Source organism: Chryseobacterium indologenes (genome assembly GCF_001295265.1).
Classification (GTDB): Bacteria; Bacteroidota; Bacteroidia; order Flavobacteriales; family Weeksellaceae; genus Chryseobacterium; species Chryseobacterium indologenes_A.
In genome coordinates, this window is the sequence record NZ_LJOD01000002.1 from 57,672 (window position 1) to 173,014 (window position 115,343).

General features: G+C 38.5%; 92 protein-coding genes (2 of these 92 cut by a window edge). 51 read left to right on the top strand and 41 right to left on the bottom strand.

Annotation, left to right across the window (positions count from 1 at the left end; genetic code table 11):
- From AOB46_RS04405 to AOB46_RS04415, 3 genes are all read left to right on the top strand, one after another.
- Positions 1 to 636, top strand: the 3' portion of a protein-coding gene (locus AOB46_RS04405; RefSeq protein WP_062696864.1) for an NAD-dependent epimerase/dehydratase family protein. Its footprint begins 378 nt before the window's first position; only the last 636 of its 1,014 coding nucleotides appear in the window; its start codon lies off the left edge, out of view; its stop codon occupies positions 634 to 636.
- Positions 633 to 2,399 carry an AMP-dependent synthetase/ligase gene (locus AOB46_RS04410; protein ID WP_062696865.1) on the top strand — a complete coding sequence of 589 codons (1,767 nt, stop codon included), beginning with the start codon at positions 633 to 635 and terminating at the stop codon, positions 2,397 to 2,399. The genes AOB46_RS04405 and AOB46_RS04410 overlap by 4 nt, the downstream gene beginning before the upstream one ends.
- A gap of 110 nt (positions 2,400 to 2,509) precedes the next feature.
- On the top strand, positions 2,510 to 3,568 hold the full coding sequence (locus AOB46_RS04415) for a diphosphomevalonate/mevalonate 3,5-bisphosphate decarboxylase family protein (protein WP_062696866.1): 1,059 nt from the start codon (positions 2,510 to 2,512) through the stop codon (positions 3,566 to 3,568).
- Between the two features lie 188 nt (positions 3,569 to 3,756).
- Here the strand turns inward: AOB46_RS04415 and AOB46_RS04420 are convergent, their stop codons facing one another.
- A complete protein-coding gene (locus tag AOB46_RS04420) occupies positions 3,757 to 4,422 on the bottom strand; it encodes a DUF2461 domain-containing protein (protein ID WP_062696867.1) in 666 nt (221 codons plus the stop codon).
- A gap of 419 nt (positions 4,423 to 4,841) precedes the next feature.
- On the opposite strand from AOB46_RS04420, the gene AOB46_RS04425 reads away from it, so the two are divergent.
- The 7 genes from AOB46_RS04425 to AOB46_RS04455 all read left to right on the top strand — a co-directional run bounded on the left by AOB46_RS04425 (position 4,842) and on the right by AOB46_RS04455 (position 11,929).
- The gene (locus AOB46_RS04425; protein WP_062696868.1) at positions 4,842 to 6,533 is read left to right on the top strand and encodes a DEAD/DEAH box helicase; all 1,692 of its coding nucleotides are present in this window, start codon (positions 4,842 to 4,844) and stop codon (positions 6,531 to 6,533) included.
- A gap of 151 nt (positions 6,534 to 6,684) precedes the next feature.
- The gene (locus AOB46_RS04430; RefSeq protein WP_062696869.1) at positions 6,685 to 7,323 is read left to right on the top strand and encodes a DUF47 domain-containing protein; all 639 of its coding nucleotides are present in this window, start codon (positions 6,685 to 6,687) and stop codon (positions 7,321 to 7,323) included.
- Positions 7,324 to 7,343: 20 nt separating this feature from the next.
- Positions 7,344 to 8,486, top strand: coding sequence for an inorganic phosphate transporter (locus AOB46_RS04435; RefSeq protein WP_062696870.1), 1,143 nt, complete (start codon positions 7,344 to 7,346; stop codon positions 8,484 to 8,486).
- Positions 8,487 to 8,588: 102 nt separating this feature from the next.
- Positions 8,589 to 9,560: a polyprenyl synthetase family protein gene (locus tag AOB46_RS04440; RefSeq protein ID WP_062696871.1), complete on the top strand. Its 972-nt coding sequence runs from the start codon at positions 8,589 to 8,591 to the stop codon at positions 9,558 to 9,560.
- Positions 9,561 to 9,634: 74 nt separating this feature from the next.
- The gene (locus AOB46_RS04445; RefSeq protein ID WP_062696872.1) at positions 9,635 to 10,585 is read left to right on the top strand and encodes a GSCFA domain-containing protein; all 951 of its coding nucleotides are present in this window, start codon (positions 9,635 to 9,637) and stop codon (positions 10,583 to 10,585) included.
- 50 nt (positions 10,586 to 10,635) lie between these two features.
- The gene (locus AOB46_RS04450; protein WP_062696873.1) at positions 10,636 to 11,163 is read left to right on the top strand and encodes a DUF4269 domain-containing protein; all 528 of its coding nucleotides are present in this window, start codon (positions 10,636 to 10,638) and stop codon (positions 11,161 to 11,163) included.
- 4 nt (positions 11,164 to 11,167) lie between these two features.
- Positions 11,168 to 11,929 carry a TatD family hydrolase gene (locus tag AOB46_RS04455; RefSeq protein WP_062696874.1) on the top strand — a complete coding sequence of 254 codons (762 nt, stop codon included), beginning with the start codon at positions 11,168 to 11,170 and terminating at the stop codon, positions 11,927 to 11,929.
- 137 nt (positions 11,930 to 12,066) lie between these two features.
- On the opposite strand, the gene AOB46_RS04460 is transcribed toward AOB46_RS04455, so the two are convergent.
- Positions 12,067 to 13,380 (bottom strand): DEAD/DEAH box helicase, encoded by a 1,314-nt coding sequence (locus AOB46_RS04460; protein ID WP_062696875.1) that lies wholly within the window; start codon positions 13,378 to 13,380, stop codon positions 12,067 to 12,069.
- Positions 13,381 to 13,657: 277 nt separating this feature from the next.
- Between AOB46_RS04460 and AOB46_RS04465 the strand changes: the two genes are divergently transcribed.
- The 3 genes from AOB46_RS04465 (at position 13,658) to AOB46_RS04475 (ending at position 17,844) form a co-directional block, all read left to right on the top strand.
- Positions 13,658 to 14,803 (top strand): hypothetical protein, encoded by a 1,146-nt coding sequence (locus AOB46_RS04465; RefSeq protein WP_062696876.1) that lies wholly within the window; start codon positions 13,658 to 13,660, stop codon positions 14,801 to 14,803.
- Between the two features lie 20 nt (positions 14,804 to 14,823).
- The gene (locus tag AOB46_RS04470) at positions 14,824 to 16,542 is read left to right on the top strand and encodes a T9SS type A sorting domain-containing protein (protein WP_082377018.1); all 1,719 of its coding nucleotides are present in this window, start codon (positions 14,824 to 14,826) and stop codon (positions 16,540 to 16,542) included.
- 489 nt (positions 16,543 to 17,031) lie between these two features.
- Positions 17,032 to 17,844 carry a hypothetical protein gene (locus tag AOB46_RS04475; RefSeq protein WP_131724317.1) on the top strand — a complete coding sequence of 271 codons (813 nt, stop codon included), beginning with the start codon at positions 17,032 to 17,034 and terminating at the stop codon, positions 17,842 to 17,844.
- A gap of 181 nt (positions 17,845 to 18,025) precedes the next feature.
- Here AOB46_RS04475 and AOB46_RS04480 read toward each other — a convergent pair whose 3' ends face one another.
- From AOB46_RS04480 to AOB46_RS04495, 4 genes are all read right to left on the bottom strand, one after another.
- Complete coding sequence (locus AOB46_RS04480; RefSeq protein WP_062696879.1) at positions 18,026 to 18,514, bottom strand: DUF6438 domain-containing protein; 489 nt, start codon at positions 18,512 to 18,514, stop codon at positions 18,026 to 18,028.
- A gap of 151 nt (positions 18,515 to 18,665) precedes the next feature.
- Positions 18,666 to 19,649: a GTPase ObgE gene (gene obgE / locus AOB46_RS04485; RefSeq protein WP_062696880.1), complete on the bottom strand. Its 984-nt coding sequence runs from the start codon at positions 19,647 to 19,649 to the stop codon at positions 18,666 to 18,668.
- 80 nt (positions 19,650 to 19,729) lie between these two features.
- A complete protein-coding gene (locus AOB46_RS04490) occupies positions 19,730 to 20,308 on the bottom strand; it encodes an adenylate kinase (protein ID WP_062696881.1) in 579 nt (192 codons plus the stop codon).
- Between the two features lie 126 nt (positions 20,309 to 20,434).
- Positions 20,435 to 20,989 (bottom strand): phosphoribosyltransferase, encoded by a 555-nt coding sequence (locus AOB46_RS04495; protein WP_062696882.1) that lies wholly within the window; start codon positions 20,987 to 20,989, stop codon positions 20,435 to 20,437.
- Positions 20,990 to 21,257: 268 nt separating this feature from the next.
- Here AOB46_RS04495 and AOB46_RS04500 point away from each other — a divergent pair, with 268 nt between their 5' ends.
- Positions 21,258 to 22,844 carry an ABC-F family ATP-binding cassette domain-containing protein gene (locus AOB46_RS04500; RefSeq protein WP_062696883.1) on the top strand — a complete coding sequence of 529 codons (1,587 nt, stop codon included), beginning with the start codon at positions 21,258 to 21,260 and terminating at the stop codon, positions 22,842 to 22,844.
- A gap of 220 nt (positions 22,845 to 23,064) precedes the next feature.
- Here the strand turns inward: AOB46_RS04500 and AOB46_RS04505 are convergent, their stop codons facing one another.
- The 6 genes from AOB46_RS04505 to AOB46_RS04530 all read right to left on the bottom strand — a co-directional run bounded on the left by AOB46_RS04505 (position 23,065) and on the right by AOB46_RS04530 (position 27,364).
- Positions 23,065 to 23,583, bottom strand: a complete 519-nt coding sequence (locus AOB46_RS04505; protein ID WP_062696884.1) for a HEAT repeat domain-containing protein — start codon at positions 23,581 to 23,583, stop codon at positions 23,065 to 23,067.
- 7 nt (positions 23,584 to 23,590) lie between these two features.
- Positions 23,591 to 23,860 (bottom strand): zinc ribbon domain-containing protein, encoded by a 270-nt coding sequence (locus tag AOB46_RS04510; RefSeq protein ID WP_062696885.1) that lies wholly within the window; start codon positions 23,858 to 23,860, stop codon positions 23,591 to 23,593.
- A 70-nt stretch (positions 23,861 to 23,930) separates the two neighbouring features.
- Complete coding sequence (locus AOB46_RS04515; protein ID WP_062696886.1) at positions 23,931 to 24,611, bottom strand: helix-turn-helix transcriptional regulator; 681 nt, start codon at positions 24,609 to 24,611, stop codon at positions 23,931 to 23,933.
- Between the two features lie 68 nt (positions 24,612 to 24,679).
- The gene (locus AOB46_RS04520) at positions 24,680 to 25,351 is read right to left on the bottom strand and encodes a hypothetical protein (protein ID WP_131724318.1); all 672 of its coding nucleotides are present in this window, start codon (positions 25,349 to 25,351) and stop codon (positions 24,680 to 24,682) included.
- Between the two features lie 263 nt (positions 25,352 to 25,614).
- Positions 25,615 to 26,460 (bottom strand): ABC transporter permease, encoded by an 846-nt coding sequence (locus tag AOB46_RS04525; RefSeq protein ID WP_062696888.1) that lies wholly within the window; start codon positions 26,458 to 26,460, stop codon positions 25,615 to 25,617.
- Positions 26,453 to 27,364 (bottom strand): ABC transporter ATP-binding protein, encoded by a 912-nt coding sequence (locus AOB46_RS04530; RefSeq protein ID WP_062696889.1) that lies wholly within the window; start codon positions 27,362 to 27,364, stop codon positions 26,453 to 26,455. Before AOB46_RS04530 ends, AOB46_RS04525 begins: the two co-directional genes overlap by 8 nt.
- A gap of 208 nt (positions 27,365 to 27,572) precedes the next feature.
- On the opposite strand from AOB46_RS04530, the gene AOB46_RS04535 reads away from it, so the two are divergent.
- From AOB46_RS04535 to AOB46_RS04545, 3 genes are all read left to right on the top strand, one after another.
- Positions 27,573 to 28,589, top strand: coding sequence for an alpha/beta fold hydrolase (locus AOB46_RS04535; RefSeq protein WP_062696890.1), 1,017 nt, complete (start codon positions 27,573 to 27,575; stop codon positions 28,587 to 28,589).
- Positions 28,590 to 28,692: 103 nt separating this feature from the next.
- Positions 28,693 to 30,051 carry an ATP-binding protein gene (locus tag AOB46_RS04540; RefSeq protein ID WP_062696891.1) on the top strand — a complete coding sequence of 453 codons (1,359 nt, stop codon included), beginning with the start codon at positions 28,693 to 28,695 and terminating at the stop codon, positions 30,049 to 30,051.
- 61 nt (positions 30,052 to 30,112) lie between these two features.
- Positions 30,113 to 31,222 (top strand): NAD(P)/FAD-dependent oxidoreductase, encoded by a 1,110-nt coding sequence (locus AOB46_RS04545; RefSeq protein WP_062696892.1) that lies wholly within the window; start codon positions 30,113 to 30,115, stop codon positions 31,220 to 31,222.
- A gap of 2 nt (positions 31,223 to 31,224) precedes the next feature.
- Here the strand turns inward: AOB46_RS04545 and AOB46_RS04550 are convergent, their stop codons facing one another.
- Positions 31,225 to 31,506, bottom strand: a complete 282-nt coding sequence (locus AOB46_RS04550) for a hypothetical protein (protein WP_062696893.1) — start codon at positions 31,504 to 31,506, stop codon at positions 31,225 to 31,227.
- A gap of 366 nt (positions 31,507 to 31,872) precedes the next feature.
- Between AOB46_RS04550 and prfB the strand changes: the two genes are divergently transcribed.
- Positions 31,873 to 32,985 (top strand): peptide chain release factor 2, encoded by a 1,113-nt coding sequence (gene prfB / locus AOB46_RS04555; protein ID WP_062696894.1) that lies wholly within the window; start codon positions 31,873 to 31,875, stop codon positions 32,983 to 32,985.
- Between the two features lie 87 nt (positions 32,986 to 33,072).
- Entirely contained in the window at positions 33,073 to 33,768 is a 696-nt protein-coding gene (locus AOB46_RS04560; RefSeq protein ID WP_062696895.1) for a DedA family protein, read from the top strand.
- Between the two features lie 43 nt (positions 33,769 to 33,811).
- On the opposite strand, the gene AOB46_RS04565 is transcribed toward AOB46_RS04560, so the two are convergent.
- Positions 33,812 to 34,681, bottom strand: a complete 870-nt coding sequence (locus AOB46_RS04565; RefSeq protein WP_062696896.1) for an alpha/beta hydrolase — start codon at positions 34,679 to 34,681, stop codon at positions 33,812 to 33,814.
- Positions 34,682 to 34,727: 46 nt separating this feature from the next.
- Positions 34,728 to 35,570 (bottom strand): hypothetical protein, encoded by an 843-nt coding sequence (locus AOB46_RS04570; RefSeq protein ID WP_131724319.1) that lies wholly within the window; start codon positions 35,568 to 35,570, stop codon positions 34,728 to 34,730.
- Positions 35,571 to 35,801: 231 nt separating this feature from the next.
- On the opposite strand from AOB46_RS04570, the gene AOB46_RS04575 reads away from it, so the two are divergent.
- Positions 35,802 to 36,683, top strand: coding sequence for a DUF808 domain-containing protein (locus AOB46_RS04575; RefSeq protein WP_062696898.1), 882 nt, complete (start codon positions 35,802 to 35,804; stop codon positions 36,681 to 36,683).
- Between the two features lie 181 nt (positions 36,684 to 36,864).
- Here the strand turns inward: AOB46_RS04575 and dnaJ are convergent, their stop codons facing one another.
- The 5 genes from dnaJ to proS form a co-directional block, all read right to left on the bottom strand.
- A complete protein-coding gene (gene dnaJ / locus AOB46_RS04580; protein WP_062696899.1) occupies positions 36,865 to 37,983 on the bottom strand; it encodes a molecular chaperone DnaJ in 1,119 nt (372 codons plus the stop codon).
- Between the two features lie 103 nt (positions 37,984 to 38,086).
- The gene (locus tag AOB46_RS04585; RefSeq protein ID WP_062696900.1) at positions 38,087 to 38,623 is read right to left on the bottom strand and encodes a nucleotide exchange factor GrpE; all 537 of its coding nucleotides are present in this window, start codon (positions 38,621 to 38,623) and stop codon (positions 38,087 to 38,089) included.
- Between the two features lie 137 nt (positions 38,624 to 38,760).
- On the bottom strand, positions 38,761 to 40,095 hold the full coding sequence (locus AOB46_RS04590; protein ID WP_062696901.1) for an Nramp family divalent metal transporter: 1,335 nt from the start codon (positions 40,093 to 40,095) through the stop codon (positions 38,761 to 38,763).
- Between the two features lie 117 nt (positions 40,096 to 40,212).
- The gene (locus tag AOB46_RS04595) at positions 40,213 to 41,529 is read right to left on the bottom strand and encodes an OmpA family protein (RefSeq protein ID WP_062696902.1); all 1,317 of its coding nucleotides are present in this window, start codon (positions 41,527 to 41,529) and stop codon (positions 40,213 to 40,215) included.
- Positions 41,530 to 41,644: 115 nt separating this feature from the next.
- A complete protein-coding gene (gene proS / locus AOB46_RS04600) occupies positions 41,645 to 43,120 on the bottom strand; it encodes a proline--tRNA ligase (protein ID WP_062696903.1) in 1,476 nt (491 codons plus the stop codon).
- A 144-nt stretch (positions 43,121 to 43,264) separates the two neighbouring features.
- On the opposite strand from proS, the gene AOB46_RS24030 reads away from it, so the two are divergent.
- Both AOB46_RS24030 and AOB46_RS04610 read left to right on the top strand, forming a co-directional pair.
- A complete protein-coding gene (locus AOB46_RS24030; protein WP_082377019.1) occupies positions 43,265 to 44,365 on the top strand; it encodes a prolyl-tRNA synthetase in 1,101 nt (366 codons plus the stop codon).
- 29 nt (positions 44,366 to 44,394) lie between these two features.
- Positions 44,395 to 45,801 (top strand): OmpP1/FadL family transporter, encoded by a 1,407-nt coding sequence (locus AOB46_RS04610; RefSeq protein ID WP_062696904.1) that lies wholly within the window; start codon positions 44,395 to 44,397, stop codon positions 45,799 to 45,801.
- A gap of 221 nt (positions 45,802 to 46,022) precedes the next feature.
- Here AOB46_RS04610 and AOB46_RS04615 read toward each other — a convergent pair whose 3' ends face one another.
- Both AOB46_RS04615 and AOB46_RS04620 read right to left on the bottom strand, forming a co-directional pair.
- Positions 46,023 to 46,748 (bottom strand): ZIP family metal transporter, encoded by a 726-nt coding sequence (locus AOB46_RS04615; protein WP_062697311.1) that lies wholly within the window; start codon positions 46,746 to 46,748, stop codon positions 46,023 to 46,025.
- Between the two features lie 2 nt (positions 46,749 to 46,750).
- Positions 46,751 to 47,476, bottom strand: a complete 726-nt coding sequence (locus tag AOB46_RS04620; RefSeq protein ID WP_062696905.1) for an SAM-dependent methyltransferase — start codon at positions 47,474 to 47,476, stop codon at positions 46,751 to 46,753.
- A gap of 137 nt (positions 47,477 to 47,613) precedes the next feature.
- On the opposite strand from AOB46_RS04620, the gene AOB46_RS04625 reads away from it, so the two are divergent.
- The gene (locus AOB46_RS04625; protein ID WP_062696906.1) at positions 47,614 to 48,780 is read left to right on the top strand and encodes a class I SAM-dependent RNA methyltransferase; all 1,167 of its coding nucleotides are present in this window, start codon (positions 47,614 to 47,616) and stop codon (positions 48,778 to 48,780) included.
- Positions 48,781 to 49,328: 548 nt separating this feature from the next.
- Here AOB46_RS04625 and AOB46_RS04630 read toward each other — a convergent pair.
- Entirely contained in the window at positions 49,329 to 50,252 is a 924-nt protein-coding gene (locus AOB46_RS04630; protein WP_062696907.1) for a hypothetical protein, read from the bottom strand.
- A 201-nt stretch (positions 50,253 to 50,453) separates the two neighbouring features.
- Between AOB46_RS04630 and AOB46_RS04635 the strand changes: the two genes are divergently transcribed.
- Positions 50,454 to 51,458 (top strand): glycosyltransferase, encoded by a 1,005-nt coding sequence (locus AOB46_RS04635; protein ID WP_062696908.1) that lies wholly within the window; start codon positions 50,454 to 50,456, stop codon positions 51,456 to 51,458.
- Positions 51,459 to 51,496: 38 nt separating this feature from the next.
- Here the strand turns inward: AOB46_RS04635 and AOB46_RS04640 are convergent, their stop codons facing one another.
- A complete protein-coding gene (locus tag AOB46_RS04640; protein WP_062696909.1) occupies positions 51,497 to 52,723 on the bottom strand; it encodes an aminotransferase class I/II-fold pyridoxal phosphate-dependent enzyme in 1,227 nt (408 codons plus the stop codon).
- 157 nt (positions 52,724 to 52,880) lie between these two features.
- On the opposite strand from AOB46_RS04640, the gene AOB46_RS04645 reads away from it, so the two are divergent.
- Positions 52,881 to 53,339 carry an Lrp/AsnC family transcriptional regulator gene (locus AOB46_RS04645; RefSeq protein WP_062696910.1) on the top strand — a complete coding sequence of 153 codons (459 nt, stop codon included), beginning with the start codon at positions 52,881 to 52,883 and terminating at the stop codon, positions 53,337 to 53,339.
- 5 nt (positions 53,340 to 53,344) lie between these two features.
- On the opposite strand, the gene AOB46_RS04650 is transcribed toward AOB46_RS04645, so the two are convergent.
- The 5 genes from AOB46_RS04650 to AOB46_RS04670 all read right to left on the bottom strand — a co-directional run bounded on the left by AOB46_RS04650 (position 53,345) and on the right by AOB46_RS04670 (position 63,500).
- A complete protein-coding gene (locus AOB46_RS04650; RefSeq protein WP_062697313.1) occupies positions 53,345 to 54,373 on the bottom strand; it encodes a bestrophin family protein in 1,029 nt (342 codons plus the stop codon).
- A 115-nt stretch (positions 54,374 to 54,488) separates the two neighbouring features.
- Complete coding sequence (locus AOB46_RS04655) at positions 54,489 to 56,561, bottom strand: thiamine pyrophosphate-dependent enzyme (RefSeq protein ID WP_062696911.1); 2,073 nt, start codon at positions 56,559 to 56,561, stop codon at positions 54,489 to 54,491.
- A 75-nt stretch (positions 56,562 to 56,636) separates the two neighbouring features.
- A complete protein-coding gene (locus AOB46_RS04660) occupies positions 56,637 to 58,757 on the bottom strand; it encodes a S8 family serine peptidase (RefSeq protein ID WP_062696912.1) in 2,121 nt (706 codons plus the stop codon).
- A 300-nt stretch (positions 58,758 to 59,057) separates the two neighbouring features.
- Entirely contained in the window at positions 59,058 to 61,187 is a 2,130-nt protein-coding gene (locus AOB46_RS04665; protein WP_062696913.1) for a S8 family peptidase, read from the bottom strand.
- Positions 61,188 to 61,490: 303 nt separating this feature from the next.
- The gene (locus tag AOB46_RS04670; RefSeq protein ID WP_241489162.1) at positions 61,491 to 63,500 is read right to left on the bottom strand and encodes a S8 family peptidase; all 2,010 of its coding nucleotides are present in this window, start codon (positions 63,498 to 63,500) and stop codon (positions 61,491 to 61,493) included.
- A 367-nt stretch (positions 63,501 to 63,867) separates the two neighbouring features.
- On the opposite strand from AOB46_RS04670, the gene dnaE reads away from it, so the two are divergent.
- The 5 genes from dnaE (at position 63,868) to AOB46_RS04695 (ending at position 79,289) form a co-directional block, all read left to right on the top strand.
- Positions 63,868 to 68,544: a DNA polymerase III subunit alpha gene (dnaE, locus tag AOB46_RS04675; protein WP_062696914.1), complete on the top strand. Its 4,677-nt coding sequence runs from the start codon at positions 63,868 to 63,870 to the stop codon at positions 68,542 to 68,544.
- Between the two features lie 346 nt (positions 68,545 to 68,890).
- The gene (locus AOB46_RS04680) at positions 68,891 to 72,040 is read left to right on the top strand and encodes a T9SS type A sorting domain-containing protein (protein ID WP_082377020.1); all 3,150 of its coding nucleotides are present in this window, start codon (positions 68,891 to 68,893) and stop codon (positions 72,038 to 72,040) included.
- A 113-nt stretch (positions 72,041 to 72,153) separates the two neighbouring features.
- A complete protein-coding gene (locus tag AOB46_RS04685; RefSeq protein WP_082377021.1) occupies positions 72,154 to 74,154 on the top strand; it encodes a T9SS type A sorting domain-containing protein in 2,001 nt (666 codons plus the stop codon).
- Positions 74,155 to 74,440: 286 nt separating this feature from the next.
- Positions 74,441 to 76,408: a T9SS type A sorting domain-containing protein gene (locus AOB46_RS04690; RefSeq protein ID WP_082377022.1), complete on the top strand. Its 1,968-nt coding sequence runs from the start codon at positions 74,441 to 74,443 to the stop codon at positions 76,406 to 76,408.
- Positions 76,409 to 76,658: 250 nt separating this feature from the next.
- Positions 76,659 to 79,289, top strand: a complete 2,631-nt coding sequence (locus tag AOB46_RS04695; RefSeq protein ID WP_082377023.1) for a T9SS type A sorting domain-containing protein — start codon at positions 76,659 to 76,661, stop codon at positions 79,287 to 79,289.
- A 65-nt stretch (positions 79,290 to 79,354) separates the two neighbouring features.
- Here AOB46_RS04695 and AOB46_RS23310 read toward each other — a convergent pair whose 3' ends face one another.
- Together AOB46_RS23310 and AOB46_RS04700 are read right to left on the bottom strand one after the other, a co-directional pair.
- Positions 79,355 to 79,513, bottom strand: coding sequence for a hypothetical protein (locus tag AOB46_RS23310; protein WP_157845037.1), 159 nt, complete (start codon positions 79,511 to 79,513; stop codon positions 79,355 to 79,357).
- A 193-nt stretch (positions 79,514 to 79,706) separates the two neighbouring features.
- A complete protein-coding gene (locus AOB46_RS04700; protein WP_062696919.1) occupies positions 79,707 to 80,534 on the bottom strand; it encodes an ion transporter in 828 nt (275 codons plus the stop codon).
- 249 nt (positions 80,535 to 80,783) lie between these two features.
- On the opposite strand from AOB46_RS04700, the gene AOB46_RS04705 reads away from it, so the two are divergent.
- The 3 genes from AOB46_RS04705 to AOB46_RS04715 all read left to right on the top strand — a co-directional run bounded on the left by AOB46_RS04705 (position 80,784) and on the right by AOB46_RS04715 (position 83,626).
- Positions 80,784 to 81,623, top strand: coding sequence for a hypothetical protein (locus AOB46_RS04705; protein ID WP_241489163.1), 840 nt, complete (start codon positions 80,784 to 80,786; stop codon positions 81,621 to 81,623).
- Between the two features lie 126 nt (positions 81,624 to 81,749).
- A complete protein-coding gene (locus AOB46_RS04710) occupies positions 81,750 to 82,847 on the top strand; it encodes a Nif3-like dinuclear metal center hexameric protein (RefSeq protein ID WP_062696921.1) in 1,098 nt (365 codons plus the stop codon).
- Between the two features lie 2 nt (positions 82,848 to 82,849).
- Positions 82,850 to 83,626, top strand: a complete 777-nt coding sequence (locus tag AOB46_RS04715; protein WP_062696922.1) for a zinc ribbon domain-containing protein — start codon at positions 82,850 to 82,852, stop codon at positions 83,624 to 83,626.
- Positions 83,627 to 83,749: 123 nt separating this feature from the next.
- Here the strand turns inward: AOB46_RS04715 and AOB46_RS04720 are convergent, their stop codons facing one another.
- Positions 83,750 to 83,941: a hypothetical protein gene (locus AOB46_RS04720; RefSeq protein WP_062696923.1), complete on the bottom strand. Its 192-nt coding sequence runs from the start codon at positions 83,939 to 83,941 to the stop codon at positions 83,750 to 83,752.
- Positions 83,942 to 84,060: 119 nt separating this feature from the next.
- Entirely contained in the window at positions 84,061 to 85,839 is a 1,779-nt protein-coding gene (locus AOB46_RS04725; RefSeq protein WP_062696924.1) for an AMP-dependent synthetase/ligase, read from the bottom strand.
- 243 nt (positions 85,840 to 86,082) lie between these two features.
- On the opposite strand from AOB46_RS04725, the gene AOB46_RS04730 reads away from it, so the two are divergent.
- Together AOB46_RS04730 and AOB46_RS04735 are read left to right on the top strand one after the other, a co-directional pair.
- Positions 86,083 to 87,222: an acyl-CoA dehydrogenase gene (locus AOB46_RS04730; RefSeq protein WP_062696925.1), complete on the top strand. Its 1,140-nt coding sequence runs from the start codon at positions 86,083 to 86,085 to the stop codon at positions 87,220 to 87,222.
- A gap of 23 nt (positions 87,223 to 87,245) precedes the next feature.
- The gene (locus AOB46_RS04735) at positions 87,246 to 87,611 is read left to right on the top strand and encodes a hypothetical protein (RefSeq protein ID WP_062696926.1); all 366 of its coding nucleotides are present in this window, start codon (positions 87,246 to 87,248) and stop codon (positions 87,609 to 87,611) included.
- 289 nt (positions 87,612 to 87,900) lie between these two features.
- On the opposite strand, the gene AOB46_RS04740 is transcribed toward AOB46_RS04735, so the two are convergent.
- The 4 genes from AOB46_RS04740 to AOB46_RS04755 form a co-directional block, all read right to left on the bottom strand.
- Positions 87,901 to 88,851, bottom strand: coding sequence for a DUF4349 domain-containing protein (locus AOB46_RS04740; RefSeq protein WP_062696927.1), 951 nt, complete (start codon positions 88,849 to 88,851; stop codon positions 87,901 to 87,903).
- A gap of 432 nt (positions 88,852 to 89,283) precedes the next feature.
- Positions 89,284 to 90,879 (bottom strand): peptide chain release factor 3, encoded by a 1,596-nt coding sequence (locus AOB46_RS04745; protein ID WP_062696928.1) that lies wholly within the window; start codon positions 90,877 to 90,879, stop codon positions 89,284 to 89,286.
- A 61-nt stretch (positions 90,880 to 90,940) separates the two neighbouring features.
- A complete protein-coding gene (locus AOB46_RS04750; protein ID WP_062696929.1) occupies positions 90,941 to 91,660 on the bottom strand; it encodes a hypothetical protein in 720 nt (239 codons plus the stop codon).
- Between the two features lie 11 nt (positions 91,661 to 91,671).
- Positions 91,672 to 92,361: a hypothetical protein gene (locus AOB46_RS04755; RefSeq protein ID WP_062696930.1), complete on the bottom strand. Its 690-nt coding sequence runs from the start codon at positions 92,359 to 92,361 to the stop codon at positions 91,672 to 91,674.
- A 110-nt stretch (positions 92,362 to 92,471) separates the two neighbouring features.
- Between AOB46_RS04755 and AOB46_RS04760 the strand changes: the two genes are divergently transcribed.
- The 8 genes from AOB46_RS04760 (at position 92,472) to AOB46_RS04795 (ending at position 105,402) form a co-directional block, all read left to right on the top strand.
- Positions 92,472 to 93,302 (top strand): CPBP family intramembrane glutamic endopeptidase, encoded by an 831-nt coding sequence (locus AOB46_RS04760; RefSeq protein ID WP_062696931.1) that lies wholly within the window; start codon positions 92,472 to 92,474, stop codon positions 93,300 to 93,302.
- A gap of 38 nt (positions 93,303 to 93,340) precedes the next feature.
- Positions 93,341 to 93,928 (top strand): RdgB/HAM1 family non-canonical purine NTP pyrophosphatase, encoded by a 588-nt coding sequence (gene rdgB / locus AOB46_RS04765; protein ID WP_410470263.1) that lies wholly within the window; start codon positions 93,341 to 93,343, stop codon positions 93,926 to 93,928.
- A 145-nt stretch (positions 93,929 to 94,073) separates the two neighbouring features.
- Positions 94,074 to 94,988: a ribonuclease Z gene (locus AOB46_RS04770; protein ID WP_062696932.1), complete on the top strand. Its 915-nt coding sequence runs from the start codon at positions 94,074 to 94,076 to the stop codon at positions 94,986 to 94,988.
- A 7-nt stretch (positions 94,989 to 94,995) separates the two neighbouring features.
- Positions 94,996 to 95,766, top strand: coding sequence for a TIGR02757 family protein (locus AOB46_RS04775; protein ID WP_062696933.1), 771 nt, complete (start codon positions 94,996 to 94,998; stop codon positions 95,764 to 95,766).
- A 10-nt stretch (positions 95,767 to 95,776) separates the two neighbouring features.
- A complete protein-coding gene (locus AOB46_RS04780) occupies positions 95,777 to 96,307 on the top strand; it encodes a DUF1003 domain-containing protein (RefSeq protein ID WP_062696934.1) in 531 nt (176 codons plus the stop codon).
- A gap of 209 nt (positions 96,308 to 96,516) precedes the next feature.
- On the top strand, positions 96,517 to 98,877 hold the full coding sequence (locus tag AOB46_RS04785) for a choice-of-anchor L domain-containing protein (protein WP_062696935.1): 2,361 nt from the start codon (positions 96,517 to 96,519) through the stop codon (positions 98,875 to 98,877).
- A gap of 173 nt (positions 98,878 to 99,050) precedes the next feature.
- On the top strand, positions 99,051 to 102,641 hold the full coding sequence (locus AOB46_RS04790) for a choice-of-anchor L domain-containing protein (RefSeq protein WP_062696936.1): 3,591 nt from the start codon (positions 99,051 to 99,053) through the stop codon (positions 102,639 to 102,641).
- 382 nt (positions 102,642 to 103,023) lie between these two features.
- Positions 103,024 to 105,402: a choice-of-anchor L domain-containing protein gene (locus AOB46_RS04795; protein ID WP_062696937.1), complete on the top strand. Its 2,379-nt coding sequence runs from the start codon at positions 103,024 to 103,026 to the stop codon at positions 105,400 to 105,402.
- A 56-nt stretch (positions 105,403 to 105,458) separates the two neighbouring features.
- On the opposite strand, the gene rsmA is transcribed toward AOB46_RS04795, so the two are convergent.
- Positions 105,459 to 106,229, bottom strand: coding sequence for a 16S rRNA (adenine(1518)-N(6)/adenine(1519)-N(6))-dimethyltransferase RsmA (rsmA, locus tag AOB46_RS04800; RefSeq protein WP_062696938.1), 771 nt, complete (start codon positions 106,227 to 106,229; stop codon positions 105,459 to 105,461).
- 91 nt (positions 106,230 to 106,320) lie between these two features.
- On the opposite strand from rsmA, the gene AOB46_RS04805 reads away from it, so the two are divergent.
- From AOB46_RS04805 to rluF, 7 genes are all read left to right on the top strand, one after another.
- The gene (locus AOB46_RS04805; protein WP_062696939.1) at positions 106,321 to 107,217 is read left to right on the top strand and encodes a cell division protein FtsX; all 897 of its coding nucleotides are present in this window, start codon (positions 106,321 to 106,323) and stop codon (positions 107,215 to 107,217) included.
- A gap of 1 nt (position 107,218) precedes the next feature.
- On the top strand, positions 107,219 to 107,515 hold the full coding sequence (locus AOB46_RS04810; protein WP_062696940.1) for a DUF3098 domain-containing protein: 297 nt from the start codon (positions 107,219 to 107,221) through the stop codon (positions 107,513 to 107,515).
- 105 nt (positions 107,516 to 107,620) lie between these two features.
- Positions 107,621 to 108,439, top strand: coding sequence for an undecaprenyl-diphosphate phosphatase (locus AOB46_RS04815; RefSeq protein WP_062696941.1), 819 nt, complete (start codon positions 107,621 to 107,623; stop codon positions 108,437 to 108,439).
- Complete coding sequence (locus tag AOB46_RS04820; RefSeq protein WP_062696942.1) at positions 108,440 to 108,889, top strand: hypothetical protein; 450 nt, start codon at positions 108,440 to 108,442, stop codon at positions 108,887 to 108,889. It abuts the gene before it with no gap.
- The gene (gene truB, locus AOB46_RS04825) at positions 108,889 to 109,590 is read left to right on the top strand and encodes a tRNA pseudouridine(55) synthase TruB (RefSeq protein WP_062696943.1); all 702 of its coding nucleotides are present in this window, start codon (positions 108,889 to 108,891) and stop codon (positions 109,588 to 109,590) included. The genes AOB46_RS04820 and truB overlap by 1 nt, the downstream gene beginning before the upstream one ends.
- Complete coding sequence (locus AOB46_RS04830; protein ID WP_062696944.1) at positions 109,587 to 110,162, top strand: hypothetical protein; 576 nt, start codon at positions 109,587 to 109,589, stop codon at positions 110,160 to 110,162. Before truB ends, AOB46_RS04830 begins: the two co-directional genes overlap by 4 nt.
- Positions 110,162 to 110,884: a 23S rRNA pseudouridine(2604) synthase RluF gene (rluF, locus tag AOB46_RS04835; RefSeq protein WP_062696945.1), complete on the top strand. Its 723-nt coding sequence runs from the start codon at positions 110,162 to 110,164 to the stop codon at positions 110,882 to 110,884. The genes AOB46_RS04830 and rluF overlap by 1 nt, the downstream gene beginning before the upstream one ends.
- A gap of 27 nt (positions 110,885 to 110,911) precedes the next feature.
- Here the strand turns inward: rluF and AOB46_RS04840 are convergent, their stop codons facing one another.
- Positions 110,912 to 112,156, bottom strand: a complete 1,245-nt coding sequence (locus tag AOB46_RS04840; protein WP_062696946.1) for a helix-hairpin-helix domain-containing protein — start codon at positions 112,154 to 112,156, stop codon at positions 110,912 to 110,914.
- A 198-nt stretch (positions 112,157 to 112,354) separates the two neighbouring features.
- The gene (locus AOB46_RS04845; RefSeq protein WP_062696947.1) at positions 112,355 to 112,696 is read right to left on the bottom strand and encodes a MerR family transcriptional regulator; all 342 of its coding nucleotides are present in this window, start codon (positions 112,694 to 112,696) and stop codon (positions 112,355 to 112,357) included.
- Between the two features lie 293 nt (positions 112,697 to 112,989).
- Between AOB46_RS04845 and AOB46_RS04850 the strand changes: the two genes are divergently transcribed.
- Positions 112,990 to 113,871 (top strand): AraC family transcriptional regulator, encoded by an 882-nt coding sequence (locus AOB46_RS04850; protein WP_062696948.1) that lies wholly within the window; start codon positions 112,990 to 112,992, stop codon positions 113,869 to 113,871.
- A 67-nt stretch (positions 113,872 to 113,938) separates the two neighbouring features.
- On the opposite strand, the gene ccoG is transcribed toward AOB46_RS04850, so the two are convergent.
- A protein-coding gene (gene ccoG / locus AOB46_RS04855; protein WP_062696949.1) for a cytochrome c oxidase accessory protein CcoG crosses the window boundary here: on the bottom strand, positions 113,939 to 115,343 show its 3' portion. The gene runs 38 nt beyond the window's last position; the window shows 1,405 of its 1,443 coding nt (coding positions 39-1,443); its start codon lies off the right edge, out of view; it ends in the stop codon at positions 113,939 to 113,941.

The window sequence follows — 115,343 nt, forward strand, 5'->3', positions numbered from 1 at the left end:
GCTGTTTTAGATACATTCAATGAAAAAGGAGAGCTGGATGAAAGTTCAGATTTCAATCCCAAAGAAGAACATTCTGCCTATGGAATTTCCAAGCATCTTGCTGAAATGGAAGTGTGGAGAGCATCTGCAGAAGGCCTTAACACAGTAATTGTAAACCCCGGAATGATCATCGGAAGCGGCAACTGGGGACAGAGCAGCGGTGATATTTTTCCGACTTTTGAAAAAAACAGTTTTACATTTTCCGGCGGTACCAGCTATGTAGACGTAAGAGATGCTGCTAAAATTTCTATAGAACTGATGGATAAAAATGTTTTTGGAGAGCGCTTTATCCTTATTTCTGACAATAGAAGATATGCGGACCTCGGAAAGCAGATCAGATCGAAGCTTGGCCTTAAAGAAGCCAGAATTCTTACCAGATCTCAGCTTAACCTGGGAAGGGCTGCCAATATTCTCTTCGGATGGCTGGTTCCCAAACTGAGAATGATTACGAAATCAAACATAGAATCGATCTCATCACTCAACACCATTTCCAATCAAAAAATTAAAGAAAGGCTGGATTATCAGTTTATTTCTGTAGAAGAAAGCATTGATTTCCATCTTAAAAATTATATTAACGACAAAAAGCTGACTCAATGAATCTTGCAGAGGCAATTATCCTTAAAAATGTAGAAAAACATCCTGTAAAATCAGCAATCGGCTTTAAAAAGAAAGAAACCTGGAAAGAGCTGAGCTGGAAAAAATTCGGTGAAATTGTTTTTAAAACAGCCAATGCACTGAAAAATGCAGGAATTCAGGAGAATGATAAAGTGGCGATTTATTCAGATAATTCTTCTGAATGGATGATCTTTGATCTGGCTTCCATGGCAATTGGAGCAGTTACTGTTCCTGTTTATTCCACCAATAACGCTGAACAGGCAGAATATATCATTAATGATTCCGGAGCTAAGGCTGTTCTCACTGGAAATCAGGCACAGTACGATGCATGTCTGGAACTGCTTCAGAAAGAAGATAACAGCCTTGAAACCATTGTTGTATCCAAAAAAGCAGTCTGGATCAAGAAAGAATTCAACAGTTTTTATCTGGAGGATTTCATTGCTAAAACATCTCCTAAACTGGAAATCTGTAAGAAAGAATATGAAGATACCGCTACTTTGATTTATACTTCGGGGACTACCGGAACTCCGAAAGGCGTTATGCTAACTCACGGAAACTTTATCAAAGCCTTTGATTCCCATTTTGAATTTTTTAAATTTAAAAATTTTGAAGAAGAATTGTCACTGGCATTTCTTCCTCTGAGCCACGTTTTCGAGAGAAGCTGGAGCCTGTTGTGTCTTTATGGAGGAGCAAGAGTATATTTTCTTGAAGATCCAAAGAATATAGCAAAAGCTTTGGAAGAAGTAAAACCAACGATGATGTGTGCAGTACCGAGGTTCTTCCAGAAAGTATATGCAGGAGTGCTGGAAAAGGCAGAGGAAGGTTCTTCAATAAAAAAGAAAATTTTTAACTGGGCCCTGAAAACAGGATGGCAGACTGCCGAACTGAGAAGAAATGAAAAATCGGTTCCTTTCGGATTAAAACTGAAAGAAGCAGTTGCAGATGCTTTAGTTTTCAGTAAAATAAAAGAAAGAATGGGAGGGAGACTTTGGTTCCTGCCATGCGGAGGGGCTTCTCTTTCTCCGGAAGTCACAAAATTCTTTGAATCTGTAGGCATTCACGTGACAGTAGGATACGGACTGACCGAAACCACGGCAACCCTTACACTTTTCCCTTTAACTCATTTTGAACACGCCACCAGCGGGAAGCCGCTTCCCGGAGTGGAAATCCGTATCGGGGAAAGTGATGAAATCCAGGCAAAAGGAAACGGAATCATGAAAGGCTATTACAATAAGCCGGAAGAAACACAGAAAGTATTTACAGAGGATGGATGGTTTAAAACCGGAGATGCCGGAAAATTTGATGAGAAAGGAAACCTGATCATTACAGACAGGATTAAAGACCTGATGAAAACATCAAACGGTAAATACATTGCTCCGCAGCAGATTGAAAACCTCCTGACCAACAATAATTTTATCCAGCAGATCATGCTGGTTGCAGAAGGAAGACAGTTTGTTTCAGCCCTGATTGTTCCGAACTTTGAATTCCTTCAGGATTATATCAAGAAAAATAATATTCCGTTCAGCGGCTGGGAGCAGGCAGTGAGCAACGATAAAGTAATCAGCTTTTATAAAGAAAAGCTTAAAGAACTGCAAAGTCATCTGGCGGATTTTGAAAAGGTGAAAAAATTCACTTTAATGCCGGCAGAATTTGACATCAACACCGGAGAAATTACTCCAACGCTGAAAGTTAAAAGAAATGTAGTACTGAAAAAATACGCAGATATTATAGAAAAAATGTATTAAAATAAAACATCGGGAATCCTAAAGAGCGGATGCAAGGGCAAAAAAAATTATAGCTTAAGTGTTTAAAAAGCTTTTTAAGAGAATAATGTTTTATCATTCAAATCAGATTTATGACAACACAAGAATTTCTGGGAAAACAGGATTTTACCGTACATACACAAACCGTTTCAGAGAGCTGCCCTTCCAATATTGCGCTTATCAAATACTGGGGAAAATACAAGGATCAGATCCCTGCCAATCCAAGTATAAGCTATACACTGAACCATTGCAAAACCAATACTTCGATGGAGTTTCAGGCAGACGAGTCTTTCTCTGTACAGACTTTCCTGGCAGGAAATGAGGAAGTGAAATTTGCAGAAAAAATAGAAAAATATTTCAGAAATATTGAATCGTATCTTCCCTGGATTCTGAAAGGGAAATACATCATCAGGACAGAAAATACATTCCCGCACAGCTCAGGAATTGCCAGCTCTGCTTCAGGATTTGGAGCGATTGCAAAATGCCTTATGAAGCTGGATGAGACGTTTTCCGAAGCAGTTTCTGAAGAAGAATCTTTAAGAAAAGCTTCCTTTCTTGCCCGTTTGGGAAGTGGAAGTGCCTGTCGGAGCTTATATAACGGACTTGTTGTATGGGGAACTTCCGATGAGGTAAAAGGAAGTTCGGACTTGTTTGCCGTGCAATATCCGGACAGTGACATTCATGATATATTTAAAAATTTCAACGACTGGGTTCTGCTGATTCATGAAGGACAGAAGAGTGTTTCTTCAACTGTTGGGCATGGGCTGATGAAAACCAATCCTTATGCTGAAAGAAGATTTCAGGAAGCCAGAGAAAACTTCGTTCCCATGAAGGAAATCCTGAAAAACGGAGATATGGAGCAGTTTATCAGGCTGGTAGAACATGAAGCCCTTACATTACATGCTATGATGATGATGAGTGATCCTGCCTTTATCCTTATGAAAACAGGTACGCTTGAGGTGATCAATAAGATCTGGGATTTCAGGAGAGAAACGGGATTATCTTTGTTCTTTACACTGGATGCCGGAGCCAATGTACATTTGTTATTCCCGAATGACGGTTCAGAAGAAAAAATCAAAATATTTATAGAAGAAGAACTGTTACAGCATACCCAGAAGAATGGAGTAGTGAAGGACATCATGAAATTTTAAAGGAAGAATCATACACCCAATAATCAGAATCAGCAGAAAGCTACTTTTCTGCTGATTTTTTTGAATAAATGTATTTAAAACATGTTTTTTGATTGCTGGACATCTTTGGTTTTCTAGACCCTTAAAAGAGTATAACGGGCCAAAGCCCCTGCGCCTTGGCATTTTTCAAGCTGTTTTAGCCGGACCCCTTATAAAAAAGGGGCATTCAGGAAATCATTAAAAGGCTTCATTACCTTAAATATTCTGGCCAGGTTTTTTACCGCATTTGTATTTAAAACATCTTCATCCTTCAGAGAATACACAACAATGAAATTTTTAAGCTTTAAGTATTCTGCCATAGGATCTTCCTTTTCAAAGCCCTGAGGAACCTTTTTCAGTTGATCATCCTGATCCAGCTCAGGGAAATATTTTTTGAACTCTTTATTATTAATAATCTTCAGAAAATCCTCGCCATATAGAGAAATTTCCTTCCGTACCTCTTTAAGAACAGATGATTCCGGCATATAAATACCTCCTGCCAAAAATGATTTTCCCGGTTCAAGGTGAAGGTAATATCCTCCTTTCTGGCTTCCTTTTCCCATTCCTAATGAAGCCCCGAAATTGGTTTTATAAGGCGATTTATCTTTAGAAAACCGGGTATCTCTGTAAATACGGAATAACGATTTTTTGGCATCAATTTTACCAAGATCTTCGTCAAAACCGGACATTTCTTTGATCAGTTCATCAAGAAAATCAACAACATTTCCGTGCGAATCGGTGTAGAGGTTTTTGTTTTCATTAAACCATTCGCGGTTGTTATTTTTTGTTAATTTCTTTAAAAAATCAAATGTTTTGGGAGAAATGCTGGCTGACATATTTTGGATTTAGTTTTAGTGTTGCTTTATTCAAATTTACATAAAAGTATTCATATTTCAATGCTTTGACAAGGGCAGGTTTGGGCTTTTAATGCCCGGAAATAATATAAATTATCAGAAGCAGACCGCAGATATCTTTGGCCTGTGTATTCGGAAAAGCTGGAAAATTGAAAAGAAAGATTCGTATTTCATGCTCTTATTTTTGAAAATTCATAAATAATAGAGAAAAAATTAATCCAATTTAATAAAAAAAAATAATGTTTGATATGTTTTTAATTAAAGACGTCTTTTTTTGGATTTAATTTTTTAAAAATTAAAAATATATTAAAAGATTCTGAATTTAAGTTTACATATTTAAAACTTTATTCAAAAACAAATCAAATATTTATTGTATCTTTGCAAAAATTTTAAAATATTTAATGAATTTATTTACGGAGACCAATTTAAGTCCTGATATTCTTAAGGCAATTGGCGAACTGGGCTATGAGAGCCCGACAGAAATCCAAAAACAGACTATCCCTTTTATTCTTTCAGATATTCGCGATTTGATCGCACTTGCGCAGACAGGGACAGGCAAAACAGCAGCGTTTTCGCTTCCGATTTTGGATATGATTGACGATACGAGTCGCAAAATCCAATTATTGGTGCTTTGTCCGACACGGGAATTATGTCTTCAGATTTCTAAAGACATAAAAAATTACTCCAAGTACATGAGAGACATCAAAACCACAGCGGTTTACGGTGGAAGCAGTATTATGGATCAGATTCGTTCTTTAAAGGAGAAACCGCAGATTATTGTAGGTACTCCCGGAAGAGTAATCGACCTTATCAACCGAAAAGCACTTGATTTTTCTGCGATTCATTGGCTGGTTTTAGATGAAGCTGATGAAATGCTGTCGATGGGTTTCAAAGACGAGCTGGAAACAATTTTAAGTGAAACACCGGAAACCAAGCAGACCTTCTTATTCTCGGCAACGATGAATAAAGAAGTGGAGAGAATTTCTAAAAATTATCTTACCAATCCGCACCGTATTTCTGTAGGTTCTATTAACGAAGTTAAAAAGAACATCAAGCATGAGTACTATGTAGTAGGATACCGTCAGAAAAAAGAAGCGCTTAAGAGATTAATTGATGCCAACCCTAACCAGTATTCTATTATTTTCTGCAGAACAAGAATGGAGACTCAGGAAGTTGCCGATTTCCTAATGCAGAATGGATATGCAGCGGATGCACTTCACGGAGACCTTTCCCAGGCCCAGAGAGATACGGTAATGAAAAAATTCAGGCTGAAAAATATCGATATTCTTGTAGCGACTGATGTAGCAGCAAGAGGACTTGATGTAAACTCTTTAACGCACGTTATCCATTATTCTTTACCAGATGATCCGGAAGTATTCGTTCACAGAAGCGGAAGAACCGGTAGAGCCGGGAAAGATGGAGTTTCTATGGCGTTAATCAAGCCTGAAGAAAGCAGAAAGCTGAAGCAGATCAAGTCTGCAACGAAAATTGAAATCACGGAGAAAACAATACCAACCGGTGATGATATCGTTAAAGCTCAGGTAGGAGGTGTCTTTGAAAAGCTATTTACAGAACATGAAGAAGATATTTTTGAATTTGACGACAGCTTAATTCCGGACCTAAGCGCATTTACTAAAGAGGAACTGGTTCATAAATTATTACAGTTCCAGCTGAAAGACCTTGCTCTTTATTACAAAGATAAACATGATCTTGTTGAGCAGAAACTGAGCAGCAGAGATGACGATTACTCAAGAAGAGACAGGGGACGCGACAGGGACAGAGGAAGAGATCGTGACCGTGACAGAGGACGCGACAGAGACCGTGGCGGAAAACCTAGAAGAAAGGATGAAAACATGGTAAGGTTCTTCTTCAACTTAGGAAAAAAAGATCATTTGAAAAAGCTTGATGTATTGGATATCATCAATAAAGCTACAGCCGGAAAAAGCAAAAAAAGAGCAGAAATCGGCGATATTGAAATCCTGGAGAAATTCTCCTTCTTTGAAGTTGAAAAATCATTCAAAGACAATGTGATCAGCAATATTCCTTCAATGAAATTTAAAGGAAAAGAAATGAGAGCTGAAGTAGCTAACTAAAGCATTTCAAAACTATACAAAACCGGCCTTGCAGCCGGTTTTTTTATTTGATAATCAGATGTTAACCTAATGTTAACAAAACTTAATGTTATATTGTTTCAGGTACAATCCTTTTTTAAGAAATTTGCACACGAATTATAAATACTTAAAAATGGGAATTGGTAATATTTTCCACGCTTTTCAACCAAAAGATAAAATTTTCTTTGTACTTTTTGAAAAAGTAACTGAAAACCTAGTTGCAATGTCTGAAGACTTTAACAACGGTATCAAAGATTTCGATCTTAATGATGATACAATGCTGAAAAAGATGAGCGACTATGAACACAAAAATGATGAACTTACCCACGAGATCTTCGTTGAACTAGGAAAAAACTTCATTACACCTTTTGATCGTGAAGATATCCATACTCTGGCTACCGGTCTTGATGATATTGCCGATTATATCTACGCTTCCACTAAATACATTTTCTTATACAAATCACCTGAGATGAAGGCATATTCTGATTTCTCACTGCTGATTCACAAAGCATGTCTTGAAATCCAGAATGCGATGAAGAACCTTAAAGGCTTCAAAAATATGGAACAGGTAAAAGAAGCTTGTATCAAAGTAAACTCTATCGAAAACATCGCAGACGACCTTCTTTCCAACTCCATGGTGGAACTGTTCGAAACCAACGATGCGATCAATATTATCAAAGTTTCATCTGTACTTAATTATCTTGAGGTAGTAACTGACAAAGCGGAGGATGTTGCCAACACCATTGAGAACATCATGATTAAATACGCCTAAAAACAATATAACTGACAGAAATGGAATTTCCTATTTTACTTATAGTTATTATTGCTCTGGCGCTTATCTTTGACTACATCAACGGTTTTCACGATGCAGCCAACTCAATTGCAACTATAGTTTCTACAAAAGTTTTAACTCCATTCCAGGCGGTACTTTGGGCGGCGCTCTGGAACTTTGCAGCCTTTTTTATCGCTGCTTATATCATTGGAGAATTTAAAATTGGTAATACAATTGCCAAAACCGTCAACGAAAATTTTATTAACCTTGAAGTGATCTTTTCAGGCCTCGTAGCAGCTATTGCATGGAACCTTCTAACCTGGTGGTTTGGAATCCCTTCTTCATCGTCACATACCCTGATCGGTGGATTTCTGGGAGCAGCTCTGATGCATGCCTTCATGATGGATTATCACGATGTTGCTGCAGCACAGCCGGACCTTGGATTATGGGGAACCATAAAAGAAGCTTTCAGCCAGGTAACCCATCAGAGTGTGGTGAAATTTGATAAGGTAATTCCTATCTTCCTGTTCATTTTCATGGCGCCGGTGATAGGGATGATTATCTCCATCATTATTACACTAATTATTGTTCACCTTTATAAAAGATCAAACCCGCACAAGGCAGACCAGTCTTTCAAAAGACTACAGCTGGCTTCTTCAGCATTGTTCAGTTTAGGACACGGTCTGAACGACGCCCAGAAAGTAATGGGGATCATCGGGGCAGCGCTAATCTTCTACCATGTTGAAATGCTTCATGATCCGGTATATCTTAATATACCATCTGCCGGACGTTTCGATTATTTTGCAGAACATTATCTTTGGGTTCCTTTGGTTTCATTCCTTGCGATTGGTTTAGGTACCATGAGCGGAGGATGGAAAATCATCAAAACAATGGGAACCAAAATTACCAAAGTAACTTCACTGGAAGGGGTAAGTGCTGAAACTGCAGGAGCAATCACCTTATTCATTACAGACCACTTCGGTATACCTGTATCTACAACACACACAATTACAGGTTCCATCATCGGGGTAGGATTAACGAAAAGGGTTTCTGCCGTAAGGTGGGGAATTACCGTAAGCCTTCTTTGGGCGTGGGTACTGACCATCCCAATCTCTGCAATTGTTGCAGGAGTGACTTATCTTCTGGTAACATTCTTCTCTTAAGACAGAAAATAAATATTCATATAAAACTTTGTCCTTCCGGGCAAAGTTTTTTGTTTTATAAAGCCCCGAAAAATCGTATTTTTGTTCAAATTATAAGATTTTATGGAATTTTTAGACAGATACCAGCAGATCGTTGCTGATGCCATCAACAAGTATACCTTCAAAGACAAGCCTGCGGAATTATATGATCCTATGAATTACATCATTTCCCACGGCGGAAAGCGTCTTCGTCCTATTATGGTTCTGATGGCCTGCGACTTATTCGGTGGGGATCTCAAGCAGGCTGTAAAACCGGCACTGGCTATAGAATTTTTCCATAACTTCACCCTGATTCATGACGATATTATGGATGAGGCACCTTTAAGAAGAAACAAACCTACTATTCACACCTTACACGGAATTAATGTAGGAATTCTTTCCGGAGACGGGCTGATGCTTAAAGCTTACAAATTCTTTGAAGATCTGGAACCTGAAATTTTCAAAGCCTGTATCAGGATTTTTACCCATACCGGACTGTTGTTATGTGAAGGACAGCAGTATGATATTAATTTTGAAACTCAGGAAAATGTAACGTTTGATGACTATATCAGAATGATTACCTATAAAACGGGGGTTTTAAGTGCCTCTTCTTTCGAAATCGGAGCACTGATTGCAAGAGCTAATTTTAAAGACGCCAAAGCGATTTTCAATTTCGGAAAACATATCGGTATCGCTTTCCAGATTATGGATGATTATCTTGATGTATTTGGTGACCAGGCACAGTTTGGTAAGAAACATGCAGGAGATATTTACGAAAACAAGAAAACCGTTCTCTATCTTCTGGCAAGGGAACATGCCACAGATGAAGAAAGAAAAGAGCTGGATTACTGGTACGGTAAAAAAACCGAAAACATAGACAAGGTATACGGAGTTGAAAAGATCTTCAGAAGAACTAAAGTAGATGAAAAAGCCCTTCGTCTGATTGAAAAACACAATGAAATCGGTCAGAGCTATTTAGAGAAGATCAATATTCCTGAAGAAAAGAAGAAACCATTCATAGAACTGGCCAATTACCTTTTAAGAAGAGAAAGCTAAATAAGGAGCAGATGACTGTTTACAGGTAGCAGAGGTTACCTGAAGGCTATAACATGCGACCTGAAATTTTTACAATGAAATTCAGAACGGAAGTCAACATCCCCGGATCAGAAAAGAAGATTGGAATTGAAGATAAGATATTTTCAATCGGGTCATGCTTTGCCTCAGAAATGTCGGAATTATTGCAGCAGGGGCAGCTTCAGACCCTTAATAATCCTTTCGGAACAATTTTTAATCCCTTTTCCATCTACAAGGAGGTGCGGGTGCTTCATGAATCTGCATTTTATGAGGAAGACGATCTGATTACCTATAATGAAGAGTACATTTCGCTGGATCATCATACCAGCTTTGATACCCGGTATATTCATCAGACATTGGAAAAAATCAACAGTGCTATTGAGACCGGAAATGCGTTTCTTCAGGAGGCAGACTGGATCATTGTGACGTACGGAACTTCATTTATTTATGAATTTATCCCTAAGAAGCAGTTAGTGGCCAACTGTCATAAGATTCCGCAGAAATTCTTCGAAAAAAGGCTGCTTTCCCATCAGGAACTTACGCATGCCATTTACAATACAATTTTAGATCTTAAAGATATTTGTAAAGAAGGAGTACAGATTCTGTTCAGTGTTTCGCCGGTGAGACATACCAAAGATGGTATGGTTGAAAACCAACTGAGCAAATCGAAGCTTATTACGGCAATACACGAATCTATCTCCATGTTTGAAGACTGCCATTATCTGCCGGTGTATGAAATTTTAATGGATGATCTCCGGGATTACCGTTTTTATAAGGAAGATATGATCCACCCGAGTTCTCAGGCGGTTAGCTATATTTTTGAAAAGTTTGGAGATTCTTATTTTTCCGATGAAACTAAAGATTTTATCAAAGAAAATTTTAAGATCATGAAGGCTTTGGAACATAGAACCAATGATGCAAAAGATCCGAAGTTTATTGAATTCAGAGAGAAACTGGACCAGAGAATTAATAACCAGAGAAATAAAGTTAAGCATAATATATTTTAGTCCTTTAAAGTAGCAGTAGTTTGGATTTTCATAACTGAAAAAGTAATAAGATGATTGATTTTACCAGTATTGAGTATCTGAAGGATGGTAATGAAAGACAGCAGAGAGCCTATGAAGTTCTCACAAAATATCAGGTTTTTCCTAAGCTGAAACCGTATTCCCCGGTACTGGCAGGAACCATTCCGATCGGGATTGATATTGAAACCAGTGATCTTGATATTATCTGTGAGGTTGATCTCCGGTTTGAAGAAGATTTTCTGGATGATATCATGTTCAGCCGGATAATTCCCACAGATGCTGAAGTGAAGGTTGAAAGTTTCCGGGTTAACGGAGAAAAAAGTATTGTTCTGAACTTTATGCTGGAGGAATTTCCTATAGAAATTTTCGGACAGAATAAGCCATCTCTGGCACAGAATGCGTATCGTCACATGATGGCTGAATACAGGATATTGAGAGATAAAGGAGAAGAATTTAAACAAAAAATAGTAGAACTTAAAAAACAGGGAATTAAAACTGAGCCCGCATTCGGAATGCTGCTGGGTTTGGAAAATCCTTATAAAGATCTGTTGAAATTTTAAAACAATGATTGATACCCATACCCATTTATACGCAGAAGAGTTTGATGAAGACAGAAAGGAAGCCATTCAGAGAGCTTTGGATAAAGGAATTACAAAATTCTATCTTCCTGCCATTGATTCTGAATCCCATGAAAAAATGCTGCAGCTGGAAGCAGAATATCCGGAACAGGTTATTTCTATGATGGGGCTTCATCCATGTTATGTGAAACCCGAATCCTGGGAAAAAGAGCTTGAAACAGTTAAAAATTATCTGGATCAAAGACATTTTCCGGCGATCGGAGAAATCGGGATTGATCTCTACTGGGACAAAACAACACTGGATATTCAGGTAAAAGCCTTTGAACAGCAGATTGACTGGGCTATAGAAATGGATCTTCCGATCGTTATTCATACCAGAGAAAGCTTTGAAGAAACATTTGAGGTGCTGGAGAGAAAAAAACACCCGAAACTTCGTGGAATTTTTCACTGTTTTTCAGGAAATCTGGAGCAGGCAAAACACGCTGTTGACCTCAACTTTATACTGGGAATTGGTGGAGTAGTGACCTTCAAAAACGGAAAAATTGATCAGTTTTTAAATGAAATTCCTTTGGAAAAAATTGTTCTGGAAACAGATTCTCCTTACCTGGCCCCGGTTCCGCACAGAGGAAAGAGAAATGAGAGCGCTTACCTGGATCTCGTAGCAGGTAAGCTGGTAGATATCTATAGTGTTGACTTTTCAGAAATAGACAGGATAACGACAGAAAATGCATTAAAAATCTTTCAGTAATACAATAAATCAATCCGTATAAAAAAATCTTCTCATATCCTGAGAAGATTTTTTTGATTGAAATGAATTCCGGAAAAGCCTGAAGTTTAAAATTGCATATCAACACCGGTTGTCATCCTCATATTTCCGGCCCCTGATTATTTCTTTCTTGTAAAATTTTTATTCTTAGGCTTTTTAAAACCAATAGGAGGGGTATTTCCCGAAGCAGGCTTCTTTTTGTTTTTATTAGAGGCCTGTGGTCTTCCTGATCTCTGGTTGGGTGCTTTTTCAGCACCTGCCGGAACAGGTTTATTATTGGAGTCTCTCTTTTGAACCACAAGATCATCTGTATGGAACGGATGGTCTTTCACAATCGGAATTTTCTTACCAATCAGTTTTTCAGTATTTCTCAGATTAAGCAGATCAAGACCATCTACAAAAGAAATAGAGGTTCCTTCAGCACCGGCTCTTCCGGTTCTTCCGATCCTGTGTACATAGGTTTCAGAAACATCGGAAAGTTCAAAGTTGATCACGAACTTTAATTCGTCAATGTCAATACCTCTTGCTGCGATGTCTGTCGCTACCAGAACCCTTGTTTTTCCGGATTTAAAATTGGTTAATGCATTTTGTCTTGCATTTTGGGATTTGTTTCCGTGAATGGCTTCTGCCGAGATCTTGTCTTTCTGTAGCTTTCTTGCAATTTTGTCCGCTCCATGCTTCGTTCTTGAAAAAACCAATACAGAATCTGAAATATCATTCTTTAAAATGTGGGTAAGAAGATTCAGTTTATTTTCTTTTTCTACAAAATAAACAGACTGTTTAATGGTTTCCGCTGTAGAAGACACCGGAGTTACTTCCACTTTTACCGGGTTGTTCAGAATAGAATCTGCCAGCTTTTGTATTTCAGATGGCATTGTTGCAGAGAAAAATAAAGTCTGTCTTTTCTGTGGAAGAAGTTTAATCACTCTTTTTACATCATGTACAAAACCCATATCCAGCATTCTGTCCGCTTCGTCTAAAACAAAAATCTCAAGATTTTTTAAGCTGATAATTCCCTGAGCGATAAAGTCAAGAAGCCTTCCCGGTGTAGCCACCAGAATATCAACTCCTTTTTTCAGAGCTGCTTCCTGATTTCCCTGTTTTACCCCTCCGAAAATAACCAGTTCCTTCAAAGAAAGATATTTCCCGTAAGCTTGGATATTTTCTTCGATCTGTATCGCCAATTCTCTTGTAGGCGTTAAAATCAGGGCTTTTATATGGTGGGTTGAAACTTTGCTTCTGGATAAATTCTGTAGAATAGGAATGGCAAAAGCAGCCGTTTTTCCGGTTCCTGTCTGGGCACATCCTAAAAAGTCTCTGCCTTTCAAAATTTCAGGAATAGATTTTTCCTGAATGGGAGTAGGATTGGTATATCCCTGTTCCTGAATTGCTTTCGCAATAGGTTCTATTAAATTAAGGTCTGTAAAATTCAAATGAATTATTTTAAAATTTAAATAAAAATTCCTTCAGCCTGAAAGAATTATATCCTGCAAAGGTAGTCTAAAAAAAATTAAGAATCTGATCTTGTTGTCAGAGATGTTACAGGAGCATAGTAATGAAAATGAGGTATGCTTTAAAAGTGTTTGTTTTTTATAAAAATGAATAAAAAGCATTGATGGATAGTAAAATTATAACTATTAATGGGAATTAAGTAAAATGTTATCGTGTAAAAAGATTATTTTTGAGAAAATTTTTAATACAAAAATAACCATGAAAAAAACAATCATCCTACTTGCAGCTGTTGCAGGTATACAAGCCTCTGCTCAATCCTGGAATCTGTCTGGAAATACAGGAACTGCTCCCGGAACTGATTTTATCGGAACAACGGACAACAAATCTGTAATATTTAAGACAAATAATACGGAAAAAATGAAGATTACACCTAACGGCAGATTTATCTTTTTCAATGTAACATCACCCGGGCAGGTTTGGGATAAGAACTTATTTTTCGGAGGAGGAGTAGATAATCCTACAGGGTTTTATAACACCGCTTTCGGTATGGGATCACTTACCCAGAATACAAACGGAAACGGTAATACGGCTTTAGGAAACAATACTTTGTCTCTTATTACAAACGGGGACGATAATGTGGCTGTAGGACAAAACAGTATGAGAAACACAGCATCCGCTTCAATGAATACAGCCGTAGGAATGAATGCATTGGAGCATTTTAAAACTGGAGTTGGAAACGTAGGAATCGGAACAAGTTCAATGGGATCAGGAGGGCTTACAGGAGAGTTCAATGTAGCTATAGGAACAAGCGCATTAAGGTATATCAACAATGGAAATTATAATACAATCATTGGGGGAGAATCTTTCAGAAGTCTCGCAAAAGGATCTAATAACATTAATATAGGCCATGCTAATGCAGGATTGATTACTTCAGGAAGCAATAATATTATTATAGGAAATTTTATTAAGACCTACAATGCAACTTCTCCTGAAAACGAATTAAATATCGGAAACTGGATTGTTGGAAATAACGGAACGATCGGTATTGGGCAGTTTAGTACTCAATTACCGGCAGACGGTGTTTCAGCAGACGGGGCAAAATATAAGCTTTTTGTAAAAGACGGGATAAGAACTGAAAAAATAAAAGTAGATATTTCAGCCAATAACGGCTGGGCAGATTATGTTTTCGCCAAAGACTATAAACTGATGCCACTGAAAGAGCTGGATCATTTTATCGCCACAAACGGGCACCTTCCGGAAGTTCCTACTACTGAAGAAGCTATTAAGAATGGAATAGAACTGAAAGAAATGAATATTCTTTTACTGAAAAAAGTAGAAGAGCTTACCCTTTATACTCTGGAGCAGGAAAAGCGTATTCAGGCCCTGGAAAAGAAAATTAAATAAGGCTGTATAAATTGAATACTATGAAGAAAATTTATATAACATTATTAATGGCCATTCCCCTGATGCTTTTTTCACAAGGGGAAAATGATAACTGGTATTTCGGAGGGTATGCAGGAATTAATTTTTCAGGAAGTACTCCTGTAGCCCTTCATGACAGCCAGATGTTTGTAGCCGGGGCAGCCACGGCATCTGTAAGTGACAGCAGTGGAAAGCTGTTATTTTATACGGATGGTGAGAGCGTATGGAACCGTGAGCATCAGGTGATGGATAATGGAGACAACCTGAATCAATACTCTTCATGGCAGATCTGTATTGCGAAACATCCTTCTAATCCTAATCTGTATTATATTTTTTCAAGCGGGATACCGGTTTCAGGAGTCGGAAAGGTAATACGTTATTCTGTAGTAGATATTTCCCAGGGAAGCCTGGGGCAGAATGGTTTGCCTTTGGGAAGTGTTTTGCCTAATTTTAAAACAGTCCCGATTCTGAACGGTCCGAGTGAGTTTACCTCCTCTAAAGCGGCAACTATTGTTCCTCATGCCAACGGAACTGCATTCTGGGTGTTGTTTACAGAGGACAGAACTTTGTACAGCTACCTTCTGGACAGTACGGGGCTAGTTAATAACACTCCGGTAATAAGCAATCTGAATATCGGAAATGTTAACCCGTCTTTCTTCAGCCATTATTCCTACCTTAAAGCATCGCCCAGATTAAGCTGCAGTGAGTTTTCAAATTATCTGAGCTTTACATCCGTAGGTAACAATTCTTATAATGAAAGCAGGGTGTATTCCTTCGATGACAGTACAGGAAAGATCACCAGTGATTATGAACTTGTAATAGCCAGCTTAAATCCCTTTTTAACAGAGTTCAACAGTACCTCATCTATTTTATATATGGCTGGCTACGAACCTGGTGTAGGGGCACTTTATGCCATCAATCTGGCGGCTTCTACCAATAGCAATATTGTATACAGCAGTGTATATCCTATCAATAATACTTCCATTCCTAGCACGTCTGTAGAGGGAATGCAGAGGAATAAATACGGAGATATCTACATTCAGTACGGGTACAACTATTCGGCATCCAAAATACTTAATCCGGATGTGTATGGGGGTGCAACACTGGATCTGTACAATATCTATCTGCATCCCGGCGTCGGAAGGTCATTTCCACAGCTTGTTCCCTCATTGGCGAGGAGTTATGGAGGAACTTGTATTCCGGATAAAACTCTGCTGAGTCCCGAGCAGAATATGAGCTACACCTATCAGGTATCCAATACCATTACGGCAAAAGATAATTATAGCATTGATGCCGGAAAGAATATCACGATGAAAGCAGGGAATAGTATAACACTTCTTCCCGGTGTTGATATTCAGGCAGGATCTCGTTACCTGGGAATGATTGAAGGTTGTGAAACTCCGTGTGGAGCGGCAGAAAAGAAAAATAAATCTGAAAAGAAAAGCATGTTCCTTGATTTAAGGAAAAAAGATGCTTCAAAAACAGGAACAGAAGTGAAAGATACTTCCATTAATATTTACCCTAACCCTGCATCCGATATTTTACATATTAAAACCCAGGCTAAAATTAATGAAGTTGAGGTTTATGATAGGTCCGGGAAAAGGATTAATGTCTCAGTAAATAACGATAAGGTTAACGTAAAGGAACTTCCTGCAGGTTCATATCTTATTAGAATTACAACTGAAAAAAATACCGTTTCCAAACAGTTTATTAAAAAGTAATACGAAGGTATATAACTTAAAAATGGCTGTCCATTTCAGGGCAGCCATTTATATTTAAGTATGGGCTATTTAAATAGGTATTCAACACCGGCCTGTAAAAAGCCTATTTTGGCAGGAACCGATTTGTTCTTATTAATTTTAATAAAATCAAAATGCTAGCGGGCTCTACAAAAACTGTTCATTGATTTTATATTCAGCTCCTAAAAAAGTAAGCTTCCCAGAGATTTTAGCGTCTATAATTTATAATATTCCTCTTTTTGGGGATTTTCATCAGCGAATTTAATCCTTCAATAAGATGTTAATGTACTTTAATATTCAGCTCTTTATATTGATTAATTGATTTTTTTATATCATTTGAAGTAATGCATTCATTATTGTATATATTATTCATAGCATAATATTTTTATTATAATTTAGGAGAAGTCATTCCGCTAAAAAATGTACATGGAATGCTTTAATAAATTATCACTAAATCCTAAAATTTACAAAATGAGAAAAAACCTATTAAAAACGTGTTTTTTATTAGCACTTGCACTGACATTGAATTCTTGTTCAAGAGAGGATGAATTGAACAAACTTCCTGACAAAACTGAAAATACTCAGCTATTTTCTAAAAATGTTGTTATATCGAAACTGAATAGTTTGGATGAGGATGCTATCCGAAAGAACGTTCCTAAACAATATGTAGAATTAACAGAAAGAAAACTGAACAGCCTGAAAAAAGAATTATTAAATTCTTCAAAAGAGAATTATACAGAAAAGGAACTTTCATTACTCATAGATGAAGTGTCTGGAATAAATAGTGATGATTTGAATTTAATTCATAAGAATCATCCGGGTATATCATCAAAATCCGAAGAGCTGATTAATAGATACGCAGATCAGGGATGGAATCTTAGTAAAAGTGGTAATACTTATATTTATGAAAAGTTTATTGAGGAGGGTTTTCTAACTGTTAAAATAAATAATGATGAACAAGAACGTGATAAACTTGAGTATTTTTCACCCACAAGATTAGTAAAGGTTCAATTAGAGGTGTTGCATATGACAAATACACCGGTTACATTTAATTTTTATCCGCTTAATAGCAGTGGGAATATATTAACAGCTACCTTTCCTAGTGGGGTAGTGCTTTCCTATAAAACAGTGATGCAAGTTAAAAGTAATGAATATAAAGGTTCAGTGAGAATTACAGATAATACCGGATTTCCTGTTAATGTCGTATATAATACTGACGGAACTTTAAGGAATGGTCTGAATTTCTGGGATCATGGGATGGTTTGTGTTGTTGTACAGAACTAATTTCATGTCTATGATTTTCAGGTTAAATTCTTCAGTTTCATAAATGATTAGATTTGCAGCTGGAAAAGGTACCGTTTCCAAACAGTTTATTAAAAATGATACCTGAAGTGTTCCAATGAAAAAGGCTGTCCATTCCGGGCAGCCTTTTATATAGGATTACAAATTACTACTTTTAGAGGAACTACCGAATCTTAGTCCATTGCTGATTCTTTCTCAGGTCCTCAAAAAAACGGTAAACTTCCGAAAGTTTTTCACTGCCGCGTTTTCCATAATCCTCTATATTTTTTGAGCTACCATCTGTAAAATTAACCCTTAAATAAGAGGTTGGAAGGTCCGTAATATTTCTTTCCCCATATTTGTCGTTTAAATTTTTTACATTCAGATCATTCAGCAGGGCAATTAATTTACTGTAATCTTCTTGCCTGATGGTTCCCTTAAAAGTTCCTTCACGGGGCTTTGAGAATTCATTCTTCGAAGGTTTATTGCTGAAATTAAAATGCTCTGCTTCAAAAATTGCTGTTCTGTCCGGATTAACAGTGATTTTAAAAACAGGACAGAATCCAAAACATGGAGTTGCTTCGTATTCAATTTTAGAATACTGAGTGCTGTTTTTTGGAGTACTGCATGAAAACAGGAATACGAATGCACATAACGCCAGTATATATCTCATTGCTTTATTTTTGAAAATTCACTCAATAACTGTTCCAAAAACGACCATTTGTCATTCATATAAAAAACAAAAATAACCCCGGAATTTTTTCCGGGGTTGTTATTTCGTGCTTCAGCAGAAGCCAAAGCCAAAGACTTTTACCTTAAATATTCTATCCGTGCAGTTTTTTCCAGATGGCATCCTTCAGTTCTGTAAGGCCTTCACCTGTAACGCCTGAGAAAAATAGCGGCTGTCTGTTTTCAGGGAATTCTGCAGAAATTTCTTTTTTCAGTTCCTCATCAAGAAGATCAGATTTTGAAACCGAAACAATAAAATCCTTATCCAGAAGTTCAGGATTATATTCCTTCAGCTCATTCTCCAGAATCTTAAACTCCTGGAAGTGATCCTCAGAGTCGGCAGGAATTAAAAATAACAGGATAGAATTTCTTTCAATATGTCTTAAGAACCGGTGTCCCAGTCCTTTTCCTTCTGCAGCGCCTTCAATGATCCCGGGAATATCAGCCATTACGAATGACTTATAATTTCTGTAATCTACGATCCCCAGATTGGGTGTCAGTGTGGTGAATGCATAATTGGCAATCTTAGGTTTTGCAGCGGAAACTGAAGCTAAAAGTGTAGATTTTCCAGCATTGGGGAATCCTACAAGACCCACGTCAGCAAGAATTTTAAGTTCAAAGACAATATAGCCTTCTTCTCCCGGAAGTCCGGGTTGCGCATATCTTGGTGTCTGATTGGTAGAAGACTTAAAATGTTCATTTCCTAAACCTCCTTTTCCACCACGCATCAGAATGATTTCCTGCTTATCTTCCAGAATCTCACCAATGATTTCTCCGTCTTCATTTTTGGCAATTGTACCAATAGGAACATCAATATAAATATCATCTCCGTCTGCTCCTGTAAGCTGGCTTTTCCCTCCGTTCTCACCACGTTCTGCTTTCACGTGACGGGTATAACGAAGAGGAAGAAGAGTCCATTCATTGGCATTTCCTCTCATGATGATGTGTCCTCCACGGCCACCGTCACCACCATCAGGACCTCCTTTAGGAATATATTTTTCACGGCGGAGATGGGCAGAACCCGCGCCCCCGTGTCCACTTTTACAATGGATCTTTACGTAATCTACAAAATTTGACATTTCTTATAATTAGGAGTTATGAGTTATGAATTATGAGCTATGAATTGTAAAAACTTAAACTCATTACTCATAACTTTTAACTATTTTATTTTTTCTACTTCAGCGAAAAGCTTCTGGGAAATCTCATCAATTTCTCCTACACCGTTTACTTCAACATATTTTCCCTGCTGCTTGTACAGTTCGGCTACTTCTGCTGTTTTAGCATAATATTCTTTAATTCTGTTTTCAATGATCTCTATGTTGCTGTCATCAGATCTTTTGCTGGTTTCTCCTCTTTTCAGGATTCTTTCTACCAGGATCTTATCTTCTACTACCAATGAAAGACAGATATCGATCTTATCATTGAGTTCTTCTTTAACAATTCTTTCCAGAGCTTCTGTCTGTGCAGTAGTCCTCGGATAACCGTCAAAAATAAACCCGTTGGTATCAGTCGGCTTTCTGATCTCGTCAACCAGCATATCTGTTGTCACCTGATCCGGAACCAATTCTCCCTTATCAATGTAAGACTTTGCCAGTTTCCCAAGTTCAGTATCATTTTTCATGTTATACCTGAAAAGGTCGCCGGTTGAAATCTGTTTTAAATTGAATTTTTCGATCAGATTTTGGGCTTGTGTTCCTTTTCCACTTCCTGGAGGGCCGAACAGAACTATGTTTATCATAATTTTGATGTGCTTTTGGCCTTAGTTGTATACTTTTTGGCCTTTAGCTTTTTTAGTTAATATTTTACTTTTATTTCGATTAAATTTTAAAGCTAAAGGCTAATAGCCGATAGCTAATAGCAGTGATTAATGGTTGATCTGTCCCTCTTCCAGCTGATACAGATTAGAAAGGTTTCTTCCCAGTTCATCATAATCAAGTCCGTATCCCAGAACAAATTTATTAGGAATCTCTTTTCCGATATAGTCCAGCTTGAAATCTTTCTTGTATACTTCAGGCTTTAATAAAAAAGAAGCCAGCTTCACAGATTTAGGACGTTGTGTTTCTTTGAAATATTTGAAAAGACTTTCCACAGTATTTCCGGTATCTACAATGTCTTCTACAAGAATAATATGACGGTCCTTTACGTCTTTGGTAAGTTCCATTTTCTGGTAAACGATTCCCGTAGATTCTGTTCCCACATAAGAACTCATTTGGATGAAAGCAATTTCGCATTCGCCCGGATAATATTTTAAAAGGTCTGAGAAGAACATGATAACCCCATTCAAAACACCGATGAAAACAGGAACCTCATCCTTGTAGTCTTCGTAAATCTTTAAAGCTGTTTCTTTTACAATTTCCTGAATTTCGGCGTCCTTCAGATAAGGAACGAAAGTTTTGTCGTGAACTTTAATGCTTTCCATAAAAAAATTTAGTAGGTGGCAAAGTTACGGATTTTTGGCAGAATGCAGAAATCTATACCGCTTCCATTTTCATAAAGCTGTTTCTGAATGAGTTTGATCCGGAGAAAATGCAGTATCGGGATGAAAAATAGTTGATATTAAATGATTTGTGTATATTTGTACTCTCAAAACCCACAATACGGACATGTAGAATTCAATTTCTTTCAGACATTTATGAACGGCAGCAGACCAGCTGCTTATTTTCAATCATTCTAACAAGAAAGAAATTATGATTTTGCTTCAACACATATCCTACGGGTTCCCGGGAGGGAATCTTCTTTTTAATCATATTAATTTAAATATACAGCCTCATACCAAATCGGCATTGACAGGAAGTAACGGTATGGGAAAATCAACCCTGCTTAAAATTATAGCAGGAAAAATTCAGCCATTGGAGGGCAGTGTGACCATTAAAGGTGATCTGTACTATGTTCCACAGATGTTCGGGAATTTTAATGACCGGACTATAGCAGAATGTCTGAAAATTGACAAAAAACTGGAAGCTCTTCAGAAAATTACAGAAGGCGAAGTGGACGAAAAATATTTTGAAACCTTAAATGATGACTGGGACATTGAAGAACGCAGCCGGAATGCTTTGCACTTCTGGGGCCTTGAAGATCTGGAACTGAACCAGAAGCTTGAAAACCTGAGCGGAGGCGAGAAAACAAAAGTTTTTCTGGCTGGAATACAGATCTGCGAGCCTGAGATTATTCTGATGGATGAGCCTACCAACCATCTGGACCTTGAAGGCAGAAAACTTCTGTATGACCTTATTGAGAATACAGAAGCTGCCGTTGTGATGGTAAGTCATGACCGTGCTTTGCTTAATCTTGTCGATACTATATTTGAACTCAGCAGCCAGGGAATTGATACCTATGGTGGTAATTATGATTTCTATGCAGAACAGAAAGCTGTTGAGCAGGAAGCTCTCAGGAATGATATACACGCAAAAGAACGGGCCCTGAAAAAAGCAAAAGAAAAAGAACGCGAAACCCTGGAGCGTAAACAAAAGCTGGACGCCAGAGGAAAACAGAAGCAGGAAAAATCGGGAGTTGCCAGGATTATGATGAATACCCTGCGGAATAATGCTGAAAAAAATTCCTCTAAGCTGAAAAGCATTCATGCCGAAAAGATCAGCGGTATTTCCGGAGATCTCAGAAACCTCCGTTCTTCTGTGAAAAATTCTGACCAGATGAAAGTTATTTTCAATGATTCCAACCTGCATTCCGGTAAAACGCTGATCACAGCGGAAGAGGTAAATTATCAGTATACTTCTGAAAATTTATGGAAACAGAACCTTAATCTTGAAATCCTCAGTGGCGACCGGATTTCAGTGAAAGGCTCAAACGGGTCAGGAAAAACAACTTTAATAAAGCTCCTGATGGGAAGTCTGAAGCCTGCAACAGGAAAAATAACAAGGTCAGATTTTACGGCTCTTTATATTGATCAGGAATATTCAATGATCAACAGAGATATTTCTGTTGAAGAATTTGTCCTGCAGTTTAATGATGCCGCTCTTCCGGAATCAGAAGTGAAAACCATGCTGTCAAGGTTCCTGTTCGGAAAAGAAACCTGGAATAAGAAATGCGGTGCATTAAGCGGAGGGGAACGGCTGAGGCTGCTCCTTTGTGGGCTTTCAGTCAGCAACACAACTCCTGATGTGATCATTCTGGACGAACCAACCAATAATCTGGATCTGCAGAACATTGAAATTCTGACAGGATCTGTTAAAAATTACCGTGGAACCCTTATTGTGATTTCGCACGATGGGGTCTTTCTGGAAGAAGTGGGAATAGACAAGGAGATTGTTTTGTAATAATATACTGAATAATATGGCAGGAAAATAACGGCGCATATTTTTGTGGGAGGAAAAAATATCAATCAGCAGGCCTGTATTATATTATCTAAACGTTATAGGTTTTCAAAACCTATAACGTTTAGAGTGGGCTGTATTCTTTCAAACTTACCAGGGAATCTGTTATCTACACAATTTACGGGCATACAACGTCTTTCATGCATCAGTAGATATTGCTGTTTTATTTTTTGGTTTTTTTAATAGCATCCAGATAAATCTTTTTAATACTGTTCTTTTCTTCCTTCTCAGAAATACTCTCGAGGGCAGGAAGAAGATCTGTATTATATTTAGTCTTCAGTTTCAGAATTTCTCCCAGAGCAAAGGCAGCGCTCCACCGTACCACGGTTCCTTCATGATCGGTATTGGCAAGCAGCCCGCTGATGGGGTTTTCCAGTTGGTCAGGAAACAGATGGGCAATATTTCCGATTACTTTGGCACTTTCCCATTTTATCCGGGGTGCTTTTTCAGGAAGGGTAGCAGTTACAAATGTCAGGATTGTTTCATCTGCAATGCCGGGATTCTGTTTGGTGGCATATTCAAGAGCTTCAACGCAGGTGCCTTTTACCGGATCTTTAGCTTTTTCGGCAAAGGCGATCAGTTCATCGGTAGGCAGTGATCCATCAAGAATCCATTTACTGATGATATCTGTTTTTTCTTTAGCTTTTACAGTCTTGTCTTTAAAAAGTTCTTCGATTGTCATTGTATTTTCAGTTTTGTTTTTTCCAACGTTCTAAATTAGGAATTCCTTTTGAAAATAAGCCGGCCAGAAATCCAGGGAATCCCATTTCCTTCATTTTAAGCTTTACAAAATGCTGCATTTCCTGAGCGGTAATATCGGGTTGTTTAAACTGTCCGTTTTCATAGCAGTATCCACAGTACATTTTGCTGATGCTTCCATCTGTATTTGTTCCTCCTCCGTTAGGCGATTTTTTCAGAGGCATTCCGCAGCTCTGACAGTTTTTGTAGGTTTGATCCATGTTTTCTCGTATTTTCCGGCAAAGGTAAAAGGGGAGAATGACAACCCTATGTCAGTCTGTTTAAAAAAAATTAAGTCAAAGAATTAATATACTCCTGAAGGGTAAAATGAGCTTCCTTTCTGAATGGCTGACCTGTATTTTTCAGATCCCGGATCTGAAGTACTTTAAAATCCCGATATCCCCTACGGGCCCAACACCAGCCGATAAGATGCCATTGATTGGTGTAAAAGCTCATGCCAATTGGTTCTATTTCTCTTTCACTGGCTTCATTCTGATTGTTAACGTAACTTATTTTCAGGATTTGTTTATCAATAATAGCATTCTGAATAATGGTGAGATGGTCCCGGCTGTGGTCTGTTTCCGGAGAAACATAGATTCCTATCTTTTCCTGGAGAAGATCCGCTTTTTCTTTTTCCCTCTGCTGTAGTACCGATTTTATCTTATCAATAGCATTGGAGACATGGTTATGAATGGTTTTGTCCGTATAGCGTTCCGACAGCTTGGCGATCATGATCAGGGCATTGGCTTCATCACTGGTCAGCAGAACGGGCGGAAGAAAAAATCCCTGCAGAACTGTGTAGCCTTTCAGGGGTTCGTAATCAATGGGAACCCCGATTTCTCCAAGTGCTTTAATATCCCTGTATACCGTTCTCACGCTGATCTCATATTTATCAGCGATATAATCCGCAGTCACAAACTTTTTAGACTGAAGGGTAGTCAGTACAGAGATAAGCCTGTCAATTCTGTTCATGGTCTTTGTAGATATTTGTAAGGAAAACAAATGTAAATAAAATGTTCAGGAAAATTTTACAGACTTTTTTAATATCGTATCTGAAGCCGTTCCCTGATGCTCAGCATAGAAAAATGCAGCAGTATCAGAAACCCAAACATAAAAAGAAGACCTTTCTGAGGAAGCTTTACCAGATTTTCGGTAAATAGATTATATTGTTGGGGAGACGTGAAATCATTAATATAGTTCCATATATTTTTCTGAGGAATATATTCAAGCGTAGAGAGGGGGCCACAAAGAAAAAAATCTTCTTTTTCCTTGCTTGTTACAGGAGAAATATACTCATGCAGGGCAAAAATATGACCTGTTTTTCCGGCATCTACTGCATACATGTCCACTTTTGCTTTATGCAGATCATTAAGAACAGAAACAAAATCTCCATAAGTATTCTGGTCTGAAAGAACAAATTCGATCCCCGAGTTCTTTTTATTATCTGCCTGGAGTTTTTTTAGTTGTGAAACACGGAATTCAGATTTTTTTCCGGCTTCATGGGGATCGACGGCCATCTGTTGATAATCCCGGTTTCTTAAAGGTTCAAAAGATGATTGGTCATAAGGATCGGCAGAAGCATGTCTTGAAGGCAGTCCGATATCAATCACACTGTAGACGGTCCTGTCAATATGCGGAGAAATGTAATACCAGAACAGCACCGGGACTAAGACAGCACTGATCAGCCCTAGGAAATAATATATTTTTCTCATTCCTGTCATTTTTGATAAAAATAATAAAAAAATTAACAGCTGCACACATTGAGACTGTTATTTTATGGCTTATAAAAAATACTTTGGTCTACTTAATAAGGTTTAAAATCACAGTATATAAAGTTCACTTAAAAATACTTTAGAGTGCCTAAAAGCTTTTATGCTTTCCTGTCATGCAAAAAAGTTTAAATGAGTTCTAAAGATTAAGCCAAAACAAAAAAGTGATCCGGCGGACCACTTTTTTGTTTTATATTTCTGAAAATTTACCAGTCTCTTTTTCTCAGAATCCAGTAAGACCCGAAAATAAAGATACCGGACCATACGATGCAGGCAATAAGACTTTCAACCGGATACGTAAATTCATACTGTATCCCCATCATTTTAGCGGTTTTCAGACGTACCATCGGATTGGGAATAAGACTGGACATGCTTTCCAGCGGCAGAAGATGCGTAATGAAAAAGTCATCTTTCATCACTTTCAGTCTTTCCGGTTCCTGAAGCCCCCTTACTTTCTGGAAGGTTTCAATGACTGTCAGAATTCCTTCAGCGATCCAATAGACAAAAAAGCCAAGAAAAACAAACATTGACTTTCGCAGCAATACCGAAAGAAACATCAGGAAACAGAAGAAAGTAAACAGCTTTACAAAATAATTTCCAATAAAGAATATCTCCTCGAAAACCTTAGCCGATTCTGTTGTATTAGAATACTGATACCCCAGAAATAAGGTTATAACGAATATCAGCAGTGTAGAAATGGCTGTGAAAATAGTAATGGTCAGCAGTTTCGAACCAATAAATTCCTTTCTGCTAAGCCCATCAATGGTGTTCTGCTTAAACATCCGGTTGGTAAACTCCTGTGAAATGGAAAATACAATGATCAGCCCAAGGAAAATCTTCAATAGAGCTACAATCCAGGTGGTAAAATTCCATATTTCCGGGAAATTATAAATACCCTGTTCTTTCAGGTTAATAGTAGCTCCGAAAACATTCAGATCAACAAGTCCGATGAAGAGCATAACCGTGAGAATAGCGAAATATAATGCTGTGAAAATCTTGAACGGTCTGTAGTTCAGATTTTTATAATATTCAATTTTTAATAATCTAAGCATGGTTATTGGTGTTTTTTACAAGTTCAAGGAATTGAGATTCAAGAGACAGTTTTTTCTTGGTTAAATGGGAAAGGAAAATTCCTTTTTCCATCAGTTTCTGGTTCAGAGCAGAGGCTGAAATAGAGGCATCTTCACGGATCTGGGCTTTAATGATCTCGCCTTCTGTTTTTACCGAGGTAAACCACTGGAGCTCTTCCAGAGCGCTTAGCAGCTGGGTGTTGTTATCTGCTTTTAATTCAAAATAACCATTGTTGGCGGTCATTTCATCCACTCTTCCGCAATAAATTGAATTTCCTTCCTTTAATACAATCACATGACTGCAGATCTTTTCAATTTCATCCAGAAGATGGCTGGCAATAATAATAGTGATGCCCTGTTTCGCAATAGTGCTGATGATTTCCCTGATCTGGATAATTCCTTCCGGATCAAGACCATTGGTGGGCTCATCCAGGATCAGAACTTCCGGATTGTTCAGCATGGCAGAAGCAATGGAAAGACGTTGTTTCATTCCCAGTGAATAGGTTCTGAAAGCATCTTTTTTTCTTTCCAGAAGGCCTACGGTTTTCAGCACTTCATCAATTCTTGTATGAGGTGTTCCCTTAATCTCAGCCACAATCTTAAGATTGGTTTCCGCATTCAGGTAAGGATAGAAATTAGGCTGCTCAATAATGGCACCGATTTTTTTTAAGGTGTCTGGTTGGGTTCCTTTCTGTCCGAACCAGTACCAGTCACCGCTGGTAGGATTAATGGTAGACAGGAGCATTCCGAAGGTGGTAGATTTACCGCTTCCGTTAGGTCCCAATAGTCCGTAAACATTTCCTCTTTCCACATCAAAAGAGATGTTGTTTACGACAGTTCGTTTGAATTTCTTAGTTAAATTCTTTACCGACAAAACTTTTTCCATGATATTTGTTTTACATAGTAGTAGGTCTCATAAATTTACAGATTGTTACATAACCTGAATTATTTTTCTGTTAATTTATATCGCTGAACTTTTTTATTAAGCTCTAATAATAAATATCAGACTATCATTATTTTACAGATGTAACTTTTTTTGTGAAAATAATACCTATTCAGAAAATAATAATTACAAAATATTAAAAATATAACTTATGAAAATTCTCAAATGGTTGAAAAGACTTGGAATGGGTCTGCTTATTCTCATCATTCTTTTATTGATTGCAGGATTTATTTTTGAAAAAATTTCCCGTTCAAACGCTGAAAAAATAAAACCTGACGGCCAGCTGGCAAATGTGGAAAATCATAAAATGCACTATTTTAAAAAGGGAACAGGCGGGCCTTCTGTTATTTTTGAAACCGCTTTTGATCCTGCGGGACATCTGCAATGGTATCATATCCAGCAGCAGCTTCCTGAAACATATACAACATTTTCCTATGACCGCTCCGGTATTTTATGGAGTGAAAGAGGAACAAACCCGAAAACAGGAGAGAAAATTGCTGAAGAACTTCATACTTTACTGGAAAAAGCAAACATTCCTAAACCTTATATCCTTGTAGGACATTCCTTTGGCGGAATGCTTTCCCGTTTCTTTGTTGCAAAATATCCGCAGGATGTGGCCGGAGTGATTCTGGTAGACAGTCAGTATCCTGAAGACGAAAAGTTTTTGTCATCTGAACTTTACGCTATGGTGAATCAGGGATTACCTGCCGGATTTTTGAAATTTGCGAATACTTTTGGAGCGGCAAGGCTTATGTTTAAAAATATGTTTCCCAATAAAACAGAGTATCAACATCAGAACTCTCTTATGCCTGCACTGCTTTATAAAAGTGCCTATGGTGTGCTGGAAGAGCAGGAACAGATGAAAGCTATCAAGAAGAATGCTTCAGGGATCAATACTTTTGGCTCTGTTCCTCTCTATGTAATCACGGCAGCAGATAAAACAAGGTATGACAGCTTTATTAAAGATGAAAAATTGAAGAACGAAATGCTGATTGCATGGGATAAAATGCAGAAAGATCTTTTAAAGCTATCATCAGACAGTAAACAGATCTTAGCTTCAGGGAGCGGGCATTACATCAATCAGGATCAGCCGAAAGTAATTGAAGATGCTATTAATGATATGCAGAAAAAACTTTCAGAAAAACAAAAAAATACAGCACAAAAGTAATGGTATACTCATTTTCAGCATTCAATATCTAGCAAAATTTAGCAAATTTTTCAATAGATTTTTAAGATTAAAATGCTAAATTTGATAGAATTAATCGGGAATTATGAAGTTAATTGAACTTGCCAGAGAGCTGAATGTATCAGCGGAAGCCATCATACAGTTTATTCAGGATTTCGACCTTGAATTAGGGGTTTGTATCAGCACCAACTTTGAAGTAAAAGAAGATTTTGAAAAATTTGCACGTGAAAATGTAAAATTTTTAAGACTTTATGAGAAGGATCTGGATAAAAATAAAACCGTTGAGCAGATCGCAGAAGTCATCAATCAGCCGAAAGAAGATATTGAGAAAGCCATTAAAGAGACCAATCCCAATATTTTTGACAATGGTTTCTTCCGTTCTTCCATCTCCAGTTATGGCATTGATAATAAATTAGGAGGAAATTATCAGTTTGTATACGATTATTTCGGGCATAAAACCAGCCTGAGACACAGGGATTTTATCGGTTACAGAGATCTTTTCTTTTATATCTCTTCGGTGTTGGAGCCGTTTCTTAATCCACAGCAGATCAAAGACTGGGGAATCAATAAACCAGCCGGAATCGTTTTGTACGGTCCTCCGGGTAGCGGTAAAATATTCTGGGCAACCAAGATTGCCGAAATTATCGGATATCATTTCAAGGAAGTCAAAAAACATTATCTGGGAACTTCATTCATAGACGGAAATAAAACCAATTTCAATGATTTCCTGCTCACGATGATGAAAGAAGATAAGGTGTTGCTTTTCCTTGATGATTTCGATGAAATTATGATGCAGCGAAAGGCAGAAACAGACATTGCTTCCTGTAATCTGGAAACCCAGGAACTCATCCTTCATTACATCGGAAAATTTGAAAAAGAAGAACTGCTCATGGTTGGATCTGCCAATTCCATTGCAGAGATTGATGAAGAAATCTTAGCGCCGGGAAGATTTGATGTGATGATCCCCGTTTTTCCGCCCAATGCCTCCGAACGTTCAGAAATTATCCTGTATGCGATGACAAAAGATCTGGAAGCAGATTCTCTGCTGTTTAAGATTCTAAAAAAGAATAAAGCCGATAAAGTTCCGTTCTGGCACGATATTTCTTCAAAAATGAAAGTATTCAGCAATACCATGCTGATCGACTTTACCCAAAGCCTGAAAAAGAGAATTAAAAATCTTTACCAGAGAACCCGGAACGAAAATCTTAAGATTGATCAGAACCTTCTGAATGCAGCCTTGAGAGATGCTGCCGGAAAACTGACCGAAGAATACCTGGAACAGATTGCTCGATTCCTTGCTGATGTGATGATTAATAATTTCGATGAATTCCGCTACAGAATACAGGCTTTGAAAAAAGAGCTCGAAACCTATCAGGTAGTAGAAGAACCGAGAAGAGCCATCGGATTTCATCATAACGGGGGAGAAGATGATGCACAGGGATAATAAGCCTGCAAAAGGCATATTTAAATAACAACTATTAATCTTCATTATCTATTAGTTACTCATGAACAACAGCGTCTGGGAGCTCGAAACCTTCTACAGAAGAAGAAATATTATCATTATAGGATCCGGGTTTTCAGGATTGTGGACGGCTTTGGCAGTGAAAGAAAAATATCCTGAAAAATCAGTTCTGGTTATAGAGCGAAGTGCTGTTCCGCTGGGAGCTTCAACAAGAAATGCCGGTTTTGCATGTTTTGGCAGCTTAACAGAAGTTATTGCCGATTCACAGAAAATGGGCTGGGAGAAAACGTTAGATCTGGTGAGGATGAGGTTTGAAGGACTTCGGAAAATTCAGAATTATTTTAAAAACAGCGAAATTGATTTTGAGCTGGACGGAGGTTACGAAATTTTAAATCATAGTGAACCTCTGCAGCAGTTGGATCTGGTCAATGAAAAGCTGAAATCCATAACCGGGCTCGAAAAAACATATAGTTTGAATCCGGAAAAAATAAAGCAGTTCGGATTGGGTAAATCTGAATTCTTAATTGAAAATACTTGTGAAGGCAGTCTGCATTCGGGAAAGCTCCTGCAAAAACTTCAGGAAAAATGCCGGGATCTGAAAATTGAATTTTTATTCGGAACAGAAGTAAAAAATGTGAACGAAAAAACGGACGCTGTAGAGGTCTGGATTTCAGAAGCACTTTTTGTGGAAGCCGATCAGCTGGTTTACTGTACCAACGCTTTCAGCTCAGAATTTCTGAAAAATGAAGAGATCATTCCCGCCCGAGGGCAGATTATCCTGACGGAACCCATTGAAGATTTAAAATTAAAAGGAACATTCCATTACGATGAAGGTTTTTATTATTTCAGAAATCTGGGAAACAGAGTGCTGTTGGGAGGTGGCAGAAATCAGGACCTCAAAACAGAAGAAACAACAGCCTTTCAAACCACAGAATTTTTACAGAATCATCTGGAAAACTTTATGAGAGAAGTCATTTTACCGGAACAGGACTTTAAAATTGCGCTCCGCTGGTCAGGAATTATGGCGATGGGATCAGAAAAAAGTCCGGTTGTAAAGCAGCTTTCAGAAAGACAGTTCTGCGGAGTAAGGCTCTCCGGAATGGGAGTGGCCCTAGCTCCAAAAATAGGGGAGGACATAGCTGAAATGATTTAACGTCACAAATCTTCCCACCAATCCATAATATCATCAGTTATTTTTTCTGAATTGAATTCATATCTGTAAAGACCATAACCCACACACAGTTCGCTTTCTATTATACCCTGTATTTTTTGTGAATCTGCTCCTTTTTCCAATTGCTGAAGAACCTTTTCTGCAAGATAAGCACAGAAGGCTTTATCCATTCCGGGACTTATATTCATTGATATGATCAGCTTTTTCAGTTGCAAGGAATTCGCCCGGTGCTCATTAATTAAAATATTGATGTAGTTTTTATTCATTCAGATAGTATTTCGGAATCAGATGCAAAACCAGGAACGAACCCAAAACATACAAAATCCAAACCTGGAATCATCTGCTAAAACCTTGTATTTCAAAAATATTGAAGCGCCCTTGTTTATCTTAAAAATGTTCGCTATTATTCATTCTGATTAATAAAAGGTATTTTCCCCAGCTTTTAAGACTGATTTATATTTGTTAGGATAAATATACATTAAAAAAAGAAATGGAAATTTTAATAAATCTTTCTGTTCTGTTGACGGCTTGGAACCTTAAACTGTAAACCCTGAACTTTAAACAGGAAACCTTGAATTCTGAATCCTCAACTGACAAAAGAATTCCGTATTTTTGTATAAAATTAAAAATTCGTGATCAACAACGACCAGATAAAAGAAGTTCAGTCGAGAATAGAAGACTTACATAAATATCTTCAGATTGAAAAAAAGAAGATAGAAATTGCCAATGACGATGAGAAAACAGCTGCTCCGGAATTTTGGGACAATCCGAAAGAAGCCGAAGCTTTTCTGAAACAGCTCCGTTCCAAAAAAAGATGGGTAGAAGATTATGAAGAGATCAGAACCCAGTTTGAAGATTTGCAGGTTCTTATGGAATTTGCAAAAGAAGATCCTGATTCTGAAAAAGAGTTAGACGAAACTTTTCCTCAGCTGGTAGAAAAGATTGAGGACCTGGAATTCAAAAATATGCTTTCCAATGAAGGGGACGAACTTTCAGCAGTGCTTCAGATCACAGCAGGAGCCGGAGGTACGGAAAGCTGTGACTGGGCTTCCATGCTGATGAGAATGTACACCATGTGGGCAGAAAAACAGGGATATAAGATTCGCGAACTCAATTTTCAGGAAGGCGATGTAGCCGGAGTAAAAACTGTTACGCTGGAAATAGACGGGGAATACGCTTTCGGATACCTGAAAGGAGAGAACGGGGTACACAGGCTGGTAAGAATTTCACCTTTTGACAGTAATGCAAAACGTCATACGAGCTTCGTGTCCGTGTATGTTTATCCTTTAGTAGATGATACTATCGAGATCAATATTAACCCTGCGGATATTTCATTTGAAACAATGAGGTCATCCGGAGCAGGAGGTCAGAACGTAAACAAGGTAGAAACCGCTGTACGTCTCCGCCACGCACCCACCGGAATTATTATTGAAAACTCAGAATCCCGCTCACAGCTTCAGAACAAGGAAAAAGCAATGCAGCTCCTTCGTTCAAGACTTTATGAAATGGAACTGGAAGAACGTATGAAAGCCAGAAACGAGATTGAAGCCAATAAAATGAAGATCGAGTGGGGAAGCCAGATCAGAAACTATGTAATGCATCCGTATAAACTGGTAAAAGATGTACGCTCAGGCCACGAAACCTCGGATGTGGATTCTGTAATGAACGGAAATCTCACCCCATTCCTGAAAGCCTTCCTGATGGCCGATGGTACCGCAGTTTCTGATGATGATCCTGACTTGTAAAATATCATGTCTGTATTTTAGTTAAAATCTTATAATTAATTTTTGTTTCAGACTTTTTACGCTTATTTTTGTTGCTAATCGTTATTTATGGAAGATTTCAATAGCTGGAAAGATTTACTGAACCCCGAATTTTATATCAAAATGGGTGGGTTCTGGCTTATTTTATTCATTGTTTTTGCCGAGACCGGACTTTTTGTAGGATTTTTCCTCCCGGGAGACTCACTACTTTTCGTTTCAGGGATTTATGCCGTTGAAATCATCAAAGAGACTTTTGGCTCTACAGGGAGCGATTTTTTAGATACCACACTTCTGGCTACCGGGGTTGCCATTGCAGCTGTGATAGGAAATGAAGTGGGATATTATTTCGGAAGAAAAACAGGTCCTGCTCTTTATAAGAGACCAGATTCAATGCTGTTTAAGAAAAAATACCTTTACCAGGCGCATGACTTCTTTGAAAAGCATGGTGCACTGGCGATTATTATGGCCAGATTTCTACCGGTAGTAAGAACATTTACTCCTATTGTTGCCGGAATTGTAAAGATGGATAAGAAAGAATTCCTTAGAGATAATATTATCGGAGGGGTGCTATGGTCATTCATTCTGATTTTTGCAGGGCATTACCTTGATAAATTGTTCATGGAACAGTTTGGTATCAATTTAAAGGAAAAACTGGAATACATTATTATAGTTATCGTACTTGTAACAACACTTCCGGTCATCATTAAATTTGCTTTCGGAAAAAAAGAGGATTTCTCTAAATATGAAAATAAAGATTTTGAATAAGAATTCAACAATATTATAATCCATAACCTGCTTTTTTAGCGGGTTATTTTTTTATCCATTCCAGAATATTCGGATAAATAATGCTGTCTCTTTTTCTTTTGCTGAAAAGCCTTGGAACATGTCCGGTTTTTTTCATAAAGACCAGCTTATGCGGAATATTCTCCCGGGTAAGTACAGAATCCATGGCAATTGCCTGATGCTGGTTGACCAGAAAGTCATTATTTCCTTGGAAAAGAAGAGTAGGGACACTCGTAATATTGGCGATAGGGCTGGCTTCTTTAAAGGCTTCAGATATGTTTTTCCGGTCAAACTTCGTTCCCACTACTTTCTGGAAAGTGGGAGAGGTGTATTTGGAGTAAAATGAATTCAGATATTCGGGGCTGTAAAAATCAGTCGGCCCGCTCAGGGAAATAATCTTTTTGACCTGATCCGGATGTTTATAGCCGTAAAGAAGGGCAAGATGTCCTCCTGCACTTTCTCCCAGCAATATGTAGTTATCAGGCTCCAGCTCTGCCTTTTCCGAAAGGGAATTAAACTTTTCAATAGCAAGCCCAATATCTTCCAGCTGTTGCTTATATGTAATTTTTTTCCTTTTGGAGACCAGCCTGTAATTCATATTGATGCTCGGAATCTGGTTTTTAAAAAGCATTTTCTGGACCTGGATCATGTGCTCTTTTTTTCCGAGGGTCCATGCACCACCATGTACAATAAGCACTACCGGACTGTTTTCAGGATAATCCAAAGGAAGAAAAACATCCATCTTTTGTCTTTTATGCTCACCATATTTTAAATTATAGATCTTCTGCTGGCCGCCGGGTCCCACCCAAACCCTGAATTTGGTATTACATGACTGAAGCAGGAAACTGATGCAGCCAACTGCGAAAAAATGGTATCTCAGAATGAGCTTTTTCATAGATTAAAAATACAAAATAAACAGGAAATAGAAGCGGGAGAAAGGTCTATTCAAGGATGATTTTATTATTGCATCGGTCCTCATCCCAGTAGATTATTTTGGTTATATAGCCTTCGCGGCAGTTGCATGGGGCGGAAACCGGAATATAGGCAGATTTTTTTAAGAAGCGCCTGTTCTTTTTATCCAAATGGTAAACCTCATCTACAGGATATTCTGTAATTGTTTTTTCGGATGTATCTTCATTTTTAGAATAGGAATATTCTTCAGAAAGGATTCCGTTCTTATACACTTCAATAAGCTCCGGGCCGTACAGTGAATCCTGGTAGACGTATGTATATTCGCTGAACTCATTACCATGCTGATGAAAACTATATTCTAACTGATATTGTTGATTGTAGAAGTAGTAGAAGACTTCATAATCCGGGTTGTTTTCGTTTTCTCTGCTGTAAAGCTGAAGATATTTCTGTGGAGAGCTGAGATCAATATCTTTGATTTTTTTCAGATCTTCAGTTCCTTTATATCTGATTACAGGATTATTCTGGCCAGAATACATAAAATAAAATCTCCTGTCATCTCCGGATTTTTGGGCGTAATGCATCCTGTTGATACTGTCATATTGTATTTTTTCGTTACAGCTGAAACGAATTTTGCCTTTATATTTTTCAAAAGCTATTTCGGATAATTCCTTTTTCAGGTCTTTAAGCCGTCCGTAAATTTTAGTCCCTTCTTCGCTGCTAATCTCAGAAATAACAGGTTTTCCGCTTTCTATACAAACTGTTTTAAGAGATTTTAAATCGCATTGAAGATAATCTCGTGATTTCTGGGCAGAAAATAGCAATGGAACAATACCCAATAGGAGAAGCCTGATTTTACTATAGAAGTTTTTCAATGATATAAATAAACTACATAAAAAAATCAAAAAAAAGAAAAATAAAGATCTCATATTTTGTTTGGGGTTTATATTTTTCGGTGTATCACGAATATACAAATATCACTTCATATCGTCATCAAAAAAGAGTTGATAGGACTTCATAAAAATTAATGTTTTGTAAACCGTTTGAAAATAGAATTAAATAATTATTTTTGCTCAACTTAACAAATATTAAAAAAAGATTAAAATATGGCGTCAGGCTTTTTTGCAATTTTAGATGATATTGCAGCATTGATGGATGATGTGGCGGTTACCAGTAAACTGGCGACACAGAAAACAGCAGGAATTTTAGGGGATGACCTTGCTGTAAATGCAGAAAAGGCAACCGGTTTCCTTTCCTCCCGCGAACTTCCGGTATTGTGGGCGATTACAAAAGGTTCATTCATTAATAAACTGATTATTCTTCCTATAGCTTTTTTACTCAACTGGCTCTATAAACCGGCTATTGAAATTATTCTTATCCTGGGAGGATTATATCTGGCCTTTGAAGGAGTGGAAAAGATCATCGAATTTTTATTTCACCGTTCCAAAAAAGGACATGAAGTGGTTGAAGAAAGTAAAGAAGATGAGAACTCTGAAGTTTCTGAAAAATCAAAAATAAACTCAGCCATAAGAACAGATTTTATTCTTTCTATTGAAATTGTAATTATAGCTTTGGGGACTGTTATTCAGGAAAATCATCCGCTTATTACCCAGATTATTACAGTAACGTTCGTTTCATTTATTGCCACTGTCGGTGTATATGGAATTGTTGCCCTTATTGTAAGAATGGATGATGCAGGGTTTAAATTAATTAAAAAGAGCAATGATAAAGGAGTTGTTTCCAAACTGGGACATTTATTGGTAAAAGCACTTCCTGTGATCATTAAAATATTAGGGGTAGTGGGAACTATCGCCCTTATCCTGGTCTCAGGCGGAATTTTCGCCCATAACATTCATTATCTTCATGAACTGCTTCCCACTTGGCCTTCCATCCTGAAAGAGTTTACTTTCGGAATTGTAGGTGGATTGGCTGCCGTAGCTGTTTTCACAGTCGGGAAAATGATGTATTCCCTGGCTATAAAGAAATAATTGATTAACTATAATTGAAAAAAGCTCAGCAGTAATCCACTGCTGAGCTTTTTGTTGTATGCTTTATGATGATTTTATTGGGCAGAATATATTTTTGTTTCTGCTTTATTTTGCTCTCTGAGTTTTTGTTTATCTTTTAACTACAAACAAAAAAGGATTCCCGTAAGAATCCTTCTGTATATTAATTGAATAAATCTTTCACTTTGTCAAAGAAAGTTTTTTCCTTTCCGGATGGTTCTGCAACCATTTCTCCGCTGTTCATCTGCTTTTCAAAGAAATCTTTTTGTTCTTTATTAAGCTTTTGCGGGGTCCATACATTGATGTGGATGAACATATCACCTTTTCCATAGCTGTCAATGCTTGGAAGTCCTTTTCCTGCAAGTCTCAGAATTTTTCCGGACTGCGTTCCCGGGTCAACCGTAATCTTCACTTTTCCGCCTACGGTAGGAACCTCTTTTTTCGTTCCCAGTGCTGCTTCAGCAAATGAAATGTATAATTCCTGGTGAAGATTGTCGCCTTCTCTTTTGATGGTTTTATCAACTTCCTCTTCAATAATTACCAATAAATCTCCCGGAATTCCTCCGAAAGGGGCATCATTTCCTTTTCCTCTTACATTAAGCTGGATTCCGTCTCTTGCTCCCGCAGGAATATTGATGGTTACTTCCTCCTCATCTTTGATCAGTCCCTGAGCATTGGCTCCTGCCGGAATTTTATCAGCTACTTTACCGATTCCCTGACAGGTTCCGCAGGTAGTCTGGGTCTGCATTTGCCCGAACATGGTATTCATTACTTTAAGCTGAACACCGGATCCGTTACAGGTAGGACAGGTTTTGGAAGTAGCCCCTTCCGCCATCTTCATTTTTTTTACTTTAATGGTTTTCTGGGTACCGTTCACCATCTCTTCAAGGCTCAGCTTAATTCTGATTCTTAAATTGGAACCTCTTGCCTGCTGACGGCCACCTCCGCCACCTCCGAAACCTCCAAAGCCACCACCGAAAATATCTCCGAACTGGCTGAAAATGTCTTCCATATTCATACCACCTCCGAAGCCTCCACCTCCGAAACCACCGTTGCCGCCCACTCCGGCATGGCCAAACTGGTCATATCGGGCACGCTTCTGATCATCGCTCAGGATTTCGTAAGCTTCTGCAGCTTCTTTAAATTTTTCTTCAGCCTCTTTATCACCCGGGTTTTTGTCAGGGTGATATTTGATGGCCATTTTTCTATAGGCTTTCTTTATTTCGTCGCCTGAAGCAGATTTACTGATCTCCAGAACCTCGTAATAATCTCTCTTTGACATAATGCTTATAACTGATTGCTGATAAATGATAATTGATGTCTATTGCATAGTGCTTAAAGCGTTTGCCAATCAATTATCTCTCATCATTTATCATTATTTAATATTAGTTTCCTGTTACTACTTTTGCGAAACGGATCACTTTATCGTTCAGTGTGTATCCGGTTTCAATAACATCTACGATTTTGCCTTTCAGGTCTTCAGATGGGGCTGGAATCTGAGTGATTGCCTCATGAAAATCTACGTTAAAGCTGTCTCCTGCTTTTACTTCCATTGTTTTTAAGCCTTTTTCGCTCAGCTTATTCTTAAATTTCTGATAGATAAGTTCCACACCCTGAAGATCAGCCGGATTTCCGTTCTTCGCGATTTCTTTCAGTGCTCTTTCGAAGTCATCTAAAACCCCCAGCATAGAAACCATCATGTCCTGGTTGGCATACTGGAAGAATTCCATCTTCTCTTTAGCCGTTCTTTTTTTATAGTTTTCGAACTCGGCATACAATCTGATGTAACGGTCTTTTTCTTCTGCCAAAAGTTCCTCTGCAGAAGGTGATACTGTCACATTGTCTTCAGATGCTGTCTCGTTCTGAATATTGTTCTCTTCCTGATTATTGATGCTTTCTTCGTTAATATCCTGATTTTCCATAATTCAATATTTATTTACACAATGATTTGACAAAGATTCTGCCAAATGGAAAAATCAGGACATTAAGGCAGAAAAAAGAAGAAGATGCAAATGGTGAATAGAAATAGTCAATTATTGTGCATTGCTCATTATTAATCTTATTTTCCCGCAAACGTCTGATATAGTAAATATAGATTCAGAATTATAATGATTAAGGAAATGACCCATACACAGACCTTAAGGAAAGGCTTGTTGACAAATTCTCCCATTTTGGCTTTGTCACTGGTGAACATAACCAGAGGAACCACTGCAAAACTCAGCTGCATGGATAAGATAACCTGGCTTAATACCAATAAATCTGTGGTTCCCTGCTCGCCATAGATAATAGCAACAATCAGAGCCGGAATAACTGCAATCAGTCTTGTGATTAACCGTCTCAGCCATGGTTTTAATCGGATATTTAAAAAACCTTCCATGACGATCTGTCCGGCAAGGGTTCCGGTAAGGGTAGAATTCTGCCCTGAGGCCAGAAGGGCAATGGCGAAAGCAATACTTGCCATTGAAGCTCCTAGAATTGGAGTGAGCATTTTATAAGCGTCGTGAATATCTGCTACATGCTCATTTCCAGTGGTATGAAATGTTGCTGCGGCGAGGATAAGAATCGCTGCATTGATGAAGAATGCCAGCATCAGTGAAACGGTGCTGTCTAACGTGGCAAATTTAATGGCTTCTTTTTTTCCTTCCCTGTCCCGGGCATAATCTCTGGTCTGTACAATGCTGCTGTGCAGATACAGGTTATGAGGCATTACAGTAGCTCCCAGAATACCAATGGCAATATACAGCATAGCCGGATTCTGGATAATCTCTTTCTGAGGAACCAGTCCGCCAAGGATTTCATTGAATGCTGGTTTTGAAATCACAATCTCATAGACAAAACAGGAGAGGATGATAAAAATAAGCCCTCCTACAATACTTTCAATCCACCGGAAGCCTTTGGCCTGGAGCAACAGGATAAAGAGTACATCAATTGTGGTGATTACGATCCCCCAGGTCAGAGGAATATGAAATAAAAGGTTTAGTGCGATGGCGGAACCTATAACTTCTGCGAGATCACATGCGGCAATGGCAATTTCACAGAATATCCATAAAATAAAATTAGTAGTAGGGCTGAAGTGATCCCGGCAGGCCTGTGCAAGGTCTCTTTCTGCTACAACTCCCAATTTTACGGAAAGATGCTGAAGAACCATGGCAAAAATATTGGAAATAAGGATAACCGAGAGCAGAGTATATCCGAATTGAGCCCCTCCTGCAATATCTGTTGCCCAGTTTCCCGGATCCATATATCCTACGGCAACCATGAGTCCCGGCCCAGCAAAAGCAAGATATTTCCTCCAGAAAGTTGCTTTTTTAGGAACTTTGATTGAAGAATAGACCTCAGGAAGTGAGTGGGTGGTTTTATCTTTTCGCCAGGCGTTTTTTATATTGAAATTCATAAATGTTAGAAATGACTAACAAATTTAATTAAATAAATATAAATACAAAAATAAGTCAAAGAAAAATCCCGGAAAAATTATCTTCCGGGATTCTATTTTTATTGATTCTAAAAAGAATTATTTAGCGAATCTTACAGCCATTTTTCTGTCTGCAGCTCTTTCTGCATCAGAAGCTTTAGCATCTACTGTAGCAAATTTACTTCCGTAGCCGGCAGCTTCCAGTACCTGAGCTCCTACGCCTGCTTTTGTCATAGCAGCTTTGATGAATTCAGCTCTTTCCTTAGATAATTTCAGATTGGACGCTTCATTTCCTGTTTTATCAGTATAGCCTCCGATTTTGATTTTAGCTTCAGGGAAGGCTTTTAAAATGGCTACTAAATTATCAAGCTGTCCCTGAGAACCCGCTTCCAGTTCAGTAGAGCTTCCCATTTTGAAATTCACATGGTCGAAATTATACCATTTATCTTTTAGGGCAGCGTCATCAGCTGCATTTTTATACCCTCCTGATTTTAGGAAAGCAATCATCTGATCTTCCATTCCTCCTTTGTATCCTTTCAGCATAACCCCGTTAAGATCGATATTTTCATCGGTCTTAGTGGCTGCCGGAGCTGCTGTTGCAGAGGCCGAAGTGTCCGGAGGAGTAACCGCAGCTGATGAATCCACAGAAGATCCTGTAGAATCTGAGGTTGTTGTTGTAGTTGTAGTTTGTTTTTTCTCGCATTGCTTCCATAGGAAATAGCCGGCAGCAATTAACAGTAAAAGCGGAAGCAACCATTTCCAGATTGAACCTCCGCCTTCGTTGTTGTTATTTCTGTCAGGATTTGTTCCTGTAGGTGTAGTACTTCTTGTTACCTCTATTTTAGGCTCTTCAGTAGCTGCTGTTCTTATTGCATCATTGTCATTGTCAAACTTATATCCTTTGGCCCAGTCACCAATATTCAGTGAGGCCAGAGAAAGTCCTGCAGGCAGTAATGATGAAACAATTCCTTTCTGGTCATTCAGTAGGCTTGAAATTCCGGACTTGCCCAGATTATTATCGGCTGCATATTTGCCGATAGAGCCTATCGTAGCTCCTGTTACCAGATTCAGCAGTGAACTGGACGAGTTATTGCTGATTCCTGCGAAAGAGGCAATAGCGTTCACAATTCCGCCCACCTTATCTCCAAAAATGGAAGTCAGAAGGTTTGATATCATAGGATTATTAGAAGCCCCTCCTAATAAATTCCCTAAAATTCCGCTTGACGAAGCCCCGGTTATTGCATCTAAAACTCCCGGGTTGTCTGCGTTGTTGGCTAATCCTCCTACCACAGCAGGCAGTAAACCTCCAATTGCTTTTGAAATACCGGATTCACTTTCTCCAAACTGAGAAGCTGCTTGTGAAACCAAAGCGGGACCTAGCTGTCCTTTAATTAAATCAATGACATTTAAAGACATAATAAATTATTTTGAGATTAATGTTCCATAAATTTAAACAAAAATCTGTCCAAATGTCACTTTTTTTGAATATTTATTTAAATTTCGTCGAAATTTTCATAAATTGATAAAATTACTAGTAAGCTTTTGCGAATAATACACGTCTTTTAGAAGGTTTTCCTGAAATCATGGAAATTCCTTCTTCAATATCATCATCTAAAGGAATACATCTGATGGTAGCTTTCGTTTCATCCTTGATCTGTTCTTCCTCTTCTGCGGTTCCGTCCCAGTGTGCATAGATGAAACCTCCTTTTTCTTCAAGAACAGTTTTGAATTCTTCGTAACTATCCACTTTGGTAATGTTATCTTTTCTGAAGTTGAATGCTTTTTCGAAAATATCTTTCTGGATGGTCTGCAATAATTCTTCAATGTAGCTGTCCAGTCCTTCAATCGAACGTACCTCTTTAGTAAGATTGTCTCTTCTTGCAATTTCAACAGATTTGTTTTCCAGGTCTCTTGGCCCCATTGCTATTCTTACCGGAACACCTTTCAGTTCATATTCTGCAAATTTCCAGCCTGGTTTGTTCTGTGTATCATTATCGAATTTTACAGAAATTCCTTTTGCTTTTAGTTTAGCCTGGATATCTAATGCCACTTCACTGATCTGTGCAAGCTGCTCGTCTCCTTTAAAGATAGGAACAATTACCACTTGGATTGGCGCAAGGGTAGGAGGAAGCACCAAACCGAAATCGTCAGAGTGGGTCATGATCAAAGCTCCCATAAGACGGGTGGATGTACCCCATGAAGTAGCCCAAGCGTGTTCAATTTTCCCTTCTTTATTGGTAAACTTCACATCAAAAGCTTTTGCGAAATTTTGTCCCAGGAAGTGAGAGGTTCCGGCCTGAAGAGCTTTTCCGTCCTGCATTAAAGCTTCGATACAGTAGGTTTCATCAGCACCTGCGAATCTTTCAGAAGGTGTTTTCAATCCCTGGATTACCGGAATGGCCATAAAGTTTTCTGCAAAATCAGCATATACCTTATTCATTTTTTCTGCTTCTTCCACTGCTTCTTCTCTGGTAGCGTGGGCTGTGTGGCCTTCCTGCCACAGGAATTCAGCGGTTCTTAAGAACAAACGGGTTCTCATTTCCCAACGTACAACATTGGCCCATTGGTTGATGAGGATCGGAAGGTCTCTGTAAGACTGGATCCAGTTTTTATAGGTATTCCAGATAATTGCTTCAGAAGTAGGACGAACGATAAGCTCTTCTTCCAGTTTGGCATCCGGATCTACGATGAGTTTAGAAGGGTTGTCAGGGTCAGTCTTTAGTCTGTAATGGGTAACAACCGCACATTCTTTAGCAAAACCTTCTGCATTTTTCTCCTCAGCCTCAAATAAGCTTTTGGGCACAAAAAGCGGGAAATAAGCATTTACGTGACCTGTCTCTTTGAATTTCTTATCCATTTCATCACGCATTTTTTCCCAGATTGCATAGCCGTATGGTTTGATCACCATGCATCCCCGCACTCCAGAGTTTTCAGCTAGGTCAGCTTTTACAACCAGCTCATTATACCATTTGCTGTAATCTTCGCTTCTTGAGGTTAATTTTGCCATTATTTTTTTTAATTTTTTTAACTTTTGTACATTATTGTAATCTAAAAATAAAAATCTATTTTTGATAGATTTTTTTACCAGTGTTTTGGTACATTTTTGGTACAGATTGCAAATATAATTTAAATTAAAAATTTATACGTTATCATGAAAAAAAATATACATAAAAATTTGCTTGGTTTGTTAAAGTCCAAAGGGATTTTAGCCATATCGGGCGGATTGCTGCTTGTGTCTTGTGGCGCTCAGATGGGCGGATACACAGAGACAGACGGGGTGTACTATGACCCGAATAAAGATACTCTGCCTGAAGGAGTTATTATCAATGATGGCGGAAACCGTGTAGGTGAAAATTACGATTATTATCAGGAATCCAATGTGATTCAGAATGCAGAGGCTAATGCAAGGGAGCGTGATAACAGATATAATTCCTGGAGTGATGTTAACCTTAACATGAATGCAACAGATTCAGACTGGGGTAGTTTTGCAGGCTCACAGACCAACTATTATGATAATTCCTGGGGGTGGGGATATCCTTGGGGATGGTATGGCGGCTATAACCCATATTGGGGCTGGAACCGCGGCTGGGGCTGGGGTATGGGATTATCCTGGGGCTGGGGCGGATCATTCGGCTGGGGCTGGGGAGGCTCTATCGGATGGGGAAGCCCGTATTGGGGATATGGATACTCTCCTTACTGGGGAGGATATTATGATCCGTTCTGGGGAGGAGGCTACGGTTACCCTTACTGGGGCTGGGGCGGAGGCTACTGGGGTCATGGATATTATAACAGACCTGTCTACAGAAGAAGCAGCGGAGGAGGATTCAGTAATCCTGGTCTAACCAATGCAGTATATAATACCAATACTTACAGAGGCGGCTTCAGAAATAATGGCGATGCCGTAAGAAGCTCAAACAATGGTTTCAGAAACAGCAACAGCTCAAACAGCGGTTTCCGTAACTCAAATACAAATGGAGGGTTCAGACAAGGGAATTCAGACGGCGGTTTCAGACAAGGAAACACGAATGGAGGATTCAGAAACCAGTCTGGTGGATTCCGTAATTCAAATTCTCAGCCAAGACCTAACTATACTCCGCAGAGAGACAATGGCGGATTCAGAAATGACAGTGGATTCAGATCAAACGGAGGTTTCAATAACAGCAGCTCAGGTGGTTTCAGAGGCGGTTCTTCTGGCGGAGGCGGTGGCTTCAGAGGCGGCGGAGGCGGCGGTTTCAGAAGCGGCGGCAGATAATTATAAACTAAATAACTATTAAAAAAATAATGTTAAAAAAATCTTTAGTATTAACGGGCATTGCTGCAGCATTTTTTGCACAGGCTCAGGATGTTTCTGTATTGAGGAATACTGTGGAGGTTTATTCCGGTTCTTCTATGACGGGTTCTGCAAAATTCAATGCAATGGCAGGAGCTAACGGAGCTTTGGGGGGAGATGCCAATTCCCTGCTTACCAATCCAGCGGGTTTAGGGGTTGCTATTTCAAGTGAAGTTTCCGGAACTTTATCTATTGCAGGGAACAGAAATAAAAGTACCTGGAACGGTTCTACAGTAAACTATAACAAAACAAATACTGATGTTGGAAATATAGGAGGAGTGATTACTTTCCCGCTTATGACTGAAACAGCATGGAAGTTTATCAATATCGGAGTTAATTATTCCAATCAGTCATTAGATAATTATATAGAATCTTCGGGAAGCAATAACCTGATCACAGATTTCAATGACGGTAAAAGTGCATCATTGGCAGGCCATGCATATAACAGATACGGAAATCTTTCCAAAACAAGTTTCGGGGTTGGGGCCAACTATAACCACAGTGTATATATAGGTGCCGGCTTAAATTTCTTCGGAGCATCCATTGATCAGTATGATACAGCCGCTTTTCAGATGGTTGATAACGGATCTGTTGAGTTTTTTGACAGACAGAATACTCCTTTTTCTGAAAGATCAACCGGTTTCTCTGCTTCGTTAGGGGTTATCGGAAAATTAAGCCCTAATTTCAGAGTGGGAGCTTCTCTTGAAACACCTACTTTCTGGTCTATAGACAGGGAATATAATTTCTATAATGATCCGCAGAGAGGAGATGGTATCGGCGGAGAGAACCAAAAACTGACTACACCGCTTAAAGCCACTGTAAGTGCAGCGTTTGTAGCAAGCAAAAACTTTTCATTGAATGTAGACTATACCTTAGGCGTTACAAGACCTAAGTATAAAGTATATTCCGGAACAGAAAGCGATCTGAACAGTTTCTTTAAAGATAACTATAAGAATATTTCAGAAGTAAGAATCGGTGCAGAATACAGAATCAAGCAATTCAGATTAAGAGGCGGATATTCATACACCTCTAATCCTTTTGATGCTTTAACGGTAAGCCAGCTGAACCCTGATGCTTCTGTTGCAGACAGATCTTACAGCAATATGATGCTGAATGACAGAAACCTGGCTTCTTTCGGACTGGGATATGATTTCAAGTCATTCTATATTGATGCATCTTATCAGTATGTTACTTCCAGCTATAGCAATCCTTACTTAAGAGGTATTGAAACGGGAGATCCTGCTACAGATACAGCCTATTATTCTAGTAATAGAATCTTAGGATCAGATCATTTTGTAGTGACTGATGTGAAAAATAACAGAAATAACTTCTTTGTTACATTCGGCTGGAAATTCTAATTCCAGATTGTGTAATGAGTGATTAAATTGAGGCTCCGGGCATTGTCCGGAGCTTTTTTGCTGAAAATATCTGTTAAGATGAGGGTTGGAAGTTACTTTTACTTATAGGTATTAAAGGTAAAGTCAGATTTCCTTAAAAAAGATAAAATAGAATGGTACTGCTCATGATAGATGGCTTTCATAGTCTTTTTATCATCTCCCGGCGTCAAATCTAACTCCTGTTAATGATGATGTCCTGTATGAGGATGACTGTGAAAAAGATGCATAACCAGAGCCAGAGAAACGCCTACGATTACCAGTCCAATCTTAATCCAGTCAATATTGTGGTTTTTGTTACTTTCAAAAATGATAACAGATGAGATGTGAAGAAAAATTCCGCCTACGATGGCCAGAAAATAAGGCTGAAGATCCGGATTGAAGTAATTTCCCAGAAGCATTCCCATTGGAGAAGCTAGGGCAAATAAAGCAACAATCAGAAGTGAGGGGTAGGATGATCCTTTGGATTCATTTTTTCTGTTGAATAAAAAAGCCCCTAGAATGAATGAAATAGGAAGATTGTGAAATACAATTCCCAGAAGATAAGGTGACAGCATGTGCTCTTCATTGGCTAAAGGAATTCCCTCAATAAAGGCGTGAACAAATAACCCTATCATTAAAGCAGCCGGAAGGATATTGTGCTCATTATGATGATGAAAATGACCATGCTCAAAGCCTTTTGTTAACGCCTCAAGGATCATTTGCAGAAGAACTCCCGCAATCACAAATATTCCAAGATTGCTGCCTGCTTCGGAAGTGTAAACCTGTGGAAACACTTCATTCAGGCAGATCGTAATCAGGAATCCGGCACTCAGAATCAGCAGATTTTTGGCCAGTTTTTCTTTTTTCCCGAAGTGTTTTCCGAGAAATACTCCTGCAATCACACTTAGGATCAGTAAAAGTACCGTAATCATTATTTTTTCTTAAATAAATTAATGCATCTTGGTGAAATGTCTTTAGAGAATTCATTTAACTGATAATCTCCCCAGACTTTTGTTCTTTCAAAACTACAATCAGCTGCGTAAGAATGGATTTCTTCCAATGAGTGAAGTTTTACTTTTTCAAAGAAATGAAAAGGTTTTCCGTCTGCCTCAAAACGAATGTCCTTGATAACGTGCCTGCCTTCGATCTTTTTAAGAATTTTAAATTCAACATCACCGCGTTTTACGGAAGCTTCAGGGATTAATGTTTTTCTTACATATTCTTCATTCAGATAGTCCAGAACAAAGTATCCTCCGGGTTTCAGGGCATTATATACAGACTGGAAGACTTTTTTATCATCATTCTCATTGTCAAAATATCCGAAACTGGTAAATAAATTGAAAACCGCATCCATAGGATCAGCATCAATTGGATTTCGCATATCATGTACATCGAAAATAAGCGTCTGGTTTTCAAATTGTTTATCAAATTCTATACTCTGTCTGGAAAGGTCAAGCCCCAGTACATCATAGCCCAGTTTATTCAGAAAAACAGAATGTCTTCCTTTTCCGCAGGCCAGATCAATGACTTTGGACGCAGGCGGGAGCTGAAGGTCTTTCGTTAATGCTGTAATAAAGTTTTCTGCTTCCGTGTAGTCTCTGTTGTTATAGAGAAGATGATAATAAGGGGTATCAAACCAAGATTCAAACCATTCCATAATACAAAAATAACTAAATTTGCGCTGTTAAAAGCAAAGTATTTGCACTTTGAAAGATTGACAGGCTCAATGGAATTTTAAATTCTGATAGCTAATCTTTTAATTTTTAAATCATTAAATCTTTTAGCACCTTAATTATGGATACAGAAAATCTACAGATTCAGATAAAAACATTCTTCGGACTGGAGCAGATTTTAGCAGAAGAAGTCAAAAAGTTAGGCGGGAGAAAGGTAGAAGTTAAAAACAGAGCGGTTAATTGTGAGGGCGATCTTGGCTTCCTTTATAAAGTAAATTATTCAGCGAGAACAGCTTTGAAAATCTTGATCCCGATTCATGAATTTAAAGCATTTAACCAGCATCAGTTTTATGACAGGCTCTTCAAAGTGTCCTGGGAAGAATTCATGGATGTAGACCAGTCTTTTGCCATTGATGCTACGGTGAATTCGGAAACTTTTAAGCATTCACAGTTTGTGACCCTTAAAATGAAAGATGCCATAGTAGACTATTTTCAGGATAAGTTCAGGAGGCGGCCTAATGTAGAAACAAGATCGCCGGATATTAAATTTCACCTGCATATTGATCGTGAGCTGGTTACGATTTCTTTAGATTCGTCCGGAGACGCTTTATTTAAAAGAGGATATAGAAGAGAACAGGGTGAGGCTCCTATTAATGAGGTTCTTGCCAGCGGGATGCTTCAATTGGCAGGCTGGGACGGAAAAGGAAATTTCCTTGATCCTATGTGCGGATCTGGAACACTTTTGATTGAAGCGGCAATGATTGCGATGGATCTTCCTGCACAGACTTTCAGAAAAAGATTTGCTTTCCAGAACTGGAAAAATTATGATGCTGAATTGTTTGCCAAAATCAAAGAATTCCGTATCAACAGGGTGAAAGAATTTACCGGAAAAATTGTGGGATATGATATTGATGCCCGTATGCTGAATGCTGCAAGAATGAATATTGAAGCAGCAGAAATGGAAGATGTGATTGAAGTAAGAAAACAGAACTTCTTTGATTCCAAAAAAGAACTTTTCCCATTACTGATGGTATTTAATCCTCCTTATGATGAAAGAATTTCTATCAATGATGACGATTTTTACAAGAAAATAGGAGATACTTTCAAAACCCATTATCCAAACACATTGGCATGGCTGATCTCTTCCGATCTTGAAGCGGTGAAAAAGATCGGGCTTCGTCCATCCAGAAAGATTAAGCTTTTCAACGGAAAGCTGGAAACACGATTCCTGCAGTACGAAATGTATGAGGGAACAAAAAAAATTCATAAAATTGAAAATCCTAAATAACAGATCAACCTTCCATTCCGGAAGGTTTTTTTATTGCTTTATGACAAGAATTTTTATTTTTGTCTAAATTCAAATACACAATGGCCCTGAATTTTTTGAACGTTATAGACTTTATATCGAATCTTATTTCACTGGGAAAAACATCATCATCATCCGATTATCATTATGATGAGATGACCAACCTAATAAGAATAGAAAAGTAAAATATCTTACGGAAAAAGCCAGTGTTGCTTTTGTAGTTGCAGCTTCTGTATTGCTGTTTTTTGTTTTTAAAGATCCGTTCCCGCCGGAAAACTACAGCCAGACCCTGTTGCTTAACTGATGGGGATTGCGGTTTCTGGCATCCTGTTTTTTATTTTATCTATTGCAGGGCTTTATTATTTTAAAAGTCTGTTCAGGCTGCTTCTTTTCAGTGGTTCGGTGATCTTGTTTTTATTTCACTGGTACTGTGTATTTACTTTAAATCCGGTCTGTTTGTTTCAATAAAAAAGCTCCCTGAAAAAGGAGCTTAAGTATTGTAAAAGCCGGTTTTCAGTCCGGTATTATTTCTATAGAGTTGTTTTGGTAAACATCTGAACAGACATATATCCTCTTCCCCAGTTAAAATTCGGATCCGAAGTAGCCCACATGTTAAATCTGATGGTTGAAGTATCTGCAGTAGGTTCTACATAGCCATTTAAGGCATAAACTACATTAATTGGAGTAGCTGTATTATTAACAACAGTATCACCTACCGTAGCATTTACTGAGGCCATTCTTGATGCTACTCCCGTTGAAATGGCAGGAACCGTATATTTTCTTGATCCCGCCGGAAGTTCAGCTCCGTTTTTCAAAAATCTTATTCCAAAATATCCCCCGAAGTTAGTTGATAGGGTAGTAGTACCTATAGGGACACTATAAGTAGTAACCAGCTTAGCCTGGGTAAATGCAGGAACAGTGATGGTAATATTTAATCCTAAATTGAGGTTATTTATGGTAGTTCCTGCTGTAACGGCCTGGTCAACAGGGGCGGCTGCCGTGATGTCAAATACGTTATCAAGCCTCCAGGCTGTTTTATCACGCTGCTGATAGGTGATCCATTGCGGAGCTGCAGGAGTTCCGTAATTGGTATAAAAACCTTCTTCCATATTTACTGTAACATTGGTATTGTAAACAATAAGGCCTTTGGCTGGTGAAGGAATGGTTACGCCGTCTGTAGGAGTTGATAAGCTGACACGTGGAATCAGCATTCCTTTATTGGTAGCATCAACCTGAAATTTAGCCGAAGCATCCGGTGTTATTGTTCCCAAGGCTGCGGATCCTGATGAGGTAACAATGAAATCGTTGGCTGTCTGGGCCGGGGTAGGAGATGCTGCATTGTCCTTGTTCCCGTCCACATGAAATGTTCCGCTGGGATTATTTGTTCCTATTCCCACTTGCGCGTATGAGAAAATGCTGAAAGCCAATACGATAGGTATTAAATTTGTTTTCATAGATTGTACTTTTGATTGAGAATATTTAAAATTAAGGATTATTCGCGGATTTCCAGCAATAATTAATCCATAATGTATGAATTATATTTTGAGTTAATTGTTTAAAGATATTTTTTGTAATGATTAAAAAAATCTTGGATAATCTAGGGCAAAGTGTTTGCGGATTCTTTTATGAATAAGTAATTTTGAAAAATTTTTAATTTGAAGCCTACTATTTCCATTGTCGTTGCTATTTTCAACCGGAAAGATGAACTTTTCGAGCTGTTGAATTCTCTGTCTCATCAGACGGATAAAGAGTTTGAAGTTATTATTGTAGATGACGGATCCTTTGTTGATCTTAAGCCTACAATACATAATTTTGAGGAGATGCTGGATATTAAATACTTTCGTAAAGACAATTCAGGACCTGGCCTTACCAGAAATTACGGAGCAAAGAGGGCACAGAATGACTGGCTGCTTTTTGTAGACAGTGATGTGATTGTAGAGAAAGATTACATTGAGAATATCAAAAAAGACATTGAAACCATTCCGTGCGATGCATTCGGGGGAGCTGATAAGGCTCATAAAGGTTTTAATCTGATGCAGAAAGCTATTTCTTATTCCATGACATCTGTATTTACAACCGGGGGAATAAGAGGGAGCAAAAAATCTGTTTCCAAATTCCAGCCAAGAAGCTTTAACATGGGGGTGAAGAAATCTGTTTTTGAAAAAGTAGGTGGTTTTTCTGAAATGAGAATAGGTGAGGATCCGGATTTATCAATGACCCTTTGGGAAAACGGTTTCACAACCGCTTTTTTTGATGATATAGCTGTTTATCATAAACGCAGGGTTGATTTCGGGAAATTTTCCAAGCAGGTCTACCAGTTTGGCTGTGCAAGACCCATCCTTAATCAAAGACATCCGAATTACGTGAAAATATCCTTCGCTTTTCCTACCCTGTTTCTTTTAGGGTATATTTTAGGCTTTCTGGAGTATATTTTTATGAGAAGGGGAATCGTTCTTGCGTTTTACGGACTGTATACTTTTATGGTACTTTTTCACGCACTGATTGTTACCCGAAACATAAGCATTGCCGGCATGGCGGTAATTTCTACCTATATTCAGATGTTTTCTTACGGGTATGGCTTTTTAAAATCCTGGGTACTGCTGAATATTTTCAGAATGAAGCCTGAAGACGCTTTCCCTAAACATTTCCATAGAAAATAAAAGCTGCCGGAAATCCCGACAGCCTTTGTAACAATAAATTAAGATATGAATATGGTTTCATGGTTGAGAACACCTGTTTTCAGCATGCATTCCCGCATTTTTTGATAAGTTCTCTCTATATCCTGATCCAGACCGATCGAGAATCTGATCAGGCCATCTGATATTCCCATAGCCTCACGTTCTTCCTCAGGAATTTCTGATGAAGTAGAACTTCCGGAACACGAGAACAATGTTTTGTAGAACCCTAAGCTCACAGCCAGGTATCCTAGATTTTCCTGCTGCATCATTTCCATGAGCTCGTTGGCTTTGTCGGTTGTTCCCGCATCTAATGTCAGCAGTCCGCCGAATCCGTAATCTTCATGCATCATGCTTTTCATTAATTCATGATCCTTATGAGAGGCCAGTCCCGGGTAAGATACCTTTAATCCGTCTTTTTCAAATCTTTCAGCAAGGTACATGGCATTGTGGCTGTGCTGTTTCATTCTGATGTGGAGTGTTCTCAGGTTCTTCAGGATACTGGCAGAACGGAAACTGTCCATCGTAGGGCCAAGAAGCATACAGGCTCCGTTATTTACATTCTTAGTATCATTGATGAATTCCTGAGTACCGCAGTATACACCGCCAACAGTATCGCTGCTTCCGTTGATGAATTTAGTAAGGCTGTGAATCACAATATCCGCACCCAGTAATTTAGGTGAAACGGAAAGAGGAGAGAAGGTATTGTCCACAATCAGCTGTAAACCGTGTTTTTTACAGATTTCAGAGAGTTTTCTCAGGTCTGCAACCTCCAGAAGCGGATTGCTTACGCTTTCACAATAGATAATTTTAGTATTTGGCTTTATGGAGTTTTCGATAGACTCAAAATTGCTGATGTCTACGAAAGTGGTTTCAATATTGAAAGGAGGCAGGAAATTCTTTAAAAAAGCATAAGTTCCTCCATAAATAGTTCTGCTGGAAATAATATGATCACCACTTTTACAGATTTGCATCAAAACAGAAGTAATTGCTCCCATTCCGGATGCGGTAACATTGGCTGCTTCGGTGTTTTCCATTTTAGCCAGTGCCTGGGCAAGATAAAGGTTCATCGGAGATGAATGTCTTGAATATAAATAACATCCTTCCGCATTCCCTTCAAAAGTATCAAACATGGTTTTTGCAGAAAGAAAAGTATAGGTAGAGCTGTCTGAAATTGACGGATTTACTCCCCCGAATTCACCAAAATACTGAAGATCCTGGATCTCATTGGCCGCATTGAAATTTTCCATAAGCTTTAGGTTTTATTGATGGTCTAAATATGCTTTGTTTTCAGAATTATTACAATATAAATTTAAATTTGTAGAATATAAATCTATTATTTGCGTTTTGATTAGAAAATATGTTTGTTATCTTTGAAAATGTTAAACTTTTTCCAAAAAAACATCTATGAATTTTGATGAAACAGATAAAAAACTGCTCCTGTTACTGCAGGAAGACTGTAAGCAAACAACCAAAGAGCTGTCTTACAAGCTTGGTCTCTCTGTTACTGCTGTATATGAACGGGTAAGAAAACTGGAAAATCTGGGCGTGATTTCAAAATATGTAGCTCTCCTTGACCGCAATAAAGTAAACCGGGATTTCATTGTCCTGTGTCATATAAAACTAACGCAGCACAAAAAGGAATTTGTAATGCAGTTTGAAAAGGAAATTATGAATCTTAATGAAGTTACAGAATGTTTCCATGTAAGCGGGGATTATGATTACATCCTCAAAATAGGGGTGAGAGATATGCAGGACTACAGAAATTTTATGCTGACCAAATTGACGGCATTACAGCATATTGCAAGCACCCACAGCTCATTTATGATCTCTGAGGTGAAAAATACAACGGCTATTGAACTTTAATCCGGTTAAATTAAAACTCCGTGTTTTGATGCAATAGGCTCGGGAAGATCAGTTTCTCCGCCCATCTGAAGAAGATCAATTTCAATGGTTCTGCATATCGAAAGCATTGGAACATCAAACATCAACCCGGCGAAAGGGTTCTCCGAATAATCTCCCACCAGTTCCATAATGATATAAATCCATCCGATGATGATACAGAAAGGAATAGACGCCCATATTCCGAAGTCTCCCAGCTTGGCAAACTCATTAACCAATCCCAGAGGGAGCAGCATAATAAAAAGAATATTAAAGACAAATGCGGTGCTGGCGAACTGTCTGGGTGAAGGGAATTTTTTGATTCTTTCAGCCTGGCCCTGGAAAGCATAGAATTCATTTAGGCAGGTTTGCAGCTGCATCTGGTTGAATTCCGTAATGGCGTTCATGTTTTTTAACTCATTGATGTCTTTTGCCTGCTGAGAGTTCAGATAAGTGGCAAAGTTTTTATAGTTATCTTTAAGTTCATATTCTTCTTCTGAAAGGTATTTATGAAGGAAAATAGGGGCTCTTCCGTAATCGGGAAATCCTGCTTTAATCAGTCTGTTTCTTCTCAGGTTGATATTTCCGAATTTATTTTCCGAGCTGATATGTTCCCATTCAGTAGGAATCAGAAGCTGCTCACGAAAAGTATACAGCCATGCAATATGACGGTAAACGATTCTTCTTTTCCGATCTTCCAGATCAAAGGATCCTATTTCTTCATTTTGAGTATTGAAAGCATAGACCATAGAAGCAAAAGACCGGCTGGAATTCACAATACCGCCCCAAATCTTTCTGGCTTCCCAAAGCCTGTCGTAGGCCTGATTGTTTTTAAAACCTACTAAAAAGGCCTCAGCCGTACCAATCAGGGCTACCGGAACCCAGGGTATAATCATCCATTGCCAATTGAAAAAATAAAAAAGAACAGCGATCAGGGTACACCATATGCTGATCAGGATCAGATGAGCGCCGGATAAATTGAGAACCTGCCTGTAATTGACATATTTCGTTGTGATCATAATGCTTCTGAAAATTTGATGTGCATATAAACAAAATGGATACCAAAAACGAGGCACCCTTCTGTTTATTAAAATTAATAAAAAAAACCTCTGATTTTTCAGAGGTTTCAAATATTTAATAATTAAGCATTTCTTCGATTTTTTTGCTGAGTTTTTCAGCATTCGGAAGCATTTCTTTTTCCAGAACCAGATTGATTGGAACCGCAGGTACATCCAGCGATCCCATGGTTTCTACCGGAGCATCCAGATATTTGAAGCAGTTTTTCGAGATACGGTGGGCAAAAGCTTCAGCAAATGAATTGTTAAGCTGTTCTTCGGTAAGAACGATGCATTTTCCGTGTGCTTTTACTCTTTCAAATACAAGTTCTTCATCCAAAGGAATTAAAGTTCTCAGGTCTATTACCTCAACTCGTCCGTTAAAATTTTTAGCGGCTTCTTTAGCCCAGTAAACGCCCATTCCGTAAGTTACAACGAGTAGTGTTCTTCCTTTTTCGGTTTCGTTCTGATCTGCTTCAATAATTACTTTTCCTTTTCCGAAAGGTAAAATGTAGTCTTCAGCAGGTTCAATGGTTTTAGCATCTTCAGTTCCCGGAACTTTGCTCCAGTAAAGGCCTTTATGTTCCAGCATAACCACCGGGTTCGGATCATAATAAGCAGCTTTTAGAAGACCTTTAAAGTCTGCTGCATTACTAGGATAAGCAATTTTGATTCCTTTTATGTTGGCCAGGATACTTTCTACACTTCCGCTGTGGTAAGGCCCGCCTCCGCCATAAGCACCAATGGGTACACGAATGATGTTGCTCACCGGATATTTTCCGCCACTCAGGTAGCTTGATTTTGAAATCTCTGTGATCAGCTGGTTGATTCCCGGATAAATATAGTCTGCAAACTGAACTTCAACAATCGGTTTTAGGCCTACAGCGCTCATTCCTGTGGTAGATCCTATTATATAAGCTTCCTGAATAGCGGTGTTGAATACCCTTTTATTTCCGAATTTTTTCCCTAAAGTAACTGTTTCACGGAAAACTCCTCCAATTCTTTCTCCTACATCCTGTCCATATAGCAATGCTTCCGGATGTTTCCACATCAGTTCCTGAATGGCATGGATAGCAGCGTCTACCATAACGATTTTTTCACCGTCTGCGGGTTCACGGGTACCTGTTTCTTCGGTAATGGGAGTAGGGGCGAAAACGTGCTGCATAACCGTTTCAGGCTTTGGATCTTCAGCGTTTTTTGCTTTTTCGAAAGCTTCTTCAGCTTCAAGACGTGCTTTTTTGGTGATCTGCTTTAAAAGATCTTCATCTGTTCCTGATTCCAGTAAATGCTTTCTCAGAATTTCTCCCGGATCTTTTGCTCTATGTTTAGTTAAATCTTCCTCATCTCTGTAGAATTCTCTTCTTACTCCTGAAGTATGATGGCCGATAAGTACGGTTTTTGCACAAACCACTAAAGGTTTCCTTTCGTTTCTTACAAAATCAACCGCCTTTTTCATTGCTTCAAAACTTTCCACAAAGTCTGTTCCGTCTACACGCATTCTGCTGAGGCCGGTAAATCCTGCCACAAAATCATAGGCGTCACAGGTTCTGGCTTCTTCTTTGGTGACGGAAATACCCCATTCATTATCCTGTACAAGGAATATAATCGGAAGTTGGTGCAGAGCGGCAAATTGTAAAGCTTCACTCACTTCGCCCTCCGTTACTGAGTTGTCGCCAAGACTGCATACGACAACCGGGTTGTTTTCGAAATTCTGCAAATTGAATTCCTGGATGTATTTTATCCCCTGGGCAACACCAGTGGTAGGAATTGTCTGCATCCCTGTGGCTGAACTCTGATGAATGATCTTAGGTTTGTCCTCATCCCTGCTTGAAGGGTGGGAATAATACGATCTTCCTCCGGAAAATGGGTCTTCTGCTTTAGCCAGTAACTGAAGCATCAATTGATAAGGCTCAAAACCAATTCCTAAAAGAATACTTTCGTCTCTGTAGTAAGGCGAAACCCAGTCCTCTTTTTTTAGTTGGTATGCGGTAGCCAGCTGAATCGCTTCGTGACCTCTTGAAGTACTATGAACATATTTACATATATTTCTGTTTTCTTCATAGATGTCTGCCATTGCTTTAGCCAGCATCATATGATTATATGCTTTTAGCAGGATATCCTGAGAAACCTTTTCGTGAAGTGTATTTTCCATAGATAGCAAATATACATAAAAAAACAAAATACTAACAAGTGTTAGTATTTTGTAAAAAATCCCTGGATCAGGTGTTTATTCCCTGATCACTTTTTTAGAAATGATATCTTTGTCTGTTTTTATTTCAATAATGTAAATTCCTTTGCTGTAAGAAGATAAATTGACAGCCTCTTTTTCATTGTTGATGACACCGTTTTGTAATTTTTTACCGGAAAGATCATAAACTGTGAATGTGGCCTTTTTAGGAGCGTGCAGTATGTGGGTAATATCCTTGGTGATGCTTGGTGCTACAGCCAGTCCTTTAAAGCTGTCTGTCTCCTGGGTTCCCAGAACGGATGTATAGCCCGTCACAAGTATTGAGTAATTCTGGGGTGCATTTCCACCGGTATTATTTTTTAAGGTTCCTTTATTGGTAACTTCAATTCTGTAGCTTCTTCCTGCTACCGGGTTTTCGATAACTACCTGCTCTACATTGTCAACGGTATTATCAGCTTTGGTTGCAGGAGACATAGGGGTGTTGGCATTCAGTTTCCAGGGGAAATATACTGTATTGGTTTGTGTGTCAATGATTCTTAGATCCAGATCATTGACAAGTTTTGATGTCCTGTTGTTATAAGCTTCGTCATAAGTCGTTGGCATTTGCGTGTATTCAGGATCAAGCCAGGAAATGGTTACTTTGATTGGAGTGTTATTTCCGGAAGCAACAATTGTTTTTTTGTTGTTGGCTCCGTTGTTTAATGTTTCGTTATTAAAAATAACAGAGTTGTTAGATTTTCCTACTAAAAGTTCGGCTCCTTTTTTTGCATCGATGAATCCCCATCCGAAATGCGGGTCCGGTCCGATATTTCCAGCTTCAGTCGCTGAGTGAATTGTTAATGTTTTTGCAGCAGCGGCATTGAATTCACTATTGAATAATTGTTTGTGAATCTGAGTCCAAAGGCCGATAATCCCGGTTACAACCGGCGCGGAATATGATGTACCGCTGCCTATAGTAAAACTTTGGCTTCCAGTAGTGTTTTCATTTGTTGTTGCACTGGCAACATCTGTTCCGACAGCTGTAATATCCGGTTTAATGCCCCCATCATCTCTTGGGCCTGCACTACTGTAATTTGAGTGTATGACATCATTTGCTGTTGTATATCTTCCTCCGTTAGTTGTGATAATATCTGTAGCACCTACTACGATAATGTTTTTAGCTAATGATCCGGTACCAATACAGTCAAAACCCTGTGCGCAATTGGAAGCAGGAAGAGTATCTGATGCAGCGAACTGTACCAGGGTACCATTATTATTTTCGTAATATCTAGGGTATGCAGCTGTTCCGGGATAGGTAGGACCTAATCCAAAAGAGTTGCCCGCAGATTTAACGATGATATATGAAGGATTATTATATACAATCCGGTCATAACTTAGATCATTTTGAAGATAAGTTCCTTGTATATCATAAGATGTACCTGGGGGGGTAAATATCCCGTTCCAAACCCATGCATCGGTACCATTTACCTCTGCCTGGTCCCATCCCACGTTTATACCGTAAGAATGATTGGAAATTTTAGGCTGTGCAACTATTATTTTTTGAAATACATTACTTGAAGATGTATTTCCTGGCAGTATGCTGGAATTAAAAGTATAGGAATCCATTGTTGAATTTTTAGCAATGCCTTGAAAGTCAACTGTTTTTGTGCTTCCATCATCAAAGGTTACTGTCTGTGTATAAGCTTTTGCTCCGATAAATCCGGCAACAGAAGTAGAATGGGCACTGTAGTTCATCGTACTGGCTTCTTTGTTGGTAATCCTATTGGGAAGATTATTAAAGAATATATGATCTCCAAATGTTCTGCCACCATCAAAAACAGTAAATTTGATATTTTCACCGTTAAATGATCCTGTCAGGCCATTTACGGTTCCATTTTGAAGGAAGTCGGAATTAGAATTTTTAATCTGATCAATGTCCTGATTCTGTAAAAAGTAGGGTTTGCCGTCCGGAGTAAACCCGGCGAGCCTACTTCTCTGCTCCTCAATTTTTTTTATAATCTCAGGAGATTTGTTAGATCCATAACGTTTTGAGATGTAGGCGTCATATTTTTCATTGTTTTCCAGTTTTTGTTTTTCAAACTCTCTGTTCAGGGCATCATTGTTTTGGGCGAATGAAAAAAAAGCAGTTAATGTACTGAGCGAAATAAAGATCTTCTTCATAAAGTTTATAAGTTAAAAAAAATGTATTTTATTTTTTTAAATATATAAATTATACATTGTGTTGCTTTATTCTGTGTGAATAATTTGATATTTTGTTTAATTTGTAAATTTATTTTTTATTTTATGTTTAAATTTTTATATATGTGATATTTTTTCATGTTTAAAATTTTGTGGAAAATGGCTGAAATACCATCGTTTGGACTGTTTTTTCTACCCGATATTCGCGAAAATGAAGCGCAAAAAAAAGGGATACTAACATTTTGTTAATATCCCTTTTTGAGATAATATTATAATTAATGATTATTCTTTAATTACTTTTTTAGAAATAACCTCTTTATTGGTTTTTATTTCAATAATGTAAATTCCCTTAGCATAAGAAGATAGGTCTATCGTTTCTCTTTCACTGTTAATGATTCCGTTTTGTAATTTTTTTCCGGAAAGATCATAAATGGTGAAGGCTGATTTTTTAGGCGCCTTTAAAATGTTTACAATATCTTTTGTAATGCTTGGTGCTACAGCCAGCCCGTTTAAAGCGTTGGTTTCACTGGTTCCCAGATTAGACTGCGTCTGGCCGGTAACGACAATTGAATAGTTCTGCGCTGTTAATACTGGGGTTGCAGCATTGTTGACTAATGTTCCTTTGTTGGTTATCTCAATTCTGTAGGTTCTTCCTGCTACCGGATTATCAATAACAACCTGTTCAACATTATCCACTGTATTATCGCCTTTTGTGGCAGGTGTCATTGGGCTGGTGGCATCAAGTTTCCAAGGCTGGTAAACGGTATTGTTGGTGGTGTCTATAATTCTTAAATCCAGGTCATTAACTAGTCTGGAAACTCTGTTGTTATATAGGTTTGACCATAGGTTTGAGGTTACTTTATATTCAGGATCTATCCAGGAAATGGTTACTTTTAAAGGTTGGTTTCCTAAAGCGGTAACTGTTTTTTGATTAGCAACACCACTGGTTAGCGTTTCATTATTGAAGATAACGGAATTATTGGATTTTCCTACCAATAGTTCAGCTCCTTTCTTTGCATCAATATATCCCCAGCCATACCAAGGATCAGGACCAACGTTTCCGGCTTCAGCAGCTGAATGTACCATGAGTGTTTTAGATGCCGCAGCGTTCAGTTCTGCATTGTTGAAAAGTGATTTGTGGATCTGCATCCAAAGGCCGATGATTCCAGCTACCTGAGGAGCAGCCATAGAGGTACCGCTGTTAACCTGCCAGGTAACACTTCCTGTGGTGTTTTCTGCAGTAGAAGCCATCCAGATACCAGTTCCCGGAGCGGCAATATCTGGTTTAATCCCACCATCGTCTCTAGGTCCGGCATTACTGTAATCAGATCTTACCACATCAGTTGGGGAGTTGTAGCGATAATTATTCGATGTAATGATGTCTGTAGCTCCCACAACAATAATATTTTTAGCTAATGACCCATAGCCTACACAATCAAAACCCTGAGCGCAATTGGCTTCAGGTGCAGCTCCGGCAGGGTAGGCAGCAAAGCCACTACCTGTATTATAATAGCTGTTTGTTGTGGAATTTGAGTAACCCGGGCCGTATCCAAAATAGTTTCCGGCAGATTTTACGATAGTATAGGCCGGGTTGTTGTACACAATGGCATCATAAGCCTGATCATTTTGATAGTAGGTTCCCATTAGGTTATAGTTATTGCCGGAGATATAATTTCCGTTCCAATACCATCCGGTATAGGGATAGCCCGAAGCGGTGGTATTATAAGTCCAACCTGGATTTACTCCATAAGAATGGTTAGAGATTTTTGGCTGTGCAATTAAAATTTTATCAAATACAGTACTGGCTGCTGTCCCTCCGGGGAGTACTGTATTGGAAAATCTGTAGGATTCCATCGTGGAGTTCAGGGCAATCCCTTTTGTATTTCCTGTTGCTATAATATTGTTATTCTCATCTCTCTGGTTAAGAGGAACCGATTTGCTTCCTATGATGCTGGCTACACCAGTAGCGTGGCTGCTGTAACTATTGGTATCAGATTCCATATTGATTATCCTGTTGGGAGCATTATCAAATGCGGTATGGGGAGCGTAAATTCTTCCACCGTCAAAAATGGTATACTTGATTCCTTCTCCGTTAAAAGCTGCTGTTAATCCATTTACTCCTCCGGCAGTTGTCAAAGCATCAACATTGTTATTGAAGATCTGGTTTTGGTCATCGGTCTCATAGAAGTTAGGGACATCTCCTGAAAATCCGGCCAGATTTTCTCTCATCTCATCTATCCTCTTCTGTGTTTCTGCGTTTCTCTCTTTTCCAAATGTTTTGATTACATAAGAATCGAACTTTGCGTTGTTTTCTCTGTTTAATTTCTCAAACTCTCTTTTTAATCCTTCATTGTTTTGCGCACTTATTAAAGCAAAAGCCAAAGTGCTGGCCAAAAGTAAATGTTTCTTCATGATAACTGATAAAATATTAAAAATTATAACGGGTTAAATATAGTGTTAAATATTTATAAATTAGGTTTTTCGTGTAAATAATTCTAATATTTTATTATTTAATTATTGTTTAATGGTAGTTTTGAATTGTTTTATGTGTATTTGTTAAAATTTTTGTATTTATATTTTACTTAAAATGCTGTGCAGCCTGAATCATGTTATAGTACTGTATTTTGCATTATATTCTTTGTTGGATTTATAAATAGTAAAAAAACCGTTTCTGCAAATTGCTGAAACGGTTTGATAGTGAAAAATGTTGATTTGTTATTCTTTAATCACTCTCTTGGAGAAAGTTTCTTTTCCTGTATTGATTTCTATAATATAGATGCCGTTAGGATAAGATGAAAGGTCTATAGATTCTGTTTCACGGTTGATTTTTCCGCTATGTAGTTTTTTTCCTGACAGATCGTATAGGTTAAATGTTGATTTCTCCGGAGCGTTCAATATGTTTACAGTACTTTTTGTTAGAGTAGGAACAATACTGATATTGCTGTTGATCGCCTTTTCATTTGTAACTGATCTGGAAGCTACTGCCTGCTGGCTGGTGTGGCCCGTTACCATAATAGAATAATTCTGAGGAGCATTAGCGCCGGAATCATTAACCAGATTTCCTTTATTGGTAATTTCTATTCTATAAGATCTTCCTGCTGTTGGTGCATCAATAACTACCTGCTCTACGTTGTCAACTTTATTATCAGCTTTAGTTGCAGCGGTCATAGGACTGTTTACATTTAGCTTCCATGGATAATAAATCGTATTGTTTGTAGTGTCAATGATTCTTAAATCCAAATCATTAACCAGTGTGGATGTTCTTACATTGCTTGCTTCGGCAAATGTTTGATAATCAGGATGGTTGTAAGCCGGATCAATCCAGGATATCGTAACTTTAAGGGGCTCACTGCCGGATGCGGTCACTGATTTTGTATTAGTTACACCGCTGTTTAGTGTTTCATCGGTAAATATTACTGTACCGTTAGATTTTCCAACCAGTAGTTCAGCTCCTTTTTTAGCATTAATGAAGCCCCATCCATGATGTGGATCCGGACCTATGGTTCCGGCCTCAGATGCAGAATGAATGGTAAGTACTTTTGCAGAAGCTGCATTAAATTCATCACCATTAAATAACTGTTTATTTATTTGTGTCCAAAGTCCGATAATTCCTGTTACAATAGGTCCTGAATAAGAAGTACCGCTTCCGGTTCCGTAAGCTGTGCTTCCTGTTGTATTTTCAGCAGTAGAAGCGTGCCCTACGTTAGTTCCAACAGTAGTAATGTCCGGTTTAATTCCTCCGTCATCTCTTGGACCTGCGCTGCTGTAAGAAGAATGAACTACACTGGCTGCATTAGAATATCTTCCTCCATTGGATGTGATGATGTCTGATGCTCCTACTGTGATAATATTTTTTGCCAAGGATCCGTAAGGAATACAGTCATAGCCGTTATTACAGTTTTTAGGAGGCTTTGCATCAAAAAAGCCGAACTGAGTAAAGTTGGTTCCGTTAGTAGTATGGTAGCTGCTAAAGGATGAGCCTTCACCGTAAGAATTTCCTGCAGATTTTACAATAATAAAAGAAGGATTAGAGTAGACTATTTTATCATAGTTTTTATCATTTGTATAATAGGTTCCGTTGAGATCATAGCCTGTTCCGTTTGAATACTCGCCTACCCATGTGGAAGAGCCTGGTCTAATGGCAGAGCTCCATCCTGTAATCTGGCCGTAGGAATGATTGGAAATTTTAGGAGCTGCTGTCAGTATTTTCTGGAATACATTGCTTTCGGTTGTGTTTCCAGGTAATTTAGAGTTGAGGAATGAATAGGAGTCTATGGTTGAATTTTTAGCAATTCCCTGGATATTCTTTCCTGAAGAGGTAAAAGGCTTTCCTCCAATGAAACTGGAAACAGCTGTGGAATGAGCACTGTAGTTCATTGTGCTGGCTTCTTTGTTGGTAATACGGCCGGTTGCATTGTTGAATACATTGTGTGCTGCATATACTCTTCCGCCGTCAAATATTGTAACCTTAATATTCTCACCATTGAAAGATCCGTTTAGTCCTGCAATTGTTCCATTTTGAAGAAAATCAGAATTTGAGTTTTTGATCTGGTCTATATCATGAAGTTCGTAGAAAAGTGGTGTTTCGCCAAGAAATCCTGCAAGATGGCTTCTTTTATCTTCAATTTCCTGCTGTGTTTTAGCATCTCTTTTGGCCTCATAGTTTTTTGCAATATAGGCCTCAAATTTTTCTTTGTTTTTTTTTGTTCTGATTTTCGAAATCACGCATTAATGCGTCATTTTTTTGCGCACCTGCTAAAAAAGCAATCAGGGTGCTTGCTAGAAATAAATGTTTTTTCATGTTGATATTTTTTAGTTGCAGGACAAATCTATAAAAAGTTAAATATCACACAAGGTTTATTTTGTTAAATTATTAATTTTTAGCAATTTTTATTAAAGATAATTTATATTTATTGTTTATTTATTATATTTTAAGTTGTTTTTAGATTGTTTTTAATGTAATTTGTTGTTTTTGTTTATATTGGCTTTTTTAACAAAAAAAATATACGTGTCTTTTATATTTCAAGGGTAAATTTTGTAAAAAAAATGAAGTAACTTTACATTCTCTTTTTTAAAAAAGTTAGAAAATTACATGTATTTAATTTTTGACACAGAAACAACCGGTTTACCTAAGAATTTCAATGCTCCGCTTTCCGATTCAGAAAACTGGCCGAGAATGGTTCAGATTGCATGGCAGGTGCATGATGATGACGGAAATCTTATTGAAAACCAGGACTATATTATAAAACCGGAAGGATATGATATTCCCTTCAACGCAGCCAGAATTCACGGGATTACAACTAAAATAGCCAATGAAGAAGGTCGTGATCTTCAGGAAATCCTGGAAGAATTTTCCAGAGTACTTGAAAAGGTTAGAGTTGTGTCCGGACATAATGTAGAGTTTGATTACAATATTGTAGGAGCTGAGTTTTACAGAAAAAATATAAAAGATAATCTCCAGGAAAAGCCAAAAGCAGATACAATGATCCTGGGAACGGATTTCTGCCAGCTAGGCGGTGGAAGAGGAGGAAGATTTAAGCCTCCGAAACTTGAAGAGCTTTATGAAAAATTATACGGGCATAAATTTGATGAAGCACATAATGCTGCAGCTGACGTAAATGCTACCGCACAGGTGTTTTTTGAAATGATGAGAATTGGTGTAATTCCTTCAGAAGTATTAAAAGTTTCTGAAGATCAGCTGGCGTATTTCAAAACGCTTTATCCCGATCCCATCAAGCCTTTCAGTATTGTTATCAGAAGGCAGGTCGCTGATTTTAATAATAAGAAAAAACAGCAGGACTTTGGAAGTATTGATGAGATTGATCTTGGGCAGTATTTTAACTTTGATAATCATAGTGTCTTTTCAACATTATCTGCTACATCAAGCATCAATGACTTAATTAAAAGAGCTTCAGATGATAATTTTCCGGCAGTCGGAATGGTGGACCTGGGAAATATGATGGGTGCTTTTAAATTTGTGTCTGCCGTAGAAGGATTCAATGGAGACCGTGCAAAAAAACATAAAGAATTTTTAGCAAAAAAACAGGAAGCAGAAGAAAGCGGGACAGAATTTAATGAACCTGAACCTGTGTCTGAGCACCTTATTCCTGTTGTCGGCTGTGAGTTTTACATTTCAGACCGTTATGAACAGAAACAATTTACCAAAGATGATCCGGACAGAAGAACACAGGTTGTTCTCCTGGCAAAAGATTTTAACGGGTATAAAAACTTAGCAAAACTTTCAAGTATAGGATTCTTAAAAGGATTCTATTTCGGTGTCCCGAGGGTAAGCCGTGAGCTGATCGCCCAGTACAAAGAAGGTGTTATTGCTTTAACGTCGGGAATTCACGGAGATATTCCGGATGCTATTCTGAATACCGGTGAACAGAAAGGGGAAGAGCTTTTCAAATGGTGGAAAGATACCTTTGAAGATGATTTTTATGTTCAGATCCAGAACCATAAACTGCCGGAGGAAGAGCACCTGAACGAGGTCTTGCTGTATTTTGCAGATAAATACAATGTTAAGATCTTGGCCCAGAATGAAACGTATTATACCAATAAAGACGATTCTAATATTCAGGATATTGTAAGCTGTATTAAAGACGGTGAAAAATTGTCAACCCCTGTAGGAAAAGGATTTGGAAAGAGAAGAGGGCTGGCAACCGGAGAGTATTATATTAAAAATGCAGACGAAATAAAAGAAGCTTTTCTTGCTTATCCGGATGCTTTTGAAGCCTATGAAGAATTTACAGCTAAATTTAAGCCCTATACTTTAAAAAGAGATGTTCTCCTGCCGAAGTTTGATATTCCTGAGGAATTTATTCATGCAGAAGATGAGATAGACGGTGGAAAGCGCGGTGAAATGGCTTATCTTACCCATCTTACCTATGAGGGGGCAAAAAGAAGATATGTTGATTCAGGACTGATGAGTGAAATTTCAGATGAAATTAAAGAACGTCTTGATTTTGAACTTGAAGTAATTGCTAATACTGGATATCCCGGATATTTCCTTATTGTACAGGATTTCTGTAACGAGGCCCGTAAAATGGGAGTATGGGTTGGTCCAGGAAGGGGATCTGCAGCAGGCTCTGCAGTAGCATACTGTATTGGAATTACCAATGTTGACCCCATCAAATACGATCTCCTTTTTGAGAGATTCCTGAATCCGGAAAGGGTCTCAATGCCGGATATTGATATTGACTTTGATGATGAAGGAAGAGACAGGGTTATCAAATGGGTAATTGATAAATACGGACAGAGCCAGGTGGCACAGATTATTACCTACTCTGTTTTGGGAGGTAAATCTGCGATTAAAGATGCCGGAAGGGTTCTTGATGTTCCTATTCCTGATACCAATAATATTGCGAAACTCATCCCGTCTACACCGGGGATGAATATTGCCAAGGCTCTGGCAAAATATGATAAGCTGAAGCCGGAAGAGCAAATGCTTGTGGATGAAATGAGATTTGTTCTTGATAGTCCCGGAGATCCGCGTCACGATGTTCTCGCGAGTGCGAAAAAAATGGAAGGGTGTATCAGAAATACCGGTATTCATGCCTGCGGAGTAATTATCACTCCTGAAGACGTAAGCAATCTGGTGCCTGTGACCATTGCAGCAAAAGACGCTGATATTCTGGTTTCACAGTTTGATAACTCAGTAGCCGAAAGCGCAGGACTATTGAAAATGGACTTCCTGGGGCTTAGGACACTTACCATTATCAAAGACGCTTTAAAGCTGGTTAAAGCCAGGTATGGAGTGGATATTGATCCGGATCTTATTCCGCTGGATGATGCAAAAACATATCAGTTATTTAAAGAAGGAAGAACAGTTGGGATTTTCCAATATGAAAGTCCCGGAATGCAAAAGTACATGAGAGAGCTGAAGCCTACAGTTTTTGCCGATCTCATTGCCATGAACGCATTGTATCGTCCGGGACCTATTAAGTATATCCCGAACTTTATTAACAGAAAGCACGGAATTGAAGAAATTGTCTATGACCTTCCTGAAACAGAAGAATATTTAAAAGAAACCTACGGAATTACCGTTTATCAGGAGCAGGTAATGCTATTGTCCCAAAAGCTGGCCAACTTTACAAAAGGTGAAGCAGATACGCTGAGAAAAGCGATGGGTAAAAAACAGATCGACGTTCTGAATAAAATGTATCCTAAATTTATTGAAGGAGGAAGGAAAAATAACCTGAATGAAGAAAGATTAGAGAAAATCTGGAATGACTGGAAAGCTTTCGCGGAATATGCCTTCAATAAATCCCACTCAACATGTTATGCCTTCATCGCTTATCAGACGGCTTACTTAAAAGCCAACTATCCTGCGGAATATATGGCAAGTGTAATGAGTAATAACATTAACAATACAGATTCGATCACCATGTTCATGGAAGATTGTAAAAGTATGGGGGTTGATGTTTTGGGACCGGATGTAAATGAATCGCAATATAAATTTTCCGTAAACGAAAAAGGGCAGATCCGTTTCGGTCTCGGTGCAATTAAAGGAATAGGGGAAGGGCCTAGTGAGGCTATTACACGCGAAAGAGAGAATGGAAGATTTAAAAATATTTACGATTTCTTTGAAAGAATATTGCCGTCCCAAATGAATAAAAGAGTGGCGGAAAGTTTGGTGCTTGCAGGTGCATTTGATGAATTGGATACGTTTCACAGAGGCCAGTATTTTGATATTGATATGGCCGGAAAAACCAATCTCGAAAGATTAATAAGGTACGGTCAGAGCTTTCAGGAAAGCAAACATGAAATGGAAAATTCCCTGTTTGCCGATTTTGCAGAAGAAGTACAGATTGAGCAACCAAAACTGGCTCCTTGTCCGGAATGGCCTAATATGCATAAGCTGAATAAGGAAAAAGAAATTATAGGATTCTATCTTTCTGCGCATCCGCTGGATGAGTTTAAATATCAGTTCCAGTTTATGCAGGGGCAGCTTTCCAAAAAGGCAGTACTGGAAAAAGAAGAAGAAAAAGCAGGTACAGAAGAGGTGCCGGTTCTGGAGACAGATGTACAGGATGATTCTGCTGACCTTACTGAGATTGTATCGGATGAAATGTCCATAGGAGAAGAGGAGATTGTAGAAGAAGTTGTTAAAAAAGCAGAGCCCAAAGGGAATTTTCTGTTTCTCAATCTGGATGAGGTAGATGCTTATAAGGAGCAGGCATTCTCCAATAAGCAGGAAGAACTTTTTGAAGAGAAAAAGAAAGATTGGAAAACAATTCAGAAAGAAAGAGAAAATGGAGGCGGAGGAAAAGAATATACCGTGGCCGGACTTATTACGGAATACAGGGTTCAGGATGGGTTCCGAAGTGGAGAGAAGGTAGCTTTTGTAACTTTGGAGGATTACTCAGGATCTTACTCTTTCAGGCTGGGGGATAGGGATTATATGCGTCTGAAGGAAAAGCTGGAAGTTCAGAGATTTGTTATTTTTAAAATAAAATTTGCCCAGGTAAAAGACGGACGGGTTTTTGTGAATGTAAATGATGTGATTGAATTACAGGAAGCATTTGAAAGATTTGCTAAAAGTATTTCTTTGGTAATGGATGTAATGGATGTGAGACCGGAAGATCTCGATTTCTTCAGAACAGTTCTTGACAGAAATAAAGGAAATCAGAAACTGAAATTCTTTATTAAAAACATAGAAGATGATTCTCATCTGGAAGTGCAGTCTATGAAACATTCCGTAGATTTGAACGGAGATCTGATTAAAGAAATTCAGCTTCTGAATAAATATGAGTTTTATCTGAACTAACCTGCATGAAATATGTGGTATATATAAAGCGGCTTTTTGCTGCTTTTTTTCATTTTATCTGCTCCTTAAAGTGAATAGTCTATAAAATTTATCAGGAATTATATTATGTTAAGTGAAGTTTTCATTCCTGTTTGAGTTTTAATGAGCTGTGTTTTAATGCGTTTAAAATCAGAAACTTAAACTTATCCTCTATATTGTGAAATATTGGTTAAAATTAAATAAATGTTTAATTTTTAATAAAATTATAGTCGATTTTAAATGTTTTGATTTAATATTTTAAGATATATTTTGATATTTGATTAAATATTTACTTACTTTTACCTCCCTAATTTTTATTTTACGAAGTATGAAAAAACTTTTACTCTCGTGCCTGATGTTTCTCGGAATTGGAGCATCTGCACAGACGGTGCTGATCTCGCCCACCGTGAATAACGGCGGCTTTGAATCGGGTGCTGCAAGCTGGACCGTAGTTAACGGATCCCAGACTAATAAGTGGCAATTTGATACAGGAGCTACCGCCGGTTTTTCCGGAGCTAATTCAGCCTACATATCAAACAGTACGTCAGCTCCATATGCTCACGCATATACTACGACAAGTACATCAACAACATTTTTTTATCAGGACGTGACCTTTCCGGCAGGAGAAACGGATATTAATCTGTCCTTTAAATTACTTGTACAGGGGGAAGGATCTTCAACCCGTTATGATTACTTAAGAGTATATCTGGTACCTACCTCATTTACACCAGTAACTACAGCAGTACCAAGTACAACAACTTATCCCAATAACTGGACAATTAATCTAAAAGGGGATGCCTGGACGAATCAGTTGATTCCCATTTCTGCTTCACAAGCCGGAAATGCTACGGCGAATTCCACGATGCGGTTGATCTTTATGTGGAGAAATGACTCCGGTAGCGGAACCCAGCCACCTGCTGCTATTGATGATATTACATTAACAACCAATGCTATTACAACTCCTCCCCAGTGTACAAGAGTAGTAGCACCGGTGAACGGAGCTACTGGTATTTCAAGAACCCCAACCATTACATGGAATGCTGTTGGAGGTGGTGTTACCAGTTATAAATTGAACTTGGGAACTACTCCTGGTGGTACGGATATAATAAACGGAACAGACGTAGGTAACGTTACTTCCTATGCGGTGCCGGCCTCTGCAGGTTTACTGTATAATACAACTTATTATGCAACGGTAGTACCTGTGAATGCTATAGGCGAAGCAACAGGATGTAACCCAAGCAGTTTCACTACACTAAATATAGCCTGTCCTTCAGTATCTTCTCCTTCAAGTGATGCATTGAATGTAAGCACTACACCGGCTATCAGCTGGAGTGCTGTTTCAGGAGCAACAGGATACAGAATTTCTGTGGGATCCACAGCTGGAGGTACCGATATTGCTAATAATGTTGATTTAGGAAATGTTTTAACCTATACTATCCCTTCAACTTTAAACTACAATACTACTTATTATTATACGGTAAATTCTTATCAGGGCACTAACAGCAGCTCAGCATCGTGTACAAACAGGAAATTTACAACCAAATTTCCACCTCCGGCTAATGATGATTGTGCCAATGCTGTTGCTTTAACCGTAAATTCCGATTTAAACTGTGCTGTAAAAGGGACAGGAAATACACTTGGGGCAACACAGAGTACTTCTTCAGGAACATGTAGCGGAGTTACTGCAGATGATGATGTATGGTATAGTTTTGTGGCTACATCAGCAACACATGTTGTTAAACTTTCCAATGTTGTTTCTACAGGTACATCAACCACTACGGATATGTATTTCCAGGTGTTAAGCGGAACATGTGGTGCTTTTACAAGTGTTAAATGTAGTGATGCTGATGTAAATCTTGTTTCAGGGCTTACTCCGGGACAAACTTATTATATTAAAGTATTTACTTATGATTCAGGTGGGCAATACGCTGCAAGTTTTGATATTTGTGTAGGAACGCTTCCTCCTCCTCCCGCGAATGATGAGTGTGCTAATGCCATCTCATTAACGGTAAACCCTGATATGAACTGTGGTGTTGTAACTTCAGGAACAACATTATCTGCAACCAATTCATCAGTGCCGGTTGGTTCTTGTTCGGGAAATCCTGATGATGATGTTTGGTATTCGTTTACTGCTGTTGCTACTACCCATACCATCTGGCTGAAGAATGTGGCTGCTACGGGAACCAGTACTTCCACAAGTCTGTATGCCCAGGTATTTTCAGGGGATTGTGGAAGCCTTGTCAACAAAACCTGTATTTCTTCAAATACAAACTATACTGCAGTAACTGGACTTACTCCCGGAGCTGTTTATTATGTAAGAGTATATAACAGTAATGCTAATACGACTTCTACAATATATGCCAATACTTTTGATATCTGTGTAGGGACCTTGCCTCCTCCTCCTGCGAATGATGAATGTGCAAATGCTGTTTCACTGGTTCCAAGTAACTCAGGAATGTGTTCAGGCCCGGTAGCGGGAACAACAATGAGTGCCAGCCAGAGCACGGGAACAACTCCTGGCTGTTCTGCATCAGGAATTAATGATGATGTTTGGTATTCTTTTACAGCAACAGCTGCAACACACATGGTAAATGTTAATTATTCGGATAATGCTACGGCAACACAGGTTTATTCAGGGGCTTGCGGCAGCCTGGTAGCTGTTTCTTGTTCCAGCGGGGAATACGGAAATTCAAATGTATTGCTTCAGAACTTAACGGTTGGAAGTGTTTATTACGTAAGAGTATATTCTACTTCAGCATCATCGGGAATAACCTCTAATTTCCAGATCTGCATTACGTCTCCGTCAGCAGTAGCTAATGATACGTGTGATACAGCTATAGCAATCCCTTGCGGAGGAACTGTAGAAGGAAATAATGCACTTGCAGCTGATGAAACATTACCATCTGTAACCTGTGGAAGCTCTGGTTCTACTGCAAGCTACAAGGGAGTTTGGTATACAGTAACCGCACAGTCGGCCGGATCTGTCACCATAAGTGCATGTGGTGCTGAGTTTGATGCTTATTTAAGAGTGTATTCAGGAAGCTGTGGTAATTTTACGTGTGTAGGAAGCGCAGATAGCGGGTGTACAGGTTCTAATATTTACAATTCTCCAACCTATACATTTACGGCTACAGCAGGAACTACTTATTATGTTCTGTTGTCAGGATATTCTGCAACCCAGTTTGGTAAATACACGATTTCTGTAACACAGGAATGCTCTACAATGGCAACTTCCGATGTGAATAAGAAAGATGATAAAATTAAAATGTATCCAAACCCATTCTCTGATGTTGTGAATATCTCAGATGTGAAGAATGTAAAATCAGTTTCTGTTATTGATATTTCAGGAAGAGTAGTGAAGACTATTGACAATCCTTCTTCAGCTCTTCAGCTTGCAGATTTGAAGCAGGGAATGTATCTGATTTCTTTAAAAATGAAGGACGGATCAGTACAAACAATAAAAACAATTAAAAAATAAATTATTTAGCATTAGTCAATTTTTAATGAATAGCAGCCTAATAAGCTGCTATTTTTTTTGTTATATATTCAAAAATATTATTAATTTAACAGAATAAATAAACTTAATAAACCATGAAAAAAATTTTACTATGGAGTATGCTTTTGCTAAGTATAACCATGAATGCACGGGTAGAGACAGGAAGTTCTGTTGCTGATAAGAAAGAATATAACGGCCGGAATAGAGCATGGAACCCTCCGGCTAATGATGATTGTGATAATGCAGTGCAGCTTACCGTGAATTCAGATCTGAACTGCGGTGTTTCTGTTGCAGGAACAACACTTGAGGCTACAGATTCAGGATTAGATCCGGACCCTTGCTATGGAACTGCAGATGATGATGTCTGGTACAAATTTACAGCAACCTCTTCAATTCATATAATTTCTCTTAAAAATATTGTTTCCGTAGGAAGTAACAGTTCTACTGATATGTATTTTCAGGTATTCAGCGGAACCTGTGGTAATTTTACGAGCATTAAATGCTCTGATCCGGAGGAAAATATTGTCAGAGAGCTTACACCGGGAGAAACTTATTACATTCGTGTTTATAGCTATTATGGAACAGGAAGGGCCCAGAGTTTTAATATTTGTGTAGGGACACTGCCGCCACCTGTAGCCAATGATGAATGTTCAGGGGCAGTAACCTTAACAGTGAATGCAGACCTGTTTTGTGGTAATAAAACATCCGGAACTACAATAGGTGGTACAGATTCTGGTATTGATCCGTGTGATGGTGAATCAGATGACGATGTCTGGTATAAGTTTACCGCAGTAGAAGCTTCTCATGTTATCTCTTTAAGCAATGTGGATTCTATTTATGGATATGATTATCCTGTTTTTGAAACATTTAGCGGTTCCTGCGGGACCTTGACCAGTATCGGATGTTCAGATTATGAAAGCTCTCACATCCTTACCGGGCTCACTCCCGGAGAAACTTACTATATAAGAGTATTCAGTGATGGTGACGGATTCAATACTTTTGATATCTGTGTAGGGACTCTTCCTGGTGCTCCGCCTGCCAATGATGACTGTTCAGGAGCTATAACATTAACCGTAAATCCGGATATGAGCTGCAGCAGTAAAATTTCAGGACATACAGCTGAGGCTACAGATTCAGGGGTTGCTCCTTGTGATGGAGAACCGGATGACGATGTCTGGTATAAGTTTACAGCAGTAGGTGCTTCCCATATTGTTTCGCTAAGTAATGTTAATGCTGTTTCCGGATTTGGGGGAGCTCTCTTTGAGGTTTTCAGCGGTTCATGTGGTAGTCTTACCAATGTGGTATGCTCTGATTATGATGACTATAAGCTTCTTTCCGGACTGACGCCTGGTGAGACCTATTATATAAGAGTGTTCACGAGCTATGATGGAGCTGTTACCTTTGATTTATGTGTAGGTACATTACCTCCTGCACCAGCTAATGATGCCTGTTCCGGAGCTTTGTCTGCAACGGTATTCCCGTACAGCTATACGCAGGCTGATGCAGCAGGTGCTACCAATAACGATGGATTCATTGAAACCTGTACGGATAATGGAATGAATGACGGAACCTGGTTTACATTCACCGGGAATGGAAATACTTTTGATATTTCAGTTACTATGCCTGCTGGAAGTTCTTTTGACCCTAAAATTGGAGTATACAGTGGAAGCTGCGGCAACTTAACATGTGAGGGAACGGCGGATAACGGATTGTCAGGAGGTGCGGAATCAATTTCTGTTCCTACTACCGCCGGAACTGTTTATTATGTGAATGTGGGTGATTACAGTGCTTATACGGATAATATGGAGGGAGCATTTACCATTTCAATCAAAAACGGATCTCTTGGAACTTCGGAAGTTTCTAAAGCAAAAGACGTTGTTAAGGTATATCCTAATCCGTTTACAGATATATTGAATATTGCAGATATTTCAAAAGTAAAATCCATTACTATTTCTGATGTATCCGGAAGACAGGTGAAAAATATGAATACGCCTTCCTCTGTACTTCATTTGGGAGATCTTAAGCAAGGTATGTATATAGTGACTTTAAATATGAAAGACGGATCAAGACAGACCGTGAAAGTGATCAGAAAATAATATTTTAATCTTAAATATTACACAGCAGCTCAAAAGGCTGCTGTTTTTTTATCTGATCTCTGTCTGATAGACTGGTAGTTTTTTATATATCTCATCGTTGTTGTGTGACTGCGTGGCCATAGGCTTTTCCTGTGATATAAAATATCAATGCAAAGGGAAATAATGTTTTTTCTTTAATATGTGAAATATTGAAAATTTATTTATTTTGGCTATTTATTAGGATTAATCAATCTATTGTGATTATTTATTGTTAATTTAGCTACTTAAACACTGAAATATACTATTTATGAGAAAACTTTTATTTTCATGTTTGTTAATGCTAAGCATGATTATGAATGCCCAGATTGATCTGGGCACAGGAAGTACAGAAGTAGGCGTTGCTCCTATAAGTACTTATTACGGATATTCTTATGTCCAGCAGATCTTCACTAAACAGGAAATTAATGCCAATGCAGCAGGTAATATCACCGGGCTTAAATTTTACCTGAGTCCTAATGCGGATCTTAGCAATTCCTCCGATTGGACAATCTATCTGGGACATACTTCAAAAACAAACTTTACCTCTGATACTGACTGGATTCCGGCGACCGATCTTACACAGGTGTATACAGGAACAATTACCCAAAATAATGGGGTAGTGGAGATTATTTTTACAACTCCCTTTCCCTACAATAATACCCAGAATCTGGTAGTGGTGGGTCAGGAAAATTCATCGGGATATGATTCCAATGATTATAGTGAGGCATTTTATGTGTATAGTCTTTCAGCAGCGGGTTCTTCTCTTTATTACAGAAATGATGATGATCCTTTTGATACCGCTAACCCTGTAGATGGATCATTAAGTGAAAATAGATCTGTTATTACCATTCTGGGGCTTACTCCTAGTGCTGTTCCGATATGTCCTACGGTGTCTTACCCGGCCAATAATGCACAGTTTGTCCCGTTATCTCCTAATATTACCTGGAACGCGTTGGCGGGTGCCCAAAGCTATAAGGTATCCATAGGAACTACACCAGGCGGAACAGATGTTGTCAATCAGCAATCAGTAGCAACAACAAGTTTTACTCCTTCCACACCTCTGGCTGCCAATACGAATTATTATCTTAGGGTGGTTGCTGTAGGAACCGGAGGAGATTCGACAGGCTGTTCAGAAATTACTTTTAAAAGTGGGCCGCCCGTACCTGCTAATGATGAATGTACAAATGCTGTAGTACTTGCTGTAAGTCCTAATGTTCAATGCAGTAACCCTGTAGCTGGATATACGTTTGGCGCTACAGATTCAGGAGTAGCTACAGGTACCTGCTATGGAAATCCGGATGATGATGTATGGTATCAATTTACTGCTACAACTTCTTCTCATATGATTACGCTTAGCAATATCGTTTCTATGGGAAGCTCCGATTCTACAGATACTTATTTCCAGGTTTTAAGCGGTGCGTGCGGTAATATGTCGAATGTATTATGTTCAGATCCTGATACTGCACTGGTTACTGGCCTTACGCCTGGAGATACTTACTACATCAGAGTATACAGTTATGGGGGGGCCGGCAGGGCTCAGAGCTTTAATATCTGCGTAGGAACCTTACCTCCTCCTCCTGTCAACGATGCATGTTCAGGTGCGCTGGCAGCAACAACATTCCCTTACAGCTATACACAGGCTGATGCAATCGGAGCAACAAATAATGATGGATTTATTGAAGTTTGTACTGGTGGAATGAATGATGGTACATGGTTTACCTTTACAGGAGACGGAGATACTTATAATATTTCAGTGTCAATGCCTGCGGGAAGCTCTTTTGATCCGGAAGTAGGGGTTTACAGTGGAAGCTGTGATAATCTTAACTGTGAGGACTCAATAGATAATGCAGGTTCTGGTGGTACCGAAAACGTTTCCGTAGCTACTGTTGCCGGAACTGTTTATTATGTAAACGTCGGGCATTACAGCAGTAGTGCAAATGGTGCAGAATCGCCGTTTACCATCAATATCAATAAAGGAGCTCTTGGTACCGCAGAAACCACCAAAGCAAAAGACGTTGTTAAGGTATATCCTAATCCTTTTACAGATATATTGAATATTACAGATATTTCAAAAGTAAAATCCATTACTATTTCTGATGTATCCGGAAGACAGGTTAAAAATATGAATACGCCTTCCTCTATACTTCATTTGGGGGATCTTAAACAAGGTATCTATATGGTGACTTTAAATATGAAAGACGGATCAAGACAGACCGTGAAAGTGATCAGAAAATAATATTTTAATCTTAAATATGACACAGCAGCTCAAAAGGCTGCTGTTTTTTTATCTCATTGTTGTTGTTATTTGCTTTGTGTCCATCGGCTTTTTCTGTAGTACAGAATATCAAAACGCAGGGAAATAATGCTTTTTCCTAAATATGTGAAATATTAAATATGTATTTATTTTGGTTATTTTTTGAATTTAATACATTGATTATACTTATTTATTATTAATTTAGCGACTTAACAACTAAAATGCACTATTTATGAAAAAACTTTTATTTTCATGTTTTTTAATACTAAGCATGATCATGAGTGCCCAGATTAATCTGGGTAGTGGGACATCTACGGGAACGGCTGTTCCTGTAAGTACCTATTATGGGTATTCCTATGTACAGCAAATTTTTCCTAAGTCGGAAATCAATGCAGATGCAGCTGGGAACATTACCGGGCTTAAGTTTTATTTATCAGCTAATGCTTCAATTGCAAGCTCAGACTCTTGGATCGTATACTTGGGTCATACTAATAAAACTGCTTTTTCCTCTACTTCAGATTGGATCCCACTGGTGAATCTGACAAAAGTTTTTGAAGGAACTGTGACTAACAATGCCGGGGTGATTGAAGTAACCTTTACAACTCCTTTTGCTTATAACAACACAGATAATCTTGTTATTGCCGCTGAGGAAAATAAAGCCGGATATGATTCCAACAATGACGCTGAAGCAATGTACATGTATACGGCTTCTTCAAACAACACCCTGTTATACAGAAATGATAATAACAACCCTGATCCGGCCGGAACACTCCCTAACGGATCACGTAGTGCCAATAAATCGGTTGTTACATTATTAGGAATAAACCCTAGTGCCATTCCTGCTTGTCCTGTTGTTTCTTCACCGGCCGCAGCTGCTACCGGAGTTTCTTTAACACCTTCAATTACTTGGGCGGCAGTAAACAATGCCACAGGATACAGAATATCTATGGGAACTACCCCTGGCGGAACCGATATTTTGAATAATCAAGATGTAGGAAATGTTACAACATATGCTATTACTACAGCTTTAGATTATGAAAAACAATATTATTATAAAGTAAGTTCTTATAATGGCGGAGTATCTTCAACAGGCTGTGCAGAAAGATCTTTCACTACACGTACCATCTCTTGTCCTACAGTAACTGCGCCAGCGTCAGGAGTAACCGGATTGTCTACAACTCCTACAATTACATGGGATGCTGTAACGGGTGCTACCACTTATAAATTAACAGTAGGAACTACTTCAGGCGGAACCGATGTAATCAATAACCAGGATTTAGGAAACGTTACCACTTATACGTTCTCTACGCCATTAAATATGGCTACTACTTATTATTATACTGTAAATGCCGTAAGTGCCACAAGTACTTCAGCATCCTGTACAGTAAGAAGCTTTTCAACAGTGTGTGATGCAACCAATGTTCCTTATATTCAGGATTTTGAAAGTGTAACACCCCCTGCTTTACCGGCTTGTACTGCAACTGAAAATGCCGGAACAGGTAATAACTGGCAGACTTATTCACCTAGTAGCGGAAGCTTCAATACAAAAGTGTTGAACTATATTTATAATAGCACTAATGCGGCTAATGCCTGGTTCTTTACACGAGGAATCAATCTTACTGCAGGTACTTCATATAGAATAAAATATATCTACGGAAATGCCAGCGGAACAACTTATCCTGAAAAAATGAAAGTTGCATACGGTACTGCTGCTGCCAGCGCATCAATGACAACTGTTTTAGCTGATTATCCAAGTATTACTAATGGTACTACAGCAGTTGCTGAAATGATTGACTTCATTCCTCCGGCTTCAGGGGTATACTACTTTGGATTTAATGCATATTCTGATGCAGATATGAACAGATTGTATGTAGATAACATCAGTATTGATTTAGCACCGGCTTGTTCTGAACCTTTTGCTTTAACAGCTTCTAATATTACAACTTCAGGAGCAACTATTACATGGAGTGCTCCTGTTACGGCTCCTAACGGATACGAATATGCATTTACAACGACCAATGTAGCGCCTGCATCTGGTACAACTACCAATGCTACAACTGCTGATCTTGGACCGCTTGCTCCCCAGACTACTTATTATGCCTGGGTAAGATCTAATTGTACGGCCGCTAACAGTATCTGGGCACAGACAACATTTACTACTCTTGCGTTACCTCCTGCTAATGATGAGTGTTCTAATGCTATTGCTTTGGTTGCAGGAGGAAACTTTGCACAAAATGCAGTAACCGGAACTACAGTAGGATCTACAAATACTTCAACATTAGGAGCGAGTTGTCTTTCAACTCCTACGAACGTTGCCGGTAACGTTTGGTATACTGTTACAGTTCCTGCTTCAGGTAATATCACCATAGAAACAGATACGGTTACAGGAACTTCATTAACAGATACGGTAATGTCTGTATTTACAGACTGCACAGGTGGAAACTCTGTAGCATGTGATGATGACGGAGGAAACGGAACCTTCTCTAAAATTTCTTTAACAGGTCAGACTCCGGGTGCAATATTATATGTAAGTTTATGGAGATATTCTTACTCCGGTGGAGGAAGCGACGGTCCGTTCCAGATTTCTGCTTACGATGCTTCTTTACAGCTAGGCACTTCTGAAGTTTCTAATAACAGAAATACCATTAAAGTTTATCCGAATCCGTTTACAGATGTATTGAATATTTCAGAAGTTTCAAATGTGAAATCAATTTCAATTTCAGATGTTGCGGGAAGGCTGGTGAAAACAATTGAAAATCCTTCTTCTGCTCTTCATTTAGCAGACTTGAAACAAGGGCTTTATTTGGTTACGTTGCAGATGAAAGACGGATCTAAACAAACCATCAAAGCAATCAAAAAATAAAAATAATCTTATTGTAACATAAAAAAAGACGGCGCCAGCCGTCTTTTTTTATTGCTTATCACTTGTTATTTATCCGGTACCGGCTGTATATCCCCCGTATTCATAAGGTCAAAAACGGTAGGGAAAAAAGTGACCAGTATAAAATAGATGATAATCATTAACACAATCAGGGCAAATAGAATAATGACCAGACTGTTCGGTTTGTTTTTCTTTTTCGGTTCCATGATATTGTGATATTGGGTTAATAAAATTAAATTTAGCCTGAGTTTGGGTTTCAGAAGATCTGATTGAAGAAGGTTTGAAGTTGTGAGCTGGAAGAGAGAGGTTCTGAAGATCAATAATATGGGAGTCTCCTTCTTCAGTCTTCCGGCCTTTATACTTAAACTTCTTAACCCGATTCAGGTTATTTATCTTACATTAAGCTAATTTCTTGCCACACTGCTTACAATATCGGGCATCATCATCAATATCCTCATTACCGCAACGGTCACAGACCTTTTCAAGATTCTGTCTTTTATTCCGCATTTCGGCAGTTACAATTCCGGTGGGAACTGCAATGATGGAGTAACCGGCAAGCATCAGGATGACCGCAAAAAACTTCCCCAAAGGAGTGATAGGAGATACGTCTCCATATCCAACGGTTGTTACCGTAACCACTGCCCAGTAAATGGATTGGGGGATGGTTTCAAACCCGGGTCTGCCTCCTTCCACCATAAACATCATAGAGCCTACAATGACTGAAAAAATAATCAGGAACAAAAGAAAAATATAGATCTTTCTGGAACTGTTTTTCAGCGCCCTTACAATGAGGTAACCGTCATTCATAAAATCCAGAAGGTTGAAAATCCTGAAGATTCTGAGCATTCTGAGCATTCTGAAGATCAGGAAATATTTTGTGACCGGGAAAAAAAGGCTCAGATAAAAAGGAACGAGCGAAAGAAAATCAATAATCCCGAAAAAGCTGAAGATATAATGTTTTTTATTTTTTACTACGGCAATACGCATCAGGTATTCTGCGGAAAAAAACAGGGAAATAATCCACTCCAGGATCAGGAAGGTGTAGTGAAATCTTTTGTCAAGTTTAGGTACGCTTTCCATCATGATGATGGCAGTACTTACAAGAATTAATGATAAAAGAATAATGTCAAACAGCTTTCCGAGCTTTGTATCGGAGCGATAAATTATACGGTAAAGGAATCTTTTCCAGAGTTTATCTTCAGGAACAAGGTTATGTTCTCTTTCCATTTCAAAATCAGTATTTCACGGTAAAGTTAATAATTTCCCTCATAGGCAGGGTAAAGATAGGATTGTTCCTATATATATCCAAATGTTAAAATATTTTCCATCATCAAAAAGTGAATTATTGTATATTAATGTAATGGTTTTCAGTGACTTGTATTATGTAATATACGAATATAAAATAGAAAATAAAAATTAAATTTTTAACATAAATTAAACCTCAATATGTAATTTTATTCTACAAAAACGAACATTATGAGAAAAATTTTAACTTCGTGGATCTCAATTTTTATGTACGGGATTTTGTACACACAAGTTGGGATTAATACAAGCTCTCCAAACGGAGCTGCTGTACTGGATATCGTCTCCAATCAGAAGGGTCTTCTTATTCCGCGTCTTACTGATACAGAAAGAGATACAAACCTGGCTGATAACACTACGGCTACCGTACCTCCGGCCGGAATGCCGAACCCTAATCTAATCGCAGGCACACTTATTTTTAATACAACATCAAATAATTTCCAGTACTGGGATGGCCTTCTCTGGAGGCAGCTTTTTGTTCCCACATCATCTCAGGCTGGTAACGACGGTGTCGTTAAAATAAATTCTGGAAACGCAGATGTAAAACCTTCCCTCAATCTGAGCGGATCCGGCAGCGGCTATGGACTAAGACAGCAGGTAATATACACCACTCCCTTGGTATTCGCTGCAAGCCCTACAACGAGCTGGCCGGAAACAACAGTTCCTTTCCCCGGAAATACGGCCAATATTTATAATTCGGGTAAATGGAGAGAAAATGAAATTTATGGCCAGGTTCACGTCTGGAGACTTATTGTGAACGTGATATCAGGAGCTAATTCTTCAGGGTCTGTAAAAGCTACTTTTAAAAATCCGGATTCAGGGTTTGAAATCAACTCCATCCAGCTTGTTCCCAACGGATCGTCATCCGGAAATATTCTTACATTCTACTTTTATACGATTGCAGACGCTGCCAGTCTTGATCCGGGCAGAGGATATCAGCTTTTTCTTGAAGCAGATTTAACATGTACTGCCATTATAGATTCCTTCACGAGGGTATCCTTATTTAAAGATTAGACAAATGATGGATTGGTTTTAGTTTAAACTCAGCCGGCTTTTAACAGCCGGTTTTTTATTGTATCAGAAATAGTTTCCGGTTTTTTCTAAAAATCAATATCTTCGCTGAAACTGAAAATTTATAGAATGAAGCTAAAAACGGTAATTTCAAAAATTGAGGAGGAAATCAGTATCAGGCAGGCGGAAGATTTTGATAACGTAGGTTTACTGTGTGGTGTTCCGGACCGGGATGTTTCCGGAATTCTGGTATGTCACGATGCGCTGGAAAACGTGGTGGAAGAAGCAATTCAGAAAAACTGTAATCTGATTGTCTGCTTTCATCCCATCATCTTTTCCGGATTAAAATCTCTGACCGGGAAAAACTATGTAGAAAGAGCAGTTTTAAAAGCGATTGAGAATAAAATTGCCATTTATGCGGTACATACAGCATTTGATAATGATTTCTTCGGAGTTAACCACGGCATATGCAGCCACCTGGGGTTAAAGAATATGAAAATCCTTCAGCCTAAAGAAAATAATCTGAAGCAGCTGACGGTTTTTGTGCCTTCAGAGTTTTCCGAAAAAGTAAAAGAAGCGATGTTTGCAGCTGGAGCCGGAAGTATAGGGTTTTATGATGAGTGCAGCTTTACGGTGAACGGAAACGGAACATTCAGGCCGGTAGAGGGTTCCAATCCTTTTTCCGGGCAGCAGAATATCCGTGAAAACGCTGATGAAAATATGATCTCGGTTATTTTTGAAGGATACAAACAGGGACAGGTCGTGGCTGCCATGAAACAGGCACATCCTTATGAAGAAGTAGCTCACCAGATCTACAGTCTGGATAACAAAAATCATCATGCCGGACTGGGAATGTACGGAGAGCTGGATGAACCTATGGAAGAAAAAGATTTCTTAAAACTGGTAAAAGAAAAATTTGGCCTTGAAATGATCAGGCATTCCGCATTCAATGACAAAAAAATCAAAAGAGTAGGGGTTCTGGGAGGCTCCGGGGCAGGCGGAATAAGAACTGCTCTGTCTAAAAAATGTGATGCTTACCTTACCGGAGATATTAAGTATCACGATTTTTTCCTGGCCGAATCTAAAATGCTGATCTGCGATATAGGCCATTATGAATCAGAACAATTGGTTACCCAACAATTATTTGAAATTTTGTCACAAAAATTTAGTACATTTGCAATTTCAAAATCTATTGAAAAAACAAACCCAGTAAATTATTTCATTTAAATATGGCAAAAACCAACGATATTTCAGTTGAAGAAAAATTAAGAGCTTTATACGATTTACAGATCATTGATTCAAGATTGGATGAAATCCGAAATACCAGAGGAGAATTGCCAATTGAAGTTGAAGATCTTGAAATTGAGATTGAAGGACTTGAAAAAAGAGCTGAAAAATTTCATGCAGACATTAAAGATCAGGAAGACCAGATCAAGACAAAGCATGAAGTAATTAACCATGCAAAAACTTTAATTGAAAAATACAAATCTCAGCAGGATAATGTAAGAAACAATAAAGAGTTTGAAGCATTAGGAAAAGAAATTGAATTCCAGGATCTGGAAATTCAGCTTGCTGAAAAAAGAATTAAAGAATTCGGAGCTAAAATCGCTCATAAAAACGAAACTTTAAATGAACTGAACGCAAAGATTGATGATCTTAAGAATCACCTGAAATTTAAAAAAGAAGAATTAGACGGTCTGATCTCTGAGACTCAGAAAGAAGAAGAATATCTGATTGAGCAGTCTAAAGAATTTGCCGGTAAAATTGACGAAAGATTATTAGCTTCTTACAACAGAATCAGAACCAACTCTATCAACGGTCTTGCAGTAGTAGGATTAGAAAGAGGAGCTCCTAAAGGTTCATTCTTCACCATTCCGCCTCAAAAGCAAATGGAGATTGCCCAGAGAAAGAAAATCATTATCGATGAGCACTCAGGAAAAATCCTTGTTGACGATGAGCTGGTAATGGAAGAAAACGAAAAAATGAAATCTGTAATTAAATTCTAATTACTGGTTTTTAAAATAACAGAACTGCTTCAGAAATGGAGCAGTTTTTTGTTGAATGTATGGTTTATCAGAAGGATAAAATGAACAAAAGCCATTTCAGAGAAAATGAAATGGCTTTTTTCGTTATATAAATCTGTAGAGATTAATCATTTTTAGGAACATAGCAGAAATAACTTTTCCTTCTTTCACAATGGCCAGCTTATCTTTTTTTCTTAAAAACAGGAAAGGCTCTGAATATTGCTCATACGAATTTACCCAGTACATAATCTCATCATAATCTACATTAAAGTTTATTTTTTTACCGTCCAGGGTCATTAAATCTTCTGTCTGATTTCAGCTGTTTTTTGGCAGGAGAACATAAAAAATGTCAATCCAATGAATATGGATTGACGTATTGATATTGTATTGAATAGTAGTCTCACTTTCTTCAGATATTATTCATGATGCTCATACATTTTATTGTAGAGATCAATAAATTTTTCTTTAATGGCCTTTCTTTTCAGCTTCAGGGTAGGAGTAAGAAGGCCGCCGTCAATACCCCAGACTTCAGGAGTGAGCTCAATTTTCTTAATCTTTTCCCAGTTTCCAAGATGTTCGTTGATACCGTCTATTTCCTTTTCAATTCTTGCTTTCAGTTCAGGACTTTTTGCAATTTCTGCCGGAGTAGAGCCGATATTTAAATTATTTCTCATCGCCCAGTTCTTAGCAAACTCGAAATCCGGCTGTACCAGTGCACACGGCATTTTCTCACCGTCACCAACCACCATGATCTGTTCTATGAATTTTGAAGCTTTGGCTAAATTTTCAATGGTTTGCGGAGCAATATACTTTCCTCCGGATGTTTTAAACATCTCTTTTTTACGGTCTGTGATTTGAAGGAAACCTTCGCTGTCGATGTGGCCTATATCTCCGGTTTTAAAGAATCCGTCATCCGTAAAAGCTTCTTTGGTCATCTCTTCATTTTTGAAATATCCTTTGAAGACAGAAGGGCCTTTTACCGTAATTTCACCATCTTCCTGGATCTTTACCTGTAAATTATCCAGTGGAGGTCCTACCGTTCCGATTTTCATTTTATTCACACTGTTCACAGAGATTACGGGAGACGTTTCCGTTAAACCATAACCTTCCAGAATCGGAATCCCTGCATTCTGAAACATAAGATTTAAACGTGTAGATAAAGCCGCAGAACCTGAAACCAAAGTAATAATCTCACCCCCCAAACCTTCTCTCCATTTGGAAAATACCAGTTTGTCGGCAATGATCTGCTGCAACCCGGAAGGTTTTGAAACTTCTTTTTTCTTACTGATAAGATTCAGGGCCCAGAAGAATATTTTCGATTTCAGACCTCCTGCTGAAGAGCCTGTATTATAAATTTTATCATAGACTTTTTCTACAAGTCTTGGCACCACACTCATATAGTGAGGCTTTACTTCTTTCACATTTTCACCCATCTTATCAATACTTTCTGCAAAATATACAGAGAAACCGTTGTATTGGAAAAGGTAGAAAAGCATTCGTTCAAAAATATGACAGATAGGAAGGAAGCTTAAAACTTTGGTATCTTTATAGTCTAAACTTTTTTTCTTTGGAATTCTCGGAACTGAACCTAAAACATTGGAAACAATATTATGGTGGGTAAGCATTACTCCTTTCGGTCTTCCCGTAGTTCCGGAAGTATAAATAATAGTCGCAAGGTCCTCAGCGTTAATCGCATTGGAAAGATCCTCCACCTCAATCTGTGTTGAATCGTCTTCACCAAGATCCAGAATTTCTCTCCAGTTGGCTGCTCCGCTTACCGTATCGAAAGTGAAGATCCCCTGTAGGGTAGGAATATTATGCTTTACCTTCATGACCTTGTTAAGAAGCTCTTTATCCGATACGAAACAGTACTGTATTTCAGCATTATTAAAGATGAATTCGTAATCTTCCGGAGAAATACTCGGGTAAACAGGTACGGAAACTACCCCGATCTGGGATAATCCAAAATCCATAATAGCCCATTCCGTACGGGAGTTTGTGGTGATCAGCGCAATTTTGTCACCAGGTTTTATTCCCAGCTTCAGAAGCCCTCTGGATATTTTATTTCCTTCATTGATAAATTCCTGCGTGGAAGTTTTTTTCCATTCCCCCTGATATTTGGTCACAAACATATCCGTTTTAGGAAAATTTTCTAAAGCGTAATGTGGTATGTCGAATAATCTCTTGATCGTCATGATTTTTTAAGTAATATTTAAAGAAATCTAAATATAAGCATTTTTTTTAATTGCAGATAGCAGAAATGACTAATTGAAAATTAATTGAATGCCTGCCATAACATATAAATCCTTAAAGCTTCTGCAGGATCCCGGAAATATTAAAAACACGGCCTCACCTTCTTTACCGATTTCTAATTACCGATTCTATTTTCAGATTTCGCCAAAAAGTGTAAATTTACGGCTATCTAATTATTATTTTTTATGGACTTTAATTTATCCGAAGAACAGCTGATGATTCAGCAGGCTGCAAGAGATTTTGCACAAAATGAACTATTACCTGGAGTTATTGAAAGAGACCGTGACCAGAAATTCCCTGCAGAACAGGTGAAGAAAATGGGTGAAATGGGACTTTTGGGAATGATGGTAGATCCTAAATACGGTGGTGCAGGTATGGACAGCGTTTCTTACGTTCTTGCAATGGAGGAGATCGCAAAGGTTGATGCTTCTGCAGCGGTGGTAATGTCTGTAAATAACTCATTGGTTTGTGCAGGTCTTGAAAAATTTGCCTCTGAAGAGCAGAAAGTAAAATACCTTACACCTCTTGCAAGCGGACAGGTGATTGGTGCTTTCGCGTTATCTGAGCCTGAAGCCGGTTCTGATGCTACTTCTCAGAAAACAACTGCTGAAGATAAAGGAGATTACTATCTTTTAAACGGGATTAAAAACTGGATTACGAATGGTGGAACTGCTTCTTACTATATCGTTATTGCACAGACAGATCCTGAGAAAAAACATAAAGGAATCAATGCTTTCATCGTAGAAAGAGGATGGGAAGGTTTTGAAATCGGACCAAAAGAAGATAAACTGGGAATCAGAGGAAGTGATACACACTCTCTGATCTTCAACAACGTAAAAGTTCCGAAAGAAAACAGAATCGGTGAAGACGGATTCGGGTTCAACTTTGCAATGGCTGTCCTGAACGGAGGAAGAATTGGTATTGCTTCCCAGGCTTTAGGAATTGCGTCAGGTGCTTATGAGCTGGCTTTAAAATATGCAAAAACAAGAAAAGCTTTCAAAACGGAAATCATCAATCACCAGGCCATTGCTTTCAAGCTAGCCGATATGGCTACCCAGATTACAGCAGCAAGAATGTTATGTTTCAAGGCAGCTTGTGAGAAAGATGCAGGAAAAGACATCTCTGAAAGCGGGGCTATGGCAAAACTATATGCTTCCCAGGTGGCTATGGATACTACCATTGAAGCAGTACAGATCCATGGCGGCTACGGATATGTAAAAGAATATCACGTAGAAAGACTGATGAGAGATGCGAAGATCACGCAGATCTACGAAGGTACTTCCGAGATCCAGAAAATTGTGATTTCCAGAAGCATCGCAAAATAAAAAATAACATCAACACACTGCTTATGAAAAAATCTTTGTGGATCACCCTCGGAGTTGTCCTGCTGCTTGTAGGCGTATTTGTATGGTATAAATTTTTCTTCGTTTTCGGGGAAGGAGTAAAATCCGGATATCTGAATTACGCAATAAAAAAAGGCTATGTTTTCAAAACCTATGAGGGAAAGCTGATTCAGGAAGGATTCGGAAGAGGAAAGACCGGTACGGTAACAAGCTACGAATTTGAATTTTCCGTAGAAGATCCTGAGATTTTTAAGCAATTGGAAACCAACAGCGGTAAAACCTTTGATCTTCATTATAAGGAATACAACGGAACACTTCCGTGGAGAGGAAATACAAAGTATATTGTAGACAAAGTAGTGAATATGAAATAATGAAAGGCTCCTGAAAGGGAGCCTTTGCATTACAAACCACTTTTTATAATATATGTATAGTTAATCCTGATTATGAGAACAGGTTAACCCCTATATTCAAAACCTGTCATAAAACAGCATGGCTTACCTCCGGCAAAATTTTATGAACAGTTAAATATAGAAAGAACAAACAGTACAGATAACTGATTTTTATTAAAATAAAATTAAAAAACACAGTAACCCTGATACATCGGAAACTTACGGCCAAAAAACCATAAAAAATCCGCCTCAGGAGACGGATCAGAAAAATCTAGTGTGAATTGTTATCAGGAATATTTTTATTTCTCTTTTTATAAAAGTAATAACCTATACCGGCAATAAGGAACAGCGGCCACAACGGAAGAAGGAAAAGAAAGATAGAAGTGATCACATTCCAGCCTGAAGAAATAGCAGCCATTGATTTTCCGCCGAAAGTTTCAGCCTCTTCTCCATAAGCTTTATCAGTAAGAGTTACCGCAATAGTACAGATTGTATTATCTGCGTAATGGTCTCCGGTAGTCTGGATGTTTTTGCTTTCAACCGTTCCTACACTGCTTAAATCATCCATTAAGCTGTCAAAATTCCGGATAGGCACTTTGATTTCCATATAATAGGATTTCTCGTTGGCTTCATCAGAAGATGGTCTGTCTGAGTATTCGGTAGCAACATAAGAGAGCGCTTCACTTTTTACAAATCCGTTATTTTTTACCGTTTCTTCTTTAATAACATCTTTTATCGTTTCAGTATTATCCGCTGCTATAGACAACTCTCCGGATTTTACCAGTTTGTTTTTTACCGTATGTTCATAGCTGTCATTGTTAGGTTTGTCCTTATAAACAATTTTGGTTTCTTTGATTACCTTCGGAGCAGGAACATTCACGACAACCTTCTCAGGCTTCTTTTCCGTTGAATCTTTTTTCTCAGTTTTAGAGGTCAGCTTTACAGAGGCGATCTTATCTGATAAAGAATCTACCGCTTTTGCTGTGCTTTCTATTTTCTGTTGAATATCTTCCTTCGTATTGTCGAAATCTTTTATTCTTACATTAGCGGAATCCATAATTTTCCCGGCTTCACTGCTGATAGAGTTAGCCGTTTCTGTTATTGCTGAAGCGGTACTGTCTGCCGAATGAACAGCATTTTCTATCTGGGCCTGAGTTGTTTCTCCTTTTTTACAGGTAATAAATGTCAGGGATATAGCGGCTAGTAATATGAACTTTTTCATAATATTATTTTTTGATGAAGTAAAATTAAGACGGGATCTTTTGCCGCATTTGTAAATAGAATGTATTATAATGGTAAAATTTTAATATTCAGATTTTCAGTGGTTTGTATTTGTTTTACAAAAGATTTACAAAACCATCAGGCTGGAAAATACTGAAAATGCATCATGTTCCAGTGAAAGATCTGCTCAATCTGCCGGATTTGCGGATGTAAAAACCTGTATAATCCGCAGGAAAGTATTCTATTTACCATGGTATAAAAATCTGCGGAATCTGCAAGATCAGCGGAAAAAAAGCCCAAAAAATACTTCTGTATCGAAGAAAACACACAATGCAAAGTTTTTTAAATAGTATGCTGTGTTTTTGTGTTTGCTAACAAAAAAATCCGCAGAAAATTTCTGCGGATTACTATGTTTCAGCTTTTTAAAGTTTACTTAGCTGTTCTGGAATTCACTGATGAAATGCAGCTTCACATTCGGGAATTTTTCCTGGGTCATATGAATCGTGAATGAAGAGTCTGCAAGGAATACCAATTGGTTATACTTATCTCTTGCAAGGAATCTTTGTTTTAGTCTTGCGAATTCTTTAAACTCTTCAGATTTTTCGTCCGCTTCTACCCAGCATGCCTTGTGCATTGAAAGCGGTTCATAAGTACATTTAGCTCCGTATTCGTGCTCCAGACGGTACTGAATTACTTCATACTGAAGGGCTCCTACCGTTCCGATGATTTTTCTTCCGTTCATTTCAAGGGTAAATAGCTGGGCTACCCCTTCATCCATTAGCTGATCAATCCCTTTGGCAAGCTGTTTGGCTTTCAGCGGATCGTTATTATTGATATAGCGGAAATGCTCAGGAGAGAAGCTGGGCACTCCTTTAAAGCTTAATTTTTCACCACCGGTTAAAGTATCTCCGATTCTGAAACTTCCTGTATCATGAAGACCTACAATATCACCCGGGAAGCTTTCATCTACCACTTCTTTTTTATCGGCAAAGAATGCGTTTGGAGATGAGAATTTCATTTTTTTACCCTCTCTTACCAATAAATAATTTTCATTTCTTTTGAATGTTCCGGAAACAATTTTCACGAAGGCAAGTCTGTCTCTGTGTTTCGGGTCCATATTCGCATGAATCTTGAAGACAAATCCGGTAAAAGTACTTTCTTCAGGCTTTACAAGACGGGTGTCACTTTCCTTAGGCTGCGGCATCGGGGCAATTTCAATAAAGGCATCCAGAAGCTCGCGTACCCCGAAATTATTCAAAGCGGAACCAAAGAAAACAGGCTGAAGATCTCCTTTCATATAATCTTCACGGCTGAATTCCGGATATACGGATTGTACCAGCTCCAGCTCATCTCTTAACGTTTGAGCGGCTTTTTCTCCAATCACCTCATCAATAGATGGATCATTAATGTCATCAAACTTTATCGTTTCACCAACTTTCTGCTTCTTTTCTTCCAGAAACAGCTGAATATTGTTTTCCCAGATATTATAAATTCCCTGGAAGTCGCTTCCCATACCAATCGGAAGAGAAAGTGGAACAACGCTTAATCCCAGTTTCTGTTCTACCTCATCCAGAAGGTCAAAAGCATCTTTACCTTCACGGTCAAGCTTGTTGATGAAAACCAGCATCGGAATGTTCCTCATTCTGCATACCTGAACCAGCTTTTCAGTCTGTTCCTCAACCCCTTTGGCAACGTCAATAACAACAATTACAGAATCTACAGCAGTTAAGGTTCTGTAAGTGTCTTCAGCAAAATCTTTGTGACCGGGAGTATCCAGAATATTGATCTTGTGGTCTTTATATTCAAAGGCCAATACGGAAGTTGCTACTGAGATCCCTCTCTGTCTTTCAATTTCCATAAAGTCGGAGGTCGCTCCTTTTTTTATTTTATTGGATTTTACCGCACCCGCTTCCTGAATTGCACCCCCGAAAAGAAGAAGCTTTTCAGTAAGAGTTGTTTTTCCGGCATCCGGGTGGGAGATAATCCCGAAGGTTTTTCTTTTTTGTATTTCTTTGATTAAGTCTGACATATCGTATTTTGAAGTTGCAAAAATCGTGATTTTTTACGAGGTTTTCAAATCTGAAGAACTTCTATTTTGAAAATAATCCTATAAATAAGTAAAATACATAGATTAAACCTATAGCAATAACAAAAGCCATCATAGCTATTGCCCATTCAAATTTTCCAAATTTCGGATCGGGAGGAGATTCCGGAGTAAGGCGGTATTCTTCTAAAGTCCTGCCGCTTATTGTAAGATCAGGCCGGAAAATCTGTATGCCCGTCAGAAAATGCCGGTAAAGCTCATACTTATTCTTAAAACTATAGTAATTATGATTGAAACTGATCGGGCTTATTACTGTCTTTCCGGATTTATCATGCTTAAAAACAAGGAGTGAATGTGTGAAATAAGGCTGATAACCGGTTCTGCTGCTTACATCAGAAAAATACTTATCGTTGGATGGACACAGGTCAGCATACAGGAATGAGGAAATGAGTTTATTTTCAGCGTCATACATGCTCATTCCTTTTTCATCTGCAACCACTCTTCGGTAATCCTTTTTCCTTCCTTTGATCATATACAAAATCAGAAAAAAAGAGAGCAAAATGAGAATAATTCCTGCAATAAGAAGAATAAAAAACTGATCTGGCTTATAATACAGGTAATCTGCCCATCCATAGTCCCGGATTTCATAAAAAAGAAAGAATATCACCACAGCTGTAGCAATAATTCCTGTCCAGACGAGGATTATTCCGAAGTAAGTAAGCGGCCAGCTGATTTCCGATTCCAGAGCGACAAATTTTTCCTGCATAACTAATCCTGTTAAGTGAATACCATCACAAGCCAGATTAATAATCCGGCAGTTAAAAATACAGCTAAAAAAATCAGAAGCAAAAACAGAGTGGAACTTTTATCAGTGACCTGCCAGGTTTCCTTATCAATTGAATAATCCCGGAACACCTTCGGATCAATCTTCAGATCGGGCCGGAACATTGATATTCCTTTCAGAAAATGGGCATACAAATGATAACGATTATGTATAACACGTACAGGTAAGCTCATTTCAATCCGTTTTGTCATATGACCTTCTTTTTCATCCTGTACAGAGATTTCAAGAAGGAATCTTAAACCTTTGGAAGTGCTGATGGTGGTGATGTCATAATCCCGGCCGGAAGAAGAAAGCTGGCTGTATAATATTTCTGAAACTACTTGCTGATGAGCATTGTAATAGAAGATTCCGCTGTTATTAATCACGATTTTATGAGCCATTCGTTTTCTTTTGATACCGTAAAACCAGACGGAAGGTATCCAGATCAGACATAGAACCATAAAACAGATGATTACCGGAGTAGTTGTATTTTCCCATCCTCTTTTATAAATTCCGTAAACAGGAAGCGCACCGAAAATAATAAAACAGAATAGCAGAAGCCCATACAACAGACCGCTGATGACCCATGTTGTTAATACATCAATTCTGGATTCAACAGTTGGGAAAAGCTCTTTATGGTTCATTTTTCACTATGCTTAACATGAAAAAGCGAAAATAAGTATTTCCTTTTTTAGTTGCTTAAGGGTGTCAAAAAAATTATCTTTGTTTTTATTAAATTTTTTACAGAAACATAATGGAAAATAGCCGATATCCGAAGTATACTTTCACATGGATCGGAGGTCTTGTTTTACTGGCAGGATTATTTATAGGAACAATGTCAGTTTCTTTTTTTAATCTATTTTGGAAAATCACTTTCAAAGAAAACCTGGAGCTTAAAGAATGGTATCTTATGGTAACTAATGCAGTAGGTTTTCTGACAGCAATTGCTTTCTTTGATTTCTTTATTGTAAGACCTTCCACAGGAAAGAAGCTTAATTTTAATTTTTCCACCACCAATTTCTATACTTACGTTCTCATCTTTCCTATGATGCTCGGAATGATGTTCATTGCAGAATTTACCACTTCGCTTATTCCTATAACAGGTCCGTTTTGGGGGAAATATTATGAATTTTTCTCTCAATTGATGAATCAGCTGACTTTCGAGCCTGTCATGATGATCATTATGACAGTAATCATGGCTCCCATTTTTGAAGAAATTATCTTCAGGGGGATTATCCAGAAAGGATTGATGAACAAAGGAGTAAACCCTAAAAGAGCTATTTTTTATGCATCAGTGATTTTTGGGCTGGTTCATGGAAATCCGTGGCAGTTTGTAGGGGCGGTACTGCTGGGATGTGTTTTGGGGTTGGTATATTATAAGACAAAATCATTGCTGCTTCCTATGCTGCTGCATGCTTTTAATAACCTGTGCTCGGCACTGCTGATAACCTATACTAAAAGCGAAAGCTTTGCTGATGCATTTAAAACTCCGGAATGGGTAATACTTATGGTAGGAACAGTTTTGTTTTCACTGTTTTACTACCTTTTTACAAAAAAATATAAAGTGCATTACGCTGAAATTTAATAAGCAGAGAGAATCAGGATAAAGAAAATTAAGTAAAAATGAATATAGATATGGAATTATTGGTAGCTACACACAACGAGCATAAGAAGGAAGAGATCCAGCAGATCCTGGGTAATGATTTCACTGTAAAAAGCCTTACGGATTATGCTATTCATGAAGAAATTATAGAAGATGGAGACTCGTTTCATGCCAATGCTCTGATCAAAGCAAAATATTGTTTTGAAAAAACAGGGATTCCAAGCCTGGGAGATGACAGCGGGCTTGCTGTTGAAGCATTGGATGGCAGACCCGGAATTTTTTCAGCCCGTTACGCAGGAGATCATGATTTTGCGAAAAACATACAAAAGGTTTTAAATGAAATGGAAGGAACGGAAAACAGAAAAGCTTATTTTATTACTGTTCTCTGCTATTATGACGAAAATGGAGCTAAATATTTTGAAGGAAGAGTCCATGGAAACCTGCTAACAGAAAATAAAGGGCACAAAGGGTTCGGTTATGATCCCATCTTCGTTCCTGAAGGGTACAACAGAACCTTTGCAGAAATGAATCCTGAAGATAAGAACAAAATAAGCCACCGTAAACAGGCCCTGGATCTGTTTCTGGATTTTCTGAAAGTAAAAGATTAATATCAGGCTATAATATGCAATTCCCTTCCGCTGGTTGGGAATTCCTTTTTTATTGAACCGGAAGACATAAAAATACAGAAGTATCTCCACAAAGAATTATTTTTCGGTTTTCTTGTCGTACATTTGTTTATAATAAACTATTGATTTGAGTACTTATTTAACGATACTAGGCTTTAATTCGGCAATTCCTACCATTAATTCTTCGCCCACGGCCCAGCTGCTGGAAATAGAAGAAAGACATTTCCTGATCGATTGCGGAGAAGGAACACAGGTACAGCTGAGAAAAGCCAAAGCAAGGTTTTCAAAGATCAACCATATTTTTATTTCCCATCTTCACGGTGATCATTGTTTTGGATTACCCGGGCTTATTGCCTCTTTTCGTTTGCTCGGGCGGGAAAATCCCCTTCATGTTTATGGTCCGAAAGGAATCAGGAAGATGCTTGAAACTATTTTCCAGATTACAGAAACCCATCGTGGTTTTGAAGTCGTATATCATGAACTGGATAAAGATTATTCAGAAAAAATTTATGAGGACAACAGGGTAGAAGTATATACAATTCCTTTAGACCACAGAATCTATTGTAACGGATATCTTTTCAGGGAAAAACCGAAAGAAAGGCACCTCAATATGAAAGAGATCGCCAAATACAGTGAAATAGAAACCTGTGATTACCATAACCTCAAAGCAGGAAAAGATTTCGTGCTTAGCGATGGATATGTTCTTAAAAACGAAGTGCTTACTGTAGATCCTGCTCCTCCGGTTTCTTATGCATTCTGCAGTGATACGCGCTATCTGGAAAGCGTGATCTCCATCATTAAAAATGTAACCGTTCTTTACCATGAGTCTACTTTTCTTCATGACCTGAAAGAAATGGCAGACTATACAGGTCATTCCACAGCGTTGGAGGCCGCAATGATTGCTCAGAAAGCACAGGTAGGAAAGTTAATTTTGGGGCATTTTTCCAACAGATATGCTGATCTGACGGTGTTTACCGATGAGGCCAGAGCTGTTTTTCCGAATTCTTATCTTCCGAAAGCACTGGAAAGTGTAAAAATTTAAGATCAGTATGCTGAATTTTGAAGAATTAAAAAGTTTTTTAGACGAAAAGGCCGACCGCTATAACACCCCCGATTTTATAGAAAATGACCCGATACAGATCCCGCACCGCTTTTCTTTAAAGCAGGATGTGGAAATTGCAGGATTTCTGGCTGCAACCATCTCCTGGGGAAACCGCAAATCAATCATTAAATCGGCAGAGAAAATGCTTGAAATCATGGGAAATTCTCCATATGATTTCGTCATCAGCCACACGGATAAAGATCTGGAAAGTTTTCAGAATAAAAGTATTCACAGAACATTTAATGGTGAAGACTTTGCTTATTTCATCAGGCAGTTCCGCAAAATTTATAAAGAAAATGAAAGTCTGGAAAATCTGTTTATGCTGAAAGATCAGGAAACCAGCTTTCTGCATGCCATTGAAAGATTCAGAAATGGATTCCTTGAAACAGAAAAGCACAGAAGCCACAAGCATATCAGTTCCCCCTATAAAAACTCTTCCGCTAAAAGAATCATTATGTTTCTGAGGTGGATGGTGAGAAAAGATAAACATGGCGTAGATTTTGGAATATGGAAAAATATTGATCAGAAATATCTGTCTATTCCTTTGGATGTCCATACCGGAAATATTTCGAGAAAACTGGAGTTAATCCAGAGGACACAAAATGACTGGAAAACAGTGGCAGAACTGGATGTTGCTGTCAGAAAATTTGACGAAAATGATCCTGCCAAATATGATTTTGCTTTATTTGGGCTGGGAGTAACCAAAGAACTATTATAAACGAAAAAGGATGAAGAAATACAGCGAAAAAACAGAAGTTTTAGAAAGAATTGCAAACGGAATTACGTGGTGGATTGGTTCTATTCCCTCGCTGATTGTCCATACCTTATTTTTTATAATCTCTTTCCTTCTTCCTCTGCTTCATCTGGTTGAATTTGATAAAATGCTGCTGATTCTTACAACGGTAGTTTCTTTAGAGGCAATTTATCTGGCTATTTTCATTCAGATGTCTGTGAATAAAAGCCATGAGAAAATTGAAGATATTCAGGAAGATATTGAGGATATCCAGGAGGATATTGAAGAAATCAGTGAAGATATCGAAGAAATCAGCGAAGACATTGAGGAAATTAACGAAGATATTGAAGATATTCAGGAAGATATTGAGGAAATCAATGAAGATGAAGAAGATGAAGACCACAATGAAAGAGCTAAAAATGTAATGCTTAAAAGCAATGTGAGTTCAAATAAAAATGAGATTAAAGCATTGAAGGATATTATTGCCCAGCTTCAGAATGAAATTGAACAATTGAAAAAAGATTGAAGACCTTGGTAATACCGTAATTTATAAGAAAGGCCTGTAAAAGGGTCTTTTTTTGTTCTTTTTAATTTTTAAAAAACAATCCCTACTAAATTTGTGGAATATTTAGTGATATAGAATATTATATGGTAAGTTGTTAAAAAAATAATCAAAATACACTTAAATGTGATGTAGTTGAAATATTTTACTAAATTTGAACAAACAAGAATAAAATGTTAGGCTATAGATTAAAAAAATACTTTTTATTTTCAGCATTGCTATTCATATCTGCCGGTGCTTTCGGACAAAATTTACGTAAAAATCCTTTAAAAAAGAATCTTACGACAGAAAGTAAGAAAGCGGGAGCCTTTATAGATGTAAATGTACCTACTTACACTCCTTCAGGCTATACAATAGATGATCTTGTAAAGAAAGTCCTGATTGCAGGAGGGTCTTTATGTGCTGTTCCCAATGTAACCAATGTAACAGTATCTCCCAATCAGCTGCCCTCAGATGCAGACAGAGCATGGGGGTATTTTCACAAAGGAACAACCAATTTTCCTTTTACGGACGGTCTTGTTCTTGTATCAGGAAAAGCAAGAAAAGCAGGAAACGGACCGGAATCTGATGTGCTGTCTGATGTAGTTGAAGGAGGAGGACTGAACGATCCGGACCTTGTGGCAGCCGTTGACCCTCCGGATGACCTCAAAGATGTGGTTGCTGTGGAATTTGATTTCGTGCCCAACAGTACTCAGGTGAAATTTAATTATTTGTTTGCTTCTGAAGAATATACCAGCGGATATCCCTGCGGGAATTTTGCAGACAGTTTTGCTCTTCTTCTAAAAAAAGCAGGGGATCCCACATATACCAATCTTGCAGTTCTTCCCAATGGAGCAGGACCTGTAAGCGTTACTAATATTGTTCCACAGGGAGTAGGTTGTGATAATGAAACAAAGAATGAAGAATATTTCGCAGGATTGAATAACCCCTCAATAGAAACAAACTTTATAGGAAGAACCATTCCTCTTAAAGCAACTGCTACGGTTATTCCGGGGCAAACGTACCATTTTAAACTGGTTCTGGCAGATGCATCAGATCAGAGATATGATTCAGCCGTATTTATCCAGGGAGGCTCTTTTGATATCGGAATGACCATTGTTGACGGAAACGGAAATCCGCTTGGAGAAACAATTAACATGTGTGATAACACTCCACAGATCCTAAAAGCACAGGTAGTTGCTGCTCCGGGGACAACTTATAGATGGTATAAGAACGGAGACTTTATTCCTTACGCAACCAATCCTACCTATGTAGCAACTTCGCCTGGAATTTATGAAGTCAGAACCTATGTAGGGACTACAGAATGCCAGAAAGCAACCATTACCATTGTTGGCGGAACTTCTCCTCTGGTACAGAGCGCTACCATGAAACTTTGTGCTACTCCTGCTGCGAGTACTTTTAATCTGGAAGATGCCAAACCGCTGATCAGCACTACAGCCGGAGCTACATTCCGTTTTTATGCCAGCCAGACAGATGCCGCAGCTCAGAATAACAATTTTATTACCAATCTTACAAACTATAACGGAACCGATAATCAGGTAATCTATGTGGTAGTGAAAAATGGAGGATTCTGCAGTAAAACGACTACCCTTACTTTAAGACGGGAAGAAACGCCGGTCGTACAGCTTGATGCCCCAAGATTAAAAATATGTGCCGGGGAAACTTTAGTTCTTACAGCTTCCGGAGGAGTGACATACCAATGGGATGATACCTCTTCAAAAGTAGGTGTACGAACAGTAAGCCCAACACAAACCACTACCTATACAGTATATGCAATCGGAGCTCAGGGTTGTAAATCATTGCAGCCTGCCAGAATAACCATTGAAGTAGTTCCGGCTATTGTTTCCACGCTAAAAGGCGGCCATATCTGCGTAGGCGATATGATCCTTCTTGATGCAGGGGCCGGGCCGGGATATACCTATGAGTGGAATACAGGAGAAACCACACGGGCAATTACTGTAGGAACTCCCGGAGAATATACGGTAAAGATCAGCAATGGTGTATGCTCCAAAGAATTTAAAGCCCAGGTAATTCGTGCAGTGGTACCGCAGATTATCAAAGTAGATTATAACGACAGCGGAACAATGGTTCTTACAGCGAGCAATCCAAGTAACGGAACATTAGAGTATTCAGTGGATAATGGCTTTACATGGCAGTCTTCTAATGTCTTTACTAACGTTCCTAAAAACAAAGTGATTACCATCCGTGTTAAAGTGAAGAATACAAGCTGTGAAGGATATTTAGAATACTTTACGTTCGTTATGAAAAATGTAATCACACCTAACGGGGATAAAGTGAATGATATCATAGACTTCAGCGGAGTAAGTGATTATAAAGACTTCAAAGGATTTGTTTTTGACCGCTACGGAAGAGAAGTGTTTAGAGCAGAAAAAGTACGTACATACTGGGATGGGTATTTCCAGGGAAAACGACTTCCTACCGCCTCTTACTGGTATCAGGTTACCTTTGAGGATCCTGCAAGCAAACAGCTGACCGTGAAAACAGGCTGGATTCTGCTTAAGAATATCGAATAATAACTTGTTTTTAAATAGACAAAAGCTGGCATATTGGCCAGCTTTTTTTATGGATTTTACAATAAAGGAAGTTTTTATTGTAAAATAAGTAAAGTTGTATTAATGATAATGTAAGTTGTATTTGATGAAGTTTAAATTAAAAAAAATAGTATTTTTGTTTAAAATAATATAAAATGTTAAATAGGAGAAGCAGAAATTTATTTTTTGCATTATTTTTTGCATTAATAGGAAGCTTTGTCTTTTCGCAGACCAGAAAAGGGGTGGGTATTGCTAACCGGCCCTCTTCAGCGTCCATGAAGGCAGGGGCTTTTATTGATGTAAACACGCCCAATTATCCTGAATCCAGCTACGGTATTACACAGCTAATAAAAGATGTGTTAGTGTCTGATGGAGGCTGCTCTACTTCTAATATAAGTAATGTAAGTGTATCTCCTAATTTATCTGCAACCAATGCTAACCGCAGCTGGGGATATTTTAATAAGGCAACAACTAATTTTCCGTTTGCAAATGGAATAATTCTTTCAACAGGATATGCTGCAAAAGCAGGTAACAGCTTTCAGACTCCCTTAGAGGATGAGCTTTCTACTATGGGTGATACTGATCTTGCTGCAGCTTTGAATGTTTCTAACAGTTCCCTGAGAGACGCTACCTATATAGAATTCGATTTTGTACCGACATCCACACAGATAAAATTTAGATATTTATTTGCATCTGCCGAATATCAGCAAAGTTTTCCATGCCAAATCACCGATGGTTTTGCTTTATTACTGAAAAAGGCAGGGGATCCTACCTATACCAATCTAGCTGTCCTTCCTAATAATGCTGGCCCGGTGAGTGTTACCAATATTCACCCTACTATCACAATTCCTCCTGGATGCGGTCCTAAAAATGAAGCTTATTTCGGAGGATTGAATACTCCTCAGATTGAAACTAATTTTAATGGACGTACTGTTCCTTTAACGGCTGTAGCTACTGTAGTACCTGGCCAAACCTATCATTTCAAAATGGTTCTGGCTGATTATGCTGATTATAAATATGATTCTGCTGTTTTTCTTGAAGCGGGATCATTTGATATCGGGGTGAGCATTTTAGATCCCGCAGGAGTTCAGCTTCCTGCCTCGGTTAATATGTGTGATAATGCACCTCAGACTTTTACAGCTTCTGTACAGGCGCCTAATGTAACCTATCAGTGGTATCTGGGCAGCGATCCTATTCCAGGAGCAACCAATCCCAGCTATACTGCTACACAACCGGGAGTATATAGTGTAAAAGTATATGTTCAGGGGAATACATGTCCGGGAACTGCAACGATAACCGTTGTAGGAGGGACTTCTCCTACAGTACAGAATGCTACACTGACTGTTTGCTACGGACCGGGAAATGTAGTGTTTAATCTGCCTTCAGCACAGCCTTCTATCAGTACAACCCCGGGTGCAACCTTTTCTTATTATCTGAATCAGGCTGATGCTATTGCAGGAAATGCCAGCACAATTCCAAGCCCGGCTACTTATTCCAGTCCGGGAGGGCAAACCGTATATGTCCGGGTAATGAATGGTTTCTGCTCCAAAGTAGCAGAGTTACAACTGGTAAAAGCTCCACAGATGACAGCTTCGGCCGCTCCTCCGGCAGTATTGACCTGTACGAACTCACAGATTACCTTGAACGCTTCTGCTTCTGTTTATCCTGCCGGATCTACATTCAGCTGGACTACAACAGGAGGTAATATTGTTTCAGGAGGTAATACACTAACTCCCGTAATTAATGCACCGGGAACCTATACGCTAACAATTTCAAACACTTACCAGCCTGGAAATATAACCTGTACGGCAGTTACTAATGTAACCGTAACAGGGGATAGTGCCCCTCCCGTTACAGGTCTTACAGCAAGTAAAATACAGATCTGCAACGGAGAGTCTGTCATTTTAACGGCTTCCGGCGGAGTTACCTATAACTGGACCGGCCTTCCGGGAACAGGAAATACACAGACCGTAACCCCTGCAACAACGACTACCTATACCGTTGCTGCGGTAGGCGCAAACGGATGTGTATCCCAGAATCCGGCGACAATTACAATTGAAGTTTCAAATCCGATAACTGTACAGAATGCCGTGCTGCATAAATGTTATGCACCGGGACTTACTTATGATCTTACAACAGCACAGAGTCAGATCACCACGGTTGCAGGAGTTACTTTTACCTACTACGTGCTTCAGGCTGATGCGCTTGCTGAAAATAATAATACCATCCCGAATCCTACCATCTATGCACCTCCGGGTAATCAGACGATATATGTCCTTGTAAAAAATGGAGGATGTCATTATGTAGTTTCCCTGCAATTACTAAGAACTGCTGAAACAACGCTTACTATTGAAGCCCCTCAGACTGTTACCTGTACGACCCCTCAGGTTACTTTAAATGCAGGTGGTTCAGTAGTTCCGGCAGGTTCAACTATTGCCTGGACAGCAGCGGGAGGAGGAACTATTGTATCCGGAGCCAATACGCTTACACCGGTGGTAAGTACAGGAGGTACCTATACACTTACAGTAACCAATGTATCTCAGCCGGGGAATCTAAGCTGTACCTATACAGCCAATGTAACCGTAACACAAGATACAACCCGCCCGACAGCTGCATTGGTGTCATCACAACCAAGAATATGTTTAGGTGAATCTGTAACGCTCACTGCTTCCGGCGGGGTAACGTATAACTGGGGGAACGGGCTTACCGGAAATGGAAGTACCCAGGTAGTTTCTCCTACCATGACCACTGTATATACCGTACATGCTGTGGGGGCTAACGGGTGTATTTCTGCTACCCCTGCAACAGTAACGGTTGTAGTAGGACCTCCTATTGCAGGTATTGCAGCTTCCAAATCAAAAATATGTGCCGGTGAATCTGTGACGCTTACTGCTACGGGAGGCTTTACCTATGAATGGGACGGGCTTCCTGGTAATGGAAATACTCAGATTGTTACACCTGCCGTTACAACAACGTATTCTGTTTATGCATTAGGAGGAAACGGATGTCGTTCAACACAACCTGCTACAGTGAAGATTGAGGTGGTGCCGGCCATTGTCTCTACATTGGCAGATGTTTCAGTCTGTGCTGGAGATACCGGAACATTAGATGCCGGAGCCGGACCAAGCTATACATATCTGTGGAGTACAGGAGCTACTACCCAAACCATATCTACCAATGTTCCGGGTACATACAGTGTTACCATTAGTAACGGGGTATGCTCTAAAACATTCTCTGCCCAATTATTGAATCCGGATCTTCCGCAGTTTACCAACGTGTTGTATGAAAATCATGTTCTTACCCTTATTTCAAGCAACCCAACAGGCGGTGCTTTGGAATATTCTATAGACGGAGGAATCACCTGGCATGGATCCAATGTATTTACCAATATTCTGGATAATACCAATTACCGCCTGATGGTAAGGGTAAAAGGAGCAAAATGTGGTTCTACCCTGGAATTCTTTACATTTGTTATCAATAATGCCATTACCCCGAACATGGATGGTATTAATGATACAATAGATTTTACAGGAGTTAGCGGGTATAATAATTTTGCAGCTTCAATTTTTGACAGATATGGAGCAGAAGTGTTCAAGGCGAAAAAAGGAGATGCAATATGGAGAGGCTCCCTGAAGGGAATTAATCTTCCTACGGGAACGTATTGGTATAAACTCCAATGGGAACATCCTGCAAGTAAGAAACTGGAGCAACGCTCAGGTTGGATATTATTGAAAAACAGAAATTAATTAAATATAAATTATTCGCAAAAAATCTTTCAGAAATGAAAGATTTTTGTGTTTTTACCGGATATCATGTATTGCTGTAATTTGAAAAATAATACAGGAAAAATCTCTTTTTAACAAATAGATGAAATATAAATTCTTAAACACGATTGGTAAGATCTAAAATACTGTCTCACAATCAGGTGAAAACATTGTTTTCGATTTTCTGAATTTGTATTCCATGAAAAAATCAACATTTTCTTCTATTTAATGATGATTTGTAAAGGGGCATGGGAATTTATTATTAAATATTTTCACTTTGTTATTTTGTAATTTTCGTGTAAAAAAGTTAAATATGTGTATGACATGTTTAAAAAAAAATTAAATTTGTTGAAACAAAAGTATTATGAGAAGAATTCTATCTGTTTTTTATTTATTCCTTTTAGTCGTCCCGGCTTTTTTATTTTCACAAACTCCACAGCCCCGCAAGCCTGGAAAGATTCAGTCAACTGAACAATCCCGGAGAGCAGGGAATTTTATTGATGTGAATGCAGCTGGCTACGCTGAAAGTAATTATTCCATCACACAATTGGTAAAAGATGTTCTGATCTCTTCCGGAACCAATACCTGTGTGACTCCAACTGTAAATAATGTTAAAATAACCCCTAATCATGCTGTTACGAATAATAACAGATCCTGGGGATACTTCCATAAAGGAACTACAAATTTCCCCTTTAAAGATGGTATTGTACTTTCTACAGGATATGCGAGAGAAGCCGGGAATAGTTTTGTAGATGGGCTTAATGCCAATAACGGCGGAGGAACGGATTCTGATCTTGCTCAGGCTATCGGATCTACAGGAACACTTGCTGATGCGGTTCTTCTTGAATTTGATTTCGTACCTACGACTTCCCAGATTAAATTTAATTATCTCCTTGCTTCTGAAGAGTATTACAGCACCTTTCCATGTGATTATTCGGATGCTTTTGCCATATTATTGAGACCTACATCTGGGGGACCATACCAGAATATGGCTATACTTCCGGCAGGGGCCGGTCCTGTGAGTGTTACCAATATACGTCCTGCAATATCGGGGTTTGGAGGCTGTCCAGCTGTTAACGAACAATATTTTGCCGGTTACAATACCACTAATATTGAAACTAACTTTAACGGTAGAACTGTTCCCCTTACCGCTACTGCAACTGTAATTCCTGGTCAGGAATATCATTTTAAAATGGTTATTGCAGATTATACTCCATATTCTAGTCCCGATCACGTTTATGACTCTGCTGTATTTCTGGAAGGCGGATCCTTCAATATCGGAGTAGAACTTTTAGATCCAAGTGGAGCAACACTTCCTTCAGATATTAACGTCTGTGATAATGTACCACAGGTGATTACTGCTTCTGTAAGTGATCCTAACCTTTTATACCAATGGTATCATAATGGAAATCCGGTTCCCGGAGCTACTTCAAATACCATTACGGCAACACAGCCCGGAACTTATACCATTGAAGTAAGTGTACCCGGTAACCCTTGCCCTGGGAAGGCTACTATAGAAATTCACGGAGGAACTACACCTCTGGCACAGGATGCTACACTGCTTCTTTGTGCTACACCCGATATAACCACTTTCGATTTAACCAATGCCATGTCTTCGATAAGTCCTACTCCGGGAGCGGTATTCAGGTTTTACGAAAATCAGGCTGATGCCATTGCCAGGAATGAAAACTATATCCAGAATGTACTGAACTATAATGGTACGGATGGGCAGATCCTATACACGGTAGTGTCAAATGGCGGTTTCTGCAGCAAAATGATAGAGCTGAAGCTGGCGAAAGAAACAACACCTGTAGCAGGAGTAAAATCCTCAAGGATTAAAATATGCCCGGGAGAAACAGTAACCCTTACCGCAGAAGGAGGTGCGTCTTATCAATGGACCAATTTCTTAGGAACAGGGAATACACAGACTGCTACGCTTTACCAGACCACTACATTCACGGTATATGCTCTTGGACCTAAAGGCTGCCGTTCATTAAATCCGGCTACCATTACAGTAGAAGTTACACCGGAACTTACTTCCCCTCTCAAAGATGTGGAAATGTGTCTGGGCGACCGTGTTATACTGGATGCAGGTGCCGGCCCGAACTATAAATACCTATGGAATACCGGAGCTACTACCCAGACGATCCTTGCCAGCGACTGGGGAGTTTATACAGTAGAGGTAGATAACGGATTCTGTAAAAAAATCTTTACTGCTAAAGTAGGAGGAGCTGCTGTTCCTTTTGTAACTGCTGCCAATTATGAAAGTGCTAAGAAAACCCTGACTGTTATTGCTGAAAATCCTATGATGAATAATACGACAAGCAGTCTGGAATATTCTATTGATAACGGAATTTCATGGCAGGATTCCAATGTATTCACCAACCTGCTGGATAATACCAATTATACGATTATGGTAAGAAGAGTGGGGACGCATTGTGTAGGTACATTTGAATTCTTTACCCTTCAGATTAACAATATCATCACACCTAATGATGACGGAATCAATGATGTGCTTGATCTGAAATCTCTGGGTGACTTCAAGAACTTTACAGGATCAATTTTCGACAGATACGGTGTAGAAATGTTCCGTTTCTCCAAGGAGATGCCTGTGTGGAACGGAACGGTAGGAGGTAAGAGACTTCCGACTGCGACGTACTGGTATAAATTCAACTTTGAATATCCTAAGTCTAAAGTTCAGATGAACTGGTCCGGATGGATCATGCTGAAGAATAGAGAATAATATAGAATAATCTATCATAAAAAAAGCCTTTCAGATTAATCTGAAAGGCTTTTTGTTTATCTGTTTTCTTTCCAGAGATTGGCAAAGCTTATAAAATCAAGGACACTCAGTTCCTCTGCTCTTTTGTCTAAAAACTCATGGGTTTTTAAAGCTTCAGGAATTTCCAGAACCTTCAGAGAATTTGAAAGCTTCTTTCTCCTTTGATTAAATCCGGCTTTTACAATTTTTTTAAAGAGAACCTCATTCCCGGCCAGACCTTCTTTTGGGTTTCTTGTCAGTCTGATTACTCCTGATTTAACTTTCGGAGGCGGATTAAAAACGTTTTCATGTACTGTAAAAAGATAGGAGACATCATAATAAGCCTGTATCAGAACGGAAAGAATTCCATAGTCCTTGGTTCTGGGAACCGCTGCTGTTCTTTCTGCAACTTCCTTTTGAAACATTCCTACCATTTCCGGGATCAGCTCATAATGATCTATAATCTGGAATAATATCTGAGAAGAAATATTATAGGGGAAATTACCGATAATAGCAATCTGCTCACCATTCACAAATTGAAAATCCTGCTTCAGGAAATCGCCCACAAATGTATTCTCTGTGATTTTCGGATAATTGTTTTTAAGATACTCTATAGATTCGGTATCAATTTCTGCGAGATAGACGTTCTGATCCTTTTCGAGAAGGTATTTGGTAAGGACACCCATTCCGGGGCCAACTTCCATCACCTTATTATAGTTCTCAAAACTAAGACCTTCCACAATCTTTCTTGCGATATTTTCATCTGTCAGAAAGTGCTGTCCCAGATGTTTTTTTGCTTTTACACTCAAAGTTTTTTATGATTTTATTAACAATGATTTTCTTTATTTCGTCCCAAATTTCGGAAGTTTTTTTCTATTTTAGCCAAAAATTTTAATATTAATGGCTAAATCTGTAGAAGAGTTTAATAAGAAAAGGCTTCGGTCCAGCAATATTACAGTAGTGATAAGTATTGCCCTGGTGTTATTTTTGCTGGGTTTGATGGGACTTATTCTGATCAATGCACAAAAGTATTCAGACTATCTTAAAGAACAACTTGTTGTAAACGCATATTTTGATGAAAACTATGATGTAAAAGATTCAGCTAAAATTTTAAAACAGGAAAGTGATGCTGTTCAGCAGATCCAGAAGCTGGAATCGGTGAAGCGTACGACCTATATTTCCAAAAAAATGGCTTCTGCGGAAGCTAAGAAAAGCTTAGGGGTAAACAGTGAGGCTCTTTTTGAAGATGATATTTTTCCTGCGTCTGTAGAAATTACTTTAAAACCGGAATATACAGATTCGGCTAAAATCGGAAAAGTGCTTACAGAAATTAAATCGGTGCCGGGAATTGTAGATGTGAAAAATGATTCCGATTCTCAGAAAATTTATGATAAGCTGAATCAGATTCTTAAGTGGATCCTGGCGTTCTGTATTTTATTCCTGATTCTGGCCATTGTATTGATTAATAACTCAATCAGGCTAAAAGTATTTTCAAAAAGGTTTATTATTAAAACCATGCAGCTGGTAGGAGCGAAGCGTAGATTTATTCTTATTCCTTTCATCAAAGAAGCACTTATTCTTGGAGTATTAGGGGCTATACTCGGATTACTGGCATTATTCGGACTTTGGTATTATTTTACAACCACAATAAAAACACCTTTCGTACAGGATACCAATCAGTATGTATGGCTGGTAGTACTGGTATTTGGAGTGGGTATTTTCATCAGTGTATTAAGTACAATCATTGCAACATGGAGATTCTTAAGATCCAATGTTGACGATTTATATTATTCTTAACATGAGCAAAAAAACAAATAAATTTTCCGCTTCAGCGTTTGGCAAGGAAACCGAAGTTCCACAGGAAAATACTTTTTATTTTGGACAGCAGAACTTCAAATGGATGCTGATAGGGCTTGCATTTATCGTTGTAGGATTCCTTCTGATGATGGGCCCGGATGCCAACACAGTAGATGGCAAATTCGATCCTAATTCATGGAACGACGGCATTTTCTCTATCCGCAGAATCAGAATTGCACCGTTATTTGTCGTAATTGGTTTTGCAATAGAAGTTTATGCAATTTTGAAGAGAAAGTAATTGATAAAATCTTTATTAGGAGATTAAGAAATTAAGAGATTCATGCATTGGCTGTGAGTCTCAAAATCTCTTAATCTTTTAATTTTTTTTACAGACACAACACATATGGATTTAATTAAAGCAATTATTATTGCTATTATTGAAGGGCTTACAGAGTACCTTCCGATTTCGTCTACAGCACACATGGGTTTCACGGCTAACCTCCTTGGATTACCGGATGATGAATTTCTGAAAATGTTTCAGGTGTCTATTCAGTTTGGTGCTATTTTATCTGTGGTAGTGGCTTATTGGAAAAAATTCTTTGACCTGAATAACATCCAGTTTTATTTCAAACTTGGTTTTGCAGTGGTTCCTGCATTGGTTTTAGGATATCTGTTTGATGATAAAATAGAAGCGGTTCTTGGAAATCAGATTGCCATTTCTTCCGTATTGGTACTGGGAGGTGTTGTTCTCTTATTTGCTGATCAATGGTTTAAAAATCCGAAAATTGATGATGAAAAAGGGATTACAGTAAGAAAAGCAATTACCATCGGGGTCTGGCAGTGTCTGGCCATGATGCCGGGTACAAGCCGTAGCGCAGCTTCCATCATTGGAGGAATGACACAGGGGCTTACAAGAAAGGCGGCAGCAGAATTTTCATTTTTCCTTGCTGTTCCTACCATGCTTGCCGTAACAGTATATTCTGTTTTCCTTAAAACATGGGGTAAAGAAACGGCAAATCCACAAAAAGGATATGAAATGATCATGGCTTCTCAGGATCACATCATGATTTTTATTGTAGGAAATATTGTAGCATTTATTGTAGCCCTTATCGCTATCAAAGCATTCATAGGTGTTCTTAATAAATATGGTTTTAAGCCTTGGGGCTGGTATCGTATCTTTGTTGGAATTGCCTTGTTGATCTATTTCTATTTCTTTAAATAAATGAAAGGGAATATCTTAAAAATACTGGCAGTATCCGGTTGTGTAATTTCCTGTTCGCCGGCACATACCTTATTCGTGAAGAACAATACCAATGAAAGACTGGATTTTTTTGTTGAATTGAAAGAGAAAAGTCAGGTTAAAGAGCTTCTGATTTGTAAAGAACTGGTTCCGGATGAAAAGCTCGAAAGTAAAGCCTTTATCAATTATTATAAGGAAGGGAAATGCTATCATCAGGCGATTAATGCCATCAATAATAAAAGCTATAAATTTACTCTGCCTGTAAATTATACCATCAATATTGCACCCAATAATTCCGTTTATCCTTTTAAAGCTATCTATTATATGAGGGGGGATATCAAATGCTTTATCAATATGGGTACTTCCGCAGACTGCCGGCAGAAAACAAGCCAGCAGCCGGGTTTAGTAAATATTACAGAAATTTTAGAATAATGACAGCTGAAGAACTGCAATCAGGATATATATTTTTATTGGATAAGCCTCTGGACTGGACTTCTTTCCAGGCTGTCAATAAAATGAAATATAAACTCAAAAGAGAATTTGGTCTTCCTAAAAAATTTAAAATAGGACATGCCGGAACTCTTGATCCCAGAGCTACGGGCCTGCTTATTGTATGCTGCGGAAAATTCACCAAGAAAATCCCCGAAATACAGGATGCTCCCAAAGAATACTGGACAGAGATTAAAGTAGGTGTACAGACGGAATCATATGACACGGAAAAACCTGAAATTCTTCATCAGGATATTTCACATATTTCAGAGGAAATGATCCGTGAGGCCCTTGATAAGTTTGTTGGGGAAATAGAGCAGAAGCCCCCTGTATATTCAGCAATAAAAATAGATGGTGAGAGAGCTTACAATCTTGCAAGAGCAGGTGAAGAGGTGGAAATGAAGTCCAGAAAGACCACCATATTTTATATTAAAGATATTAAGGTTGAACTTCCGCTGGTGAGCTTTATGGTAGGTTGCTCTAAGGGAACTTATATCCGGAGCCTGGCACATGATATAGGGCAGGAGCTTGGTGTTGGAGCTTATCTTACCCAGCTCAGACGAACAAAAATAGGAGAGTATACCGTTGAAAATGCTACTTCAGATTATTTGGATAACGAATTCAGATTTGAAAATATAAGATGAGAAATTTATTTCTGTTGGGATTAATGCTTTCTTCCGCCTTGTTTTTTTCACAGGATACGGAAACCGGGAAATCCAAAATGGACTTTTATTTCAATCCGGCACTGAATATAGGGTATAATGCGGGATATAAAGAGCGGGAAGTTAATAATTCCCAATATATTCAGAACAGGCATTTAGGTAAAATCACTTATGGAATTACGGCAATAGGCGGTTATAATTTTCTTCCTAACTTTGCAGTCGGAACCGGCCTGAGATATAATTTTGTAGAGGATAATAATCATTTGGTGTACTGGATGATTCAGCCTAAGATCATATTTACACCGGGAGACCGCCCTTTTTATATTGATCTGAATTATGGTAAACAGATCAATCATTCAGCGGTTTCTAATTCTGAGCTTTGGGGAGTAAGGCTGGGAATGATGGTTTCTTATTCTAAAAGGCTAAGCCAGGAAGGCGGAATTATATTGGAAGGACAAAAAATAAAAGGAGATTCTAATGCTTTTTTCATTGGATTAAGTTATGGAATCACCATTTTCAGCAATAAAAATTATACCGGTTACGGGGAAGATTAATGGAAAAAACACGCATCAATAAATATCTGTCAGAAGTAGGGTACTGTTCAAGAAGAGCGGCAGATAAGCTTTTGGAAGAAGGGAGAATAACCATTAACGGGAAGGTTCCGGAACTGGGAACCAAAGTTTCTGATGAAGACCTTGTAGAAGTAGATGGAAAGCCAATTCGTGAACCTCAGGATAAGCCTGTGTATATTGCATTCAACAAGCCGGTAGGAATCGTCTGCACCACAGATACAAAGCGTGAAAAAAATAATATCGTAGATTACATCAGCCATCCGAAGAGAATCTTCCCGATCGGAAGGCTGGATAAGCCCAGTGAAGGCCTGATCCTGCTGACCAGTGACGGTGATATCGTCAACAAAATCCTCAGGGCAAGGAATAACCACGAAAAAGAATATCTTGTCCGTGTAGATAAGCCTATCACTCCGAAGTTTCTGGAAAAAATGAGAAATGGGGTTCCTATTCTGGATACCGTTACCAGAAAATGTGAAGTAGAAAAGATTGACGATATGAACTTCCGTATCATTCTTACCCAGGGACTGAACAGACAGATTCGCAGAATGTGCGAATACCTCGGCTATGACGTGAAAAAACTGAAACGTATCCGCATCATGAATATCAAGCTGGATCTGCCGGTTGGAAAATGGAGAGATTTAACAGATCAGGAGCTTTCAACGCTTAATCTGCTGCTTGAAGATTCCAGTAAGACAGTGGATTAAGAATTTTCATTTTATATTTATTCCGACTTACTTAATATACAACCTCATCCTCGCTTCATATTCCGGTTTCAGCTTCAGTAATTTCCATATTTTTTTGTCATCCGTATTGCTGATGCGGTAAAATATAATTTTGTCTGCAGAATACTTAAAATAGGGATGGTTTTTCAGCCATTCTTCAGGAGCATTAGTTAAAGTATACTGGGGAACATCTGAAGAATTCAGAGGGCATATGGAAATCAGTTTCTGAACCTTTTCTTTGTCAATATTATAGGTTTCAAGGATTTGCTCTTTAGTCATAAAGCCTCCCAGTTTCTTGCGGAAGCCGATGATGTATCCTGCGCTTTTTTCATCCAGCCCGAACTCGATGAGCTGTTTAAAATTTATAATATTCAGATCAGTTTTTGAGAAATCGGTTTTTTCTTGTTGTTTCACGGGTACAGAACTCAGTTGGATGTAAGGCTTCAGTTCCTGGAACTTTTCAGGGGAAATAACAAAACACTTTTGAATATTCTCAAGATTTCTGAAATTCCCATTAAGATTCCGGTCACGATAATTAACGATTGTAGCAGCCTGTTTTTCAGAAAATCCAAGCGCTTTCCATCCGTCCTGGTTTAAAGTATTAGGGTCAAACATACGGTATCGGATTTGTACAGCATCACTTCTTTCTGAATTTTTGAAATGATCCGGAGCTTTTGCGGGAAGCATCAGATACGGTTCAAGCTTACCATACACCTCATCAGAAATAATAAAGCATTCTTTGAATTTTTCCTTACTGATAAAGCTTCCCCCCAGATAATTTTTATATTTTATAATTGCCTGCGCCTGTCTCTCACTGAAGCCTATCTGTTGCCAGTTTCCGGCAGAAAAGTGGTCCGGGTTGAATGTTTTGGAAATGCTGATTTCCTGTTTTCTGAAATCTTTATCATGATTGTTATCCGAAAGTAGAAGATAAGGTTCTAATGCTGCGAATTTTTCCGGAGAAACGGCATAACATTTTTTGAACTGGTCCTTAGAGGTAAATCCGCCAATCATCTTTTTATAACGAAGAATCGTAGCTGCCTGTTTCTCTGAAAAACCCAGCTTCTGCCATTGTTTTTCATCTAAAGAATTGGGATCAAAATCAGAAAGGCCGGCGGAAACTGAAGCTTCGGAGATAAACCTGATCTTTGGGAAATTTGTTTTTTCTCTGTTGATATAGTGCTGGAAGACCATAAGGACAATCAGCAGCATTCCCATGAATGCCAGCTTTCGGTAATAACTTTTTCTCATCATAGTCTAAACTTATTAATAAAAATAAGCTGAGGCAATGGGTAATTATAAAATGAGTGTTTTTATACTACAGATACAATATAGCTGCTTGAAATTATAAATCAGAATATAAGGATATTATTGAATGGTTTAATATCAATCTACTGAATTATTTACACGGGTAAGGGACGAAGAGTGTCAGAAATATGAAAAAACGGGATTTTACTCCGGATTATCAGCTAAAGACTCCTTCAGTTTAATGAGTTCAGCCTTTACAAATTCAAGACGGTCAATTAAAGTAACAGTTTCAGATATTTTGCTGTTGGTCGTTAAAGCAATCCTTGCGCCATCCAGAGTATATCCTTTTTCTTTTACCAGGTGATAGATCATCTGAAGATTTTTGATGTCTTCCGGTGTGAAATAACGGTTTCCTTTTTTATTTTTTTTAGGCTTAATAATAGGGAATTCCTGCTCCCAATAACGTATTAATGAAGTGTTTACGTCAAATGCTTTGGCCACTTCTCCAATGGAATAATACAGCTTATCAGGTAGATTTATTTTCATGTGATGAATCCTAAAGCCCAAAGATAAAAATTTTTCAAAATCAGATGCAAATATCTGAGGTCAAATCTCCCTAAATATATTCTCAGAGTGGATTTAATCAGGTTTTATTAATAAATCCCAGTTGGGGACAGGAGTTTCTGATTGATACAGGTTTGACCCCAGATACCGTGGTTAATCTGTTGTTCCTATGAAGTTGGGTAGAGGTATTACCGGTTCTTTTCGGTGAAAGCTTGTGTTTTGACTTTGTTTATAGTATTTTTATATCATAAAACAGCATCGCCGATTATCCTGTAATGAATTCTATTTCTGTTCTTCATATTAACCTTTTCCAATCCGGTAGAAATTCTTCTGATTTTTATTTCAATACGCTGAAAGATCATCTCGTTCTGGGACATCGCCATATTGAAAAACCTCACAGGCATGATTTTTATGCAGCTGTTCTTTTTACACAGGGAACTGGTGTTCATGAAATCGATTTTCATAAATATGAGGTTTCAGCAGGAAGTCTTTTCTTTTTGTCTCCCGGACAGATCCACAGCTGGGAACTTTCAGATGATATTGACGGGTACATTTTTTTTAGCTCACAGGAGTTTTATGAAATGCATTATGTGAACCAGAAGCTTAGGAACTTTCCATTCTTCGGTTCTGTATCCTTTCCAAGAAAGCTTCAACTGGGCCGTGAGGAACTTGAAAAAAAAATTCTTTTGTTTCAGGAGCTGGAAAACGAACATCATGGAAAGCTTCTTATGAAAGAAGGTAGTATTCTTTCGCTGATGTCACGGATCTTTATCAATGCAGCCAGACTTTTTTCAAAGGACCTTGATACCCTTTCTTCTTCGGCAGGACTGTCCTATTTTAAACATTATCAGGATTTTGAGGATCTTGTAGAAGAGCATTTTACCCATCAGAAATCCATTACTTATTATGCATCCCTGTTGGGAATATCTCCAAAGCATTTAAACAGAGTGGCGCAGACAACGGTTCAGAAAACAGCAACAGAAGTAATTACCGGAAGAGTAGTACTGGAAGCCAAAAGAATGCTGATGTATCTGGATGAAAGTCTTGTAGAAATTGCTTTCAGGTTAGGATACGAAGAATATTCATACTTTGTAAGAGTCTTCCGGAAAAGCTCCGGAATGACCCCTACTCAGTTTATGAGGAAATATAAGGCTTAATGGTTTTAAAGTCAAAGTTTAAGGTTGTTTCCGGGATTTCTGTTCATATTCCGGATTTAATTTTTGCTTACAATACCAGCTTAAATGGGCCCTCAAAAGTCGTATCAAACGAATCTACCAGCGTTCCCTTTTCATCAAAAACTCCGATAACCATATTCTGTTTAGAAAGCTTAATATCCTCTTCAGGAAAGGAAATATTAATGTTACCTTTTAAAATTTCATCGCCTTTGAGAATAATTTTTTCAGACCCGAAATAGGTAATCTCCGCATTGGAAGGACTGATAACTCTGATGTAGAGTATTTTTTTCTCATTGGATTTGTTTAAAAGAGTATAAATAAACGTATTCGTGATCTTACCGTTTTTAACAAAGAAAGTAGAACCTGCAGGTTTAATGAATTTGGCTTCCATAGAACCACGGTCGTACATTAAAAATCCGAGGAATCCAATAAGAAGGGCAAGAATTACTGTAGTAGCTTTCATTCTTGATGTAAACCTGAATTTCTCACGGTTCTCAATCTCAGATTCTGTGGCATAGCGGATCAGTCCCTTAGGAAGCCCTACTTTTTCCATGACCTCATCACAGGCATCAATACAGGCTGTACAGTTCACACATTCCAGCTGTTGTCCGTTTCTGATATCAATACCCGTAGGACATACCACTACACACTGGTGGCAATCGATACAGTCTCCCTTTCCGGCTGCTTTCCGGTCTTCATTATTTCTCCATTTTGAACGGCCTTCTCCTCTTCTGAAATCATAATACACATTGATGGTCTGTTTATCAATCAGAACTCCCTGGAGTCTTCCGTACGGACAAACCAGCGTACATACCTGTTCCCGGAGCCATGCAAAAACAAAATAGAAAGTCAGTGTAAAAAAGATCATCGTGATGAACTTTAATGGATGTTCAGAAGGTCCTTCACGCATAATCTGGAAAACCTGTTCATATCCTACAATATACATGAACATGAAAGTTGATATGATTAATGAAATCAAAAGAAATACACCCCATTTTGTGGCTCTCTTTCTGACCTTTTCAGCATTCCATTCCTGTCGGTCCAGTTTCATCTGCTTATTCCGGTCGCCTTCTATCCAGTATTCAATTTTACGGAAAACCATTTCCATGAAAAGGGTTTGCGGACAGAGCCAGCCACAGAATATTCGTCCGAAAACTACGGTAAACAGCATCACAAAGATGACAGAGGTTACGGCTCCCAGTGCAAGGATAAAGAAATCCTGCAGGTAAAAAGGCTGTCCTAATATGAAAAACCTTCTGTCAATCACATTAATCAGCAAAAAAGGATTACCGTTTATTTTTAGAAAAGGAATGCCGAAGAACAGAGCCAGCAGCACATAGCTGGTGTAATTCCTGTAATTGGTATACTTTCCTTTAGGTTTTCGTGGGAATACCCATTTTCTTTTCCCGGTTTCATCCATGGTTCCCACCGAATTTCTGAATTCTTCATTTTCT

What these genes read in the sequence shown, in the direction of transcription:
- AOB46_RS04410 (WP_062696865.1), top strand. Translation starts at nt 633, where the DNA reads ATGAATCTTGCAGAGGCAATTATCCTTAAAAATGTAGAAAAACATCCT.
- AOB46_RS04415 (WP_062696866.1), top strand. Translation starts at nt 2,510, where the DNA reads ATGACAACACAAGAATTTCTGGGAAAACAGGATTTTACCGTACATACA.
- AOB46_RS04420 (WP_062696867.1), bottom strand. Translation starts at nt 4,422, where the DNA reads ATGTCAGCCAGCATTTCTCCCAAAACATTTGATTTTTTAAAGAAATTA.
- AOB46_RS04425 (WP_062696868.1), top strand. Translation starts at nt 4,842, where the DNA reads ATGAATTTATTTACGGAGACCAATTTAAGTCCTGATATTCTTAAGGCA.
- AOB46_RS04430 (WP_062696869.1), top strand. Translation starts at nt 6,685, where the DNA reads ATGGGAATTGGTAATATTTTCCACGCTTTTCAACCAAAAGATAAAATT.
- AOB46_RS04435 (WP_062696870.1), top strand. Translation starts at nt 7,344, where the DNA reads ATGGAATTTCCTATTTTACTTATAGTTATTATTGCTCTGGCGCTTATC.
- AOB46_RS04440 (WP_062696871.1), top strand. Translation starts at nt 8,589, where the DNA reads ATGGAATTTTTAGACAGATACCAGCAGATCGTTGCTGATGCCATCAAC.
- AOB46_RS04445 (WP_062696872.1), top strand. Translation starts at nt 9,635, where the DNA reads ATGAAATTCAGAACGGAAGTCAACATCCCCGGATCAGAAAAGAAGATT.
- AOB46_RS04450 (WP_062696873.1), top strand. Translation starts at nt 10,636, where the DNA reads ATGATTGATTTTACCAGTATTGAGTATCTGAAGGATGGTAATGAAAGA.
- AOB46_RS04455 (WP_062696874.1), top strand. Translation starts at nt 11,168, where the DNA reads ATGATTGATACCCATACCCATTTATACGCAGAAGAGTTTGATGAAGAC.
- AOB46_RS04465 (WP_062696876.1), top strand. Translation starts at nt 13,658, where the DNA reads ATGAAAAAAACAATCATCCTACTTGCAGCTGTTGCAGGTATACAAGCC.
- AOB46_RS04470 (WP_082377018.1), top strand. Translation starts at nt 14,824, where the DNA reads ATGAAGAAAATTTATATAACATTATTAATGGCCATTCCCCTGATGCTT.
- AOB46_RS04475 (WP_131724317.1), top strand. Translation starts at nt 17,032, where the DNA reads ATGAGAAAAAACCTATTAAAAACGTGTTTTTTATTAGCACTTGCACTG.
- AOB46_RS04480 (WP_062696879.1), bottom strand. Translation starts at nt 18,514, where the DNA reads ATGAGATATATACTGGCGTTATGTGCATTCGTATTCCTGTTTTCATGC.
- obgE (WP_062696880.1), bottom strand. Translation starts at nt 19,649, where the DNA reads ATGTCAAATTTTGTAGATTACGTAAAGATCCATTGTAAAAGTGGACAC.
- AOB46_RS04490 (WP_062696881.1), bottom strand. Translation starts at nt 20,308, where the DNA reads ATGATAAACATAGTTCTGTTCGGCCCTCCAGGAAGTGGAAAAGGAACA.
- AOB46_RS04495 (WP_062696882.1), bottom strand. Translation starts at nt 20,989, where the DNA reads ATGGAAAGCATTAAAGTTCACGACAAAACTTTCGTTCCTTATCTGAAG.
- AOB46_RS04500 (WP_062696883.1), top strand. Translation starts at nt 21,258, where the DNA reads ATGATTTTGCTTCAACACATATCCTACGGGTTCCCGGGAGGGAATCTT.
- AOB46_RS04505 (WP_062696884.1), bottom strand. Translation starts at nt 23,583, where the DNA reads ATGACAATCGAAGAACTTTTTAAAGACAAGACTGTAAAAGCTAAAGAA.
- AOB46_RS04510 (WP_062696885.1), bottom strand. Translation starts at nt 23,860, where the DNA reads ATGGATCAAACCTACAAAAACTGTCAGAGCTGCGGAATGCCTCTGAAA.
- AOB46_RS04515 (WP_062696886.1), bottom strand. Translation starts at nt 24,611, where the DNA reads ATGAACAGAATTGACAGGCTTATCTCTGTACTGACTACCCTTCAGTCT.
- AOB46_RS04520 (WP_131724318.1), bottom strand. Translation starts at nt 25,351, where the DNA reads ATGAGAAAAATATATTATTTCCTAGGGCTGATCAGTGCTGTCTTAGTC.
- AOB46_RS04525 (WP_062696888.1), bottom strand. Translation starts at nt 26,460, where the DNA reads ATGCTTAGATTATTAAAAATTGAATATTATAAAAATCTGAACTACAGA.
- AOB46_RS04530 (WP_062696889.1), bottom strand. Translation starts at nt 27,364, where the DNA reads ATGGAAAAAGTTTTGTCGGTAAAGAATTTAACTAAGAAATTCAAACGA.
- AOB46_RS04535 (WP_062696890.1), top strand. Translation starts at nt 27,573, where the DNA reads ATGAAAATTCTCAAATGGTTGAAAAGACTTGGAATGGGTCTGCTTATT.
- AOB46_RS04540 (WP_062696891.1), top strand. Translation starts at nt 28,693, where the DNA reads ATGAAGTTAATTGAACTTGCCAGAGAGCTGAATGTATCAGCGGAAGCC.
- AOB46_RS04545 (WP_062696892.1), top strand. Translation starts at nt 30,113, where the DNA reads ATGAACAACAGCGTCTGGGAGCTCGAAACCTTCTACAGAAGAAGAAAT.
- AOB46_RS04550 (WP_062696893.1), bottom strand. Translation starts at nt 31,506, where the DNA reads ATGAATAAAAACTACATCAATATTTTAATTAATGAGCACCGGGCGAAT.
- AOB46_RS04560 (WP_062696895.1), top strand. Translation starts at nt 33,073, where the DNA reads ATGGAAGATTTCAATAGCTGGAAAGATTTACTGAACCCCGAATTTTAT.
- AOB46_RS04565 (WP_062696896.1), bottom strand. Translation starts at nt 34,681, where the DNA reads ATGAAAAAGCTCATTCTGAGATACCATTTTTTCGCAGTTGGCTGCATC.
- AOB46_RS04575 (WP_062696898.1), top strand. Translation starts at nt 35,802, where the DNA reads ATGGCGTCAGGCTTTTTTGCAATTTTAGATGATATTGCAGCATTGATG.
- dnaJ (WP_062696899.1), bottom strand. Translation starts at nt 37,983, where the DNA reads ATGTCAAAGAGAGATTATTACGAGGTTCTGGAGATCAGTAAATCTGCT.
- AOB46_RS04585 (WP_062696900.1), bottom strand. Translation starts at nt 38,623, where the DNA reads ATGGAAAATCAGGATATTAACGAAGAAAGCATCAATAATCAGGAAGAG.
- AOB46_RS04590 (WP_062696901.1), bottom strand. Translation starts at nt 40,095, where the DNA reads ATGAATTTCAATATAAAAAACGCCTGGCGAAAAGATAAAACCACCCAC.
- AOB46_RS04595 (WP_062696902.1), bottom strand. Translation starts at nt 41,529, where the DNA reads ATGTCTTTAAATGTCATTGATTTAATTAAAGGACAGCTAGGTCCCGCT.
- proS (WP_062696903.1), bottom strand. Translation starts at nt 43,120, where the DNA reads ATGGCAAAATTAACCTCAAGAAGCGAAGATTACAGCAAATGGTATAAT.
- AOB46_RS24030 (WP_082377019.1), top strand. Translation starts at nt 43,265, where the DNA reads ATGAAAAAAAATATACATAAAAATTTGCTTGGTTTGTTAAAGTCCAAA.
- AOB46_RS04610 (WP_062696904.1), top strand. Translation starts at nt 44,395, where the DNA reads ATGTTAAAAAAATCTTTAGTATTAACGGGCATTGCTGCAGCATTTTTT.
- AOB46_RS04620 (WP_062696905.1), bottom strand. Translation starts at nt 47,476, where the DNA reads ATGGAATGGTTTGAATCTTGGTTTGATACCCCTTATTATCATCTTCTC.
- AOB46_RS04625 (WP_062696906.1), top strand. Translation starts at nt 47,614, where the DNA reads ATGGATACAGAAAATCTACAGATTCAGATAAAAACATTCTTCGGACTG.
- AOB46_RS04630 (WP_062696907.1), bottom strand. Translation starts at nt 50,252, where the DNA reads ATGAAAACAAATTTAATACCTATCGTATTGGCTTTCAGCATTTTCTCA.
- AOB46_RS04640 (WP_062696909.1), bottom strand. Translation starts at nt 52,723, where the DNA reads ATGGAAAATTTCAATGCGGCCAATGAGATCCAGGATCTTCAGTATTTT.
- AOB46_RS04645 (WP_062696910.1), top strand. Translation starts at nt 52,881, where the DNA reads ATGAATTTTGATGAAACAGATAAAAAACTGCTCCTGTTACTGCAGGAA.
- AOB46_RS04650 (WP_062697313.1), bottom strand. Translation starts at nt 54,373, where the DNA reads ATGATCACAACGAAATATGTCAATTACAGGCAGGTTCTCAATTTATCC.
- AOB46_RS04655 (WP_062696911.1), bottom strand. Translation starts at nt 56,561, where the DNA reads ATGGAAAATACACTTCACGAAAAGGTTTCTCAGGATATCCTGCTAAAA.
- AOB46_RS04660 (WP_062696912.1), bottom strand. Translation starts at nt 58,757, where the DNA reads ATGAAGAAGATCTTTATTTCGCTCAGTACATTAACTGCTTTTTTTTCA.
- AOB46_RS04665 (WP_062696913.1), bottom strand. Translation starts at nt 61,187, where the DNA reads ATGAAGAAACATTTACTTTTGGCCAGCACTTTGGCTTTTGCTTTAATA.
- dnaE (WP_062696914.1), top strand. Translation starts at nt 63,868, where the DNA reads ATGTATTTAATTTTTGACACAGAAACAACCGGTTTACCTAAGAATTTC.
- AOB46_RS04680 (WP_082377020.1), top strand. Translation starts at nt 68,891, where the DNA reads ATGAAAAAACTTTTACTCTCGTGCCTGATGTTTCTCGGAATTGGAGCA.
- AOB46_RS04685 (WP_082377021.1), top strand. Translation starts at nt 72,154, where the DNA reads ATGAAAAAAATTTTACTATGGAGTATGCTTTTGCTAAGTATAACCATG.
- AOB46_RS04690 (WP_082377022.1), top strand. Translation starts at nt 74,441, where the DNA reads ATGAGAAAACTTTTATTTTCATGTTTGTTAATGCTAAGCATGATTATG.
- AOB46_RS04695 (WP_082377023.1), top strand. Translation starts at nt 76,659, where the DNA reads ATGAAAAAACTTTTATTTTCATGTTTTTTAATACTAAGCATGATCATG.
- AOB46_RS23310 (WP_157845037.1), bottom strand. Translation starts at nt 79,513, where the DNA reads ATGGAACCGAAAAAGAAAAACAAACCGAACAGTCTGGTCATTATTCTA.
- AOB46_RS04700 (WP_062696919.1), bottom strand. Translation starts at nt 80,534, where the DNA reads ATGGAAAGAGAACATAACCTTGTTCCTGAAGATAAACTCTGGAAAAGA.
- AOB46_RS04705 (WP_241489163.1), top strand. Translation starts at nt 80,784, where the DNA reads ATGAGAAAAATTTTAACTTCGTGGATCTCAATTTTTATGTACGGGATT.
- AOB46_RS04710 (WP_062696921.1), top strand. Translation starts at nt 81,750, where the DNA reads ATGAAGCTAAAAACGGTAATTTCAAAAATTGAGGAGGAAATCAGTATC.
- AOB46_RS04715 (WP_062696922.1), top strand. Translation starts at nt 82,850, where the DNA reads ATGGCAAAAACCAACGATATTTCAGTTGAAGAAAAATTAAGAGCTTTA.
- AOB46_RS04720 (WP_062696923.1), bottom strand. Translation starts at nt 83,941, where the DNA reads ATGACCCTGGACGGTAAAAAAATAAACTTTAATGTAGATTATGATGAG.
- AOB46_RS04725 (WP_062696924.1), bottom strand. Translation starts at nt 85,839, where the DNA reads ATGACGATCAAGAGATTATTCGACATACCACATTACGCTTTAGAAAAT.
- AOB46_RS04730 (WP_062696925.1), top strand. Translation starts at nt 86,083, where the DNA reads ATGGACTTTAATTTATCCGAAGAACAGCTGATGATTCAGCAGGCTGCA.
- AOB46_RS04735 (WP_062696926.1), top strand. Translation starts at nt 87,246, where the DNA reads ATGAAAAAATCTTTGTGGATCACCCTCGGAGTTGTCCTGCTGCTTGTA.
- AOB46_RS04740 (WP_062696927.1), bottom strand. Translation starts at nt 88,851, where the DNA reads ATGAAAAAGTTCATATTACTAGCCGCTATATCCCTGACATTTATTACC.
- AOB46_RS04745 (WP_062696928.1), bottom strand. Translation starts at nt 90,879, where the DNA reads ATGTCAGACTTAATCAAAGAAATACAAAAAAGAAAAACCTTCGGGATT.
- AOB46_RS04750 (WP_062696929.1), bottom strand. Translation starts at nt 91,660, where the DNA reads ATGCAGGAAAAATTTGTCGCTCTGGAATCGGAAATCAGCTGGCCGCTT.
- AOB46_RS04755 (WP_062696930.1), bottom strand. Translation starts at nt 92,361, where the DNA reads ATGAACCATAAAGAGCTTTTCCCAACTGTTGAATCCAGAATTGATGTA.
- AOB46_RS04760 (WP_062696931.1), top strand. Translation starts at nt 92,472, where the DNA reads ATGGAAAATAGCCGATATCCGAAGTATACTTTCACATGGATCGGAGGT.
- rdgB (WP_410470263.1), top strand. Translation starts at nt 93,341, where the DNA reads ATGAATATAGATATGGAATTATTGGTAGCTACACACAACGAGCATAAG.
- AOB46_RS04775 (WP_062696933.1), top strand. Translation starts at nt 94,996, where the DNA reads ATGCTGAATTTTGAAGAATTAAAAAGTTTTTTAGACGAAAAGGCCGAC.
- AOB46_RS04780 (WP_062696934.1), top strand. Translation starts at nt 95,777, where the DNA reads ATGAAGAAATACAGCGAAAAAACAGAAGTTTTAGAAAGAATTGCAAAC.
- AOB46_RS04785 (WP_062696935.1), top strand. Translation starts at nt 96,517, where the DNA reads ATGTTAGGCTATAGATTAAAAAAATACTTTTTATTTTCAGCATTGCTA.
- AOB46_RS04790 (WP_062696936.1), top strand. Translation starts at nt 99,051, where the DNA reads ATGTTAAATAGGAGAAGCAGAAATTTATTTTTTGCATTATTTTTTGCA.
- AOB46_RS04795 (WP_062696937.1), top strand. Translation starts at nt 103,024, where the DNA reads ATGAGAAGAATTCTATCTGTTTTTTATTTATTCCTTTTAGTCGTCCCG.
- AOB46_RS04805 (WP_062696939.1), top strand. Translation starts at nt 106,321, where the DNA reads ATGGCTAAATCTGTAGAAGAGTTTAATAAGAAAAGGCTTCGGTCCAGC.
- AOB46_RS04810 (WP_062696940.1), top strand. Translation starts at nt 107,219, where the DNA reads ATGAGCAAAAAAACAAATAAATTTTCCGCTTCAGCGTTTGGCAAGGAA.
- AOB46_RS04815 (WP_062696941.1), top strand. Translation starts at nt 107,621, where the DNA reads ATGGATTTAATTAAAGCAATTATTATTGCTATTATTGAAGGGCTTACA.
- AOB46_RS04820 (WP_062696942.1), top strand. Translation starts at nt 108,440, where the DNA reads ATGAAAGGGAATATCTTAAAAATACTGGCAGTATCCGGTTGTGTAATT.
- truB (WP_062696943.1), top strand. Translation starts at nt 108,889, where the DNA reads ATGACAGCTGAAGAACTGCAATCAGGATATATATTTTTATTGGATAAG.
- AOB46_RS04830 (WP_062696944.1), top strand. Translation starts at nt 109,587, where the DNA reads ATGAGAAATTTATTTCTGTTGGGATTAATGCTTTCTTCCGCCTTGTTT.
- rluF (WP_062696945.1), top strand. Translation starts at nt 110,162, where the DNA reads ATGGAAAAAACACGCATCAATAAATATCTGTCAGAAGTAGGGTACTGT.
- AOB46_RS04840 (WP_062696946.1), bottom strand. Translation starts at nt 112,156, where the DNA reads ATGATGAGAAAAAGTTATTACCGAAAGCTGGCATTCATGGGAATGCTG.
- AOB46_RS04845 (WP_062696947.1), bottom strand. Translation starts at nt 112,696, where the DNA reads ATGAAAATAAATCTACCTGATAAGCTGTATTATTCCATTGGAGAAGTG.
- AOB46_RS04850 (WP_062696948.1), top strand. Translation starts at nt 112,990, where the DNA reads ATGAATTCTATTTCTGTTCTTCATATTAACCTTTTCCAATCCGGTAGA.